The 113,293-nt window shown below is 71.9% G+C and carries 115 protein-coding genes and 1 pseudogene (1 of these 116 cut by a window edge); 59 read left to right on the top strand and 57 right to left on the bottom strand.

Going from position 1 to position 113,293, the window contains the following annotated elements:
• Positions 1–437, bottom strand: the beginning of a protein-coding gene (gene cysS, locus ABD709_RS16545) for a cysteine--tRNA ligase (RefSeq protein ID WP_344777413.1). The gene continues 958 nt to the left of window position 1, outside the view; the window shows 437 of its 1,395 coding nt (coding positions 1–437); it begins with the start codon at positions 435–437; its stop codon lies beyond the left edge, outside the window.
• Positions 438–534: 97 nt separating this feature from the next.
• Here cysS and ABD709_RS16540 point away from each other — a divergent pair, with 97 nt between their 5' ends.
• Complete coding sequence (locus ABD709_RS16540; protein ID WP_344777411.1) at positions 535–1,803, top strand: C39 family peptidase; 1,269 nt, start codon at positions 535–537, stop codon at positions 1,801–1,803.
• A gap of 87 nt (positions 1,804–1,890) precedes the next feature.
• Here the strand turns inward: ABD709_RS16540 and ABD709_RS16535 are convergent, their stop codons facing one another.
• Positions 1,891–2,640 (bottom strand): SDR family NAD(P)-dependent oxidoreductase, encoded by a 750-nt coding sequence (locus ABD709_RS16535; RefSeq protein WP_344777409.1) that lies wholly within the window; start codon positions 2,638–2,640, stop codon positions 1,891–1,893.
• Positions 2,637–4,172 (bottom strand): molybdopterin-dependent oxidoreductase, encoded by a 1,536-nt coding sequence (locus tag ABD709_RS16530; protein ID WP_344777407.1) that lies wholly within the window; start codon positions 4,170–4,172, stop codon positions 2,637–2,639. Before ABD709_RS16530 ends, ABD709_RS16535 begins: the two co-directional genes overlap by 4 nt.
• 102 nt (positions 4,173–4,274) lie before the next feature.
• Between ABD709_RS16530 and ispF the strand changes: the two genes are divergently transcribed.
• Both ispF and ABD709_RS16520 read left to right on the top strand, forming a co-directional pair.
• The gene (ispF, locus tag ABD709_RS16525; protein WP_344777405.1) at positions 4,275–4,787 is read left to right on the top strand and encodes a 2-C-methyl-D-erythritol 2,4-cyclodiphosphate synthase; all 513 of its coding nucleotides are present in this window, start codon (positions 4,275–4,277) and stop codon (positions 4,785–4,787) included.
• Positions 4,787–5,761, top strand: coding sequence for an alpha/beta fold hydrolase (locus ABD709_RS16520; RefSeq protein WP_344777403.1), 975 nt, complete (start codon positions 4,787–4,789; stop codon positions 5,759–5,761). Before ispF ends, ABD709_RS16520 begins: the two co-directional genes overlap by 1 nt.
• Here the strand turns inward: ABD709_RS16520 and nirD are convergent.
• Positions 5,737–6,105, bottom strand: a complete 369-nt coding sequence (gene nirD, locus ABD709_RS16515; RefSeq protein WP_344777401.1) for a nitrite reductase small subunit NirD — start codon at positions 6,103–6,105, stop codon at positions 5,737–5,739. The genes ABD709_RS16520 and nirD overlap by 25 nt on opposite strands.
• Positions 6,106–6,196: 91 nt before the next feature.
• Here nirD and ABD709_RS16510 point away from each other — a divergent pair, with 91 nt between their 5' ends.
• Positions 6,197–6,883 carry an IspD/TarI family cytidylyltransferase gene (locus ABD709_RS16510; RefSeq protein WP_344777399.1) on the top strand — a complete coding sequence of 229 codons (687 nt, stop codon included), beginning with the start codon at positions 6,197–6,199 and terminating at the stop codon, positions 6,881–6,883.
• Here the strand turns inward: ABD709_RS16510 and ABD709_RS16505 are convergent.
• Positions 6,873–7,439 (bottom strand): 2-C-methyl-D-erythritol 4-phosphate cytidylyltransferase, encoded by a 567-nt coding sequence (locus ABD709_RS16505; protein WP_344777397.1) that lies wholly within the window; start codon positions 7,437–7,439, stop codon positions 6,873–6,875. The genes ABD709_RS16510 and ABD709_RS16505 overlap by 11 nt on opposite strands.
• A 108-nt stretch (positions 7,440–7,547) precedes the next feature.
• Positions 7,548–8,033: a CarD family transcriptional regulator gene (locus ABD709_RS16500; protein ID WP_344777395.1), complete on the bottom strand. Its 486-nt coding sequence runs from the start codon at positions 8,031–8,033 to the stop codon at positions 7,548–7,550.
• Between the two features lie 166 nt (positions 8,034–8,199).
• Here ABD709_RS16500 and ABD709_RS16495 point away from each other — a divergent pair, with 166 nt between their 5' ends.
• From ABD709_RS16495 to ABD709_RS16485, 3 genes are all read left to right on the top strand, one after another.
• Positions 8,200–9,183, top strand: coding sequence for a UbiA family prenyltransferase (locus ABD709_RS16495; protein ID WP_344777393.1), 984 nt, complete (start codon positions 8,200–8,202; stop codon positions 9,181–9,183).
• Positions 9,184–9,250: 67 nt separating this feature from the next.
• Complete coding sequence (locus ABD709_RS16490) at positions 9,251–9,889, top strand: copper chaperone PCu(A)C (protein ID WP_344777391.1); 639 nt, start codon at positions 9,251–9,253, stop codon at positions 9,887–9,889.
• A complete protein-coding gene (locus ABD709_RS16485; protein WP_344777389.1) occupies positions 9,889–10,632 on the top strand; it encodes a phosphoglyceromutase in 744 nt (247 codons plus the stop codon). Before ABD709_RS16490 ends, ABD709_RS16485 begins: the two co-directional genes overlap by 1 nt.
• 21 nt (positions 10,633–10,653) lie before the next feature.
• On the opposite strand, the gene phoU is transcribed toward ABD709_RS16485, so the two are convergent.
• The gene (gene phoU, locus ABD709_RS16480; protein ID WP_344777387.1) at positions 10,654–11,307 is read right to left on the bottom strand and encodes a phosphate signaling complex protein PhoU; all 654 of its coding nucleotides are present in this window, start codon (positions 11,305–11,307) and stop codon (positions 10,654–10,656) included.
• A 121-nt stretch (positions 11,308–11,428) separates the two neighbouring features.
• Between phoU and ABD709_RS16475 the strand changes: the two genes are divergently transcribed.
• From ABD709_RS16475 to ABD709_RS16455, 5 genes are all read left to right on the top strand, one after another.
• The gene (locus ABD709_RS16475; RefSeq protein ID WP_344777384.1) at positions 11,429–12,658 is read left to right on the top strand and encodes a sensor histidine kinase; all 1,230 of its coding nucleotides are present in this window, start codon (positions 11,429–11,431) and stop codon (positions 12,656–12,658) included.
• Positions 12,655–13,332 carry a response regulator gene (locus ABD709_RS16470; protein WP_344777382.1) on the top strand — a complete coding sequence of 226 codons (678 nt, stop codon included), beginning with the start codon at positions 12,655–12,657 and terminating at the stop codon, positions 13,330–13,332. The genes ABD709_RS16475 and ABD709_RS16470 overlap by 4 nt, the downstream gene beginning before the upstream one ends.
• 87 nt (positions 13,333–13,419) lie before the next feature.
• Positions 13,420–14,349: a DMT family transporter gene (locus ABD709_RS16465; RefSeq protein WP_344777380.1), complete on the top strand. Its 930-nt coding sequence runs from the start codon at positions 13,420–13,422 to the stop codon at positions 14,347–14,349.
• Between the two features lie 39 nt (positions 14,350–14,388).
• On the top strand, positions 14,389–14,802 hold the full coding sequence (locus ABD709_RS16460) for a YciI family protein (protein WP_344777378.1): 414 nt from the start codon (positions 14,389–14,391) through the stop codon (positions 14,800–14,802).
• Positions 14,803–14,812: 10 nt separating this feature from the next.
• Positions 14,813–15,964 carry an RNA polymerase sigma factor gene (locus ABD709_RS16455; RefSeq protein ID WP_344777376.1) on the top strand — a complete coding sequence of 384 codons (1,152 nt, stop codon included), beginning with the start codon at positions 14,813–14,815 and terminating at the stop codon, positions 15,962–15,964.
• 8 nt (positions 15,965–15,972) lie between these two features.
• Here the strand turns inward: ABD709_RS16455 and ABD709_RS16450 are convergent, their stop codons facing one another.
• The 4 genes from ABD709_RS16450 to mshA all read right to left on the bottom strand — a co-directional run bounded on the left by ABD709_RS16450 (position 15,973) and on the right by mshA (position 20,159).
• On the bottom strand, positions 15,973–16,608 hold the full coding sequence (locus ABD709_RS16450) for a TetR/AcrR family transcriptional regulator (protein WP_344777374.1): 636 nt from the start codon (positions 16,606–16,608) through the stop codon (positions 15,973–15,975).
• A gap of 14 nt (positions 16,609–16,622) precedes the next feature.
• A complete protein-coding gene (locus tag ABD709_RS16445) occupies positions 16,623–18,212 on the bottom strand; it encodes an MFS transporter (protein ID WP_344777372.1) in 1,590 nt (529 codons plus the stop codon).
• A gap of 74 nt (positions 18,213–18,286) precedes the next feature.
• Positions 18,287–18,820, bottom strand: coding sequence for a type III secretion system chaperone family protein (locus tag ABD709_RS16440; RefSeq protein ID WP_344777370.1), 534 nt, complete (start codon positions 18,818–18,820; stop codon positions 18,287–18,289).
• Positions 18,821–18,890: 70 nt separating this feature from the next.
• A complete protein-coding gene (gene mshA / locus ABD709_RS16435) occupies positions 18,891–20,159 on the bottom strand; it encodes a D-inositol-3-phosphate glycosyltransferase (protein WP_425575156.1) in 1,269 nt (422 codons plus the stop codon).
• Between the two features lie 87 nt (positions 20,160–20,246).
• Here mshA and ABD709_RS16430 point away from each other — a divergent pair, with 87 nt between their 5' ends.
• Positions 20,247–20,993 (top strand): SDR family NAD(P)-dependent oxidoreductase, encoded by a 747-nt coding sequence (locus ABD709_RS16430; RefSeq protein ID WP_344777368.1) that lies wholly within the window; start codon positions 20,247–20,249, stop codon positions 20,991–20,993.
• Between the two features lie 31 nt (positions 20,994–21,024).
• On the opposite strand, the gene ABD709_RS16425 is transcribed toward ABD709_RS16430, so the two are convergent.
• The gene (locus ABD709_RS16425; RefSeq protein WP_344777366.1) at positions 21,025–21,714 is read right to left on the bottom strand and encodes an aspartate/glutamate racemase family protein; all 690 of its coding nucleotides are present in this window, start codon (positions 21,712–21,714) and stop codon (positions 21,025–21,027) included.
• An 18-nt stretch (positions 21,715–21,732) separates the two neighbouring features.
• The gene (locus ABD709_RS16420; protein WP_344777364.1) at positions 21,733–22,197 is read right to left on the bottom strand and encodes a PPOX class F420-dependent oxidoreductase; all 465 of its coding nucleotides are present in this window, start codon (positions 22,195–22,197) and stop codon (positions 21,733–21,735) included.
• Positions 22,198–22,289: 92 nt separating this feature from the next.
• On the opposite strand from ABD709_RS16420, the gene typA reads away from it, so the two are divergent.
• The 4 genes from typA (at position 22,290) to ABD709_RS16400 (ending at position 26,858) form a co-directional block, all read left to right on the top strand.
• Entirely contained in the window at positions 22,290–24,206 is a 1,917-nt protein-coding gene (gene typA / locus ABD709_RS16415) for a translational GTPase TypA (RefSeq protein WP_344777362.1), read from the top strand.
• Between the two features lie 13 nt (positions 24,207–24,219).
• On the top strand, positions 24,220–24,831 hold the full coding sequence (locus ABD709_RS16410) for a nucleoside/nucleotide kinase family protein (RefSeq protein WP_344777360.1): 612 nt from the start codon (positions 24,220–24,222) through the stop codon (positions 24,829–24,831).
• A gap of 13 nt (positions 24,832–24,844) precedes the next feature.
• Positions 24,845–25,714, top strand: a complete 870-nt coding sequence (locus ABD709_RS16405; protein ID WP_344777358.1) for a crotonase/enoyl-CoA hydratase family protein — start codon at positions 24,845–24,847, stop codon at positions 25,712–25,714.
• Positions 25,715–25,829: 115 nt separating this feature from the next.
• Entirely contained in the window at positions 25,830–26,858 is a 1,029-nt protein-coding gene (locus tag ABD709_RS16400) for a TIGR03617 family F420-dependent LLM class oxidoreductase (RefSeq protein WP_344777356.1), read from the top strand.
• Between the two features lie 54 nt (positions 26,859–26,912).
• Here ABD709_RS16400 and ABD709_RS16395 read toward each other — a convergent pair whose 3' ends face one another.
• Positions 26,913–28,016 (bottom strand): ABC transporter ATP-binding protein, encoded by a 1,104-nt coding sequence (locus ABD709_RS16395; protein WP_344777354.1) that lies wholly within the window; start codon positions 28,014–28,016, stop codon positions 26,913–26,915.
• A 234-nt stretch (positions 28,017–28,250) separates the two neighbouring features.
• On the opposite strand from ABD709_RS16395, the gene ABD709_RS16390 reads away from it, so the two are divergent.
• From ABD709_RS16390 to ABD709_RS16365, 6 genes are all read left to right on the top strand, one after another.
• On the top strand, positions 28,251–29,549 hold the full coding sequence (locus ABD709_RS16390; RefSeq protein ID WP_344777352.1) for an ABC transporter substrate-binding protein: 1,299 nt from the start codon (positions 28,251–28,253) through the stop codon (positions 29,547–29,549).
• Between the two features lie 99 nt (positions 29,550–29,648).
• Entirely contained in the window at positions 29,649–30,659 is a 1,011-nt protein-coding gene (locus tag ABD709_RS16385; RefSeq protein ID WP_344777350.1) for a carbohydrate ABC transporter permease, read from the top strand.
• Complete coding sequence (locus ABD709_RS16380; protein WP_344777348.1) at positions 30,656–31,501, top strand: carbohydrate ABC transporter permease; 846 nt, start codon at positions 30,656–30,658, stop codon at positions 31,499–31,501. Before ABD709_RS16385 ends, ABD709_RS16380 begins: the two co-directional genes overlap by 4 nt.
• The gene (locus ABD709_RS16375; protein WP_344777346.1) at positions 31,498–33,009 is read left to right on the top strand and encodes a glycoside hydrolase family 1 protein; all 1,512 of its coding nucleotides are present in this window, start codon (positions 31,498–31,500) and stop codon (positions 33,007–33,009) included. Before ABD709_RS16380 ends, ABD709_RS16375 begins: the two co-directional genes overlap by 4 nt.
• Before the next feature lie 17 nt (positions 33,010–33,026).
• The gene (locus ABD709_RS16370) at positions 33,027–34,079 is read left to right on the top strand and encodes a LacI family DNA-binding transcriptional regulator (RefSeq protein WP_344777344.1); all 1,053 of its coding nucleotides are present in this window, start codon (positions 33,027–33,029) and stop codon (positions 34,077–34,079) included.
• A 38-nt stretch (positions 34,080–34,117) separates the two neighbouring features.
• A complete protein-coding gene (locus tag ABD709_RS16365; protein WP_344777342.1) occupies positions 34,118–34,723 on the top strand; it encodes a rhomboid family intramembrane serine protease in 606 nt (201 codons plus the stop codon).
• Positions 34,724–34,727: 4 nt separating this feature from the next.
• On the opposite strand, the gene ABD709_RS16360 is transcribed toward ABD709_RS16365, so the two are convergent.
• From ABD709_RS16360 to ABD709_RS16340, 5 genes are all read right to left on the bottom strand, one after another.
• Entirely contained in the window at positions 34,728–35,510 is a 783-nt protein-coding gene (locus ABD709_RS16360; protein ID WP_344777340.1) for an enoyl-CoA hydratase-related protein, read from the bottom strand.
• Complete coding sequence (locus tag ABD709_RS16355) at positions 35,507–36,019, bottom strand: class III extradiol ring-cleavage dioxygenase family protein (RefSeq protein WP_344777338.1); 513 nt, start codon at positions 36,017–36,019, stop codon at positions 35,507–35,509. Before ABD709_RS16355 ends, ABD709_RS16360 begins: the two co-directional genes overlap by 4 nt.
• The gene (gene folP / locus ABD709_RS16350) at positions 36,016–36,879 is read right to left on the bottom strand and encodes a dihydropteroate synthase (protein ID WP_344777336.1); all 864 of its coding nucleotides are present in this window, start codon (positions 36,877–36,879) and stop codon (positions 36,016–36,018) included. The genes ABD709_RS16355 and folP overlap by 4 nt, the downstream gene beginning before the upstream one ends.
• A complete protein-coding gene (locus ABD709_RS16345; protein ID WP_344777334.1) occupies positions 36,876–37,790 on the bottom strand; it encodes a glucosyl-3-phosphoglycerate synthase in 915 nt (304 codons plus the stop codon). The genes folP and ABD709_RS16345 overlap by 4 nt, the downstream gene beginning before the upstream one ends.
• Positions 37,791–38,230: 440 nt before the next feature.
• On the bottom strand, positions 38,231–39,175 hold the full coding sequence (locus ABD709_RS16340; protein ID WP_344777332.1) for an N-acetylmuramoyl-L-alanine amidase family protein: 945 nt from the start codon (positions 39,173–39,175) through the stop codon (positions 38,231–38,233).
• A 94-nt stretch (positions 39,176–39,269) separates the two neighbouring features.
• Between ABD709_RS16340 and ABD709_RS16335 the strand changes: the two genes are divergently transcribed.
• The 4 genes from ABD709_RS16335 to ABD709_RS16320 are packed head-to-tail and all read left to right on the top strand — an operon-like array spanning position 39,270 to position 42,923.
• Complete coding sequence (locus tag ABD709_RS16335) at positions 39,270–39,572, top strand: metal-sensitive transcriptional regulator (RefSeq protein WP_344777330.1); 303 nt, start codon at positions 39,270–39,272, stop codon at positions 39,570–39,572.
• Positions 39,573–39,601: 29 nt separating this feature from the next.
• Positions 39,602–39,808 (top strand): heavy-metal-associated domain-containing protein, encoded by a 207-nt coding sequence (locus ABD709_RS16330; RefSeq protein WP_344777328.1) that lies wholly within the window; start codon positions 39,602–39,604, stop codon positions 39,806–39,808.
• Positions 39,805–40,704 (top strand): hypothetical protein, encoded by a 900-nt coding sequence (locus ABD709_RS16325; RefSeq protein ID WP_344777326.1) that lies wholly within the window; start codon positions 39,805–39,807, stop codon positions 40,702–40,704. Before ABD709_RS16330 ends, ABD709_RS16325 begins: the two co-directional genes overlap by 4 nt.
• Positions 40,701–42,923 (top strand): heavy metal translocating P-type ATPase, encoded by a 2,223-nt coding sequence (locus ABD709_RS16320; protein ID WP_344777324.1) that lies wholly within the window; start codon positions 40,701–40,703, stop codon positions 42,921–42,923. The genes ABD709_RS16325 and ABD709_RS16320 overlap by 4 nt, the downstream gene beginning before the upstream one ends.
• Positions 42,924–43,081: 158 nt before the next feature.
• On the opposite strand, the gene ABD709_RS16315 is transcribed toward ABD709_RS16320, so the two are convergent.
• Positions 43,082–44,542 (bottom strand): sugar transferase, encoded by a 1,461-nt coding sequence (locus ABD709_RS16315; protein WP_344777322.1) that lies wholly within the window; start codon positions 44,540–44,542, stop codon positions 43,082–43,084.
• 252 nt (positions 44,543–44,794) lie between these two features.
• Between ABD709_RS16315 and ABD709_RS16310 the strand changes: the two genes are divergently transcribed.
• Positions 44,795–46,969: an MMPL family transporter gene (locus tag ABD709_RS16310; protein WP_344777320.1), complete on the top strand. Its 2,175-nt coding sequence runs from the start codon at positions 44,795–44,797 to the stop codon at positions 46,967–46,969.
• A complete protein-coding gene (locus ABD709_RS16305) occupies positions 46,966–47,715 on the top strand; it encodes a hemerythrin domain-containing protein (RefSeq protein ID WP_344777319.1) in 750 nt (249 codons plus the stop codon). Before ABD709_RS16310 ends, ABD709_RS16305 begins: the two co-directional genes overlap by 4 nt.
• Positions 47,716–47,735: 20 nt before the next feature.
• On the opposite strand, the gene galE is transcribed toward ABD709_RS16305, so the two are convergent.
• Complete coding sequence (gene galE / locus ABD709_RS16300; protein WP_344777317.1) at positions 47,736–48,740, bottom strand: UDP-glucose 4-epimerase GalE; 1,005 nt, start codon at positions 48,738–48,740, stop codon at positions 47,736–47,738.
• A gap of 54 nt (positions 48,741–48,794) precedes the next feature.
• Between galE and rfbB the strand changes: the two genes are divergently transcribed.
• The gene (rfbB, locus tag ABD709_RS16295; RefSeq protein ID WP_344777315.1) at positions 48,795–49,793 is read left to right on the top strand and encodes a dTDP-glucose 4,6-dehydratase; all 999 of its coding nucleotides are present in this window, start codon (positions 48,795–48,797) and stop codon (positions 49,791–49,793) included.
• 47 nt (positions 49,794–49,840) lie between these two features.
• Here rfbB and ABD709_RS16290 read toward each other — a convergent pair whose 3' ends face one another.
• From ABD709_RS16290 to ABD709_RS16275, 4 genes are all read right to left on the bottom strand, one after another.
• Complete coding sequence (locus ABD709_RS16290) at positions 49,841–50,788, bottom strand: hypothetical protein (RefSeq protein ID WP_344777313.1); 948 nt, start codon at positions 50,786–50,788, stop codon at positions 49,841–49,843.
• 124 nt (positions 50,789–50,912) lie between these two features.
• Positions 50,913–51,215 (bottom strand): DUF2516 family protein, encoded by a 303-nt coding sequence (locus tag ABD709_RS16285; protein ID WP_344777311.1) that lies wholly within the window; start codon positions 51,213–51,215, stop codon positions 50,913–50,915.
• An 84-nt stretch (positions 51,216–51,299) separates the two neighbouring features.
• Entirely contained in the window at positions 51,300–51,857 is a 558-nt protein-coding gene (locus ABD709_RS16280) for a hypothetical protein (protein WP_344777309.1), read from the bottom strand.
• Between the two features lie 8 nt (positions 51,858–51,865).
• Complete coding sequence (locus tag ABD709_RS16275; RefSeq protein ID WP_344777308.1) at positions 51,866–52,351, bottom strand: helix-turn-helix domain-containing protein; 486 nt, start codon at positions 52,349–52,351, stop codon at positions 51,866–51,868.
• Positions 52,352–52,477: 126 nt separating this feature from the next.
• Between ABD709_RS16275 and cysC the strand changes: the two genes are divergently transcribed.
• Positions 52,478–54,343 carry an adenylyl-sulfate kinase gene (cysC, locus tag ABD709_RS16270; RefSeq protein WP_425575155.1) on the top strand — a complete coding sequence of 622 codons (1,866 nt, stop codon included), beginning with the start codon at positions 52,478–52,480 and terminating at the stop codon, positions 54,341–54,343.
• Complete coding sequence (locus tag ABD709_RS16265) at positions 54,343–55,362, top strand: sulfite exporter TauE/SafE family protein (protein ID WP_344777304.1); 1,020 nt, start codon at positions 54,343–54,345, stop codon at positions 55,360–55,362. The genes cysC and ABD709_RS16265 overlap by 1 nt, the downstream gene beginning before the upstream one ends.
• Positions 55,363–55,364: 2 nt before the next feature.
• Here ABD709_RS16265 and ABD709_RS16260 read toward each other — a convergent pair whose 3' ends face one another.
• Together ABD709_RS16260 and ABD709_RS16255 are read right to left on the bottom strand one after the other, a co-directional pair.
• The gene (locus ABD709_RS16260) at positions 55,365–55,508 is read right to left on the bottom strand and encodes a hypothetical protein (RefSeq protein ID WP_344777302.1); all 144 of its coding nucleotides are present in this window, start codon (positions 55,506–55,508) and stop codon (positions 55,365–55,367) included.
• Between the two features lie 170 nt (positions 55,509–55,678).
• On the bottom strand, positions 55,679–56,845 hold the full coding sequence (locus ABD709_RS16255) for a nucleotide sugar dehydrogenase (protein ID WP_344777300.1): 1,167 nt from the start codon (positions 56,843–56,845) through the stop codon (positions 55,679–55,681).
• Between the two features lie 130 nt (positions 56,846–56,975).
• On the opposite strand from ABD709_RS16255, the gene manA reads away from it, so the two are divergent.
• A complete protein-coding gene (manA, locus tag ABD709_RS16250) occupies positions 56,976–58,175 on the top strand; it encodes a mannose-6-phosphate isomerase, class I (protein ID WP_344777298.1) in 1,200 nt (399 codons plus the stop codon).
• 21 nt (positions 58,176–58,196) lie between these two features.
• Here manA and ABD709_RS16245 read toward each other — a convergent pair whose 3' ends face one another.
• Positions 58,197–59,099, bottom strand: a complete 903-nt coding sequence (locus ABD709_RS16245; RefSeq protein ID WP_344777296.1) for a CAP domain-containing protein — start codon at positions 59,097–59,099, stop codon at positions 58,197–58,199.
• A gap of 57 nt (positions 59,100–59,156) precedes the next feature.
• Here ABD709_RS16245 and ABD709_RS16240 point away from each other — a divergent pair, with 57 nt between their 5' ends.
• Positions 59,157–59,783 (top strand): hypothetical protein, encoded by a 627-nt coding sequence (locus tag ABD709_RS16240; RefSeq protein WP_344777294.1) that lies wholly within the window; start codon positions 59,157–59,159, stop codon positions 59,781–59,783.
• Here ABD709_RS16240 and ABD709_RS16235 read toward each other — a convergent pair.
• Entirely contained in the window at positions 59,707–60,174 is a 468-nt protein-coding gene (locus tag ABD709_RS16235; RefSeq protein ID WP_344777293.1) for a VanZ family protein, read from the bottom strand. The two genes, ABD709_RS16240 and ABD709_RS16235, sit on opposite strands and share 77 nt — an antisense overlap.
• 158 nt (positions 60,175–60,332) lie before the next feature.
• Positions 60,333–61,121, bottom strand: coding sequence for a DUF4143 domain-containing protein (locus ABD709_RS16230; protein WP_344777291.1), 789 nt, complete (start codon positions 61,119–61,121; stop codon positions 60,333–60,335).
• Between the two features lie 137 nt (positions 61,122–61,258).
• Between ABD709_RS16230 and cysD the strand changes: the two genes are divergently transcribed.
• The gene (cysD, locus tag ABD709_RS16225) at positions 61,259–62,173 is read left to right on the top strand and encodes a sulfate adenylyltransferase subunit CysD (protein WP_344777289.1); all 915 of its coding nucleotides are present in this window, start codon (positions 61,259–61,261) and stop codon (positions 62,171–62,173) included.
• Positions 62,173–63,438 (top strand): sulfate adenylyltransferase subunit 1, encoded by a 1,266-nt coding sequence (locus tag ABD709_RS16220; protein ID WP_344777287.1) that lies wholly within the window; start codon positions 62,173–62,175, stop codon positions 63,436–63,438. Before cysD ends, ABD709_RS16220 begins: the two co-directional genes overlap by 1 nt.
• An 85-nt stretch (positions 63,439–63,523) precedes the next feature.
• Here ABD709_RS16220 and ABD709_RS16215 read toward each other — a convergent pair whose 3' ends face one another.
• The 5 genes from ABD709_RS16215 to ABD709_RS16195 form a co-directional block, all read right to left on the bottom strand.
• A complete protein-coding gene (locus tag ABD709_RS16215; RefSeq protein ID WP_344777285.1) occupies positions 63,524–65,713 on the bottom strand; it encodes a tetratricopeptide repeat protein in 2,190 nt (729 codons plus the stop codon).
• 56 nt (positions 65,714–65,769) lie between these two features.
• Positions 65,770–67,605, bottom strand: a complete 1,836-nt coding sequence (locus tag ABD709_RS16210; protein WP_344777282.1) for a hypothetical protein — start codon at positions 67,603–67,605, stop codon at positions 65,770–65,772.
• A gap of 140 nt (positions 67,606–67,745) precedes the next feature.
• On the bottom strand, positions 67,746–68,804 hold the full coding sequence (gene ygfZ / locus ABD709_RS16205) for a CAF17-like 4Fe-4S cluster assembly/insertion protein YgfZ (protein ID WP_344777280.1): 1,059 nt from the start codon (positions 68,802–68,804) through the stop codon (positions 67,746–67,748).
• A 10-nt stretch (positions 68,805–68,814) separates the two neighbouring features.
• The gene (locus tag ABD709_RS16200) at positions 68,815–69,285 is read right to left on the bottom strand and encodes a Fur family transcriptional regulator (RefSeq protein ID WP_344777278.1); all 471 of its coding nucleotides are present in this window, start codon (positions 69,283–69,285) and stop codon (positions 68,815–68,817) included.
• Positions 69,278–69,772 (bottom strand): heme-binding beta-barrel domain-containing protein, encoded by a 495-nt coding sequence (locus ABD709_RS16195; RefSeq protein WP_344777276.1) that lies wholly within the window; start codon positions 69,770–69,772, stop codon positions 69,278–69,280. Before ABD709_RS16195 ends, ABD709_RS16200 begins: the two co-directional genes overlap by 8 nt.
• Positions 69,773–69,814: 42 nt before the next feature.
• On the opposite strand from ABD709_RS16195, the gene ABD709_RS16190 reads away from it, so the two are divergent.
• From ABD709_RS16190 to ABD709_RS16180, 3 genes are read left to right on the top strand one after another with little or no spacing between them, the layout of a single operon-like run.
• The gene (locus ABD709_RS16190) at positions 69,815–70,927 is read left to right on the top strand and encodes a nucleotidyltransferase family protein (protein ID WP_344777275.1); all 1,113 of its coding nucleotides are present in this window, start codon (positions 69,815–69,817) and stop codon (positions 70,925–70,927) included.
• Positions 70,924–72,657, top strand: coding sequence for an ABC transporter ATP-binding protein (locus tag ABD709_RS16185; protein WP_344777274.1), 1,734 nt, complete (start codon positions 70,924–70,926; stop codon positions 72,655–72,657). The genes ABD709_RS16190 and ABD709_RS16185 overlap by 4 nt, the downstream gene beginning before the upstream one ends.
• Positions 72,654–74,366 carry an asparagine synthase-related protein gene (locus ABD709_RS16180; RefSeq protein WP_344777273.1) on the top strand — a complete coding sequence of 571 codons (1,713 nt, stop codon included), beginning with the start codon at positions 72,654–72,656 and terminating at the stop codon, positions 74,364–74,366. The genes ABD709_RS16185 and ABD709_RS16180 overlap by 4 nt, the downstream gene beginning before the upstream one ends.
• On the opposite strand, the gene ABD709_RS16175 is transcribed toward ABD709_RS16180, so the two are convergent.
• The gene (locus tag ABD709_RS16175) at positions 74,356–75,225 is read right to left on the bottom strand and encodes a hypothetical protein (protein WP_344777272.1); all 870 of its coding nucleotides are present in this window, start codon (positions 75,223–75,225) and stop codon (positions 74,356–74,358) included. The two genes, ABD709_RS16180 and ABD709_RS16175, sit on opposite strands and share 11 nt — an antisense overlap.
• Positions 75,226–75,324: 99 nt before the next feature.
• On the opposite strand from ABD709_RS16175, the gene ABD709_RS16170 reads away from it, so the two are divergent.
• The gene (locus tag ABD709_RS16170) at positions 75,325–75,468 is read left to right on the top strand and encodes a hypothetical protein (protein ID WP_344777271.1); all 144 of its coding nucleotides are present in this window, start codon (positions 75,325–75,327) and stop codon (positions 75,466–75,468) included.
• 13 nt (positions 75,469–75,481) lie between these two features.
• Here ABD709_RS16170 and ABD709_RS16165 read toward each other — a convergent pair whose 3' ends face one another.
• Positions 75,482–75,748, bottom strand: coding sequence for a PqqD family peptide modification chaperone (locus tag ABD709_RS16165; protein WP_344777270.1), 267 nt, complete (start codon positions 75,746–75,748; stop codon positions 75,482–75,484).
• A gap of 5 nt (positions 75,749–75,753) precedes the next feature.
• Positions 75,754–76,176, bottom strand: coding sequence for a lasso peptide biosynthesis B2 protein (locus tag ABD709_RS16160; protein ID WP_344777269.1), 423 nt, complete (start codon positions 76,174–76,176; stop codon positions 75,754–75,756).
• Between the two features lie 42 nt (positions 76,177–76,218).
• Here ABD709_RS16160 and ABD709_RS16155 point away from each other — a divergent pair, with 42 nt between their 5' ends.
• Positions 76,219–76,581 carry a DsrE family protein gene (locus ABD709_RS16155; RefSeq protein ID WP_344777268.1) on the top strand — a complete coding sequence of 121 codons (363 nt, stop codon included), beginning with the start codon at positions 76,219–76,221 and terminating at the stop codon, positions 76,579–76,581.
• Between the two features lie 23 nt (positions 76,582–76,604).
• Entirely contained in the window at positions 76,605–77,471 is an 867-nt protein-coding gene (locus tag ABD709_RS16150) for an SGNH/GDSL hydrolase family protein (protein WP_344777266.1), read from the top strand.
• Between the two features lie 27 nt (positions 77,472–77,498).
• Here ABD709_RS16150 and ABD709_RS16145 read toward each other — a convergent pair whose 3' ends face one another.
• The 8 genes from ABD709_RS16145 to ABD709_RS16110 all read right to left on the bottom strand — a co-directional run bounded on the left by ABD709_RS16145 (position 77,499) and on the right by ABD709_RS16110 (position 84,876).
• Positions 77,499–78,683: a glycosyltransferase family 4 protein gene (locus ABD709_RS16145; protein WP_344777264.1), complete on the bottom strand. Its 1,185-nt coding sequence runs from the start codon at positions 78,681–78,683 to the stop codon at positions 77,499–77,501.
• 112 nt (positions 78,684–78,795) lie between these two features.
• Positions 78,796–79,641 carry a beta-keto acid cleavage family enzyme gene (locus ABD709_RS16140; protein ID WP_344777262.1) on the bottom strand — a complete coding sequence of 282 codons (846 nt, stop codon included), beginning with the start codon at positions 79,639–79,641 and terminating at the stop codon, positions 78,796–78,798.
• Between the two features lie 31 nt (positions 79,642–79,672).
• Positions 79,673–80,584 carry a glycoside hydrolase family 16 protein gene (locus ABD709_RS16135; RefSeq protein WP_344777260.1) on the bottom strand — a complete coding sequence of 304 codons (912 nt, stop codon included), beginning with the start codon at positions 80,582–80,584 and terminating at the stop codon, positions 79,673–79,675.
• Between the two features lie 117 nt (positions 80,585–80,701).
• On the bottom strand, positions 80,702–81,127 hold the full coding sequence (locus ABD709_RS16130; protein ID WP_344777258.1) for a DUF4395 domain-containing protein: 426 nt from the start codon (positions 81,125–81,127) through the stop codon (positions 80,702–80,704).
• Positions 81,124–81,585: a thioredoxin family protein gene (locus tag ABD709_RS16125; protein ID WP_344777256.1), complete on the bottom strand. Its 462-nt coding sequence runs from the start codon at positions 81,583–81,585 to the stop codon at positions 81,124–81,126. The genes ABD709_RS16130 and ABD709_RS16125 overlap by 4 nt, the downstream gene beginning before the upstream one ends.
• Before the next feature lie 16 nt (positions 81,586–81,601).
• Positions 81,602–81,898, bottom strand: coding sequence for a DUF1416 domain-containing protein (locus ABD709_RS16120; RefSeq protein ID WP_344777254.1), 297 nt, complete (start codon positions 81,896–81,898; stop codon positions 81,602–81,604).
• Between the two features lie 2 nt (positions 81,899–81,900).
• A complete protein-coding gene (locus ABD709_RS16115) occupies positions 81,901–82,749 on the bottom strand; it encodes a sulfurtransferase (RefSeq protein WP_344777252.1) in 849 nt (282 codons plus the stop codon).
• 306 nt (positions 82,750–83,055) lie between these two features.
• Positions 83,056–84,876 carry a DUF4012 domain-containing protein gene (locus ABD709_RS16110; protein WP_344777250.1) on the bottom strand — a complete coding sequence of 607 codons (1,821 nt, stop codon included), beginning with the start codon at positions 84,874–84,876 and terminating at the stop codon, positions 83,056–83,058.
• 158 nt (positions 84,877–85,034) lie between these two features.
• On the opposite strand from ABD709_RS16110, the gene ABD709_RS16105 reads away from it, so the two are divergent.
• Both ABD709_RS16105 and ABD709_RS16100 read left to right on the top strand, forming a co-directional pair.
• Positions 85,035–86,435, top strand: a complete 1,401-nt coding sequence (locus ABD709_RS16105; RefSeq protein ID WP_344777248.1) for a tyrosine-protein kinase domain-containing protein — start codon at positions 85,035–85,037, stop codon at positions 86,433–86,435.
• 35 nt (positions 86,436–86,470) lie between these two features.
• Complete coding sequence (locus ABD709_RS16100) at positions 86,471–87,067, top strand: serine O-acetyltransferase (protein WP_344777246.1); 597 nt, start codon at positions 86,471–86,473, stop codon at positions 87,065–87,067.
• 7 nt (positions 87,068–87,074) lie between these two features.
• Here ABD709_RS16100 and ABD709_RS16095 read toward each other — a convergent pair whose 3' ends face one another.
• Genes ABD709_RS16095 through ABD709_RS16085 form a run of 3 tightly spaced genes read right to left on the bottom strand, consistent with a single transcriptional unit; the run spans position 87,075 to position 90,332 of the window.
• Positions 87,075–88,283 (bottom strand): glycosyltransferase family 61 protein, encoded by a 1,209-nt coding sequence (locus tag ABD709_RS16095; RefSeq protein WP_344777244.1) that lies wholly within the window; start codon positions 88,281–88,283, stop codon positions 87,075–87,077.
• A complete protein-coding gene (locus ABD709_RS16090; protein WP_344777242.1) occupies positions 88,280–89,299 on the bottom strand; it encodes a hypothetical protein in 1,020 nt (339 codons plus the stop codon). The genes ABD709_RS16095 and ABD709_RS16090 overlap by 4 nt, the downstream gene beginning before the upstream one ends.
• Positions 89,300–89,306: 7 nt before the next feature.
• Positions 89,307–90,332 carry a glycosyltransferase gene (locus ABD709_RS16085; protein WP_344777240.1) on the bottom strand — a complete coding sequence of 342 codons (1,026 nt, stop codon included), beginning with the start codon at positions 90,330–90,332 and terminating at the stop codon, positions 89,307–89,309.
• Between the two features lie 87 nt (positions 90,333–90,419).
• On the opposite strand from ABD709_RS16085, the gene ABD709_RS16080 reads away from it, so the two are divergent.
• Positions 90,420–91,496, top strand: a complete 1,077-nt coding sequence (locus tag ABD709_RS16080; RefSeq protein ID WP_344777238.1) for a putative sugar O-methyltransferase — start codon at positions 90,420–90,422, stop codon at positions 91,494–91,496.
• Positions 91,493–92,347: a sulfotransferase domain-containing protein gene (locus ABD709_RS16075; RefSeq protein WP_344777236.1), complete on the top strand. Its 855-nt coding sequence runs from the start codon at positions 91,493–91,495 to the stop codon at positions 92,345–92,347. The genes ABD709_RS16080 and ABD709_RS16075 overlap by 4 nt, the downstream gene beginning before the upstream one ends.
• Here the strand turns inward: ABD709_RS16075 and ABD709_RS16070 are convergent, their stop codons facing one another.
• Positions 92,348–92,977, bottom strand: a complete 630-nt coding sequence (locus tag ABD709_RS16070) for a CatB-related O-acetyltransferase (protein ID WP_344777234.1) — start codon at positions 92,975–92,977, stop codon at positions 92,348–92,350. It abuts the gene before it with no gap.
• A 5-nt stretch (positions 92,978–92,982) separates the two neighbouring features.
• Positions 92,983–94,335 carry an MATE family efflux transporter gene (locus tag ABD709_RS16065; RefSeq protein ID WP_344777232.1) on the bottom strand — a complete coding sequence of 451 codons (1,353 nt, stop codon included), beginning with the start codon at positions 94,333–94,335 and terminating at the stop codon, positions 92,983–92,985.
• A 105-nt stretch (positions 94,336–94,440) separates the two neighbouring features.
• Between ABD709_RS16065 and ABD709_RS16060 the strand changes: the two genes are divergently transcribed.
• From ABD709_RS16060 to ABD709_RS16025, 8 genes are all read left to right on the top strand, one after another.
• On the top strand, positions 94,441–95,376 hold the full coding sequence (locus ABD709_RS16060; RefSeq protein WP_344777230.1) for a hypothetical protein: 936 nt from the start codon (positions 94,441–94,443) through the stop codon (positions 95,374–95,376).
• Positions 95,373–96,152, top strand: coding sequence for an SGNH/GDSL hydrolase family protein (locus ABD709_RS16055; RefSeq protein WP_344777228.1), 780 nt, complete (start codon positions 95,373–95,375; stop codon positions 96,150–96,152). The genes ABD709_RS16060 and ABD709_RS16055 overlap by 4 nt, the downstream gene beginning before the upstream one ends.
• Positions 96,149–97,030, top strand: coding sequence for a class I SAM-dependent methyltransferase (locus ABD709_RS16050; RefSeq protein ID WP_344777226.1), 882 nt, complete (start codon positions 96,149–96,151; stop codon positions 97,028–97,030). Before ABD709_RS16055 ends, ABD709_RS16050 begins: the two co-directional genes overlap by 4 nt.
• Positions 97,031–97,050: 20 nt before the next feature.
• Positions 97,051–97,713 carry an acyltransferase gene (locus tag ABD709_RS16045; RefSeq protein ID WP_344777224.1) on the top strand — a complete coding sequence of 221 codons (663 nt, stop codon included), beginning with the start codon at positions 97,051–97,053 and terminating at the stop codon, positions 97,711–97,713.
• An 80-nt stretch (positions 97,714–97,793) separates the two neighbouring features.
• Complete coding sequence (locus ABD709_RS16040; protein WP_344777222.1) at positions 97,794–98,054, top strand: phosphopantetheine-binding protein; 261 nt, start codon at positions 97,794–97,796, stop codon at positions 98,052–98,054.
• Entirely contained in the window at positions 98,051–98,785 is a 735-nt protein-coding gene (locus tag ABD709_RS16035; protein ID WP_344777220.1) for an SDR family NAD(P)-dependent oxidoreductase, read from the top strand. Before ABD709_RS16040 ends, ABD709_RS16035 begins: the two co-directional genes overlap by 4 nt.
• Before the next feature lie 17 nt (positions 98,786–98,802).
• Positions 98,803–100,062 (top strand): phthiocerol/phthiodiolone dimycocerosyl transferase family protein, encoded by a 1,260-nt coding sequence (locus tag ABD709_RS16030; protein WP_344777218.1) that lies wholly within the window; start codon positions 98,803–98,805, stop codon positions 100,060–100,062.
• A gap of 9 nt (positions 100,063–100,071) precedes the next feature.
• Positions 100,072–101,436, top strand: coding sequence for a class I adenylate-forming enzyme family protein (locus ABD709_RS16025; protein ID WP_344777216.1), 1,365 nt, complete (start codon positions 100,072–100,074; stop codon positions 101,434–101,436).
• 13 nt (positions 101,437–101,449) lie between these two features.
• Here ABD709_RS16025 and ABD709_RS16020 read toward each other — a convergent pair whose 3' ends face one another.
• Genes ABD709_RS16020 through gmd form a run of 3 tightly spaced genes read right to left on the bottom strand, consistent with a single transcriptional unit; the run spans position 101,450 to position 104,429 of the window.
• Entirely contained in the window at positions 101,450–102,343 is an 894-nt protein-coding gene (locus ABD709_RS16020) for an FkbM family methyltransferase (protein ID WP_344777214.1), read from the bottom strand.
• Between the two features lie 32 nt (positions 102,344–102,375).
• The gene (locus ABD709_RS16015; RefSeq protein WP_344777212.1) at positions 102,376–103,449 is read right to left on the bottom strand and encodes a sulfotransferase family protein; all 1,074 of its coding nucleotides are present in this window, start codon (positions 103,447–103,449) and stop codon (positions 102,376–102,378) included.
• Positions 103,446–104,429 (bottom strand): GDP-mannose 4,6-dehydratase, encoded by a 984-nt coding sequence (gene gmd / locus ABD709_RS16010; protein ID WP_344777210.1) that lies wholly within the window; start codon positions 104,427–104,429, stop codon positions 103,446–103,448. Before gmd ends, ABD709_RS16015 begins: the two co-directional genes overlap by 4 nt.
• A gap of 71 nt (positions 104,430–104,500) precedes the next feature.
• Here gmd and ABD709_RS16005 point away from each other — a divergent pair, with 71 nt between their 5' ends.
• The gene (locus tag ABD709_RS16005) at positions 104,501–105,592 is read left to right on the top strand and encodes a glycosyltransferase (protein ID WP_344777208.1); all 1,092 of its coding nucleotides are present in this window, start codon (positions 104,501–104,503) and stop codon (positions 105,590–105,592) included.
• Here the strand turns inward: ABD709_RS16005 and ABD709_RS16000 are convergent.
• A complete protein-coding gene (locus tag ABD709_RS16000) occupies positions 105,560–106,540 on the bottom strand; it encodes a GDP-mannose 4,6-dehydratase (protein ID WP_344777206.1) in 981 nt (326 codons plus the stop codon). The two genes, ABD709_RS16005 and ABD709_RS16000, sit on opposite strands and share 33 nt — an antisense overlap.
• Before the next feature lie 31 nt (positions 106,541–106,571).
• On the opposite strand from ABD709_RS16000, the gene ABD709_RS15995 reads away from it, so the two are divergent.
• On the top strand, positions 106,572–107,555 hold the full coding sequence (locus ABD709_RS15995; protein WP_344777204.1) for an NAD-dependent epimerase/dehydratase family protein: 984 nt from the start codon (positions 106,572–106,574) through the stop codon (positions 107,553–107,555).
• On the opposite strand, the gene ABD709_RS15990 is transcribed toward ABD709_RS15995, so the two are convergent.
• Positions 107,536–108,882 (bottom strand): O-antigen ligase family protein, encoded by a 1,347-nt coding sequence (locus ABD709_RS15990; protein WP_344777202.1) that lies wholly within the window; start codon positions 108,880–108,882, stop codon positions 107,536–107,538. The genes ABD709_RS15995 and ABD709_RS15990 overlap by 20 nt on opposite strands.
• A gap of 64 nt (positions 108,883–108,946) precedes the next feature.
• The gene (locus tag ABD709_RS15985; RefSeq protein ID WP_344777200.1) at positions 108,947–109,222 is read right to left on the bottom strand and encodes a MoaD/ThiS family protein; all 276 of its coding nucleotides are present in this window, start codon (positions 109,220–109,222) and stop codon (positions 108,947–108,949) included.
• A 143-nt stretch (positions 109,223–109,365) separates the two neighbouring features.
• On the opposite strand from ABD709_RS15985, the gene ABD709_RS15980 reads away from it, so the two are divergent.
• The 3 genes and pseudogenes from ABD709_RS15980 to ABD709_RS15970 all read left to right on the top strand — a co-directional run.
• Positions 109,366–110,094 carry a response regulator transcription factor gene (locus ABD709_RS15980; protein ID WP_344777198.1) on the top strand — a complete coding sequence of 243 codons (729 nt, stop codon included), beginning with the start codon at positions 109,366–109,368 and terminating at the stop codon, positions 110,092–110,094.
• A gap of 17 nt (positions 110,095–110,111) precedes the next feature.
• Positions 110,112–110,996, top strand: a complete 885-nt coding sequence (mshD, locus tag ABD709_RS15975; RefSeq protein ID WP_344777196.1) for a mycothiol synthase — start codon at positions 110,112–110,114, stop codon at positions 110,994–110,996.
• Positions 110,997–111,007: 11 nt separating this feature from the next.
• A pseudogene (locus ABD709_RS15970) lies at positions 111,008–113,293 on the top strand (hypothetical protein); the annotation flags it as partial.

The raw sequence follows: 113,293 nt of genomic DNA, 5'->3' as shown, positions 1-113,293 counted from the left end.
TAGACGTCACCGGTCCCGTCCTCCGCCGGGTAGGCGTGGCCGCGACCGATCAGCTCGCCGATCAGCTCGATCATCTCCGGCACGTGCCCGGTCGCCAGCGGCTCGTAGGTCGGCGCGGCGACGTTCAGCGCGGTGTACGCCCGGTCGAGCTGGCGGTGCATCTCGTAGGCGAGGTTGTACCAGGGGCGTCCCTGCTCGGCCGACTTCGCCAGGATCTTGTCGTCGATGTCGGTGACGTTGCGGATGAACGTGACCCGGTAGCCCAGGTGGCGCAGCCAGCGCTGCAGCACGTCGAAGTTGACGCCGGACCGGACGTGCCCGACGTGCGGCTCGCTCTGCACGGTCAGGCCGCACACGTACAGACCCGCCTCGCCCTCCACGAGGGGCACGAAGTCACGGACTTCGCGGGTCTGGGTGTCGTAGAGCCTGAAGGTCACCGGGCAAGTCTAGGGATCGGAGTACGTCGGGCCCGCATCCACGACACCCGCCGGAACGTTGTGACTCGAGTGACTGGAGTGACGTACCGTCGACCGCATGCGACGTGTCGCTCTTCCCCTCCTGACCGTGCTCGCCACCGCCGCGGTCGCCGTGCCGGCCGCGGCGCCCGCCGACGCCCGGCCGCACCACCCGGTGTCGGCCCGCGCCGGCTCGGGCGGCGACCGGAGCATCCGGCTGCACACCTGGGACTCGGGCGCGCAGTGGCGCCAGGGCAGCCTGGACGGCACCGCGGTGCAGGGCGGCAGGCTGGTCTTCGACCAGGCGACCGGCACCACGTCGTACGCCGGCCGCAGCTATGACCGAGCGACCTGGACGTCGCCGTGGGTCGAGCCCGGCTTCTCCTTCCAGAACCTGATCCCGTCCTGGTCGGCGCTGACCGACGGCGACACCTGGATCGGCGTCGAGGTGCGCGGCCGCACCGCGTCGGGCGACGCGACGAGCTGGGACCTGATGGCGCGCTGGAAGGCCGGCCACCTGCACCTGAAGCGCAGCAGCGTCTCCGGCCAGCCCGACGACGGCACGACCGTCAACGTGGACACCTGGGTGACCGACGGCCTCGCGGACTACCAGCTGCGGCTGGAGCTGATGCGCCGTACCGGCACCGCCGCCACCCCCAGCCTCGACCTCGCCACCGCGATGGCCTCCCGCATCCCCGACCACGCCGGCCCCACCTCCGCCCCCGGCGTCGCGCGCGGCAAGGTGCTGCCGGTGCCGCGCTACTCGCAGATGGCGCACGTCGGCCACTTCCCCGCCTACGGCGGCGGGGGCGAGGCCTGGTGCTCACCCACCTCCACCTCGATGGTGCTCGGCTACTACGACGCGCTGCCCGCCGCGAAGCGCTACACCTGGGTCCCGTCGAGCGACCCCGCCCCGTGGGTCGACTACGCCGCCCGCGCGACCTACGACCACGACTACGACGGCACGGGCAACTGGCCGTTCAACACCGCGTACGCCGCCCCGCTGGCCGGCAAGGCCTTCGTCACCCGGCTCCGCTCCCTCGCCGAGGCGGAGAAGCTCGTGAAGGCCGGCATCCCCGTCGTCGCCTCGATCGCCTTCGGCCCCGGCGAGCTGGACGGCGCCCCGATCTCCTCCTCCAACGGCCACCTGGTCGTCATCGTCGGCTTCCGCGACAACGGCGACCCCGTCGTCAACGACCCCGCCGCCGCCACCAAGTCCGGCGTCCGCCGCACCTACGACCGCGGCCAGTTCGAGAAGGTCTGGCTCGACGCCTCCGGCGGCATGGCCTACGTCATCCACGACAAGGCCCACCCCCTCCCCCACCCCGGCAAGCACTCGAACTGGTAGCACGCAAGCAGCAGAGCGTCCCGCGAGCGCAGCGAGCAGGGTCGCGAGCCGAGTCGGCTCAAGCTTGAGCCGACTCGGCGAGCGAAGCTACGCCCCGTAGCCCCCGTCGACGTCGAGCTTCTGCCCGCTGATGAACCCCGCCCGCGGCGAAGCCAGGAAGCACACCGCCTCGGCGACGTCGACCGCCGACCCGAAGGTCCGCAGCGGGATGTTGCCCCGGGTGATCTCGAGCGCCGACTCCGAGAGCTCCCCGGACGAGATCAGCCGGTCCGCCATGCCGTCGGTCAGCATCCCGGGCCCGACGCAGTTCACCCGGACACCGAACCGCCCCTCCTCGACCGCCAGCCCCCGCACCATCGCCTCGACCGCCGCCTTCGGCGCCGAGGAGAGCCCGTCCCGGACGGGGAAGCGCGTCGTCGCCGCGGTCGTGACGGCCACCAGCGAGCCGCGGCTCTCGCGCAGGTGCGGCACGGCGGCCGCCGCGACGGCGAAGAACCCCGCCGCATCGGCCTCGAGCTGGTCAGCCATCGCGTCCGGCGCGACCCGGGACAGGTGCACCATCGGCACGTGCGGCCCGGCGGCGTACACCACCGTGTGCAGCCCGCCCAGGTCCTCGGCGGCCTGAGCGAGGACGGGCGCGACGGCAGGACGGTCGGTCAGGTCCAGCGGGTACGACGTGAGCCCGTCCTCCGCGGGCGCCGACCGCCGCGTGACGGCGACCCGGGCGCCTCGCTCCGCGAGCATCGTGGCGATCGCGCGGCCGATCGCGCCCGAGCCGCCGACGACCAACGCGCCCCCGGCCAGCCCGGCGAAGTCGCCGGCGAGCTCCCTGCTCATGACGCGGTGAACCCGATCGTGTGCCAGCCGGTCGCGCCGTTCGGCACCACGTCCGCCTGGACCCCGGTCTGGATCTGGCCCGACTTGTCGACGGCCCGCACCTTCACCTGGTGGTCCCCCGCCTCGACGTCCATCTCGACCCGCCACTGCACCCAGGTGTCGTCGTTGGGAACGCGCGCCAGGTCCGCCTCGGCCCAGGCGCCGCCGTCGACCGAGATCTCGACCCGCTCGATGCCGGTGTGCTGCTCCCACGCCGCGCCCGCGAAGACGACGGCGCCGGCGTCGACCCTCCCGCCGTCCCCGGGCACGTCGATGCGTGAGGCCATCTTCACCGGGCCCTGCTCCGACCAGCCCTTGCTGGTCCAGTAGGCGGTGAAGTCGGAGTAGCGGGTGACCTCCATGTCGACGACCCACTTGCACGCCGAGACATAGCCGTAGAGCCCCGGCACGATCGTGCGCACCGGGAACCCGTGCTCGACCGGCAGCGGCTCGCCGTTCATCGCGACCGCCAGCATCGCGTTGCGGTCGTCGGTCAGGGCCGCGAGCGGCGTACCGCACGTCCAGCCGTCGTCCGAGGTCTGCAGCACGGCGTCCGCGCCCTCCTGCGGTCCGGCCTCGGCGAGGATCGCCGCCAGCCGCACGCCGCTCCACCAGGCGTTGCCGACCAGGTCGCCGCCGACCGGGTTGGAGACGCAGTTGAGCGTGATCCAGTCCTGGGTGATCTCGCGGGAGACCAGGTCGTCGTAGGTCAGCGTGATCTCGCGGTCCACCATCCCGTGGATCCGCAGCGTCCAGTCCTTCGGCTCGATGGTGGGCTTCGTGAAGGCGGTGTCGATCAGGTAGAAGGTCGAGGAGGGTGTCTGCCACGGCGCGACGCCGTCCACGCCGATCTCGACCCCCTTCGGCACCGGCGCGTCGGTGACCTTGTCCAGGCGCAGCAGCCGCCGGGTCTCCTCGACCCGCCGCCGGCCGCTGGTCGTGATCCGGCCCAGCCCCCAGCCGGCCGCCGCGACGCCGGCGGTGACGCCGAGCGCGGTGAAGAACCACCGCCGGCTGTGCGTGGGCTCGTCCGAGGGCTCGTCGCTCGCCTCGATCAGCTCCCAGCGGCGCAGCCACTCGGCGAGCACCGCCATCGCGACGACCCAGCCGAGCAGGCCGACGACGACCGGTACCTGCTCGGCGCCGGTGCCACCGGGCTTCACGTAGACGGCGTAGCCGCCGATCGCCGCCAGCACGACGTACGCCGACACGGCCAGCCACCACCGGCGCCGGGCCTGCCAGCCGATCAGGCCGAACACGACCGTCAGCAGGACGAACATGCCGATCGTGAAGACCAGCTTGTCGTTGTGCTGGAAGTGGTCGATGGCCCACTCGACGACCACGCCCGGGGTCAGCTTGACGACGCCCTCGGAGACGGCGACCACCGGGGACTCGCGCACGTGCAGCAGCCCGGCGACCACATAGCTCACCGCGAGGCCCAGCGCACCGGCCACGACGCCGGAGATCGCCCACCAGCCTCGCGAGGTCCTCACCCGGCCGATTCTGTCCCACGGCCGGGTGAGGACGTGCCCGAACACCCTTACGAAACGCGGACGGCGTGAGCGGCGCCCGTGGTGTCCGGCATGATCGGGACCGTGAACGGGACCTCGTACGGCGTGCCGCGGGTCGGGATCGGCACCGACGTGCACCGCCTGGTCGAGCGGGGTGCGGACGACCCGCCGCTCGCGCTGGCCGGCCTGACCTGGCCCGACGAGGACCACCGGCTGGAGGGCCACTCCGACGCCGACGTGGCCGCGCACGCCGCGTGCGACGCGCTGCTATCCGCCGCGGGGCTGGGCGACCTCGGGAGCAACTACGGCACCTCGGAGCCCGAGTGGGCCGGCGCCGCGGGCGCCGTGCTCCTCTCCGAGACGGCGCGCCGGGTCCGCGCCGCCGGCTTCGAGATCGGCAACGTCGCGGTCCAGGTGATCGGCAACCGCCCGCGGCTGGGCCTACGGCGCGCGGAGGCCGAGGCGGCGCTCACCGAGGCTGCCGGTGCGCCGGTGAGCGTGTCGGCCACGACGACGGACGGCCTCGGACTCACCGGCCGGGGCGAGGGAGTGGCCGCCGTCGCGACCGCCCTGGTCCATGCGCGGGGGGACAGCTGATGGGCACCAGGGCGCACCGGCTCGCCACGCACGACGGCCTGTCCCTGCACGTGACCGTCCGCGGCCGCGACGACGCGCCGCTGACGGTGCTGCTGGCGCACTGCTGGACGGCGGACGAGGCGGACTGGCACTACCAGGTGCACGACCTGCTGGCGCAGTACGGCCACGACATCCGGATCGTCACCTGGGACCACCGCGGCCACGGCCGCTCGGACCCGGCGCCCGCCGACGGGTGCACGATCGCGGACCTGGCGCGCGACCTCGGCGCCGTCGTGGACCAGTTCGTGCCGACCGGCCCGCTGGTCCTCGCCGGCCACTCGATCGGCGGAATGACGATCAGCGCGCTCCCCGAGGAGCGACCCGACCTGGTCGGGCGGGTCGCCGGCCTGCTCTTCGTGGCGACCTCGTGCGGCCGGCTGCACACGGTCACCCTCGGCTTCCCCGAGGTCCTCGGCAAGGCGATGCGCAACCGGATCCCGTTCCTGCTCGCCACCCGCGCCAGGACGCTCACCCGCCGGCAGCGGCAGCGCATCCCGCTGATCGAGCGCCAGGTCACCCGGCGGTTCCTGTTCGGCGAGCCGAAGCACCAGCGCGACATGAACCTCGTCGTGGACCAGATCATCAACTGCCCGCCGGCGACGATGTCGGCCTTCTACCGCAACATGATGACCCACGAGCGGGCCGCGGTCCTGCGGGCCTTCGACGGCGTCCCGACCACCGTTCTCGTCGGGAGCCGCGACCTGCTCACCCCGCCGCCGCACGCCCGCCGGATCGCCGCGAGCATCAGCGGCGCCCGGATGCTCGTCGCCCCCGACGCCGGCCACATGCTCACCCTGGAGCGGCCGCACCTGGTCACCGACGAGCTGTTCGCGATCATCGACCGCGCTGCCGCCTCGTCGGCCACGCCGAAGGCGGCGGAGCAGCTCGTGCGTCCCGGCCGGGCCGGGACTCAGGCCGCGTCGACCTTGCGGTGACCGACCAGCACCACGCCCTCGACCACCCTGACGTCGTACGCCGGCACCATCACGTGCGCGTCCTCCAGGCAGCGGCCGGTCCGCAGGTCGAAGGCGTGCTTGTGCGCGGGTGAGGCCACGAACGGCACCGCGTCCCGTACGCCGACGATCCCCTTCGCGATCCCGCTGCCACCGGCCTTGGCGAACGGGTCGTGGTTGCCGAGCGCGTAGACCTCGTCGTCCGGCCCCCGGAAGATCGCGATCGCCTGCCCGTGCACCAGCGCGGTCACGCCGCGCGCGACCTCGAGCTCGGCCAGCCGGCACACCGGCTGCCACTCCTCCGTCGGACCCGACCGACCCGTCATGCCGAGGAACGTAGGGCGGCCTTGTTCTCGCCGGCGTTTCGCCGTGTTACGCGCACGAAAACGCTTCCTCTCGACCGGCTACCGTCTCCCCATGCCTGCCGCGATCGTCGTCCTCGCCGCCGGCAGCGGCAGCCGCGTCGGGGCGGAGACCAACAAGGTGCTCCTGCCGCTGGCGGGCCGACCGCTGCTGGCGTGGTCGATCCAGGCGGCGCTCGAGGTCCCGGACGTCCGCACCCTCGTGCTCGTCGGCCGGGCCGCGGACCGGGCCGCGCTCGAGCGGGAGGTCGCGCCGCTGCTCGGCGACCGGGAGCTGCTGCTCGTCGACGGCGGGGAGACCCGCCACGCGTCGGAGGACGCGGCGCTCGCCGTGCTCGCACCCGCCGTCGAGGCCGGCGACATCGACGTGGTGGCGATCCACGACGGGGCCCGGCCGCTGGCCGGCGCCGAGCTGTTCACGCGGGTGATCGAGACGGCGCGCGAGCACGGAGCCGCCGTACCCACCCTCGACCTGCCCGCTCTCGCCGACCGCGACCCGGGATCGCCCGCGCTCCCCGACGGGCCGGTCGTCGGCGTGCAGACGCCGCAGGCGTTCCGGGCACGGCCGCTGCTGGACGCCTACCGGGCGGCGGACGCCGATGGTTTCGACGCGACGGACACGGCGGGCTGCCTGGCGCGCTACAGCGACCTGCCGGTCGTCGCGGTGCCGGCGGGGCCGACGAACCTCAAGGTCACCTACGCCGAGGACATCGCCCTCGCGGAGGCGCTGCTCAACGACTGACGGGTCCGGTCATCGCCTCGAGCAACCGGATGTCGTCGTCGGAGGCGACCCGGCGGGCGGCGGCGGGCGCCTCCACCATCTCGACGTCGTACGCCGACCGCAGCCACGCCAGCAGCGCGACGAAGTCACGGGTGGGGAGCCCGTCGACGTCGGCGACCACCCGGGCCGGCAGCACGATCGGCGAGCAGACCGAGACCAGCCGGTCGCGGTCCACGGTCGCCCCGAGCCGGCCGTCGTGGAGCTCCTTGACCGTGTCGGTCACGGGCCGGACCCCGACGACGACCACGTCGCGGGCCTCGGCGATCTCCACGCAGCGGGCGAGGAAGTCCGGCGGGGTCATCGGGCAGAGGGCGTCGTGCAGCAGCACCGGGCTGCCGCGCTCGGCGGCGACCTCCCAGGGCGTGGTCTGGTCGAGCAGGTCGACACCGGCCGCACCGGCCGCCCACGCCGCGGCGGCGACCAGCGCCTCGCCGTGGACCAGGCGGTAGGGCAGGTGGCCGCGGTCCTCGTCGATGACGAGGCCGGATGCGGGCACGTCGTAGGGGTCGACCGTCACGCTCTCAACCTAGAGGCCCGTCGAGTCGGCAGGAACTTGGCCCCACAACGCGTCGAGCCGGCAGAAACTCGGGCCCGGAGGGCGGAGTTTCTGCCGGCTCGGCGGTGATCAGGAGGCGAGGACCTCGTCGAGGATGGTCTCGGCCTTGTCCTCGTTGGTGTTCTCGCAGAGAGCGAGCTCGGAGACGAGGATCTGGCGGGCCTTGGCGAGCATCCGCTTCTCGCCCGCGGAGAGCCCGCGGTCGCGCTCGCGGCGCCACAGGTCGCGCACGACCTCGGCCACCTTCATCACGTCGCCGCTGTGCAGCTTCTCGAGGTTCGCCTTGTAGCGGCGCGACCAGTTGGTCGGCTCCTCGACGTGCTCAGCGCGCAGGACGCCGAACACGCGGTCGAGGCCCTCCTTGTCGACGACGTCCCGTACTCCGACCAGATCCAGGTTGTCTGCAGGGACTCGGACCACGAGGTCCTGTTGAGCCACGATCCGCAGAACGAGGTACTGGCGCTCCTCTCCCTTGATCTTCCGCATCTCGATGTCCTCGATGACTGCGGCCCCGTGATTGGGATAGACGACCGTTTCGCCGACGGTGAAAGTCATATGTGATGAACCCCTTCCTAGGCGTTCATCCTACCACGGTTCAGGAATCCCTCAGGAAGCGTTTCCGCAGGTCAGCGCCGCAATCGTGATCTTGACAGCCGGGTCGGGATGTGTTCCACGGGCGAGTATCGATGTGATTTGCCCGACGTGGTCGATACTGGCGGCCATGGTGAGACTGCAGCGCGGACGACGACGCGGCACCTCCGGGGAGGACGTGCAGCCGGCAGCCGAGGAGGCGGCCGGCGTGGCTGTCGACGATCCCGTCGACGAGCCCGGCGACGAGCCCGCGGAGGAGGCCGACGAGGAGCTCGAGGACGACCTCGAGGAGGACCCGACGATCGACGTCGAGGACGACGCCGGGTCCGGGGCGGTGGACGAGCCGGAGCCGACCACGCCGGCCGGCTCCTCGGTCCGCGACCTGGGCGCCGCCCGCGGTCGGTTCTCGCTGAGGTCCTGGACCCCGCTCCTGCTGTTCCAGACCACCCACCCGAAGCAGGCCGTGCTGACAGCGCTGTGCGTGGGCGGCGTCGCGGTGCTGACCGGCCGCTCGGCGAAGGAGGTCGGCGTCATCGTCTGCACGGTGCTGGTCGGCCAGGCGATCCTCGGCTGGCACAACGACGTGGTCGACCGCCGCAAGGACCAGGACAACCAGGTCGCCGGCAAGCCCGTCGCCGACGGGCGGCTGGACGCCGGCACGGTCTGGTACGCCATCATCGCGGCCTTCTGGGTCCTGCTCCCGCTCGCGGTCACGACCGGCATCACCGCCGGCTGCATCTACATGGGCTCGGTCGCGGTGGGGATGCTCGGCAACGTGCTCTTCCGCACCGGCTTCCTCTCGTGGTGGTCGTGGGCGGTGTCGTTCGCGATGCTGCCGGCGTACCTGTCCTACGGCGGCTGGGGCGGCCAGGCGCTGGGCAACCCGCCGGAGACCTCGATCACCGTGCTCGCGGCTCTGCTGGGCATCGGGATCCACTTCCTGCGCTCGGTCTGGGGCCTCGTGGCCGACCACGCGGAGGGCTGGACCTACCTCCCGCTCAAGCTCGGCATGAAGATCGGGGCGACCCGGCTGCTCATGCTGTCGACGCTCTACACGGTGGTGATCGTGGTGCTGCTGGGGGTGTTCGGCGTACGGGACGGACTCTCTCGCTAGCACCCCGGCCGCGGCCGCTAGAGTGTGGCCGCCCTGACCCCACCCGATCAGCGGAGGCCTGCCGCACATGCTTCACCGTCGTTCGAACGCACGGCACCAGTTCCTGGGGGCGCTGCTCCTGACGGTGGCGCTCGGCGCCACGCTGTCCGCCTGCGGTGGGGCCGACGACTTCCCCACCAACCGCATCAACCAGCTCGCGGCCGGCGCCAACTACCGCGACGGCGACGTGAAGCTGCTCGGGATCCGCGTGCTCTCGTCGGCCGCGGGCGAGGGCCGGGTGATCGGGTCTGTCGACAACGACTCGACCGACGGGTCCGCGAGCCTCACCGGCATCACGAACACCGACGGCAGCGCGTTCACCATCGGCTTCCAGCCGCTGGAGATCAAGGCCGACACGGCCGTCAGCCTGTCCGCCCAGGGCGGCCTGCCGGTGACCGGCGACTTCAAGGCCGGCGACGTGCTGTCGCTGGAGTTCGCCTTCGCCGACGGCGAGAAGGCTCAGCTCGAGGTGCCGGTCGTCAAGAACTGCTACCAGTACACCGCCGTGCCCACCCCGTCCGCGTCGGCGTCCGCCTCCGCGTCCGGATCCTCGGAGTCGGCGTCCCCGAGCTCGAGCGAGTCCGCCAGCAGCGACAGCTCGGCCGGCGACCTCTACACCTGCAGCGACCAGGAGAGCGCGCCGTCCTCCGGCAGCGAGGGCGAGTGATGACCCACACCCTCGTCCTGCTCCGCCACGGCGAGAGCGAGTGGAACGCCAAGAACCTCTTCACCGGCTGGGTCGACGTCGCCCTGACCGAGAAGGGCCGTGGTGAGGCGGTGCGCGGCGGTGAGCTGATGCGCGAGGCCGGCGTACTCCCCGACGTCGTGCACACCTCGCTCCAGCGCCGCGCGATCAACACCGCCGCGCTCGCTCTCGACACCGCCGACCGGCACTGGATCCCGGTCCGCCGGTCCTGGCGCCTCAACGAGCGGCACTACGGCGCGCTGCAGGGCAAGGACAAGAAGCAGACGCTGGAGGAGTACGGCGAGGAGCAGTTCATGCTCTGGCGGCGCTCCTTCGACACGCCCCCGCCGCCCCTGGCCGACGACGACCAGTACAGCCAGGTCGGGGACCCGCGGTACGCCGACCTCGGCGAGGAGCTGCCGCGGACGGAGTGCCTCAAGGACGTCATCGCCCGCTTCCTGCCCTACTGGGAGGCGTCGATCGTCCCGGACCTGCGCGCCGGCAGCACCGTCCTGGTCGCGGCGCACGGCAACAGCCTCCGCGCGCTGGTCAAGCACCTCGACCAGATCAGCGACACCGACATCGCGGGCCTCAACATCCCGACCGGCATGCCGCTGGTCTACGAGCTCGACGACCAGCTCGCCCCGACGGTCCCGGGCGGTCGCTACCTCGACCCCGAGGCCGCCGCCGCCGCTGCCGCGGCGGTCGCGAACCAGGGCCGGTAGCCCGCGGGACCGGGCCGGAGCTCAGCCCTCGAGGGCCGGGTTCTCCCCCGTGACGACGTAGATCACCCGGTTGGCGACCGACTCGGCGTGGTCGGCGATCCGCTCGTAGTAGCGGCCGAGCAGCGCGACGTCGACCGCGGCCTCGACGCTGTGGTTCCAGTTGCCGCCGAGCACCTGCGCGAAGCTCTGCCGGCGCAGGTGGTCCATCTCCTCGTCCATCGCGCCGACCACCCGCGCCTTCCCGGCGTCGCGCTCGGCGATCACCGTCCGCAGCCTGCCCACCATGCCCTCGGCGACCTCGGCCATCCGGACGAAGATTGCCCGGATCTCCTCCGGCACGGCGAGGTCGGGCACGCGCAGCCGCGCGATCTTGGCGACGTGGACGGACAGGTCGCCCATCCGCTCGAGCTCGCTGACCATCCGGAGGGCGGCGACGACGGTGCGCAGGTCGCCCGCGACCGGCTGCTGCAGCGACAGCAGGCTGAACGCGTTCTCCTCGATCTGCTCGCGGGCGAGGTCGATCTGCGCGTCCGCGCTGATCACCTGCTCGGCGACCTCGGGGTCGGCCTCCATCAGGGCGCGGCTCGCCTCCCTGACCGCGGTCTCGACCTGGCCGCACATCCCGGCGAGGTCGTCGAAGATGGCATCGAGCTGGTCGTGGAAGGCCTCGCGCATGGCTGGAGGTTAGAGCGAAGAGTTGACCGATCGGGGTGCCCCGGTGAACGGGCGGTGAACAGTCGGAACGTCGCGTTCCACGATTCAGGGCCGGGCGGAGTGGTCGCCGTACCCTGAGACCGTGGATCCGACGACGCAGGCGTTCCTCGCCGCGCTGCTCGGCGCCGCGGTGGCCGGCCTCGCCTTCCTGGCCTGGCACATCAGTGACCGGCAGCAGCACCAGCAGCCCGCCACCGAGGAGCCGCGGCTGCCGGCCGGCGTGGCGACGGTGCTGTCCGTGCTGCGCAGCAGCGCGGTGGTCGTCGACGACCACGACGTCGTCGTGAAGGCGTCGGCGCCCGCGTTCGCCATGGGGTTCGTCCGCGGCACCTCGCTGGTGTCGGAGGAGCTGAACCGGCTGGTCCACGAGGTGCGCCGCGACGGGCAGATCCGCGAGACCGAGCTGATCGTGCCGCGCCAGAGCGGACCGTCCCGCAACGTCACCGCCCGGGTGGCCCCGCTCGGGCCGCGGCTGGTGCTGGCGCTGGTCGAGGACCGCACCCGCGAGCGGCGGATCGAGGAGGTCCGTCGCGACTTCGTCGCCAACGTCAGCCACGAGCTGAAGACGCCGGTCGGTGCGATCCGGCTGCTCGCCGAGGCCGTCGACGAGGCGTCCGACGACCCCGAGGCCGTGCAGCGGTTCGCGGCGCGGATGCTGACCGAGAGCGACCGGTTGGCGCACCTGGTCCAGCAGGTCATCGAGCTGTCCCGGCTGCAGGGCGACGAGCCGGTCGAGTCACCCGGCCCGATCCAGGTCGACACCGTCATCCCGGTCGCCGTCGACACCAGCGCGATCGACGCCGGCGCCAAGTCGATCCAGGTGCTCACCGACGTCGAGCCGCACCTCGCCGTGCTCGGCAACGAGGAGCAGGTCACGGCCGCGGTCGCCAACCTGGTTGCCAACGCGGTCGCCTACTCAGAGCCCGGCTCGAAGGTCCTCGTCCGCGCCCGTGCGGTCGAGGGGTTCGTCGAGATCTCCGTGGTCGACCAGGGCATCGGCATCCCGAGCGACGAGATCGACCGCATCTTCGAGCGGTTCTACCGCGTCGACCCCGCCCGGCACCGGTCCACCGGCGGAACCGGCCTCGGGCTCTCGATCGTGAAGCACGTCGCGGCCACGCACGGCGGCGACGTACGCGTGTGGTCCGTCGAGGGCCAGGGATCGACGTTCACGCTCTCGCTGCCGCAGCACCAGCAGCACAGGACGGACGACGGGGCTGCGCAGGCGCCCGTCGACGAGGGGACGACGTCCCCGGCAGTGCCCGCGTCCATCGGGGCGCCGCTCGCAGACAGTCAGGAGGAACGCCCGTGACCCGGGTACTCGTCGTCGAGGACGAAGAGAGCTACAGCGACGCCCTCGCCTACATGCTCCGCAAGGAAGGGTTCGAGGTGGCGATCGCCGCCGACGGCAACGCCGCGCTCACCGAGTTCGACCGCAACGGGGCCGACATCGTGCTGCTCGACCTGATGCTCCCCGGCATCCCCGGCACCGAGGTCTGCCGCACGATCCGCCAGACCTCCAACGTGCCCGTGATCATGGTCAGCGCGAAGGACGACGAGGTCGACAAGGTGGTCGGCCTCGAGCTGGGCGCCGACGACTACGTCACCAAGCCCTACTCCCCCCGCGAGCTGGTCGCGCGGATCCGCGCCGTCCTGCGCCGCGGCCTCGATGCCGACCTGATGCCGGACACGCTCGAGGCCGGCCCGGTCCGGATGGACGTCGAGCGGCACGTGGTGACCGTCGACGGGACCGAGCAGCGGCTGCCGCTCAAGGAGTTCGAGCTGCTCGAGATGTTCCTCCGCAACCCCGGCCGGGTGCTCACCCGGGGCCAGCTGATCGACCGGGTCTGGGGCTCCGACTACGTCGGCGACACCAAGACCCTCGACGTGCACGTCAAGCGGCTGCGCGCCAAGCTCGAGCCCGAGCCGAGCGAGCCGAAGTACCTCGTCACCGTGCGCGGCCTCGGCTACAAGCTCGATATCTAGAGCCGACCCCGCGCGATGGCGCCCGATCGCGCTGACGTGTCCGAAAACCGCGCGACGGGTGTCGGTGCCGGCGCCTAGCGTGGGGACGTGAACGAACCCTCCGCCACCCCCCGCACCTGGCTCCCCGTCGCGGCCGTCTGCACCACGATGGTGCTCTGGGCCTCGGCGTTCGTGGGGATCCGCCACCTGGGGCACGACTTCTCCCCCGGCGCCCTCTCGCTCGGGCGGCTGCTCGTGGGCACCGTGGCGCTCGGCGCGGTGGCGCTGCCGCGCGGGCTGCCGCGGCCGTCCAAGCAGCAGTGGGTCCGGATCGTGGCGATCGGCGTGCTGTGGTTCGGCGTCTACAACGTCTCGCTCAACGCCGGCGAGCACCGGGTCGACGCGGGCACGGCGTCGCTGATCCTGCAGACCTCGCCGATCCTGATCGCCGTGCTCGCCGCGGCGTTCCTGGGCGAGCGGTTCACGCTCCAGCTCGGGATCGGCCTCACCCTGGCGTTCGCGGGCGTCGCCGTGATCGCACTGGCCGACGACGGCGGCGGCGCCGACCTGGTCGGGGTGCTCCTGTGCCTGGTCCCGGCCGCGGTCTACTCGACCAGCGTGATCCTGCAGAAGCCGCTCATGCAGGAGCTCTCGGCGGTCCACGTGACGTGGCTGGCGTGCACGGTCGGCATGATCGCCTGCCTCCCGTGGGCCGGCTCGCTCGTGCAGCAGGCGGCCGATGCCCCGCTGTCCTCCTCGCTCTGGCTGGTCTACCTCGGGGTGTTCCCGACGGCGATCGCGTTCACGACCTACGCCTACGCGCTGCGGCACATGAGCGCCTCGTCGCTGGGCGTCACGACGTACCTGGTCCCTCCCCTGACGATCGTCATGGGGCTGGTCTTCCTCGACGAGACCCCGCCGACGATCGCGTACGTCGGCGGCGCGCTCGCGCTGTTCGGCGTGTGGGTGGCGCGGCGGCGGAAGATCTCCACCAAGATCGATGTCGAGGAACCCGCGGCGGCTCCGTCCACGGTGTGAAGGCGGCGCGAAGGCCGCCTCGAACCCAAGGAGAACCCGATGGCCAAGTACCTGCTGCTCAAGCACTACCGCGGCGACCACGACATCGCCGCCGAGGACGTCGCGCCGATGGACCAGTGGACGCCGGAGGAGGTCAAGGCGCACATCGACTTCATGCTCGAGCTGACCGAGGACTTCAAGCGGCGCGGGGAGTTTGTCGACGCCCAGGCGCTCTCGCCGGAGGGCACCTTCGTCCGCTACGACGGGGAGGGCAAGCCGCCGGTCACCGACGGTCCGTTCGCCGAGACCAAGGACCTGATCGCCGGCTGGTGGGTCATCGACGTGGAGTCCGAGGAGCGGGCGCACGAGGCCGCGGCCTTCGCCTCGTCGGCGCCCGGGCCGGGCGGCAGGCCGATCCGGGAGTGGATCGAGGTCCGGCCGTTCATGTCCGAGCCGCCGACCATCACCGAGTGAGAACCGCTCGGTGAACGAGCTCCTCAAGGACCTGACGCCCCAGGTCCTCGGCATCCTCGTCCGCCGCGGCGCCGACTTCGCGGCGGCCGAGGACGCCGTGCAGGAGGCGCTGGTCGAGGCGGTGCGGCACTGGCCGGACCAGATGCCCGACGAGCCGCGGGCCTGGCTGGTCAAGGTCGCGACGCGGAAGCTGATCGACGCGCAGCGGGCGGAGTCCGCGCGTCGCCGGCGCGAGCTCAAGGTGCAGCTCGAGCCCCCGCCCGGCCCCACCGAGCACAGCGACGACACCCTGCTGCTGCTCAGCCGCTGCTGCCACCCCGACCTCACGCCGGCGTCCGCGGTCGCACTGACGCTCCGCGCGGTCGGCGGGCTGACGACCGCCCAGATCGCGCAGGCGTTCCTGGTGCCGGAGGCGACGATGGCGCAGCGGATCAGCCGGGCCAAGCGGACCGTGGCCGGCGGCTCGTTCGACACCCCCGGCGATGTCCAGGCGGTGCTGCGGGTCCTCTACCTCGTGTTCAACGAGGGCTTCACCGGCGAGGTCGACCTCGCCGAGGAGGCGATCCGGCTGACACGGCAGCTGGCCGCCGCCACCGACGACCCCGAGGTCGCCGGGCTGCTCGCACTGATGCTGCTGCACCACGCCCGGCGCGCCGCTCGGCGTACGTCCTCGGGGGAGGTCGTGCCGCTCGCCCAGCAGGACCGGTCGCTGTGGGACACCGCCATGGTCACCGAGGGCGTCGAGGTGCTGCAGGGTGCGCTGGCGCGGGACCGGCTCGGGGAGTACCAGGCGCAGGCCGCGATCGCCGCCCTGCACGACGACGCGGCGACCGCCGAGGAGACGGACTGGACCCAGGTGCTGGAGTGGTACGACGAGCTGCTCGCCCTCTCCGACAGCCCGGTCGTCGCGCTCAACCGGGCGGTCGCGGTCGGCGAGGCGGACGGGCCGCTCGCCGGGCTGCGCGCGCTCGACGGGGTCGACCCGGACCTGCCGCGGTGGGACGCGGTGGCGGCGTACCTCCACGAGAAGGCGGGAGAGTGCGCAGAGGCCGCCCGGCTGTACGCCGTCGCGGCCGCGAAGGCGACCAACGCCGCCGAGCGGGACCACCTGACCCGGCAGGCCGCGCGTCTCAACGCGAGCGCCTCGTCGGGCTCAGCGTGACCGTGGGGTCACTCTGAGCCCGACGCGCGCGCCTCGATGCCCGGCAGCAGGTGGTCGATCACCCGCTCGACCACGTCCGGCGACTTCAGGTCGGGGAAGTGGTCGTAGACCATGATCATCAGGATCGTGTTGGTGAACATCGCCGCCGCGATGCCGATGTCGATGTCCTCGCGGAGCTCGCCCTTCTCCACCCAGTAGCGGAACACCTCGCGGCCGGCCTCGCGCCGGCGCGCCATGTAGCGCTGCTGGTGCGCGCGGAGCTCGGCATTGCTCGCGCCCTCGAAGGTGATCACCCGCAGGATCCGCTGCTCCTTCTCCGACAGCGACGTGCGGATGCTCCTCCCCAGTCGGAGCAGGTCGTCGCGGGCCGAGATGTGCGGCAGCTCCAGCGCGACAGGCGACTTGATGCTGTCGACGGCCGCGGCCACCATCTCCTCCTTGGTCGGCCAGCGGCGGTAGATCGTCGCCTTCGAGGCGCCCGAGCGCGCGGCGACCGCCTCCATGCTGAGCGTGTTGAAGGAGCCCTGCTCCGCGATCATGTCGAGCACTGCGTCCAGGATCGCCTGGCTGGTCGCCTCGCTCCGCGGCCGTCCCGCGGCTCGGCGCGGGGCCGGGCCGTCGGGGTCGTCGGCGCTGGTGGTCACCTCGTCATTGTGGCTCACCCCTCGCCGACAGGCACGGCGACCGCCTCCTCGCGGGATGCCTGGCGTGCGGACTGGCGACCCGGGAAGAAGCGGGCGACGACGAGCATGCCGACGGCCGCGACGCCGGCCGCGAGATAGGCCGTCACGTGCATCGCGTCGATGAACGCCTCGTTGGCGCCGGCGACCACTTGGTGCGCGAACGCGGGGTCGAACCCGCCGCCCTCGAGGGCACCGTAGGTGGCCGCGAGCGAGGTGCGCGCCTCCTCGGGGAGACCGGGGACCGTCTCGCCGATCCGCGACTGGTAGGCCTGCGCCATCACGGTGCCCAGGACCGCCACGCCGAAGGCGCCGCCCACCTGGCGCAGCGTGTTGCCGAGCGCCGAGGCGACACCGGCGTGCTCGCGCGGCACCGAGGACATCAGGGTGTTCATCGCGGGCGGCATCAGGTTGGCCATCCCCATCGCCTGCAGGAAGAACAGCACGACCAGGATCCACAGCGGGGTGTCAGTGTCGAACTGGGCGATCGCGACGAACACGCCGCCGATCAGCGTCAGCGCCATCAGACCGAGGTTCCGGGCGCCGAACCGGGCCACGGCGGCGCTCGACAGCGGCGCGAACAGCATCATCCCGACCCCGAACGCGAGGAAGAGCAGACCGGCTTGCAGCGGCGTGCGGTCCCGGACGAGCTGGATGTAGAAGGTCATGAAGAAGAACAGTCCGAGCATCGCGAAGAAGACCAGCGCGATGATCGCCGATGCGGAGGCGAACCTCGGGTTGCGGAACAGCCGCACGTCGAGCGAGGCGTTCGGCGTACGGAGCTCCCACCCGACGAACGCCGCCAGCCCGACGACGCCCAGCGCGATCGTGCCCCAGATGTCGACTCCGGCCCACGAGCCGTCGTCGCCGGCCTTGATGATCCCGTAGGTCAGCGAGACCAGCGCGACGACCGAGATCGCCATCCCGACCAGGTCGGGACGGCCCTGGCGGCCGCGGGACTCCGGGGCGAGAAACGCGATCAGCCCGATCCCGAGGGCGACGATCGGCACGTTGATGAGGAAGACCGAGCCCCACCAGAAGTTCTCCAGCAGGCTGCCGCCGACGATCGGGCCGAGCGCGCCGCCGACCCCGACCGCTCCGGTCCAGATGCCCAGCGCCTTGGGGAACTCCTCCTCGGAGAAGATCGCGCGGACGATGGACAGCGTGGCAGGCATCATCGCGGCGGCGCCGGCGCCCATCAGCGCGCGGTAGCCGATCAGCTGCGCCGGGTCCTGGGCATACGCCGAGAGCAGGCTCGCGGCGCCGAACACGACCAGCCCGGCCAGCAGGATCCGCTTGCGGCCGATCCGGTCGCCGATCACGCCGAAGGCGAACAGCAGTCCGGCGAAGACCAGCGTGTAGGAGTTGATCATCCAGGCCAGCTCACCCTGAGAGGCGCCGAGCCCGTCCTCGGGATCGGCGAGGGTCTTGAGGGCGACGTTGAGGACCGTGTTGTCGAGGACGACGACGATCAGGCTGAGGACCAGGGCCGCCAGGATCAGCCAGCGGCGGGGATGACCGCTGTCGGTGCCGTCGACGGGTGCGGTCTCTGGTGCGGGTGCGGTCATGGGTGGCTCCGCTCGCTCGGTTCGTGGGATGCGTCCCACGCTAACGCGTTACGAAACGAGACGGTAGCGTTTTATTATTCCGCCGGAGAGGCGGCTTCCTCGGGGCCCTCGAGCCAGCCGCGGAACGCCTCCAGGTTCTTCGTCGGCTCGCCCCGGAGCTTGCGCCACTCCCACTCCTTGCGGATCGAGCTCTCGAAGCCGAGCTCGAGGATGCTGTTGAACGACTCGTCGGCGTAGGTCAGCACCGACCCGAGCAGCCGGTCGAGCTCCTCCGGGTTGGCGGCGCTGAGCGGGAGGCGGGCGTCGAGGTAGATGTCGCCGTGCGGGTCGAGCGCGAACGCGACGGCGTACATCCGCATGTTGCGCTCGAGCAGCCACCGGTAGACCCGCTCGAACTCCTCGTCCGGCCGCCGGCACACGAACGCGTGCACCGACAGCGCGTGCGGGCCGACGTCGACGCGCACCGGCGTCTGCAGCTTCCGCTCCCCCGGGAGCGCGAAGGTGAACATGCCGGGCTCGGGCTCCTCGTACTCGATCCCGGACTCGGTCAGGTGGTCGCGCACCGCGGCGAGCGCCGCCCGGTCGAGCTTCGTGTCGAAGTCCGTCATTCGGGGTCCCCGCGGCGTTGTTCGTCGGCGGAGCGAAGCGGGGGAGACGAAGAACGTCGTGGGGTGAACGTCATGCGGCCGAGGATCGCATGAGCTCCTGAGCGCGCTGGTAGACGGCCAGCGACTGCGCCGCAGTGGCGTCCCAGGAGAACCGGACGGCGTGGCGGCGGGCGCCGGCGGCGAGCCGGTCGCGGAAGGCGGGGTCGGCGGCGATCCGGCCGATCGCGGTCGCCCAGGTCGACGGGTCGTGGTCGGCGACGAGCAGGCCGCTCCGGCCGTCGCGGACGGCGGTGCCGAGACCGCCGACGTCGGCGGCGACCACGGGCGTGCCGGCGGCCTGCGCCTCGATCGCGACCAGGCCGAACGACTCGTTGTAGGACGGTACGGCGACCAGGGTGGCGGCGGCGTACCACTCCGCGAGCTCGTCCTGCGCCACGGGCGGCACGAACCGGACCACGTCGGCGATGCCGAGACCGGCGGCCAGGTCGGCGAGCGCGGTGGGGTGCTCCAGCCCGGAGCCGGACGGCCCGCCGACCACCGGGACGACGAGACGCTCACGGAGCGCGGGCTCGCGGTCGAGGAGCACGGCGATCGCGCGGAGCAGCACGTCGGGAGCCTTCAGGGGCTGGATCCGGCCGGCGAACAGCGGGACGATCGCGTCCTGCGGGATCCCGCGAGCGGCGCGGGCGGCGGCGCGCGCGGCCGGGCCGAGCGGCCGGAAGAGCTCGGTGTCCACGCCGGGGTGGACGACCTCGACGCGGGCGGGGTCGGCGTCGTAGAGGTCGAGGAGCTGACCGGCCTCGATGCCGGTGTTCGCCACCAGCAGGTCCGCGGCCTCGACGACCTGCTCCTCGCCGATCACCCGCTGGGCGGGCTCGGGGGCGTCGCCGTCGGCGAGCGCGGCGTTCTTGACCTTCGCCATCGTGTGCATGGAGTGCACGAGCGGCACGCCCCAGCGGTCGGCCGCCAGTGCGCCCACCTGGCCGGAGAGCCAGTAGTGGGAGTGGATGACGTCGTAGTGGCCGACCGGGAACATCGCCTCGGTGCGCAGCACCTCGCGCGCGAACACGCACATCTGCCCGGGCAGCTCGTTCTTGGTCAGCCCCTCGAACGGCCCCGCGTGGATGTGCCGCACGGTGACGCCGTCGGCCAGCTGGACGACCGGGTCGACGCTGGAGCTCGTGGCCCGGGTGAACACGTCGACCTCGATGCCCTGGCGGGCCAGCCGGCGGGCCAGCTCGACGACGTAGACGTTCATGCCGCCCGCGTCGCCCGTGCCGGGCTGGTCGAGGGGTGAGGTGTGCAGGCTGATCATCGCGACCCGCCCGATCCGCTGCACCGCGCCTCCTGTGGTCCGGCCCTGACTCTCCGCAGCGTGCAACCACGCGGTGCGTGATCGCATTCCCGTACCCGGGACAATGGGTCCATGAGTACCCCTCTCGCCGTCGTCACCGGTGCGTCCAGCGGGATCGGAGCGGCGACCGCCCGCCGGCTCGCGGCCGAGGGGTTCGAGGTCGTCTGCGCGGCCCGCCGCGCGGACCGGATCGAGGCGCTGGCCGCGGAGATCGGCGGGCGTGCCGTGGTGTGCGACGTGACCTCGGAGGAGTCCGTCCGCGCACTCGCGGAGGCGGTGGGCCCGCGGCTCGACGTACTCGTGAACAACGCGGGCGGCGCCTTCGGGCTCTCACCGGTCGCCGAGGCGGACAGCGAGCAGTGGCGGCGGATGTACGACGTCAACGTGATCGGTCTGATGCAGGTCACCCGCGCCCTGCTGCCGGCGCTCGTCGCGAGCGGCGCCGGCGTGATCGTGAACGTCGGGTCGACGGCGGGGCGGGTGGCCTACGAGGGCGGGGCCGGCTACACCGCCGCCAAGCACGGCACCCAGGTGGTCACCGAGACGCTGCGGCTGGAGCTGTTCGACCAGCCGGTGCGGGTCTGCGAGGTCGCCCCGGGCATGGTCCGGACCGACGAGTTCGCGCTGGTGCGCTTCGAGGGCGACCAGGAACGCGCCGACGCCGTCTATGCCGGCGTCGCCGAGCCCCTCACCGCCGACGACGTCGCCGACGCCATCGCCTGGGTCGCCACCCGTCCCGCCCACGTCAACATCGACGAGCTGGTCATCAAGCCGCGCGCCCAGGCGGCCCACCACAAGGTGCACCGGGTCCAGGGTTGAACCCTCAGTTCGAGCACCTCGAACTGAGGGTTCAACCGAGCGCGCGGTCCAGCGCCGCCTCGACGTGGAGCGTGGTGCAGGGCAGCACGGGCAGGTCGGAGTCGGCCTGCTTGACCAGCAGCTCGAGCTCGGAGCAGCCCAGGATCACGCCGCCGGCGCCGGCGTCCCAGAGCTCGTCGATCAGCCCGACCACCTGGCGGCGGGAGGCGTCGAGGACCTTCCCGTGCACCAGCTCGTCGTAGATGATCCGGTTCAGCTCGTCGTGGTGGCCCTCCTCGGGGACGAGCACCTCGAGCCCGTGCCGGGCGATCCGGTCGGTGAAGAAGGTCCGCGACATCGCGAACCGGGTGCCGAGCAGCGCGACCGACTCGATCCCCTTGGCCTTCGCCTCCTCGGCGACCACGTCGCCCAGGTGCAGCAGCGGGATGCCGATCGCCGCCTCGACCTGCTCGGCGACGCGGTGGAAGGTCGTCGTACAGAGCATCAGGAAGTCCGCGCCCGCCCGCTCGACCGCCTTCGCCGCGCCGGCGAGGACGTCGGCGACCGCGTCCCAGTCCTCGGCCTCCTGCATCGCGGTCACCTCCGCGAAGTCGACCGAGGCCAGCACCGTCTTCGCCGACGAGAGCCCGCCGAGCCGCTCCTCGACGCCGCGGTTGAGCAGCTCGTAGTAGGCCGCGCTGCTCTCCCAGCTCATCCCGCCGACGAGTCCGATGGTCTGCATGGGCGCATGCTATCCGGGTCAGGCCGGGGCCCGGTCCGGCGGAAAGCCGCCGCTCGCGATCGGTCCCCAGTCGTCGATGGTGATCCGGATCAGTGACTTGCCCTGACGGCGCATCGCCGCGCGATAGTCGTCCCAGTCCGGGTGCTCGCCGGAGATGCAGCGGTAGTAGTCGACCAGCGCGTCCTCCGCCTCCGGCATGTCGAGCACCTCGGCGGTGCCGTCGAGCTGGACGTAGGGGTCGTTCCAGTCCTCCCCGTGCACCAGCACGGTCGCTGCCGGGTCGCGGCGCAGGTTGGCCGCCTTGGCGCGGTCGGGGTACGTCGACACCACGACCCTGCCCCGCTCGTCCAGGCCTCCGGTCACGGGCGACACCTGCAGCCGCCCGTCGCGGCGGTGGGTGACCAGGGTCAGCCGGTGGCGGGGGCGGACGAAGTCGAGGAGCGCGTCGCGGTCGACCCGCTCCGCCTTGGCGATGGTGACCATGCCGTCGACACTAGACAACGGCCCGGAAGGACCCCGGGCGGCCGGTTCGCGGATGCGAGGGTCGGCGGGACCCGCGGATAGGCTGTTCCCTCGTGTCCAGGACCCTCCGCAACGATCTCCGCAACGTGGCCATCGTGGCCCACGTCGACCACGGCAAGACGACCCTCGTCGACGCGATGCTCCGCCAGGCCGGCGCCTTCACCGAGCACCAGGCCGAGAGCGTGGCCGACCGGGTGATGGACAGCGGTGACCTCGAGCGCGAGAAGGGCATCACGATCCTCGCGAAGAACACCGCGGTGCACTACCGCGGCCCGTCCGCGCACGAGCTGCTCGGTGCGGACGCCGCCGGCGGGATGGTCATCAACATCATCGACACCCCCGGGCACGCCGACTTCGGCGGCGAGGTCGAGCGGGGCCTGTCGATGGTCGACGGCATCGTGCTGCTCGTCGACGCCTCTGAGGGCCCGCTCCCCCAGACCCGCTTCGTGCTGCGCAAGGCGCTGAACGCCGACATGCCGGTGATCCTCGTCGTCAACAAGACCGACCGGAGCGACGCGCGCATCGACGAGGTCGTCGACGAGACCTACGAGCTGTTCATGGACCTGCTCGACGAGAACCACAGCCAGGACGCGCTCGACTTCCCGGTCGTGTTCGCCTCCGGCAAGGCCGGCATCGCCTCGCTCGAGAAGCCGGAGAACGGCACGCTGCCCGAGGGCAAGGACCTCGAGCCGCTGTTCCGCACGATCCTGGAGACCATCCCGGCGCCGTCGTACGACGAGGGCGCGCCGCTGCAGGCCCACGTCACGAACCTCGACGCCTCGCCGTTCCTCGGCCGGCTCGCGCTGCTGCGGATCAAGCAGGGCGAGCTCAAGAAGGGCCAGACCGTGGCCTGGATCCGCCGCGACGGCGACATCAAGAACGTCCGCGTCACCGAGCTCCTCGTCACCGAGGGCCTCGAGCGCAAGCCCGGCGAGAAGGCCGGACCGGGCGACATCGTCGCGGTCGCCGGCATCCCGGAGATCACCATCGGCGAGACGCTCGCCGACCCCGAGAACCCGATCGCGCTGCCGCTGATCCACGTCGACGAGCCGGCGATCTCGATGACGATCGGCACCAACACCTCCCCGCTGGTCGGCAAGGGCGGCAAGGGCCACAAGGTCACCGCGCGGCTGGTCAAGGACCGCCTCGACGCCGAGCTGGTCGGCAACGTGTCGCTGCGCGTGCTGCCGACCGACCGCCCCGACGCGTGGGAGGTGCAGGGCCGCGGCGAGCTGGCGCTCGCGATCCTGGTCGAGCAGATGCGCCGCGAGGGCTACGAGCTGACGGTCGGCAAGCCACAGGTCGTCACCCGCGAGATCGACGGCAAGCTGCACGAGCCGTTCGAGCGGCTCACCATCGACGCTCCGGAGGAGTTCCTCGGCACCATCACCGAGCTGCTCGCCAGCCGCAAGGGCCGGATGGAGGGGATGACCAACCACGGCACCGGCTGGGTGCGCATGGAGTTCGTCGTCCCGGCGCGCGGCCTGATCGGGTTCCGCACCGACTTCCTCACCGAGACCCGCGGCACGGGCATCGCGCACTCGATCTTCGACGGCTACTTCCCGTGGGCAGGCGAGATCCGCTCCCGTCAGTCCGGCTCGCTCGTCGCGGACCGCGCGGGCGTTTCCTCGTCCTACGCCATGACCTCGCTGCAGGAGCGCGGCGTGATGTTCGTCGACCCGGGCACCGAGGTCTACGAGGGCATGATCGTCGGCGAGAACTCCCGCGCCGACGACATGGACGTCAACATCACCAAGGAGAAGCAGCAGACCAACATCCGGTCCGCCACCTCCGACAACTTCGAGAAGCTCATCCCGCCGAAGAAGCTCTCCCTCGAGCAGTGCCTGGAGTTCTGCCGCGAGGACGAGTGCGTCGAGATCACCCCGGAGACGGTGCGGATCCGCAAGGTGGTCCTCGACCAGAACGAGCGGGCCAAGACCGCCGCCCGGGCCCGCAAGGCGAACCGGTAGGAGACCGGCCGGCGTGAGCGTGCTCGACGACCTGGTCGGGCGGGCGCACGCCCTGGTCCGCCCCGGCCGCCGTGCGGTGCTCGGACTGTGCGGACCGCCCGGCGCCGGCAAGTCGACCCTCGCCGCACGGCTGGTCGGGGCGCTCGGTGAGGCGGCGGTCGTCGTACCGCTCGACGGCTTCCACCTCCACGACGAAGAGCTCGCGCGGCTCGGCCGGTCGGACCGCAAGGGCGCCCCGGACACCTTCGACGTCGGCGGGTACGTCGCGCTGCTGCGGCGGCTGCGTGAGGAGGACACCGTCCATGCGCCGGTGTTCGACCGTGACCGCGAGCTGGCGCTGGCCGGCGCGATCGCCGTGCTGCCGCAGCACCGGCTCGTCGTCACCGAGGGCAACTACCTGCTGCTGGACCAGCCGGGCTGGCGCGACGTGCGCGGGCTCCTCGACGAGTGCTGGTACGTCGACCTGTCCGACGCGGTCCGCGTACCGCGCCTGATCGCGCGGCACGTGCAGCACGGCCGCACACCGGCTGACGCCGAGGAGTGGGTGCGACGCTCCGACGAGTCGAACGCACGGCTCGTCGTACCGACGCGCGAACGCGCCGACCTGGTCGTGACGGCCGACTGACAGACTCGCGGTCATGGCCTACGAGACCATCGACTGGACGGTCGACGCCGACGGCGTCGCGACGCTGACCCTGAGCCGGCCGGACGCGCTGAACGCGTTCGACCTGACCATGGCGCGCGAGCTGGAGCAGGTCTTCCTCGCCGACGCCCGCGACGACGACGTCCGCGCGGTCGTGGTGACCGGGTCGGGTCGCGCCTTCTGCGCCGGCATGGACCTCTCGGCGGACGGCAACGTCTTCGGGCTGGACGAGTCGCTGCGGCCGACGCCGGAGGAGTTCCGGGCCGCGTTCGACCAGGCGCCGTACAACGAGGGCGTCCGCGACACCGGCGGCAAGGTGACCCTCGCGATCCACGCCCTGCCGAAGCCGGTGATCGCCGCTATCAACGGCCCGGCCGTCGGCATCGGGGCGACGATGACGCTGGCGATGGACCTGCGGCTCGCGTCCACGAAGGCGCGGATCGGGTTCGTGTTCGGGCGGCTCGGCATCGTGCCGGAGGCGTGCTCCAGCTGGTTCCTGCCGCGGATCGTGGGCATCCAGCAGGCGCTCGAGTGGGTCTACTCCGCCGACATCCTGACCGCGGAGCAGGCCCATGCCGGCCGGCTGGTCCGCTCCCTGCACGAGCCGGACGACCTCGTCCCCGCCGCCCTCGAGCTCGCCCGGTCGTTCGTCAAGGACCGGTCGACGGTCGCCCTCGGCCTCGCCAAGCAGCTCCTCTACCGCAACAGCGCCGCCGCCGAGCCGCTCGAGGCGCACCTGTCGGACTCGCTCGCGATGTACTACGCCTCGATCGCCGACGGCAAGGAGGGCGTCGCCGCCTTCCTCGAGAAGCGCACCCCCGAGTTCCGCGGCCGCGCCTCGGAGGTCCCGCGCATCTTCCCCTGATCCTCGTCGAACCCTCACTTCGAGCCCGCCGAACCCTCACTTCGAGCCCGCCGAACCCTCACTTCGAGCCCGCCGAACCCTCACTTCGAGCCCGCCGAAGGCTAGGTTCGGCCCCGTGCTCCTCGACCTCCAGCTCGACGGCCGTCCGGACCAGGCGTTCACCCGCGCGCAGGAGCTGAGCGCTGCGGGAGCCGCCGGGCTGTTCACCTTCGAGGGCCCCCACGACGTGTTCCTCCCCCTCGCGGCCGTCGCCGGGAGGGTCGATGCCGACCTGATGACCAACGTCGCGATCGCGATGCCCCGCAGCCCGATGCACCTCGCCCACGCGGCGTGGGACCTGCAGCTGATGAGCGGTGGACGGTTCCGGCTCGGTCTCGGCTCCCAGATCCGGCCGCACATCGAGAAGAGGTACGGCGCCACGTGGTCGCCGCCCGCGGCCCGGATGCGGGAGATCGTGCTCGCGGTCAAGGCGATCCTCTCGGCCTGGCAGGACGGGACCCGGCTCGAGTTCCGCGGCGAGCACACCACGCACACGCTGATGCCGCCGACGTTCGTGCCGGGGCCGAACCCCTACGGTCCCCCGCCGGTGCTGCTCGGCGCGCTCGGGCCGGTCATGACCCGCACGGCCGCGGAGGTCGCCGACGGCCTGCTGGTCATGCCGTTCCACAGCCACCGCCACTTCCGGGAGCGAACCCTGCCCGCGGTCGCCGAAGGGCTGGCGCGGGCGGGGCGCGATGCGTCCGACTTCCCCCTCTATCCGCAGGCCATCGTGGCCATGGGGCGGACCGACGCCGAGCTCGCTCAGGCCGCGGTCGGCGTACGAGCCCTGCTGGCGTTCTACGGCTCGACCCCGGCTTACCGCCCGGTCCTCGAGGTCGAGGGCTGGGAGGACGTGCAACCCGAGCTCAACCGGCTGTCCAAGGTCGGCGACGTCGCCGCGATGATCGAGCTGGTCACCGACGACATGCTCTCGACGCTGGCTGTCGTGGGTACCCCCGAGGAGTGCGCTGCCGAGGTGCTGCGCCGGTTCGGCGACGTCGCGCCCCGGGTGTGCTGCTACTTCCCCGGCTCCGAGCCAGCGGCTGAGCACGTGGCCGCGTTGGCGTCAGCGCTCCGAACCGACGGTTCAACGGGCTCGAACTGAGGGTTCGACGGGCTCGAACTGAGGGTTCGACAGGCTCGAACTGAGGGTTCGACGTCAACCCGCGAGCCGCGCCCCCGACTCGGTGTCGAAGACGTGGACGGCGGCGGGGTCGGCGGTGAGGCGGACCTCCTGGCCGCGGGTGAGGGTCTGGCGGCCGGTGACGCGGGCGACGATCTGCGGGAGCACGCCGCCCACGGGTCGCTCCGAGGCGCCGGCGGGGGTGGCGTAGACGTAGGCGTCGGCGCCGAGCTCCTCGACGACGACGACCTGGACCGGGTAGCCGGGCTCGTCGGGGCCGGCGACGCGCCACGCCTCGGGGCGGATGCCGAGGGTGACCGCGCCGGAGGAGGCGGCGGCCGCCGTACGGTCGATCGGCAGCTCGAAGCCGTCGACGACGGCGATGCCGTCGCCGGCGGTCTTGGCGCTGAGCAGGTTCATCGCGGGCGAGCCGATGAAGCCGGCGACGAAGAGGTTGACGGGCCGGTCGTAGAGCGCCAGCGGGGTGTCGACCTGCTGGAGCAGGCCGTCCTTCATCACCGCGACCCGGTGGCCCATCGTCATCGCCTCGACCTGGTCGTGGGTGACGTAGACCGTGGTGATCCCGAGCCGCTGCTGCAGCGCCGCGATCTGGGTGCGGGTGGAGACCCGCAGCTTCGCGTCGAGGTTGGAGAGCGGCTCGTCCATCAGGAACACCTGCGGCTGCCGCACGATCGCGCGGCCCATGGCGACCCGCTGACGCTGGCCGCCGGACAGCGCCTTCGGCTTGCGGTCGAGCACGTCGGTGAGGTCGAGCAGCTTCGCGGCCTCGACCACGCGCTCGCGCCGGTCGGCCTTGCCGACGCCGGCGATCTTGAGCGCGAACGCCATGTTGTCGGCGACGCTGAGGTGCGGGTAGAGCGCGTAATTCTGGAAGACCATCGCGATGTCGCGGTCCTTGGGCGCCACGTTGGTGACGTCCTGGTCACCGATCCAGATCGCGCCCGCGGTGCACTCCTCGAGCCCGGCCAGCATCCGCAGCGAGGTCGACTTCCCGCACCCCGAGGGGCCGACCAGGACCACGAACTCGCCGTCCTCGATGGACAGGTCGAAGTCGCTCACCGCGGCGCTCTTCGCGCCCGGGTAGACGTGCTCGGCGTGCTCGAACCGCACCGTCGCCATGGGTTTCCTTCCGGCCGGCCGCCCGCTGGCAGGGGTGGCCTCGGTCATGTCGTCGGCACACAGTACGACGACCGCACGCCGGCGTCTAGTGGAAGCGCTTTCATACACAGTCTCGAGGGCTGCCCGGATTCTCAGGCGGGCCTTGACACCGATTGTGACCAGTGTCATGGTGGCGCGGTCATCCAGAGTGGAAGCGCTCTCACACCTTCCACGGCGCAAGTCAGGAGAGTCACCGTGCGCAAACGGACCGCCCCCACCCGACGACTGCTCGCCGCAGCAGCCGCCGGATCCCTCCTCCTCGGCCTGACGGCCGCGTGCGGCGACAACTCCGACCCGACGAAGTCGGCGAAGCAGGAGTCGCTCGGCGAGGGAGACCAGCTGACCATCACCACGTTCGGCGAGTTCGGCTACGACGAGCTCATCGACCAGTGGAACCAGGAGAACCCCGACATCCAGGTCAAGCAGACCAAGGTGGCGCTCTGGGACGACTGGAAGAACGAGCTCAACACCGATCTCCAGGCCGGCTCCGGCCTCCCGGACGTCGTCGCGATCGAGGGCGACTACATGCCCGCGGTCGTCGCCGCCCCCGACCGCTGGGTCGACCTGTCCCAGTCCGAGGTCGACGGACGGTGGCTCGACTTCAAGAGCGCCGCCGCGACCACGCCGGACGGCGCGCTGCTCGGCTACGCGACCGACGCCGGCCCCGAGGCGATCTGCTACCGCGCGGACCTGTTCAAGGACGCCGGCCTGCCGACCGACCGCGACGAGGTCGCGAAGCTGATGACGACCTGGGACGACTACTTCTCCCTCGGCGAGCAGTTCGTCAAGAACTCCGACGCCTACTGGTACGACGCCAGCGGCTCGGTCGCGCAGGCGATGCTGAACCAGGTCCCCTACCCGTTCGAGAAGTCCGACAACGCCGTCGACATCGAGAACGACGGCCTCAAGAACGTCTACCAGACCGTCTCCTCGCACGTCGGCGACCTCTCGCCGCAGGTTCCGCAGTGGAGCGACGACTGGACCGCGAACTTCGCCGACAGCAAGGTCGCGACCGTGCCCTGCCCGGGCTGGATGCGCAGCAACATCAAGGACAACACCGGTGACCCGGCGCCCAAGGGCGCGGTCTGGGACGTCGCCGACGTCTTCCCCGGCGGCGGTGGCAACTGGGGCGGGTCCTACCTCGCGATCCCGAAGACCTCCACGCACCAGGAGGACGCGCTGAAGTTCATCACGTGGATCACCGCGCCGGAGCAGCAGGCGCAGATCTTCGAGAAGTACGGCAACTTCCCCTCGCAGGTCGACGCGCTGTCCGACCCGAAGGTCACCAGCTTCACCGACGAGTACTTCAACAACGCCCCGGTGGGCGAGATCTTCGCGGACCGCGCGGCGGCGATCGACGTACAGCCCTACAAGGGGCCGCTCTACTCCGACATCCTCGGCAAGTTCCAGGACGCCATCAACCGGGTCGACGCGGGCAAGGACCCCGACGAGTCGTGGGCGACCTTCGAACAAGACGTCGCGTCGCTCCAGTGACACTCTCGGGTCCACTGGACTGACCGACCCGTGCCAGGCCGCCCGGAACCGCCAGCCCCGGGCGGCCTGGCCCCACCCCCGCCGGAGTGAGGGACCGTGATGCTGACCGAACAACGAGCCGAGGCCGCTCCGCGGGAGCCGGCGACGCCGACCGTGGACCGCCGGCTGCTGCGGCGCCAGCGACGTTCGCGCTGGGACCTCAAGGTCTCGCCGTACCTCTACGTCTCGCCCTTCTTCGTCCTGTTCGGGATCGTCGGTCTCTACCCGCTCGTCTACACCGTGTTCCTGTCGGTGCACGACTGGGACCGGCTCTACTACCGCCGCGGTGGGTTCAACGGCTGGGCCAACTACGACTTCGTCCTGCACGACCCGGTCTTCCAGAAGGCCCTGGTCAACACCTTCAGCATCTTCCTGATGTCGTCGGTGCCGCAGATCGTCCTCGCCGTCGTCATCGCCGCGCTGCTGGACGGTCAGCTCCGCGGCCGCACGTTCTGGCGGATGAGCGTGCTGCTGCCCTTCGCGGTGGTGCCCGCGGCCGCCGTGCTCATCTTCGGCAGCCTGCTCGCCGACCGGTCGGGCCTGGTCAACCAGGTCCTCGCGCAGATCGGCGACTGGCCGGTCCTGCACCAGCTCGGGATCGGGCCGGTCGCGTGGCACGACCACCGCTGGTGGAGTCACTTCGCGATCGCCGGGATGGTCAACTGGCGCTGGACCGGCTACAACGCGCTGATCTTCCTCGCCGCCATGCAGGCGGTCCCCCGCGACCTCTACGAGTCCGCGGCCCTCGACGGCGGCGGCAAGATCCGCCAGTTCTGGTCGGTGACGCTGCCGATGATCCGGCCGACCATGGTCTTCGTCATCGTCACCAGCACCATCGGCGGCCTGCAGATCTTCACCGAGCCGCGGCTCTTCGACGACACCCCGAACCGCGAGGGCGGTGCGGACCACGAGTTCATGACCTCGACCCTCTACATCTACGTCAAGGGCATCGAGGACCAGTTCTACGGCCGGGCCTCGGCCGCCGCGGTGATCCTGTTCGTGATCATCGTCGCGATCGCGCTGCTCAACTTCGGCCTGACCCGCTTCCTCACCCGGAGGGCCGAGAAGTGAGCCGCCGCAGCAGTACGGCGACCGGCCGCCCCGGTTTCCTGGTCTACGGCCTCCTCGCCGCCGTCGTCCTCGGCTCGGCGCTGCCCCTCTACTGGTCCTACATGATCGGCTCGCACACCAAGGACGAGGCCAACGACAGCCCGCCGCCGCTGCTCCCGGGCGGTCACTTCTTCGAGAATGCGCGCCGGGTGCTCGACACCATCGACTTCTGGCAGGCGCTGCTGAACAGCCTGATCGTGGCGACCGTGTGCGGCGTCTCCGTCGTCTTCTTCAGCACCCTGGCCGGCTACAGCTTCGCCAAGCTGCGGTTCCGCGGCAGCAGCACGCTGATGGGGTTCGTCGTGATGACGATGGCGATCCCGACCCAGCTCGCCACCGTCCCGCTGTTCGTGCTGATGCGCAACTACGGCCTGCTCGACACGCTGGCCGCGGTGGCGCTGCCGACCCTGGTGACCGCGTTCGGCGTCTTCTTCATGCGCCAGTACCTCATCGACGCCATCCCCGACGAGCTGATCGAGGCCGCGAGGGTGGACGGCGCGTCGATGCTGCGGACGTTCTGGTCGGTCGCCGTACCGGCAGCCCGTCCGGCCATGGCGATCCTCTTCCTCTTCACGTTCATGACCGTCTGGACCGACTACATGTGGCCGTTGGTCGCGCTGCAGGACACCGAGACCCTGCCCGTCGCGCTCGACCGGCTTGCCCTCACCGGCCAGGGCCAGACCACCGACTACGCGCTCGTCCTCTGCGGCGCCGGGCTGGCCACCATCCCGCTGCTGATCCTGTTCGTCGTCTCCGGCCGCCAGCTGGTCGCCGGCATCATGCAAGGAGCTGTCAAGGGATGACCTCCCAAGCCCCCACGACCGAGCCCGCCACCCGCGGCGAGGTCACCTTCCCCGCCGACTTCCTCTGGGGAGCCGCCACCGCGGCGTACCAGATCGAGGGCGCCGTCGCCGAGGACGGGCGCAGCCCGTCCATCTGGGACACGTTCTCCCGGGTGCCGGGCGCGGTGCTCGACGGCGACACCGGCGACGTCGCGTGCGACCACTACCACCGGATGCCCGAGGACGTCGCCCTGATGCGGTCGCTCAACATCGGCGCCTACCGGTTCTCCACGTCCTGGCCGCGGGTCCGGCCCGACGGCGGCGCGCCGAACCAGCAGGGGATCGACTTCTACAGCCGGCTCACCGACGAGCTGCTGCAGCGGGGCGTCACGCCGTGGGTCACCCTCTACCACTGGGACCTGCCGCAGGCGCTCGAGGACGCGGGCGGCTGGACCAACCGCGACACCGCCTACCGGTTCGCCGAGTACGCCCTCACTCTCCACGACGCCCTCGGCGACCGGGTCCCCTACTGGACGACGATGAACGAGCCCTGGTGCTCGGCGTTCCTCGGCTACACCGGCGGCCAGCACGCGCCCGGGCGGCAGGAGGGCGTCGCCGGCGTGGTCGCCGCCCACCACCTGATGCTCGGCCACGGTCTGGTTGTCGACGAGATCCGTCGCCGTGGTGCCGCTGGCCGGGGGGCTCAGCTCGGCATCACGCTCAACCTGACCGTGGCCGACCCCTTCGACGCCGGCGAGCCCGCCGACGTCGACGCCGCCCGCCGGCTGGACGGGTTCTGGAACCGGATGTTCCTCGACCCGATCCTCCGCGGCCGCTACGCCGACGACCTCGCCGGCGACACCGAGGGCATGCTGTTCGAGGGCAGGCCGTGGCAGGACTTCGTCGAGGACGGCGACCTCGCGCTGATCGGCGCGCCGATCGACGTGCTCGGCGTGAACTACTACCACGGCGATGCCCCCGCCGGCCGTACCGTGCCGGGCGCCGACCTGCTCGGCAGCCGCATCCGCCACCCGGAGCGGCGTACCTCGATCCCCTGGCCCGGCTGCGAGGACATCGCGTTCCCGCGCCGCGGGCTGCCGACGACCGGCATGGACTGGGAGGTGCAGCCGGAGGGCCTGACCCGTCTGCTGGTCCGCCTCAAGGAGGAGTACGACGTCCCGCCCCTCTACATCACCGAGAACGGCGCGGCGTACGACGACCAGGTCGAGACGGCCGCCGGCGACGGCGGCGTACGGATCGACGACCCGGCACGGCTGGCGTTCATCGACGCGCACCTGCGGGCGACGTACGACGCCATCCAGCAGGGCGTCGACGTCCGCGGCTACTTCGCGTGGTCGCTGCTGGACAACTACGAGTGGGCCTACGGCTACTCCCAGCGGTTCGGCATCGTGCACGTCGACTACGAGACGCAGGCGCGCACGCCGAAGGCGAGCGCCCGCTACTACGCGCGGGTCGCTGCGAGCGGCACGCTGCCGCCGCTGTCCGAGCTGCCCGAGCTGGCAGGCTGACGACTAGCGTGGCGCGAGTGACGTCCTCCGACCCGAACGGCCAGGTCCAGGGCCCAGGCCCCGGGCAGGCGCCGACCCTCGACGAGGTCGCGCGCCTCGCGGGGGTGTCGCGGGCCACGGCGTCGCGCGCGATCAACGGCGGCAACCGGGTCAGCGCGACGGCGCAGGCGGCCGTCGACGCCGCGGTGGAGTCGCTCGGCTACTCGCCCAACCCCGCCGCGCGCAGCCTGGTCACCCGGCGCACCGACTCGATCGGGCTGGTCGTCCCCGAGCCGGACGAGCGGGTGTTCACCGACCCGTTCTTCGTGCACACGCTGCGCAGCGTCAACCGGGTGCTCTCGGTCCGCGACCTGCAGCTGGTGCTGCTGCTGGCGCGGCCGGGCGACGAGGAGCGGCGGATGCTGCGCTACCTGCGCCGCCGCCACATCGACGGCGTCCTCGTCGTCTCGCACCACCGCAGCGACCGGCTCGCGGACCATCTCGCCGCGCTGGCGCTGCCGTGCGCGTTTGTCGGCCGCCCGATCGAGAGCGCCGACAAGGTCGCCTACGTCGACACCGACAACGTCGCCGGCGGCCGGATCGCCGCCGAGCTGCTCGTGCAGCGCGGCTGCACCCGGATCGGCACGATCGCCGGCCCGACCGACATGGCCGCCGGCACGGACCGGCTCGAGGGATGGCGTGCCGCGCTGAGCGACGCCGGGCTGCCCGACGACGCCGTCGCCTACGGCGACTTCACCGAGGCCGGCGGCGAGGCCGCGGCGCGCGAGCTGCTGGCGTCGTACCCCGATCTCGACGGCATCGCCGTCGCCTCCGACCTGATGGCCGCCGGCGCGCTGCGGGTCCTCGCCGCCGCCGGGAAGCGGGTGCCGGAGGACGTCGCGGTCACCGGTTACGACGATCTCGGCGTCTCCGACCGCACGCACCCCACGCTGACGACCGTGCGCAACCCGATCGGGGAGATGGCCGAGCAGGCCACCCGGCTGCTGCTCGAGCAGATCGAGGGCGAGCGCGACGGCCGGCCGATCCGCGTGATCTTCCCGCCGTCGCTGGTGCGCCGGGAGAGCGCGTAGTCCCTTCGGGCGGTTGACGCGCACGCGACACTGATGCCGTGGACCTCGACCCCCGCCGGCTCCCGGCCTGGCAGGTCGCCGCGCTCGGGGCCGGCGGCTTCACGGCGCTGCTCTGGGTGATCGAGATCGTGGACACCGCGATGAACCACCGCCTCGACCAGTACGGCGTGCAGCCGCGCTCGGGCGAGGGACTGCTCGGGATCGCGTTCGCGCCCCTGCTGCACGCGGGCTGGGCGCACCTGGAGGGCAACACCGTCCCCTGCCTGGTGCTGCTGTTCATCACCCTGGCGACCGGCATCGCTCGCGGCCTGCTGGCGACGGCGGTCATCTGGCTCGTCGGCGGCACCGGGGTGTGGCTGGTCGCCGGCAGCAACAGCGACCACATCGGGGCGTCCGGACTGATCTTCGGGTGGATCGTCTACCTGGTGGTGCGCGGCATCGTGAACAAGCGGCTGTGGGAGATCGCCCTCGGCCTGGTCGTCCTGGTGCTGTACGGCGGCGCCCTGTGGGGCGTCCTGCCCGGCCAGCCGGGCGTCTCCTGGCAGGGGCACCTGTTCGGCGCGATCGGCGGCGGGCTCGCGGCGGTGCTGTTCAGCAACGACCGGCTGGCCGAGATGCGGCGCGCCACCGCGAGGATCGGCTAGGAGCCTAGGACCGGCCGAACGCCGGCTTCTCCTTCGCGAGGAACGCCCGCACGCCCTCGGCGAAGTCCGGCCCGCCGTACACCTCGTGCAGCAGCTGCGCCTCGTCCGGCGGCTCGTGCTCGGTCAGCTCCGCCCGCTCGCGCAGCTGCTGCTTGGTCACTCGCAGCGTGACCGGCGAGGCCTGGGCGATGCCGTCGACCAGCGAGGCGACCTCGGCGTCCAGCGCGGCGGCGTCCTCGACACAGGCCAGGAGCGCGCCGGCGCCGTACGCCCGCTCCGCGCCGACCAGCCGCGACGCCAGCAGCATCTCCCGGGTCAGCGACTCGCCGAAGACCGCCGCGCAGCGGTAGAGCACCGGCGAGGACAGAGCGTTCCCGAGGGTCCGCGCGATCGGGTAGCCGAACCGGGACGCGGCCGTCGCCACCCGCAGGTCGCAGTACGTCGCCACGGCCAGTCCGCCACCGACGCACACGCCGTCGATCGCCGCGACCGTCACCTGCGGCAGCGCGGCCAGGCCGTCGAACATGCTGCGGATCCAGTTCTCGTACTCGACCACGTCGTCGTTGCCGACGAAGTCGGAGATCTCGTTGCCCGCCGCGAACGCCTTGCCGCCGGCGCCGCGCAGCACGACCACCCGCACCGAACCGTCGTCGCGCACCTGCTGCCACAGCTCGCGCATCTCGCCGTACATCGCCTTGGTGAAGGCGTTGCGGCGCTCGGGCCGGTTGAACGTCACCTCGAGGACACCCGGGGCGAGGCGGTCGCGGTCGAGAAGCAGGTCGGTCACGCGTCGGAGGGTACGGCGTCCGGCGACCAGCGGATCACCCAGTACTGCACGCCGAACGGGGCTGCGTCGTAGGTCACGTCCACGGCCTGGCCCGGCGCGAGGAGGTCGCCGAGCGCGACCAGGCCCCCGACGTCGGCCCAGAGCTCGGCGCCCAGCTCGGCGTCGATCGCGGCGAGGCCGGCGGGATCCGGCCCGACGAGGAGCTCGCGCAGGGTCTCGTCGAAGGCCTCGGCCCGCTCGTCGAGGTGGCCCGGCGCCTTCTCGGTGCGCTTGGCGGAGCCGTTGGCGACCACCAGCACGCCGCTCTCTCCGGCGTCGACGACCTCCGCGCCGGCCGTCTCGACCAGGTGCCGACCGACCCGCTCGCCCGAGCCGGTCCCGAGCACCCGGACCCGCGGGCCGAGCGCCGCGACCGCGTCCAGGCAGGCGGCGCGCAGGTCGGGGACCGGGTCCTCGATCGAGGCGTACTCCGGCAGCAGCGCGAGGACGCCGGGGACGAGCGCGATCACTGGATCCCCCGGATGGCGCGCCGCGGCGGGCGACGTCCGGCGATCGACCAGACCATGTCGACGGTCTGGCGGGTCTCGACGACCTCGTGCACGCGGTAGATCCGCGCACCGGCCAGCGCGCAGACGGCCGTCGCGGCGAGGGTCCCGGTCAGCCGCTCGCCGACCGGCAGGTCGAGGGTCTCGCCGACGAAGTCCTTGTTGGACAGCGAGACCAGCACCGGCCAGCCGGTGTCGACCATCTCGCCGACCCGCCGGGTCAGCTCCAGGGAGTGGAAGGTGTTCTTGCCGAAGTCGTGCGCCGGATCGATCACGATCGACTCCTTGGCGACGCCGGCGGCGAGAGCGCGCTCGGCGTAGCCGACGGTGTCGGCGATCGCGGCGGCGACCACGTCGTCGTACTCGATCCGGTAGGGGCGGGTCCGCGGCGTCACCCCGCCGGTGTGGGTGCAGACGATCGCCGCGTCGTGCTGCGCGGCGACGTCGACCAGCTCGGGGTCGGCGCCGCCCCACGCGTCGTTGAGCACGTCGGCCCCGGCGGCGCACACCGCATCGGCGACCTCGGCGCGCCAGGTGTCGACCGAGATCACCAGGCCCGGGTACGTCGACCGCACCCGGGCGACGAGGTCGACGACCCGCTCCTTCTCCTCCGCGGGCCCGATCTCGGCGCCGGGAGCCGCCTTGATGCCGCCGATGTCGACGATCTCGGCGCCCTGCTCGACGACGGTCCGCACCCGCTCGAACGCGGCGTCCTCGGCCCAGGTCGCGCCCTTGTCGTAGAACGAGTCCGGCGTCCGGTTCACGATCGCCATCATCAGCGTCGCGTCGTCGGTGAACTCGTGGCGCCCGAGCCTCAGGGTCACAGCAGTCCCTCCGCGGGCGGTCGCTCCGTGGTCTCCACGACGCGGTCGGCCGCCACCGGCCCCGGCAGGAACTGCCGCAGATTCGCCGAGTCGGCACAAGCTTGAGCCGACTCGGCGCGAGTCGGCTCAAGCTTGAGCCGACTCGGCGCGAGGGCGGCGGCGAGGATCTGGGTGGCCATGGCGCCGAGGTCGAGCAGGCTCTGGTGGCTGTGGGCGCGCACGCCGAGGTCGACCTGGGCGATCGCGTCCGCGCCGGCGGCCCGCGCGGTGTCGACCAGCGCGGCGATCTCGACGGCGTAGCCGGTGGGCACCGACAGCGACGCGAAGTGCGTGCGCCGCACGGCCCACTCCCCCGCCAGCGGCTGCACGACGTCGCGCAGCTCGGGGTAGAGCAGCGAGATCAGCGGCCGCGCGACCAGCTCGGTCACCCGGCCGCCGTCGAGCGGGCCCTGCTCCCCGGGCCGCTCGTAGAACCCCTTGACCAGCTGCACCTCCGGCCAGCTGAGCAGCGGGCCGAGCAGGCCGGGCACGAAGTGGGTGTCCCAGTCGAGGAGGTCCGCGTCCATGAAGACGAGCAGCTCGCCCGAGGTCACGAACAGCGACTTCCACATCGCCTCGCCCTTGCCCGGATGACTCCCGAGCTCGGGCCGGATCTCCGCGGACCGGTGCACCGCCGCACCGGCCGAGGCCGCGGCGGCGTACGTCCCGTCGACGGAGTCGCTGTCGATGACGACGATCTCGTCGACCAGTCGCACGGTGTCGACGAGCCGCTCGCGGACCCGGCCCACCACCTCGCCGACCGTGGCGACCTCGTTGCGGGCCGGAACGACCAGGCTCACGGTGGTGTCGCCCTTCGCTACGAGGAGGTCCTCGAGCGTCCAGTCGTCCCACCGGGCGGTCCGGATCGGCATGCGGCGACCCTACCGAGGTGCTCCTACGCGGCTTACGCTGCTCCTCGCGTCCCGGGAGCACGCACCCTTCCTTGCCGAGGAGCCAGCCGTGAAGTGGTACCGCCGATGGCGTCGTCAGCGGGCCTGCCGCCGGAAGTACGGCGACCGCTGCCCGCACGTCGAGCGGCACGACCGCCGCCGCGCCCGCTGAGCCGGATCCGGTCACGGCCTGAGAATCCGGGAAGAAACCTGTCCGGGTCACCCGACCTGTGGGACATTTGTCCTCTTGGGGTCTCGGGGTTGCTCTGCTCTCTGGGGGGAGAAGGGATCACCCGCCATGCGGAAGGCTCTCCGCAGGATGCGGCGAAAGGTGCGCTGCCGCCTTCGCTACGGCGACGAATGCCCGCACGGCGTCGGCAAGTGCCGGGTCAAGGCCGTCCACGTGACCGCGCCGACGAAGGTCACCGCAGGTAAGCACTGATCCCGGCGGCCAACGCGTCGGCGTAGGCGTCCTGGCCGCTGCTGCTCTCCATCTCCGCCGCGTCGCCGGCGTCCCGCATGTTCCCGAGCTCGACCATCACGGTCGGCATGTCCGCGAGGTTGAGGGTCCCGAGGTCGGTGCGTACGTCGATCCCGTCGGTGCCGGTGTACGTCGACACCGCGAACCCGCCGTGCACGAGCGCGTCGCGCACCACGTGCGCCAGGTCGAGCGAGTCGGCCTCGATGTCGTCGGTGTAGCCCGGCAGGTCACCCGGCGCGATCACGTGGAACCCGTGCGCACCCGCGGTATAGGTCCCGTCGCCGTGGATGCTCAGCTTCACGTCCGCCGTCGGGCCCGGCTCGCCGGGGTTGCCGGCCCGGCCGCGTGCGTCGACGCACGGCCCCCAGGCGTCCTCGCTGTTGCTGTTGCGCGTCAGCTCGACCGTCGCGCCCAACGCCTCGAGCTCCTCGCGGAGCCGCAGTGCCACCTCCCAGGCGAACGTGGCCTCCGGGTAGCCGTCGTTCGTGCTGGTCCCCGTCGTGTTGCAGGGCTTGTCGAAGCCGCCGGCGTCGACGGGCCGGTTGATCTCCGAGGGATGGGCGCCGTTGCCGAGCTGGTGGCCGGGGTCGATCACCACCACCTTCCCGGCGAGCGGTGCGGGGTGGTGCTGCTGGTGCCGCGGCTGGCGCCGGGGTCGCAGGGTCTCCGGGGGCTGGGTCGCCGCCGTGGTCGGAGCAGTCGTCGGCGCGGCCGTGGCGCTCGCGGTCCAGGCTGACGACGACGCTGACGCCGACGCGAACGGGGCGTCCCCCGACCCACGCGCGTCCAGCACGCCGGCGGCGCCCAGCGCGGCCGTGCCCAGGCCGGCACCGAGCGCGAGCAGCGCGACGAGTGCGGCCAGCAGCCGGGAACGGGCGGGGGTCACGACGGTCGAACGTATCCGACCGGTCCGCGGACGTGGTGGCGCGTCCGCCGGCGCCCGGCTTGACTTAGTACCCTAGGGGGGTATGGTGTGTCGCATGGAGCACGATCACGAGCACGGCTACATCGCTGCGCACCGCAAGGACGACTACCTCAAGCGGCTGCGGCGGATCGAGGGACAGGCACGCGGCCTGCAGCGGATGGTCGAGGACGAGAAGTACTGCATCGACATCCTGACCCAGGTCTCGGCGATGACCAAGGCGCTGCAGTCGGTCGCGCTCGGCCTGCTCGACGACCACATGGCGCACTGCGTCGCCGACGCCGTGGCGGCCGGCGGCCCCGAGGCGGACGCGAAGCTCGCCGAGGCGTCGGCCGCGATCGCGCGGCTGGTCCGCTCCTGACGACCATCCACTCCCGGAGGAGGAAACCCATGCGCAGCACCCAGACCTACACCGTCACCGGCATGACCTGCGGACACTGCGTCGCCTCGGTCACCGAGGAGGTCCAGGAGATCACCGGCGTCGAGGACGTCGCGGTCGACCTCGCCACCGGCGCGGTCACCGTCACCAGCACCGAGCCCCTCGACGAGAGCGCCGTCCGCGCGGCCGTCGAGGAGGCCGGCTACCAGCTGGCATGAGCACGCCGAGCGCGCCGGGCACGGCCGCGAAGGTCGCGGGCTTCGCCGTCGCGGTGGCGGCCGTCTTCGGGGTGGCCGTCCTGCTGGGCCGGTTCGTCGGCCCGATCGACGACCCGGCGACCGACCCGATGGCCGGCCACGGGGCAGAGCGGATGGACGACACCGCCGAGATGGGCGCGGACGCCCACGCCGTCCCGGGCGGCCTGCAGGTGTCGCAGGACGGCTACACGCTCGACCTGGCGCACGGCACCGTCCGTGCCGGCGCGGCCCGGCCGGTCGCGTTCACGATCACCGGGCCGGACGGCGAGCCGCTGACGGCGTACGACGTCCAGCACGAGAAGCGGCTCCACCTGATCGCCGTACGGCGCGACCTCACCGGGTTCCAGCACGTGCACCCGGTGCTGACCGACGGCGTCTGGCGCACCGACCTCGCCCTCACCGCGGGCGACTGGCGGCTGATCGCCGACTTCGCTCCGGCCGGCGCCGAGCCCCTCGCGCTGGGCGCCGACCTCGCGGTGGCGGGCGACTACCGGCCGGCCGAGCGCCGCCCCGAGTCGCGCACCGCGACCGTCGGCGACTACCGCGTGACGCTCCACGGCGACCTCGCCGCCGGCGAGGACGCGCTGCTGACGCTGACGGTCACCGAGGACGGCAGGCCGGTGACCGACCTGCAGCCCTACCTCGGCGCCTACGGCCACCTCGTCGCGCTACGGGAGGGCGACCTCGCCTACCTGCACGTGCACCCCGACGGCGAGCCGGGCGACGGCAGCACCGACCCCGGGCCCGACGTGGTGTTCCACGCCGAGGTGCCCAGCGCGGGCAGGTACCACCTGTACCTCGACTTCCGGCACCGCGGCGTCGTCCGCACGGCTGCGTTCACGGTGGCGGCGCGATGACCACGCAGCAGGCACCCCACGAGATCGAGCTGGCCATCACCGGCATGACCTGCGCGTCCTGCGCCAACCGGGTCGAGCGCAAGCTCAACCGGCTGGACGGGGTCACGGCGACGGTGAACTACGCGACCGAGAAGGCGAAGGTCTCCTTCCCGGCCGAGCTGACGCCCGATGACCTCGTCGCGACCGTCGAGCAGGCCGGGTACGGCGCCCGCCTGCCCGCCGCCGAGAAGAGCGACGACGAGGCGGCGCCCGACCCGACGGACCGGCTGCGCCAGCGACTGCTCGTGTCGGCCGCCCTAACAGTGCCCGTGATCGCGCTGGCGATGGTGCCGGCCTGGCAGTTCACCTACTGGCAGTGGCTCTCGTTGACGCTCGCGTCGCCGGTGGTCGCCTGGGGCGCGTGGCCCTTCCACCGGGCGGCGTGGACCAACCTGCGCCACGGCACCTCCACCATGGACACGCTGATCTCGCTCGGGACGCTCGCCGCCCTCGGCTGGTCGGTCTACGCCCTGTTCTGGGGCACCGCCGGTACTCCGGGGATGAAGCACCCGTTCGAGCTCACCGTCGGCCGCGCCGACGGCGCCGGGAACATCTACCTCGAAGCCGCGTCGGGCGTGACGACGTTCCTGCTGGCCGGCCGCTACTTCGAGCAGCGCGCCAAGCGCCGGGCCGGCGCCGCGCTGCGGGCGCTCCTCGAGCTCGGCGCCAAGGAGGTCGCACTGCTCGGCGTCGACGGCGTCGAGACACGGGTGCCGATCGAGCGGCTCGCCGTGGGCGACCGGTTCGTCGTACGCCCGGGCGAGAAGGTCGCCACCGACGGCGTCGTCGAGCAGGGCAGCTCGGCCGTCGACGCCTCGATGCTCACCGGCGAGTCCGTTCCGGTCGAGGTGGGGGTCGGCGACACCGTCGTCGGGGCGACCGTCAACGCCGGTGGCCGGCTCGTCGTACGCGCCACCCGGATCGGTGCCGACACCCAGCTCGCGCAGATGGCGCTGCTGGTCGAGGAGGCGCAGAACGGCAAGGCCGAGGTGCAGCGCCTCGCCGACCGCGTGTCCGGGGTGTTCGTGCCCGTCGTGCTGCTGCTGGCGGCCGGGACGCTGGGCTTCTGGCTCGGCGCCGGCGGCAGCCTCACGACGGCGTTCACGGCAGCGGTCGCCGTACTGATCATCGCCTGCCCGTGCGCTCTCGGCCTGGCCACGCCGACCGCGCTGATGGTCGGCACCGGCCGCGGCGCCCAGCTCGGCATCCTCATCAAGGGGCCCGAGGTCCTCGAGTCGACCCGCCGGGTGGACACGATCGTCCTGGACAAGACCGGCACGATCACCACCGGCCGGATGACGCTGCGCGAAGTGGTCCCCGCGGACGGCGAGGACGCCGAGGAGGTGCTGCGGTACGCCGGCGCGCTCGAGGCCGCCTCCGAGCACCCGATCGCCCGCGCGGTGGTCGACGGCGCCGGCCCGACGCTCCTCGACGTCGAGGACTTCGCCAACGTCCCTGGCCTCGGCGTGCAGGGCGTCGTCGAGGGTCACGCGGTCCTCGCCGGCCGTCCCGCGCTGCTCGAGCAGTGGTCCCAGCACCTGTCCGCCGACCTCGAGGCCGCTCTGGCGACCGCCCGGGGCGCGGGCGTTACGGCGATCGCGGTCGGGTGGGACGGGAAGGCGCGCGGCATCGTCGTGGTCGCCGACGCCGTGAAGCCCACGTCGGCGGAGGCGGTCGCCTCGCTGCGGGAGCTCGGGCTACGCCCGCTCCTGCTCACCGGCGACCACGAGGCCGTCGCACGCACGGTGGCGGCGGAGGTCGGCATCGCGGCCGAGGACGTCCTCGCCGACGTGCTCCCCGCCGACAAGGTCGACGTCGTCAAGCGGCTGCAGGCCGAGGGCCACGTCGTGGCGATGGTGGGTGACGGCGTCAACGACGCCGCCGCGCTCGCGCAGGCCGACCTCGGCCTCGCGATCGGAACCGGCACGGACGTCGCGATCGAGGCCGGCGACCTGACGCTGGTGCGCGGCGACCTGCGGGTCGCGGCCGACGCGATCCGGCTGTCCCGCCGTACCCTTGCCACGATCAAGGGCAACCTGTTCTGGGCGTTCGCCTACAACGTCGCCGCACTCCCCCTCGCCGCGAGCGGCCTGCTCAACCCGATGATCGCCGGCGCCGCCATGGCCGTCTCGTCGGTCTTCGTGGTCAGCAACAGCCTGCGGCTGCGGACCTTCCGCTGAGACCTGTCGAACCCTCACTTCGGACCCCTCGAACCGTCACTTCGGACCCCTCGAACCCTCAGTACGAACCGGTCGAACCGTCAGTTCGGTCGGGCACCAACTGACGGTTGGGCGTGCTCGAACTGAGGGTTCGACGTGCTCGAACTGGGGGTTCGACCTCAGTAGGCGCCGCGGGGCCGGACGACGGCGCCGAAGGTGCGGAACAGGATGTGCAGGTCCTGCAGCATCGACCAGTTGTCGACGTAGTAGAGGTCGAGGCGGACGGCGTCGTCCCAGGAGAGGTCCGAGCGGCCGGAGACCTGCCAGAGGCCGGTCATGCCGGGGCGCACGTGGAGACGGCGCCGGGAGGCGTTGTCGTAGCGGGCGACCTCGTGCGGGAGCGGCGGGCGGGGGCCGACCAGGCTCATGTCGCCGCGGACGACGTTCAGCAGCTGCGGCAGCTCGTCGAGGGAGTAGCGCCGCAGCCACTTGCCGGGCTTGGTGATCCGCGGGTCGTCGGCCATCTTGAACAGGCCGCCCTCGTAGCCGGTCTGCGCGTGCAGCGCGGCGAGCCGCTCCTCGGCGTCGACGACCATGGTGCGGAACTTGGCGCACCGGAACGGGATGCCCTGGCGGCCGACCCGGGACTGGTGGAAGAAGACCGGCCCGCCGTCATGGAGCCTGATCCGCAGCGCCACGAACAGCAGTACCGGCGCCAGCGCCACGAGCAGGGCCGTGGCGCCGACGACGTCGAAGATCCGCTTGCCGATCCGGGTGGCCTCGGCCCACGCGGGCGTACCGAGGTGCATCAGCGGCAGACCGCCCACCGGCTGGATCGAGACGCGGTCGGTGGCGATCCCGGTGACGCCGGGAGCGACGACCACGCCGATGCCGCGCTCCTCCAGGTCCCAGACCCGGTCGCGCAGCTCCTGCCCGGAGCCGGAGGCGCCCTCGGTGAACAGCACGAGGTTGGCGTCGGCGTCCAGCGCGGCCTTGGTCGTCTCCGCGGTCGGACCGACGACCGGCACGCCGGCGGGGGTCATGCCCTCGTCGCCGCCGGGCGTGAGCGCACCGCGTACGTCGAAGCCGAGCCAGCTCGCCCGCCGGATCACGTCGACCATCTCGTCGATGTGCTCGGTCGAGCCCGCCACGAGCACCGGGAAGCCGAGGTACCCCGACCGGCGTAGCGAGTGCAGGACCTTGCGGGCGCCGAAGCGCCCGAGCACCAGAGCCGGGATGCCGAGCGTGAAGAGCGCGACGTAGAAGCCGCGCGAGATGAGGTTGCCGCTGAGGAAGCAGCCGACGGCCACCAGGCCCATCTCGAGGACCGAGGAGTTGAAGACCCGCTTGTACTCGAGGCTGCCCGCGCCGAGCACCTCGCGCCGGTAGCAGCCGGCGACCGCCAGCATCAGGAGCCAGCCGACCGCGATCAGCGGGGCGGCGACGCGGGTGGCGACGTCGACCTCGGCGTTCGGGTCGAAGAACGGCATCCCGTCGCCGACGACGGACGCGAGGGAGGTCACGGTGGCCATGAGCAGCACGTCGCCACCCAGTACGGCGAGCGGCAGGAACGGCAGGCTGCGGCTGCGCGCACGGCGTACCGACCTGACGGTCGTCGCGTGTCCCAGCACCGCAGTCACTCACACCACCCCGTTACGACGTCGAACCTGGCCCGTGCCGAGGGCCCCCCGACAGAACGACACGTGCCCCCACAACGAGGCACCACGGTGATCGGTTACACCTGGCAACTTTGCATGGTCTAGACCGCGCCCTGTGAGGTGCGCGACACCGCGCGCGACCGTCCTCCGGCCGCGCCTCAAGCCGGCCCCAAGTGGCCTCCAAGGACCAGCACCGACGGTGGGTGACATCGCAGTCCACCCAAGGAGATCGAGATGTCCCCGCTTCACCGTCTCGGCCTCGCGACCGCACGCCATCCCTGGCGGACGGTGGTCGCCTGGCTGTTCGCCCTCGTCGCGCTCGGAGGCCTGGCCTCCGTCGGCGGCGGCGAGTTCCAGGACAACTGGAACGTCCCCGACACCCGCGCCCAGGCCGGGGTCGAGGAGCTCCGCGACCACCTTCCCGACGCCGGCGGCTCGTCGGCGCAGGTGGTCCTGCACGACGACCACCGGCTCGAGGCCGCGGTCGTCCACGAGGTCGTCGCCGACCTGCGCTCGACCGACCACGTCACCACGGTCACGCCGCGGCTCTCCGAGGACGGCGACACCGCCCTCCTCTACGTCCGGTACGACGTCCCCACCACCGATCCCGCCATCTACGAGGACATCAGCGGCCTCGAGCACGCCACCGACGCCGCCGCAGACGCCGGCTACGAGGTGGAGTACGGCGGCGAGCTCCCCGGTACCGCCACCTCCCTGCAGGGTCGCGGCGAGCTGATCGGGATCCTGGTCGCGCTCGTGCTGCTGGTGATCGCCTTCGGCGCCGTGCTCGCGGCGGGCCTCCCGATCGCCACCGCGGTCGGCGGCCTCGCCGCCGGCTCGTCCGGGATCGCGCTGCTGGCGGGCATCATGGACGTGTCCACGTCCGCCCCGACGATCGCCACCATGGTCGGTCTCGGCGTCGGCATCGACTACGCCCTGCTCATCCTCACCCGGCACGTCGAGCGGCTCCGTGCCGGCGACGCCCCGGTCGATGCCGCTGCCCGCGCCACGGCCACGGCCGGCCGCGCGGTCCTCGGCGCCGGCGTCACCGTCCTGGTGTCGCTGATGGGCCTGCGCCTCGCCGGGCTCCCGACGTACGACGCCTTCGGCTTCGCCACCGCGATCGCCGTCGTCTGCGTGATGGCCGCCGCCCTCACCCTGGTGCCCGCGCTGTGCGCGCTCGCCGGGCGCCGGCTGCTGCCGAGGAAGGAGCGCCGCGCCCCGGAGGTCTCGAGGCTCGGCGCTGGGGCGCCTCGCTCCTCCACCACCGGGATCGTCGAGACCCGCGAGGTCAAGGAGCCGCTGACCGCCCGCTGGGCCACGACCGTGGCCAAGCGCCCGGTGGCCTGGGCGCTGCTCGCGCTGACCATCCTGCTGGCGCTGGGAGCACCGGCGCTCGGGATGCGTACCTGGCCGCAGGACGGCGGGAGCGACCCCAAGGACAGCACGACGCGGGCGGCGTACGACCTGGTCGCCGACGAGTTCGGCCCCGGGGCGAACGGCCCGATCACCCTGGTCGCCGACCTCGACACGGTCGACCGCGCCGAGGTGAAGCAGGTGCACGCCGACGTGGCCGGCCTGCCGGGGATCGCCGAGTCCGGGCCGGTGACCTACTCCCCCGACGGCAAGCTCGCCGTCTGGGACGTCGAGCCGACCACCTCGCCGATCGACGAGCGGACCACCGACCTGCTCGCGAGCCTGCGCTCGGACGTGCTGCCCGAGGGCGTGGACGCCACCGGCTACACGCCGCTGCTCAGCGACATCTCCGACCTGCTCGGCCAGCGCCTCTGGCTGGTCGTGGGCTTCGTGGTCGTGCTGTCCGTGGTGCTGCTGGCCCTGATGTTCCGCTCGGTCGTGGTGCCGATCAAGGCGGCCCTGATGAACCTGCTCTCGATCGCCGCGGCGTACGGCGTCGTGACGCTCGTGTTCCAGCACGGCTACGGGGCGTCGCTGCTCGGCATCGACCACGCGGTCCCGGTGTCCAGCTGGGTGCCGATCCTGATGTTCGCGGTGCTGTTCGGGCTGTCCATGGACTACGAGGTGTTCCTCCTGTCCGCGGTCCACGACGACTGGCTCGACACCGGCGACGCGCAGGGATCGGTCGTGCGCGGCCTGTCCAGGACCGGCCGGGTGATCTCGGTCGCCGCGGCGATCATGGTCGCCGTCTTCCTGGGCTTCGCGAGCGAGCCGGCCGTTGTCGTCAAGATGCTCGGTGTCGGGCTCGCCGCCGCCGTCGCCCTCGACGCGACCGTGGTCCGGATGGTGCTCGTGCCCGCCACGATGACGCTGCTCGGCAAGTGGAACTGGTACTGGCCCTTCTCGTCGGTGGTCGAGGTGCGGGGCGCCCCAGCGCCGAGCCTCGAAACCTCCGACGACGAGCGCGACGACCTCGAGGAGGTCGCCCGATGAGCACGCAGACGGCGTACCCCGGCCAGCTGGTGCTGCCCGGTCAGACGGCGGCGCCGGACGGCCCGATCGACATGATGATGATGTACCTGATGCACCACGCCTTCCGTCGCGACCTGCGCCGGTTCGCGGCGGCGGTGCCCCGCACGCCCGTCGACGACATCGACACCTGGCGTGCGCTGCGGGACCGTTGGGACTGGTTCGGCGTCATCCTGCACAAGCACCACAGCGGCGAGGACGCGGGCATCTGGCCGTTCCTCCTCGAGCGGGCCGACGCCGACGAGCGGGAGACCCTGCTCGCGATGGAGGCCGAGCACGAGAAGATCGACCCGCTGCTGGAGGGGTGCGGGGAGCTGTTCGCGGCCCTGGCAGCTGTCGGCGACGGGGAGGGCTCGAGGTCCCAGCTCCGCGCCCGGCTCGCCGTACGCCTCGTGGAGGCGCAGGACCTGCTCGGCCACCACCTGCGCCACGAGGAGACCGGCGCGATCGCGATCCTCCAGCGGCACACCACGCCGGAGGACTGGGAGCGGATCGAGGAGGAGCACTTCTCGGACAAGGAGTCGTTCGGCTTCCTGCGCACGGTCGTGTGCTGGATCGCCGAGGACCTCCCCGCCGAGGTGCTGCCGCGGGTCTTCGGCACCGCCGGCCAGGGCTTCCGGGTCGTCTGGTGGGTCAGCCGCAGGGGCTGGCGGCGCCGCGAGGCACGCGCGTTCCGCCACCTCCCGCCGGTGCTCGAGCAGCCGGCGTAGCGAGACCGGTCAGTCGAGACCTACTCGTAGCCCAGGACCGACTTGCGCTTCTCGCCCCAGGCCAGGGCGGAGGCGATGGCGTCGTCGAGGGAGAGCTCGGTGCGCCAGCCGAGGAGCTCGGCGGCCTTGTCGGCGTTGGCGAAGGCACCCACCGCGTCGCCGGGGCGCGGCGGGGCCTCGGTCGTCGGCACCGGCTTGCCCACGACCCGCTCGACCGCCGCGATCAGCTCGCGGACGGTGACGCCGTCACCCGCGCCGAGGTTGATGTAGGAGTACGGCGCCCCCTCGGCCGCGATCACGTCGTCGAACCGCTCGACCGCCGCCACGTGCGCACGCGCGAGGTCCCAGGCGTGGATGTAGTCGCGGATCCCGGTGCCGTCCCGCGTCGGCAGGTCGGTGCCGGTGATGGTGAAGGACGGCCGGTAGCCCAGCGCCGTCTGGGCCAGCAGCGGCACCACGTGGGTCGCGTCCTTGAGGTGGTAGCCGGTCTCGAGGTCCGGGTCGGTCCCGACCGGGTTGAAGTAGCGCAGGATGATCGCCCGCAGCGGCGTGGCCTTGGCGATGTCCTCCAGGCACATCTCCATCATCCGCTTGGTGCGGGCGTACGGCGACGTGGGCTCGACCGGGTCCCCCTCCCGCACCTCGAACTCCGGCTTGAGCGCATAGAGCGACGCCGTCGAGGAGAACAGGATCCGCGGCTTGCCGAGGCTCTGCAGCTCGTCGAAGAGCTCGAGCGACTTCGCGACGTTGTCGCGGTAGTACTCATAGGGCAGCTCCACCGACTCCGGCACGACGATCCGCGCGGCCATGTGCACGGTGGCGTCGAGGTCGGGGTGCTCGTCGACGATCCGGCGCAGCAGCTCGCGGTCGGCGATGTCGCCCTCGTAGAACGGCCGGTCCCCCACGAAGGCCCGCGGCCCGGTGAGCAGCGAGTCGAGGATGACGGGCGTGTGGCCGGCCTCCTCGAGCGCCTTCGCAGTGATCGAGCCGAGGTAGCCGGCGCCGCCGGTGACGAGGACCTTCATGGTCGGCAAGGCTATCGACCGACCCCCGGTCGCCCCGATTCCTAGACTGCGCTCGTGGAACGCGTCCTGGTCACCGGCGGCGCCGGCTTCGTCGGCTCCAGCTTCGTGCGGCACGTCGCCGCGCACACCGACGCCGCGGTCACCGTGCTCGACAAGCTGACCCCCGCGGCTTCACCGGAGTCGCTCGCCGGGCTCCCCGAGGACCGGGTTCGGCTGGTCGTCGGGGACGTCGCCGACCCCGCGGTCGTCGACCCGCTCGTCGGCGAGGCCGACGCGGTCGTGCACCTCGCCGCGGAGTCGCACAACGACAACGCGCTGGAGGACCCGGCGCCGTTCGTGAACACCAACCTGGTCGGCACCTTCACCCTGCTCGAGGCGGTGCGCCGGCACGGCGTACGCCTGCACCACGTCTCCACCGACGAGGTGTACGGCGACCTCGACCTCGACGACCCGGCCAGGTTCACCGAGGAGTCGGCCCTGCGCCCGTCGTCGCCGTACTCCGCCTCCAAGGCGGGCGCCGACCACCTGGTTCGCGCCTGGGTCCGCAGCTTCGGCCTGCGCGCGACGATCTCGGTCAGCTCGAACAACTACGGCCCCTGGCAGCACGTGGAGAAGTTCGTCCCGCGGCAGATCACCGAGGTGCTGGAGGGCCGCCGGCCCCGGGTGTACGGCGACGGCCGGCACGTGCGGGACTGGATCCACACCGAGGACCACAGCGCGGCCGTGCTCGCGATCCTCGAGCGCGGCCGGATCGGCGAGACCTACGTCGTCGGCGCCGACGGCGAGCGCTCCAACCTCGAGGTCGCGCAGGCGATCCTGCGGCTTGCCGGCCGCGACCCCGCCGACGTCGAGCACGTCGCCGACCGCCCCGGCCACGACCGCCGCTACGCCCTCGACGCCGCCAAGCTGCGCACCGAGCTCGGCTGGGAGCCGGGCTACCACGACTTCGAGATGGCGCTCGCCGACACGATGCACTGGTACGCCGACCACGCCGACTGGTGGCGCCCCCGCAAGGCCGCCGTCGAGGCGGCCTACGCCGCCAGGGGTCAGTGACGCACTAGCTCGAGCAGGGCCGGCACCAGGTGCCGGGAATGCTCGACCTAGGGCGGCTCCGGGCACTGCGGACATCGGTGCGCCAGTCCGTCCCAACCTTGGCGGCGGAGGATCTGCCCCACCCATCGGGCGGTCTCGCACTGCCCGCCGAAGACGAGACCGTAGGTGACCCGCGCGGTCACCGCATCGCTCACCGCGAGCTCGGCCAGGTCCCGACGGGCGTCGGCGTCCCACGAGACCGGGTTGTCGTGGATCGCCCGGCCGTCGAGCTCGATCACGACGCCGTACTTCTCGTAGCGCACGTCCTGCGCGGTCCGTCGGCCCGTCGCCGAGCTGACCCGCTGGCGCTCTGCGCGCGGAAGGCCGTGCGGACGCTCCACCCGCTCGAGGTAGCCACGCTCGAGCACCGAGCACACGCCGTCGCGGACATCGGTGAGCATGCCTTCGATCAATCGTCGCCCGCTGACTCGCTCTCTGCGACCCAGCGCTCTGATGATCCGGTCCGGAGTCGTCCGCCGATGGCACGCATTGGCGAGCGCTGCGTAGGCGCCCGCGACGTCCTCGCGCCTGATCCGCGCCTGCATCAGCTCGAGCACTGCGCGGTCCAGCCGCACCCGCGGCGGCGCGGCGCGCCAGTCGACATCGGTCCGAAAGTCAGTCATCCGGTGCGGGATGGCGCCGGGTGGGCGGAGGCGGAGGTTCCGCTTCACCTCGATCGCCACGTGGATCGGCGCTGGACGCTCACCCGGTACGGCGGACTCGAGCGTGAGCGCCGCTGGCCAGCAGGCGAGCACGGCGACCCACTGCCGTTGGACCAGGGTCAACGGCCCCGTGTGGGAGACGTAGACGCCCGGCGCTGCCCGCGCCAGCTCTCGTCGCCGCAGCATGCGCTCGATGTCGTTGTCCGAGAGCCCGTGCTCGAGCAGCTGCCAGCGCCCGAGCACGCCGCTCTGGACATGGTGCAGGAAATCGAGCATCCGGCCGTTGACCGCCATGGCTGGCTTGTTGCCGTCGGACGACGGCGCCACACCATGGGATCGACGACCTGTGGATGGCCGCCCGGACGCGCTCGCTCGAGCAGAGCCGGCACCAGGTGCCGGCGGTGCTCGACCTAGGAGGTCAGCGGCGGCGCAGGCCGGCGAGGGCCGGGCGTACGTCGGCCAGGTAGACCAGGGCGGCGATCGTCATCGCGAGGTTGACGATCGACAGCGGGATGGGGACGAACTGCAGCACCACGGCGATGCCGAGCACGAGGCACCAGGTCCCCTTGTTGAGCTTGCCGGCGGCGTCGTAGGACGCGGCCGAGTACATCAACGAGTTGGCGAACGCGAAGATCTTCACGACCAGGAGGGCGAAGACGACCGCGAGGTTGAAGTAGAGCTCGGGGTACGTCGCCGGCGGCGCGAAGAGGTACTGGTTCATGGCGGTTCAGATCCTACGGCCCCACGACAGAAGACGGCCCCGGGAGCGCACTCCCGGGGCCGTCCTGCTGCGAGCTGCGAAGGGTCAGGCCTTCTTGGCAGCGGTGGTCTTCTTCGTCGCGGTGGTCTTCCGCGTGGTGGACTTCCGCGCCGCCGGCTTCTTGGTCGCGGTGCTCTTCTTCGGAGCAGCCTTCTTCGCCGCGGCGTTGTTGGCCGGCGCACCCTGCTTGGCGCGCGCGTCCTTGGCGGTGCCCTCACCCGTGCGGATCTTGGTCAGGACGACCACGCCGCGCTTCGCGAGCTCGGTGTAGGTGCTCGTGACGACGCCGGGCAGCGCCTTGGCGTCGGCCTGGAGCTCGGCGAGCTTGGCCTGGGCCTTGTCCTGGAGGGTCTTCGGCTCGGGAGCCTTGAGGCCCTTGACCGTCTTCTGCACGTCGGCCACGCGGGTGGTGACGTTCTTCTGGACCTCCGCGACGCGGGTCTGCACGTCGGTGACGTAGCCGCGGGCGGTCTCGTAGGCGAGGTCGGTGGCACCGACACCGGCGTAGATCGGCTTGGCCGCCGCCGGGGGGATGTCGGGGAGGTCGATCTTCTTGAGGTCGATCGTGGGGACCTCGATCTTGGGAAGCTCGAGCTTCGGCATGCTGGGTGTCACCCTTCCGTGGTGATGTTGGTGGAAACCTGCGGTGCGGCACTCGCGCCGTCCTCGTCGACGAGGTCTCCGATCTCTGCAGCCACGATGTCGTCGGCGACGGCTTCGGGCTCCACGTCGGAGTCGTTGACGCTGTTCAGCGCGAGGAACGATGCGTACACATCGAGAAGCGACTGCTTCTGTCGCTCGGTGAGGCCGGTGTCGCTCAGGATCGCGAGCTCGACCGAACCACCGACACCGTCATCCGGGCTGAGGATCCCTGCCCGGATGTAGAGCTGTTCCGCCGAGATGCGCAGCGCCTTGGCAATCTGCTGCAGCACCTCTGCGGACGGCTTGCGGAGGCCGCGTTCGATCTGGCTCAGGTAGGGGTTGGAGACGCCGGCCTGCTCAGCGAGCTGCCGCAACGACAGCCGGGCCGAAACCCGCTGGTCCTTGAGGTAGTCGCCCAGCGACTCGACGGTCTTGCCGACCTTGCCCTTTGCCATGACCCCCACTCTGCTAGCAAATGCTAACTGTTGCAAGCGCTGGCGGGGTGAAGTGGTTCACAGAGGTACGAATCACCGTGATCGGGAAATACTAGTGACTTCATAAAGTCTGGCAGGATGGCGCACGTGGCGAACCAGCACCATCCCAGCGCGCGCGAGCTGGACGACCTCGAGCTGCTGACAGGTGGAGCCTTTCACCCGACGACCGGCTTCAACGAGCCGGGCAGCGCGGTCACCCTCCGGCTCCCCGACGAGATCGAGGCCGCCCTGGCGGACGGCGAGGCGGTCGAGCTGGTCGACCCCGAGGGGCTCCCCCTGGCCACCGTGACGGCCGACGGATCCGCCGAGGGCAGGCTCGAGGTCACCGCGCTGACGCATGCACAGTACGGCCCGTTCCGGCGCTACTACCTGACCCCCGCTCAGGTCCGGGAGCAGTACGCCGGCCGCACGGTCGTCGCCGTCACCGACGCGCTCACCGACGTCCAGGTCGCCCAGCTGCGCACCCTCGGCCCGGTGCTCCTGGTGGCGCTGGTGGGCACCGGTACGCCGGCCCTGTCCGCGGTCGGGCTGATCCGCGCCACGCTGCGGCTGGCCGGCGACCTCGACGCGGCGGTCGTCGCCGTACCCCTCGCGTCGCACGACGACCCGGCGGCCGACGCGGAGCTGCGGCAGCGGGTGCTGGCGGCGTACGCCGGTCCCGACCCTGTCGTCGAGCTCGCGACCGGCGGCGAGCTGGTGCTCGCGGTCGCCGACATCGTCGCCGACGAGCACCCGGCCAAGGAGGAGCAGGGCCTGGTCCTCTTCTTCACCGGTCTCTCCGGCAGCGGCAAGTCCACCCTGGCGCGCGCGCTGATGGACCGGATCCTCGAGCAGGGCGGCCGCACCCTCACCTCGCTCGACGGCGACGTCGTCCGCCGCAACCTGTCCGCGGGGCTGACGTTCTCCAAGGAGGACCGCGAGACCAACATCCGCCGGATCGGCTGGGTCGCCGCCGAGATCTCCCGGCACGGTGGGCTCGCCGTCTGCAGCCCGATCGCGCCGTTCGACGAGACCCGCCAGCAGGTGCGCAAGTACGTCGAGGACGCCGGTGGTGCGTTCTTCCTCGTGCACGTCGCCACGCCCCTGGAGGAGTGCGAGCGCCGCGACCGCAAGGGCCTCTACGCGAAGGCGCGGCGCGGGGAGATCCCCGAGTTCACCGGCATCTCCTCGCCCTACGAGGAGCCCCAGGACGCCGACGTCCGCGTCGACACCACCGGGCGCACCATCGAGGACGCGCTCGACGACGTGATCGTCGCGCTGCGGGAGTCGGGCTACCTCAACCTGTCGTCGGAGGCTTCGAGGCTCGCCTCGCTCGCACCTCAGCCACCGCGGGCGGAGGTGATCGAGATGCGCGGCGAGCCGGATGCCGACCTCGAGCCCAACGCCGACCAGCGCGCTCTCTCCGTCCTCTTCGTCTGTACGGCGAACATCTGCCGCTCGCCCTACATGGAGCTCCGGGCGCGCAGCCTCATGGCCAACGCCTCGGACGCGCCGCTGATCGAGTTCGCCAGCGCCGGCACCCACGGGTTCCGGGAGCACCCTGCGGACCCGACGATGGCCGAGGTGATGGCCGCCCGTGGCGTGCCGCAGAAGCAGATCGACGCCTTCACCAGCCGCCGGCTGTCCAGGAAGCTCGTCGAGACGGCGGACCTGGTCCTGACCGCGGAGGGCACGCACCGTGCCTACGTGCTGGAGGAGGTCCCCGCCTCCTTCCGCAAGGTGTTCACCCTCGGCCAGTTCGCCGAGTCGATCACCCGCGTCGACCCCGGCCTCAGCGGCGCCCAGCTGCTCGCCGCCGTCGGCCACCGACGGGCCGGCACCGCGCCGGCCCACGACGTCGCCGACCCGTACAACCGCGGCCTCCCGGCCGCGGAGCAGGCGGCTGATCAGATCGACAGCCTCCTGCGCGTCGTCCTCCCCCAGCTCACCGGTTCCGAGAGGATCGTGCCCTGATGGATCTCTTCACCACGACAGCACTGGCGACCGTGCTCGCCGGCTTCTTCGTCGGCATCGTCGTCGGGCTCACCGGCATGGGCGGCGGGGCGCTGATGACGCCGGCGCTGATCTTCCTCGGCGTCGGGTCGGGCAACGCCGCGACGATCGTCACCGCCGACCTCACCGCCGCCGCGGTCTACAAGACCGGCGGCGCGGCGATGCACTACCGCGAGGGCTCGCCCAACCTCCGGCTCGCCGGCTGGCTGATCCTCGGCTCGGTGCCGATGGCCTTCCTCGGTCCGTGGCTGGTGCACCACTTCGCCAACGGCGACTCCGACCAGCTCGACACCACGCTCAAGACGATGATCGGGATCGCGCTGCTGTTCGCGGCGTCGACCTACGCCCTGCGCCTCTACGTCAACCTCCGGCGGGTGCGCCGCGGTGGGCCGCCGGCCGACCCCGACCCGAAGATCCGCCCGCTCCCGACCTTCCTCGTGGGCGCGCTCGGCGGCCTGCTCGTGGGCATCACCAGCGTCGGCTCCGGCTCGGTGATCATGATCGCGCTGCTGATGCTCTACCCCGGCCTGTCCGCGGTGAAGCTGGTCGGCACAGACCTCACCCAGGCGGTCCCGCTGGTGCTCGCTGCCGCGATCTCCAACATCGCGATCAACGGCCTCGAGTGGGAGATCGCGATCCCGCTGATCGTCGGCTCCGTGCCGGGCACCCTGATCGGCGCGCGGATCGCGCCGCGGGTCCCGCAGTCGTTCATCCGCCGCGGCATCGTCGTGGTGCTGACGATGTCGGGCGTCGCCCTGCTCTACAAGGCCGGCTGGACACCGATCGGCGACAGCGACTCCTCGCCGTACGTCGTCGCGGCGGTCGGGATCGCGATGATCGTGCTGGTGCCGCTGATCTGGGGCCTCATCCGCAAGCAGGAGGGGATGCCGATGTTCGGCTCTCCGACCATCGCGGAGCTCGAGAAGCTGCCGCTCGACAAGGGCAACAGGGCCAACAAGAAGCCCGCCGCCCGCTCGTAGCGCTAGGCGACGAGCGTGTAGTCCGTCGCGGCGGCGGTCGGCATCGGGCGCTCGTTGCCCGCTGCGAACGCGCGCCCGCAGCCGAGGGCCAGCGGCACGCTGAGCAGGGCCCAGCCGGCAAGTACGGCGATGACCAGGAGCATCACGGGGCTTCACCCTTCCGGACGGCCGTCCGGGCGGGCGGCTCGTTCCCCAGCCGGACCTATACCCGCGTTCACGTGCCAGGAACCCTCTGGTAACGAAATCTTCCCTCGTCGGGCAAGGCGGCCGACACCGTCGAAGGTCCCGACCCTCTGACCCGAACGGACTAGGGGCGTCAGTCGCGACCGTAGATGTCGCGCGTGTAGACCTTCTCGGCGACGTCGTCGAGCACGTCGGTGCGGCGGTTGGCGAGAATGACGTCGGCCTTCGCCTTGAACTCGTCGAGGTCGCGGATCACCTTGGAGCCGAAGAACCGCTTCGCGTCCAGCTCCGGCTCGAAGACGACGACCTTCACGCCCCTGGCCTTGATCCGCTTCATCACGCCCTGGACGGCGGACTCGCGGAAGTTGTCCGACCCCGCCTTCATCGTGAGCCGGTGGATCCCCACCACCTTCGGGTCCCGCCTGAGGATGTCGGTGGCGATGAAGTCCTTTCGGGTCGTGTTGGCCTCGACGATGGCGCTGATCAGGTTCTGCGGCACGTCGCAGTAGTTCGCCTGCAGCTGCATCGTGTCCTTCGGCAGGCAGTAGCCGCCGTACCCGAAGGAGGGGTTGTTGTAGTGCGCTCCGATCCGCGGGTCCAGGCCGACACCCTCGATGATCTGGCGGGTCGACAGGCCGTGCATCGCGGCGTAGGTGTCGAGCTCGTTGAAGTACGCGACCCGCAGTGCCAGGTAGGTGTTGGCGAACAGCTTGATCGCCTCCGCCTCCGTCGAGCCGGTGAACAGGACCGGCGGGTCGGGGTCGAGCGCGCCCTGCACGAGCAGCTTGGCGAACAGCCGGCCCGGCTCGGTGTCGGAGCCGACGACGATGCGCGAGGGGTGCAGGTTGTCGTGGAGCGCGCGACCCTCGCGCAGGAACTCGGGACTGAAGATGATCGAGGCGCCGGGGTGCTGATCGCGCAGCTTGTTGGTGTAGCCGACCGGGACCGTCGACTTCACCACGATCGTCGCCTGCGGGCTGACCGCCAGCGCCTCGGCGGTCACCCGTTCGACACTGCCGGTGTCGAAGCAATTGGTCTCCGGGTCGTAGTTCGTCGGCGTCGCGACCACGACGTACGACGCGTCGGCGTACGCCGCGCACTTGTCGGTCGTGGCGGTGAGCTCGAGCGGCCGGTCGCGGAGGTAGTCCTCCAGCTCGGCGTCGATGATCGGCGACTCGCGCCGGTTGACCATGGCGACCCGGCCCGGCTCGACGTCGAGTGCCCAGACGTCGTTGTGCTGGGCGAGGATGACGGCGTTGGAGAGCCCGACGTACCCGAGGCCCACTACGGCGATCTTCACGCTCCGACCGTGCGACGCCCGCGTCACCGGCCGGCCACGACGAGGTGTACGTCGGCGAACCACCCACCGAACATCCGGACCGTCAGGTAGCGTCGGGCCGCCGAAGCTCCGAGCCTGAGGAGGCCCCATCTTGTTCGCCCTCGACTGCCCGACCAAGGGCTACGACTGGGGCTCGACGGAGGGCATCCCCTTCTTCCAGCGGCGCCAGAGCGACGGGCGGCCGGTGGCCGAGGTGTGGATGGGCACGCACCCGCTGGGGACCGCGCAGGTCGTGTCGGAGGAGGGCAGCAAGCCGCTCACCGACATCTCCGGCGACCTGCGGTTCATGATGAAGATCCTCGCCGCCGAGCGTCCGCTGTCGATCCAGGTGCACCCCGAGGCGACGCACGCGCGGGCGGGCTACGACGCCGAGCAGGCCGCGGGCGTGCCGCTGGACGCGGACGACCGCGTCTACAAGGACCCCTACGGCAAGCCGGAGATGGTCTACGCCCTGTCGACCTTCGACACCCTGGTCGGCTTCCGGCCGACCGCGGAGATCCTTCGCGTGCTCGCGCCGATGGAGACGAAGCTGAGCCAGGAGCTCGCCGCCGCGCTGCGGGCGCGCCCTGGCTTTAAGGGCATCGTCAAGCTGGTCGAGCGGCTGCTGGTCGACCCGCCGAGCAAGGAGGACGTCGCCGGCGTGGTCCAGCAGTGCCAGGCGGCGCTGGACCTCGGCATCGACGTGAAGCGCGCCTACGCGACGGCCGTCGAGATCGCCGAGCACCACGAGGGCGACGTCGGCATCGTGATCTCGCTGCTGCTGAACCGGTTGACGCTGCAGCCGGGCGAGGCGGCGTACCTCGAGTCCGGCATCATCCACGCCCACCTGAGCGGGATGTGCCTGGAGGTCATGGTCTCCTCCGACAACGTGCTGCGGGCCGGGCTCACCGCCAAGCACGTGTCCCCCGAGGGGCTGGTCGACAGCCTCGAGGAGGGCATGTCGCGCGTGTCCCGGGTGACGCCGCGGCAGCACGGCTTCTCGACCGACGTGTTCAGCCCCGGCGCCGGCGACTTCGCGCTCTCGGTGACCCAGAGCTCGCAGGCCGAGCCGGCGGGCGCCGTGCTCCCGGAGAAGGGCAAGCGGATCCTGGTGTGCACCGGCGGCGAGGTGGCGCTGGTCAACGAGGCCGGCGAGTCGCTGTGGCTGCAGCGGGGCGACGCGGCGTACGCCGACGAGGTCGACGGGGCCATCCGCGTGGTGGGCACCGGCGAGGTCGCGCAGGCCTACGTGCCGACCGAGGGCGAGTCCTCGAAGCTCACCGACCTGGTCATCCCCTGGGCCGAGCGCTGACCGGTCACCGGTTGCCCGTCGTCACCACGACAGGTCGAGGATGCGGACGGTGTAGACGAGCGGAGGTTGCGTGACCCCTCGCCACTTGATGCCGGAGACCTTGACGTCGACCACCGTCGTGTCATGGTGTCGCCTCGGAGACGCCGACAGGGTCCACAGGAGCATGTTGGTGTCTCCCGTCTGGTCCAGGGCTCGGATGCGCTGGCCCGTGGACAGCGTCAGGGTCACCCGTGCTCCGCGGAGGTCGACGTCGGCGCGTGATGTCTGCAAGGACCAGGTCGACGGTGTCACGCCGTACGGGAAATACCCGGCGCTGGGCCAGGAGATCCAGGGCGGGCGCGAAGCCTTTTGACTGTTGGGTCCGTAGACATAGAGAGAGTTGTACTGGCCGGCGTCGCCGCTACCGAAGGCGGTGGCGGTTGGATTCAGTATCGGCGTTCGATGCCCGACGGAGGGCACACCGTAGTCCGACATGTAGGCGTTGACCGCACTGCCGCCGGTCCAACCCATGGCCAGGTCCGAGCGGCCGGCGGCCTCGGCGCCTGCCCGCGACCAGCACCGCGTCGAGCGAGGCGGGTCGTGTGAGAGCGGCTCGGATCGCAGATAGCTCTGGATCACGGAGGAGCGCTGCGCGAGCCGGTTGAGACGCGGAGCCAGCACGACGGGGTCGAGCCCCGCCATGCCGCGGTACCAGTTGATCACTCCCGCGACCTTGCGGAGGACCCGCTCCGGCTGACGGGCGACCTTGCAGCCGTGGATCCTCGGGCTCGGCGTCCTGGACGAGCCGCGGACGTCCTGCTTCCAGGACCGGGTGACGACAGCAGGGTCCGTCACGTCGAGGGCGGACGGCGACCTCCGAAGATTCATGCCGTCATCCAGGTCGATGACCCCGAGGTCACGCTGCTCGTCCGGCGCGAGCGTCACGACGCCCGGGAAGTCTGCGCCGTCGTACTGGTGCCAGGCCGCATCGAAGAAGTTCACGTGGATCTCGCGACCGGCATCGACCGAGGGAAGCTCGAACCTGCCGTCGTCATCGGTGCGCGCGCGCCACGTGGCCCCGTCGTCGGTCCACGCGGAGACGCTGATCTGCCGGAGGGGCCTTCCGTCGTCACCGTCGAGGACCGTCCCCTCCAGGGAGCCGGTGCCGGCTCGATCAGTCGCCTCCGTGCCAGAGGCAGGAGCGCACGTGAGACCGGCGATCACGAGCAGGGGAAGAAACACCGCGCCGAGGACGGGACGAAGCTGCACCGGAACTCCCACTCTCCCGAGACGCTGCCGAGCGGACGCGCAAACTCTCGCACATCAGGGCGAGGGGCCGCCCTGATCCTCGTGCGCGGGTGCTCTAACGTCTGGGCAATGACCGCTCGCCGTGTGCAGGCCACCGTCCTGGCACTGGTCATCACCGTGCTGGCAGTGTTCGGGGTCGCCGGCCACTCCCGGCTGTCGGGGCCGATCCTGTGGACGATCAACGACACGAACGGGGTGCACCGCGACGACCTGATCGTGGCGGGGTGCTGGCTGGTCGGCATCGTCATCTGCGTGCTGCTCGGGCGTAGTCCGCGGCCGCCCGGCGATGCCGGCTCCGGCGCAGCGTCGCGGGAAGAGTGAGCACCAGCGCGACCGCGATGCCGAGCACGGCACCCACACTGTTCGCGAGCAGGTCGCGGTCGTCGGGCACTCGTCCGGGGATGGCGTGCTGGGCCGACTCGATGAAGGCGGTCGTCGCGAAGCAGAGCAGCGCCGCGAGCCACCAGCGCCCGGCTCCGAGCAGCAGCAGCAGGAACATCCCGGCCGGCACGAACAGCGCGATGTTCGCCAGGAACTCGAACCGGTTGTAGTCGAGGGACTCCAGGTGGCCGCGCCGGTGCAGGGCATCGAGGACGCGCAGCACGAACTCCGCCTGGCTCGTGTGCTGGTCCTGCGGCGTCAGCGTCAGCCAGCCGAGGAAGACCAGGTAGACCCCGGTCACCGCGCTGAGCAGCGGATGTCGATGCAGCATCGACCCAGTCTGCCGGGCACCCGGTGGTCGAGGAGGTCGCGCAGCGACCGACCACCCCGGTGGTCGAGGAGGTCGCGCAGCGACCGACCACCCCGGTGGTCGAGGAGGTCGCGCAGCGACCGACCACCCCGGTGGTCGAGGAGGTCGCGCAGCGACCGTCACGAGACCCACTCCCACAGCGCCGAGACCGGCAGTCCCCACATGCCGGGGCGGTACTTGAACCCGACCGGCGCGGTGTTGAGCACGATCCCGCCGCGGAACCGCGAGCCGGCACGGGTGGCGAGCGCCTCGAGCGAGCGGAACTGGTGGGGCCGGAAGGCGGCGGCGGTGCGGATCTCGATGCCGTAGACGGTCTCGTCGGCGAGCTCGACGAGGAGGTCGACCTCGAGGCCGTTGCGCTCGCGGAGGTGCCCGAGCCGGTAGTCGACGACGCTGGTCTCCCGCTGGCGCAACAGCTCGGTGATCGCGATCCCCTCGAGCAGCGGCGCGAGCCGGCTGCGGCCGGCGAGCTCGGTGAGGTCGGCGGCGCTGACGCCGGCGAGGTGGCGGGCGACCGCCGGGTCGGCGAACACGACCCGTGGGCGGGCGACCGCGCGTTTCGCGACGCTGGCACCTGTGCCCGGCAGCATCCGGACCAGGCCCAGCCGCTCGACCAGGTCGACGTACGGCGCGATCGTCGTCTCCGGGATGCCAGCCGCCGCGGCGAGGCGGGCCCTGTTGAGCTCGGCCGACGGCGGCCGCGCCATGGCGGTGACGAGCGCGAGCAGGCGGTCCGGGTCGGTACGGCGCACGCTGGGCGCGACGTCGTGCACCAGGCGCCGCAGCTCCTCGTCGATGCCGTCCTCGCGCGCGGTCAGGGCGACGTACTCGGTGATCCCGTAGCGGGACCGCACCTCGTCGGGGACCGACGCCCGTGAGCCCAGCCGGGCGACGAAGTCCTCTGCCACGCGCCGAGAGTAGCGCCCGAACTCGTAGATTTGTCTACGCGATTCGCGGCGATGTCAGCCTGCAAGGCAGTGCATGGCACGATGGGCCGAGTTTGATCGGTGGATACACGATCCCGAAAGGATGGCGCCGACCCCGCATGACACAGACGCACACCGACTACCGGCTGAGCCAGCTGGACCAGCTCGAGGCCGAGTCGATCCACATCTTCCGTGAGGTCGCGGCGGAGTTCGAGAAGCCCGTCCTGATGTTCTCGGGCGGCAAGGACAGCATCGTGATGATGCGACTGGCCGAGAAGGCGTTCTACCCCGCGAAGATCCCGTTCCCCGTGCTGCAGGTCGACACCGGGTACGACTTCCCCGAGGTGCTCGCGACCCGCGACAACTGGGTCAACCGGCTGGGCGTCCGCCTGATCGTCGCCTCGGTCGAGGAGGCCATCAAGAACGGCATCGTCGTCGACGACGGCAAGACCAGCCGCAACCGGCTCCAGATCGGCACCCTGCTCAACGCCATCGAGGAGAACGGCTTCACCGCCGCCTTCGGTGGCGGCCGCCGCGACGAGGAGAAGGCCCGCGCCAAGGAGCGCGTCTACTCCCACCGCGACGAGTTCGGCCAGTGGGACCCGAAGAACCAGCGCCCCGAGCTGTGGAGCCTCTACAACGGTCGCCTGCACGAGGGCGAGCACATGCGGATCTTCCCGATCTCCAACTGGACCGAGCTGGACATCTGGGACTACATCGGCCGCGAGGGCATCGAGATCCCCTCGATCTACTTCTCCCACCAGCGCCGCGTCTTCGAGCGCGACGGGATGCTGCTCTCCGAGAGCGAGCACAACCCGTGCCGCGAGGGTGAGGTCGCCGAGGAGCGGACCGTCCGGTTCCGCACCGTGGGCGACCTGACCCTGACCGGGTGCGTCGAGAGCACCGCGTCCACGATCGACGAGATCATCGCCGAGGTCGCGATCGCCCGGGTCACCGAGCGCGGCGCGACCCGCGGTGACGACAGGTTCTCCGAGGCTGCCATGGAGGACCGGAAGAAGGAGGGCTACTTCTGATGAGCACCACCAACATGGACCTTCTCCGGTTCGCCACCGCCGGCTCCGTCGACGACGGCAAGTCGACCCTGATCGGGCGACTGCTGCTGGACTCGAAGTCGATCTTCGAGGACCAGCTCGAGGCGGTCGAGGCGACCAGCACGTCGCGCGGCTACGACTACACCGACCTCGCGCTGCTCACCGACGGCCTGCGCTCGGAGCGCGAGCAGGGCATCACCATCGACGTGGCCTACCGCTACTTCGCGACGCCCACCCGCAAGTTCATCATCGCCGACACCCCGGGCCACGTGCAGTACACGCGGAACATGGTCACCGGCGCCTCCACCGCCGACCTCGGTCTGGTGCTCGTCGACGCCCGCCAGGGCCTGACCGAGCAGTCGCACCGGCACGCGGTGATCCTGTCGCTGCTCCGGGTCCCGCACCTGGTGCTCGCGGTGAACAAGATGGACCTCGTGGACTTCGACGAGAAGGTCTACGAGAAGATCCACGCCGAGTTCACGCAGTTCGCCACCAAGCTGAACATCCCGGACCTCACGGTCATCCCGATCTCGGCGCTGCAGGGCGACAACGTCGTCAACCGCTCCGAGAACACGCCGTGGTACTCCGGCCCGACGCTGATGCACCACCTCGAGCACGTGCACGTCGCCTCGGACCGCGACCTGATCGACGCCCGGTTCCCGGTGCAGTACGTCGTGCGGCCGAAGTCGGACGAGTTCCACGACTACCGCGGGTACGCCGGCCAGGTCGCCGGTGGCGTGATGAAGCCGGGCGACGAGGTCGTCGTCCTGCCCTCGGGCATGACGTCGAAGATCTCCAGGATCGACCTGTTCGACAAGGAGATCGACGAGGCGTTCCCGCCGATGAGCGTCACGGTCCACCTCGAGGACGACGTGGACGTCTCGCGCGGCGACATGATCGCCCGGACCAAGAACGCCCCGCAGCCGAGCCAGGACATCGACGCGATGGTCTGCTGGATGACGACGACGCCGCTCAAGCCGCGGCAGAAGCTCGCCATCAAGCACACCACCCGGACGGCCCGCGCCCTGGTCAAGGACATCCAGTACCGCCTGGACGTCAACACGCTGCACCGCGACCAGGAGACCAGGGAGCTCGGCGTCAACGAGATCGGCCGCGTGCAGCTGCGCACGACCGTACCGCTGCTGTGCGACCCCTACTCCAAGAACCGGGCCACCGGCTCGTTCATCCTGATCGACGAGGCGACCGGCGTCACGGTCGGCGCCGGCATGATCAACAGCGGCGCGTAGTCGTCGCACCCACGCCGAAGGGCGCCCTCCGCACGGAGGGCGCCCTTCGCGTTCCCTGCCTTGATCTGCACCGGCACACGACTCATCAGGTGAACCGGGCGGATGTGATCAAGGTGTCCAGCTCGAAGTACGTGTCGCGAGCACCGTCGAGCAGACCGATGGGTGCGCGGTCGCCGACCAGTCGGTCGACGAGCTCGATCACCTCACGAGCGTCACCGACGTACTCCGGGCCGGGAGATGCCGCGATGAGATCAGCAGCCACCAGGCGGGGGTCTCGTTCGTCGGCGGGGATCGTCTCGATGCCGGCGGACGGGTCGGCCATGTCCTTGACCCGCATCCGCTGGCCCCACGGCGGCGTGATCGATTGGGCCAGCAGTCCCGTCAGGTCTGGGACGAGCACTCCGGCCCTCGTCCAGTCCAGCGAGTAGGCGAACGTGACGACCGAAGGCTCCTCGCGCAGGTCGCGGTCACCGAAGCTGTCACGCGACCCGTCGAAGGCCACCAGCAGGCTGACCCCTGCCTCCGCGGGTGACCACTCCTCCCAGTCGACCAGCGGGACGCCGAGAGCGGTGCCGAACGCGCCCGCGAGGATGCGGGAGTCCCGGTCCGCGGCGGGCACGACGTTCCGGACCTCACGGCCGGAGCGGGCGAGCGCGGCCGCAGCCAGGTTCAGGACGTGCCGCATCCGGGCGTAGTCGTCGAAGAGGGCGGCGTAGCGCCCGTTCATCTCCTCCGACCCGATCGTCGCGAGGTGCAGCAGCACCGTCCCGCTGAGAATCGCCTCCCAACGTCGCAGCGGGCTTCCCGTCCACCGGCCGCTGTCGATTGCCTGGGCTCGCGCCAGGCGTCGTTGGGCCCGGTCCCAGAACGGGCTGGCCCGGTCGGCTGTCCTCAGGCCGAGGGCCACCGCGTCCAGGTCCCCGATCATCGCCGAGTAGTGGAGCGACAGCCCCTGGGCGTCGGAGCTCTGGGCGACGAGGTCGCGATGAGCGGCGTAGAGACGAGCCGCCTCGTCCGGGCGTCCCACGGTCTCCAGACAGAGGCCGAGCTCGACGAGCGCGGTGACGTGGCTCGGGTCGAGCGTGAGCGCCTCGGACAGCGGCTCGATGGCGAGCTCTGGGAGACCGATGTCGTAGAGCTGATAGCCGGCGTCGAACAGGGCGCCGGGATCACCGGGCCGTGTCGCCGCCGCCTCGACGACGTGCGCGGCGGTGGTCGCACCAAGAGCGAACAGGATCGCGGGCAGTGCTCGCAGCTGCGTGGCGCTGGTCCCCGCCTCGACCGGCTGCCAGGTGCGTACGGCGCGCATCCGTACCTGACGAAGACGTTCGTGTGCGCTCTCCTCGTCCAGGCCACGGACTTCCTGGGTACCGGCGGCGAGAACCGGTTCGATGTCCGCGCGGTCGCGCTCGTCTGGCCGAGGCCGGTCGCCGGCGCGCGGGCTTGCGGGCGTGTCGACGATCAGGGGAGCGAGGAGGCGCTCGGCGGTGGCGGCGAACCGGACCGGGTCCCGCACGTCGTCGTTCTCGCCGAGGTTGGTGTGCCCCCCGCCCACGAACAAGCCGAGGAAGCAGTTGTCATGGAGGTCCGGAGCGACCTCTGCGCCGGCGATCGCGGCGATCGTGCCGTCGGCGCGGTAGCCGACACCCAGGTGGAGGTAGCTGATCGGTCCCCTGGCCGAGACCTGGTCCCAGATCTCGATCCGGCCTCCACCGGCGGGTGCCGACGGGGCGAGGTCGGGCCGATCACGCCAGGCGACGAGCGCTGGTGCGCCTCCGGCTGCAGCGAACTGCTCGAGGGGCTGGTGGGAGCTTGCCGGGGTCGTGCCTCCGGGCGGGTTCGCGTGGTCGACCGTGCCGCGGCGCTCGCTGTCGACGCGGTCCATGAGGGCCGGGACGACCTGCTCGGACATCGCGCCCCACGTCTCGATGTCGGGGACCGGCGGGACCCGGTGGGTGCTGCCGAAGGTGCTCTGGTCGTTGAAGAACTCGACCCGTGAAGCGCCGTCGGGCCCTGGGCGCGTGGCCAGCCACATCCACTGGATCGAGCCGCCGGGACGCGCGACGACGGTGGCGAAGTCGCGTGGCGGGTGGCTGGCCACAGTCCACAGCTCGGCATGACCGCCGTCCGGAAGCGGGAGCAGGCCGACCAGGCGGTGCTCCTGGATGACGGGGAAGCCCTGCTGGGTGGCCGCGAACCGTTCGACGGCGGTGTGGTCGATCGCCGTGTGCCGATCGGCCGGCTGTGTCGCGCGGGAGCGACGGAAAAGGCCCATGTCCGAGGGTAAAGGGCAGCAACGCCCTGCCCGCTGCCTTTCGGCAGCTCCGTCCCTCAGTACTGCGGGTAGGCGACCCCGAGGAGCGCATCGGGGTCCGCCTGTCCCCGGCCCTCGAAGCCCCAGATCTCGAGGAACGCCAGGCGGCTCGGGTCGTCGATGTACAGCACTCCGCTCTCGGAGCGCGTTCCGTCGCCGGCGACGTAGCCCCTGATCTGGCCGCTACGGTGCTCCCCCGCCGTCGACCCGCAGCCGGGGTCGTCGTCGAGCTGGTAGCAGACCAGCGTGGGGCCGTGGTACCGCCGGTCCTCGCGCTGGTAGCTCGTGACCTTGGCTCGGTAGAGCAGGAAGGACTGCCGACTGTCGAGCTGCGCCACGTACGCCGTACTGCTGCCGAGAGTGCACTCGGACTCCTCGACCTCTCCGGGAGAGTATGTGTGCACCTTGTGGCACTCGGTCAGCGCGAACTCAGTGGCCATCCGGATCAGCGCTGGACTGTCGGGCGCAGTGGACGCCGGCACGGTCGGATCCGTGGCCTCGTACGTCGACTCGAGCTCGGCGACCCTCGCGCCGACGAGGTGAGCCGAGGTCAAGGACTCAGCTGAGTCCCAGTACACCTCGGCCGGCTCGCTGCTCCCGGTCCGAGCAGGGTCGAAGGAGTAGTACCGGTGCCCACGCTCCGCGTCGCGGAGGGTGCCCGCCCGGGTGTCGATCAGCCGCTTCCGTGCGGCGTCGAGGTCCGTCAGCGTGGGGTAACGGCTCAGTGTCAGGGTCCCTCCTGGCAGCGTGCAGTCGATCTCGGAGCCCGGGTCGGTCGACGTCGAGGCGTCCACGCACTCGGTGACCGCGGCGGTGATGGTCGCTGAGAGGTCGGCGAACTGTGCGTCGACGTCGCTCAGGTCAACGTCCTCCGCACCGTCGTCCGTCGTGGTCCCGCCGCCGCTGCTCGGCGGGTCGTCGTCTGCGGCTCTCAACCACCAGGTGATGCCTCCTGCGACCAGCGCCAGCGCAACGAGCGCGGCGACCAGAGCCACGACCGCACGCGGCCACCGCGGGCGTTCCGGCGGCGGCGTACGGCGCTCCTCCCCGGGAGGGGAATCCTCGGCCGGACGTGTGACCGTGACCTCGGCTCGACCGCCGGGCGGCCCTGGTGGGCCGGTCGGGCGGTCCGGCGGCATCGTTCGTGCGTCGCCTCCTGGCGGCCACTGCGCCGGCGGCTCGCCGAGCGAGAACTTCGCCATCGTCGGCTCGTCGACCCGGCTGGCCCCATAACCGAGTGCTGCGCACGCCCAGGCGCAGATCGCCGGCTCGCCTCCGCCTCGTTCCTGCGCGAAGCGGAAGCTCACCGATCGCACGGCCGCCTCGGGATCGCCGCCGTTGTCGATCACCCGCAGCAGCTGCTCGGCCGTGCGCGTCCGGACGGCGTCGGTCAGCACGCTCAGGACCCCGACCGGCAAGGACGTGTCCCCGAGCACGTCCTCGAGCGCGGCCTGGAACGCGGCGGGGTTGAGGATCACGTCGATGCCGTGCTGGTCGACCAGAGCGCGGATCTCGTGGTGCAGCGCGGCGTCGGTCGCCCCGGCTCGTGCCCGCGGAGCGATGCCTGAGGATCCCGGGCGTCCCGCGCGGAACGAGCTGCCGTCGGCCTCCCAGATCCTGCGGATCTCGAAACCCCGGTCGCAGGCGCCCATGTGTCCGTAGCTGCCGAGCTGGGTGAGTAGCCCGTCGACGACGACCTCCTGCTCCCAGAACCCGATCTCGGTCCAGCTCGGCACGACCCAGTCCGCGGTCGCCCCGTCGGAGAAGTGCGCGCTCCACCGCTCCTGCGACCCGCCCGGCTGGAACTCCGAGGTCTCGAAGCCGCTCCGGTAGACGCCGCGGACCCGGTCCACGCGTGTTCGTCCGTCCGCCTGCACGACCGATTCCTCAGGGCCGGGGGCCCGGACGGGCTCGACGAGGCCGTCGACGCTGCCCGCTCACGAAGCCCACCACCGCCTCATCGTAGGCACGGTGGCACTGCCGCGCAGGCCGTTCAGCGCTGCGGGCGGAAGTGCAGGCCGACCTCGGGGTCGACGAGGACCTCCTGCGACGCCGGCAGACCGTCGACGTCGAGCGCCGCGTCGATGGCGACGTTGCGCTTGAGCAGGGCCAGCGAGATCGGGCCGAGCTCGTGGTGGCGGGCGGAGGAGCCGACGCGACCGACGGGTCGCGTGGGGGCGCCGGAGGTTTCGAGGCTCGGCGCTGGGGCGCCTCGCACCTCAACCACCGGCGAGCCGGCGGCGGGGAGGCGGTTCTCCGAGCCGTCGAGGTGGAGCAGGGTGAGGCGGCGGGGCGGGCGGCCCAGGTTGTGCACCCGGGCGATCGTCTCCTGGCCGCGGTAGCAGCCCTTGTCGAGGTGGACCGCCGCCCACGCGGGGCCGTCCTCGACGCCGAGCCAGCCGACCTCGTTGGGGATGGTCCGCTCGTCGGTGTCGATGCCGAAGCGCGGCTCGCCGCGGGCGATGCGGAGGGCCTCGAAGGCCCACAGCCCGGCCGCCGGGCCGGCGGCGTCTGCGTACTTCTCGAGCTGGTCGCGGGGGATCAGGTCGTAGCGGCCGGCCTCGCCGGACGGCCCGGGGGTCTCGTGACGGTCGCTAGCGCGACCTCCTCGACCACCGGGCGGAGCGGGGCGCCAGGCGATTGCGATGTCGGCGGTGACGTCGGTGACCTCGACGCGCATCATGAAGCGCATCCGGTCGAGGAAGTCGATCAGCGCGGCCGCGCGGCCGGGCTCGGTGTGGGCGGTGAACGCCTCCCCGTCGTCGACACCCGCGAACGCGTGCTCGATGTGGCCCTGCGGGCTGAGGACGAGGGCGTGCGTCCAGACGCCGGGCTGGAGACCCTCGAAGGCCTGGGAGGTCAGCGAGTGCAGCCAGGTGAGGCGGTCCGGACCGCTCACCCGGAGCACGTCGCGGTGGGACAGGTCGACGAAGCCCTCCCCCGCCGCCAGGGCGCGCTGCTCGCCGTACAGGCTCCCGTAGTGCGCCGCCACCCCCGCGTCGATGCCGTCGCCGGCGACCGCGCCGGGAAGGTTGAGCAGCGGGCTGATCATGAAGATCTCCTCATGGGTCTCGTGACGGTCGCTTCGCGACCTCCTCGACCACCGGCCGACAGTCGTCGCACTGACCGAAGACGGTCAGGTGGCCCAGGTCTGGGGTGAACGCGTGGAGGGTGGTCAGGGATTCCACGAACGGCGCGGCCTCCTCCGCGTCGACCGAGATCACCTTGCGGCAGCCCCGGCAGACGAGGTGGAAGTGGGTGTGTCCGCGGGTGGAGTGATAGGTCGGCGCACGGTCGCTGAGGTGGGCGTGCCGGACCAGGCCGAGCTCCTCGAGCACCTCGAGCGTGCGGTAGACCGTGGAGGCGTTGATCGTGCTCGCCTGCTGCTGGACGTGGACGAGCACCTCGTCGGGCGTCGCGTGGCCGAGCTCGTCGACCGCGGTCAGGATCAGCTCGCGCTGCGGCGTGAGGCGGTAGCCCTTCTCGCGGAGGGCGGCACGCCAGTCGGGCGCGGAGCGGGGGACGTCAGGCACGTTGGAGGCGGGCCCAGAGGTGGGGCTGGAGCGGCTGGCCCACGGCCGCCATGTCGTAGGCGTAGAGGAGGTCGCCGTCGACGTTGCCGTAGAGGCGGTGTCCCTCGGTGACCTCCTTGGCCGACTCGGTGAACCCGATCCCGGCGGTGCGGAGCTCGATCTTGCCGCCCTCGGCCTGGCCGTACCAGATCTCGGAGAAGCCGGTGTTGACGGCGAGCACCATCTCGATCCGGCCCTCGGGTCGAGCCCGGATGAACCCGGTCTCCTGCGCGGCCTCGCGGACCTTGTTGCCCTCCTCGTCGATGATCCAGGAGCGCGACATGTAGTGGAAGAACGGCCGGCCGTCCTGCTGGAAGATCAGCTCCTGGCCGAACTGGAACTTCTCGATGGTCGGGTAGTCGCCGTGGCCGTTGCCGCGCCAGGTGCCGAGCAGCCACGCGATGGGGCCGCAGTCGGGGTGCAGGTTCGGGGGGATCTCGAAGGCCACGATGAACCAGTCTAGGGCCGCACCACCGGGCAGACTGACCCCGTGCTGACCCCCGCCGCGGTCTCCCAGGTACGCCGAGCCGTGCGCTCGGCGCTCCTGGTCGAGGACGGGCGCGCGCCGCGGTGGCAGTGGGGCGGCCAGGTGCCCGTGCGGGACTTCGTCGCGGCGGTCGACCGGCACCGCGTGGCGCAGCCGCTCTCCGCGGCCGCGGAGGCGCTCGCGCTGCCCAGGGAGGTGGCGGAGCCCGTCGCCGAGGGGACCCGCGACGACCGGCTCGGTGCGATGAGCCAGGTACGCGCGATCGCGGCCGTCGACACGGCGCTCGACGGGATCGACCACCTCTTCTTCAAGGGCGCGGCCCTCGCCGTACAGCTGACCGGGGACCTGACCGCCCGCGGCGCCGGTGACGTCGACGTGCTCGTCGACGTGGACGACCTCGAGGCCGCTCTGGACCGGATCCGGGCCGCCGGGTGGACCATCCGTCCGCAGCACGCGAGCGACCCGGGCAGCTGGATGTGGGGCTACCAGCGACGGGTCGCCCACGAGATCGGGCTCGAGGGCGCGTCCGGGACCGTCGACCTGCACTGGCGGCTGGACCCGACATACGACGCCCTGCCGTCCTTCGCCGAGCTCTGGTCCCGGCGCGAGAGGATCCAGGTCGGGCCGGTGTCGGTCGCGACGATGAGCCGGTCCGACGCGTTCGCGCACGCCCTGCGGCACGCCGCGCGCGACGACTGGGGCTCGCTGCGCAGCCTGGTCGACATCCACCGCCTCGCGCGCGACCGGGCCGCCTGGCCGGCCCGCCCCGACCGGCTCGCGCGCACGTCGCTCACCGTCACCGAGGCAACCGTCGGGCTGCCCGAACCGGTCCCGCCCTTCCGGCGGGTGCGCGCCGGCCTGCCGCGGGCGCTGAGCGCCCAGCGGCGCACGATGCGGTTCACGCGCTTCCAGGGTGACGCGGCGCTGCGCTACACGACCTACTGCCTGGCCGGCAGCCGCTCCCCCCGCGACATCGGGGTCGCACTGGCGAGCCTGGTGCTGCCGCCGCTGCGGGTGGCGCACGTACCGGAGCACGACGCCGCGGGCGCGATCCTGCACGGCCTCGCCGCGCGGTCCCGGCCGTCCGACGCGTGGGCGCCGGGAGGCGACCGGTGACCGCCCGCGCGCGCCGCTACCTCGCCAACGCCGTCGCGGCCTGCGGTACGCCGGCGATCGTGCGGCTGCTGCTGGCGATGCTGCTCGGGTCCGTGCTCGAGGGCGCGGTGCTGGCGCTGCTGGTGCCGCTGATCCAGCTGCTCGCGGGCTCGGACCACCCGCAGGTGCCGGTGGTCGGTGCCTCGATCAGCCCCACGACGCTCGTCGTGCTGGCGGGCGTCGCCGTACTCCTGCGTGGGACGGTCCAGTGGTGGTCGGCCGTCACCAGCGCCGACCTGCGGCTGCGCACCCTGGACGCCCTCCGGCTGCGCGCGCTCGGCGGGATCCTCGAGGCGGACTGGTCCTACCTCGCGACCCAGCGGCGCAGCGACGTCGTGCACGCGACCACCGTCGAGGCCGAGCGGGCGGAGGCCGCGTTCGAGCTGACGCTGCGGATGATGGTCGACGCGCTGCTCCTCGTCGCGAGCGCGGTGGTCGCGGTGATCATCGAGCCGCGCCTCGGACTCCCGGCGATCGGGTGCCTCCTGGTCGTCGTGCTGGTGGCCCGGCGCGGGGTACGCCGCAGCGTCGACCTCGGCGTCGAGTGGACCGCGCGCACCATGCTGTTCAGCGCGACCGTCACCGACTCGCTCTCCTCGCTGCGGCTGATCCGCGCGCACGAGGCGTCCGCGCAGTGGCTCCGGCTGCTGCGGGAGGCCTCCGACGGCGGGCGCCGGGTGCAGCGGAGGTACGTCGAGCACACCGCCGGGACGCAGGCCCTCGTCAGCTTCGCTGCCCTCGGCATCGCCCTGCTGCTCGTCGTGCTCGGCCGGACGATGGGGCTCGGCGTCGCTGAGCTGGTCGCCCTCGCCGTCGTCACCACCCGCCTGCTCACCACCGCACGCGCGCTGCTCGGCGAGGGGCAGGCGTTCGCCCACTTCGCGCCGTCGCTGGACGCGGTCGAGCGGATCATCGAGGAGACGGCACACGCCGAGGGTCTCGATACGCGGCCTCGTTCCTCGGCCGCTACTCGACCACCGGATGGTCCGGGTGTTGGTCGAGTAGCCGGCGAGGAACGAGCCGGCGTATCGAGACCCCTGCTGGAGCTGCGGGGAGTGACCGTGGGGTACGGCGAGGGGGCGGTGCTGGACGGGCTGGACCTCGAGGTGCCGGCGGGGGCGCTGGTGGCGGTGACCGGGCCGAGCGGGGCGGGGAAGTCGACGCTGCTGGACGTCGCCCTCGGGCTGCTGGTGCCGGAGGCGGGCGAGGTGCTCGTCGACGGGATGCCCGTGGGCGACCCGCGGGCCTGGCGGGCGCGGCTCGGTTACGTACCGCAGCAGACGGTGCTGATCCCCGCGAGCGTGCGGGAGAACCTGACCTGGTCCGCGGGCCGCGAGCTGAGCGACGACGCGCTGTGGGCCGCGCTGGAGGGCGCGCAGGTCGCCGACGTCGTACGCCGACTGCCGGACGGCATCGACACCGTGCTCAACGACCTCGCCCAGCTGTCCGGCGGCGAGCAGCAGCGGCTGTCCATCGGCCGCGCGCTCGCCCGGCAGCCGGACCTGCTCGTCCTCGACGAGGCGACCTCGTCCCTCGACCCGGCGACCGAGCGCGCGGTCCTGGCCAACCTGCGGGCGACCGGGGCGGCCATCCTGATCGCCACGCACCGCGCGTCGATCGCGGAGGTCGCCGACGCGGTAGTCGCGCTCGACCCGGACCACCTGTTCAGCAACGAGGCGGGTCCTGCGTGACGCCGACGACCGGGCCGGTCCTGTGCGGCGACTGGCGGCGGTACGGCCCCGACCTCGCCGCGGTCCACGGCCCTGCGCCCGTCCACGCGGCGGCCCTGCGGCGCTGGCTGCTCGGCGGGTGCGCCGGGCCGACGCCGGTGCGCCAGGGGTTCGTCGCCGTCGCCGCCCGGCCCGACGGCGCGACCGTCGTCGCGACCAGCCCGCGCTGGGAGCAGTCCGGGCTGTACGCCGTCGTCGACGGCCGGCTGCACGTCGCCCTGCACCCGCGCGACCTGATCCGCTCGCTCCCCCGGCCGCCGGCGTTGAACGTGGCCAAGCTGGTGGACCTCGCCGTGCACCACGACGATCCCGCCGTCACGATCTTCGAGGGCATCGCCCGGGTCCCCAACGGGCACGTCCTCGTCCAGGAGCCGGGCGGGACCGTCACCGTGCGCCGGTGGTTCGAGCCCGACGTCGACGAGGACCGCTCGATCCGGGTGCGGGAGGCGCCGCGGCTGCTCCGGGGGGCGGTGCGGGACGCCGTACGCGTGTCCCTGCCGGGGGCCGGTCAGGTCACCGCGACCATGTCCGGCGGTCTCGACTCGAGCACCGTCGCCGCGACGGCCGCCGGCCTGCTCGCGCCCGAGGGCCGGTCGGTCCAGGCCTTCACGCACGTGCCCATCCCCGGCACGGACGACCCGCCCGGAGCCTGGGACGCGGACGATGGCCCTTACGCCGAGGCCATCGCGCGGTCCATCGACGGCCTCTCCTGGTCACCGGTCGCCAACACCACGCTGACGACCCCGCTCGAGGCCGACCGCTGGGCGATGGAGCGGACCTGGCAACCTGCGTTCAACCCGCTGAACCAGGTGTGGTTCAACGAGATCGTCCGCCGGAGCGAGACGCTGAGGTCTCCGCTGCTGCTGACCGGAGGCGCCGGCAACGCGACGTTCTCGAGGAGCTCCGACGGCGTGCTCCGCACCCTTGCGCGTCGGGGCCGAGTCGACGCGCTGCTGCGGCAGGTGGCGCTGCGCCACGGCACCGGCCTCAGCTGGGGGCGGGCGGCGCGGAGCGTGGTCCGTGAGACCCTTCCGGCGCGGGTGCTCGCCGCGCGCCGCGAGCAACGCATGCGGCGCTCGGGCTTGCGCCCGGAATGGATCGCGATGCTCGAGTCGCTCCCGGCTCGTCTCGACCGGCTGAGCGACGCCGCGCGGGCGGACTACGAGCGGGCCCAGGCCGGGCTCGGCACCCCCGACCGCGCCGCCTGGATCGACTTCGTCCGTCTGGACGGCGCCCGGTTCGGCCTCTCCCAGGACATGTCGGACTCTGTGTGGTGGAGCGACCCGCTCTCCGACCCCGAGCTCGTCGCCACGGCGCTCCGGATGCCCGAGGAGGCGTGGCTCGCCGGCGGCCGTGACCGCGGCCTCGCCCGGGAGACCGCGCTCGGCGTACTCCCCGACGTGGTGCGGCTCCGCCGCACCTGGGGGGCGCAGAGCGCCGACGGCCCGGCGTGGGTAGTCGGTCAGGTGCCCGCCTACCAGGAGCTCCTCGAGCGGTTCCGGGCCTCGCCCGTCGTGCCCGAGATCCTCGACCTCGAGCTGCTCGCGTCGGTCGTGAGCCCGCTGCTCACCGACCCGGACACCGCCGTGCTCTGGCAGGACGTCTACGGCCGCGCGTTCTCACTCGGCCACTTCGTCGTCTGGTACGAGGACGAGGTCCTCAGCCGCTGATCGACGCGACGGCGTCGGCGACGGCGGCGACGCTGTCGCCCTCGGCCGGGCGGGCGACCGTCCACAGCGGGACTGTGCGGGTGAGCTCGGTGGCCCACCGCAGGTACGCCGAGCGGTGCTCGGGGAGGTGGCAGACGCCGTAGCGGTCCCCGCTGTCCGCGACCGTGGTGATCGCCTGCAGGGCCGGCACCGGCCGGACCTCGACCTGGTTGCCTGCGGCAAGAGTGCTCAGCAGCACCATCGCCGCGAGCGGGCGCGGCGTCAGGTCGGCGCCGACCACCGCGTAGACCCGCTTCTCGCGCTCGGGGAGCCACCGGCCGACGGCGGGGTCGCCGCCGAGGCGACGGGCGGCGGCCTCGGAGAGGTGGACGGGCCGCTCGACGGGCCGGGCGAGCGCACCCTTCGGCCCCGTCACGACCTCGGCGATGTCGTCGCACGCGAAGCCCCAGCCGCGGGTCACGAGCTCGACCGTCGTGGTCGACTTCCCCGCGCGCGAGTCGCCGAGGATCGCGACCATCCGTCCGTCGGGCGCGGCGACGAGCGTCGCGTGCAGGTTGTAGCGGCCGTCAAGCGTCAGGAGGGCCCGCGCCGCTGTGGCGTAGGCCAGCCAGTCGTTCGCGATGCGGCTCTCGCCGTCCGGGGCCCTGAGCGTGACCGCGCCGCGCTCGACGTACACGCTCGCGCCGTCGTCGGACCGGAACAGCAGGCGGTCGGCGTCGGCCCACCAGTACGGCCGGGCGACGACCGGGGCGTCCCACGGCTCGGGGGTCTCCCCCTCGACGACCGGGACGCCGAGGACCTCACGGGTGATCGAGGGCGGGTCGAGCGTGACTTTCCCCGCCCCCGCGACGTTGTGCACGATGTAACTCTAGGAACCCGCTCGCCAACCTGGGCGATCGGGCGCATACTATGGACCGCAGCTTGCTGTGTGCTCCCCAAGAGACCCCGAAGGTGTCCCATGTCCCAGACCGCTCCGTCCGACAGGAAAGAGTGGCGCGCGCCGACCGTCCGCGAGATCGGCACGGCCGTGGCCGCCGAGTTCCTGCTCGACCACGGCCACGACGGCCACCACACCCAGGGCAAGCTGCTCGCCCACAGCTGAGCCAGCGCGCGGCTCAGCCGCGCGTCACCAGCTTGTGCTGCTCCAGCGCGGCGACGAACGCTGCGACGTCCCGCTCGCAGGTCGCGCGGTCGACGTCGTACTCCTCCAAGAGCGCACCCACCACGCCGTCGAGTGAACGCGGCTCCTCCAGCAGGTCCCACACCCGCTGACCGACCTCGTCGAGGCCGAGGTAGGCGAGGTCCTCGTTGAGCACCACCCGGATGTCGTCGAACTGCGCCTCGACCACGCCCGGCTGCCTGCTGATCGTCCCCCCTGTCACGGGCGTCATCGTAGGTGGCCGAACTGGTTCACGGGGCGGAACCGGTCCACCACGTCGCCGCCGACCACGACCGTCCCCGACCGGCCGACGAGCCAGGCGTGCGGCACGTCGGTCGGCCGCTGGGCGTCCAGCCCGATGACCACCACACTCGGGGTACGCCGGGCGCGCAGCATCAGGCTCGCGGCGACCGCCTGCTCCAGGCAGTTGGCAGAGGTACGGCGAGCCGCGCTCGCCACGGCCCGCCCGACGTCGGCCTCGGTGCCGGCCAGCGGCCCGACGTCGAACCCGACGCGCACCGGCCCGGTGGCGCCGAGGAGCCCCGACCAGCGCCGCATCGCCACGCCCTTGCGCAGCACTCGTGCGACCAGGAGGAGCACGATCGCCTCGAGCACCCGGAGCCGGTGCCGAGCCCGGGCCCAGTCGGTCATGACCGCAGCGTCCCACACCCGACCAGCGCTACCGTGACCGCCGTGACCAGGAGTCTTGTCGTCAAGGTGACCTGCGGGACCGACGACCCGGAGCGGTGCAACCAGGGCTTCACCGTGGCGGCCACGGCGGCAGCGTCCGGCGTACCGGTGTCCCTGTGGCTGACCGGCGAGGCGGCGTGGTTCGCGCTGCCCGGCCGCGCCGCCGACCTCGACCTGCCGCTCGCCACTCCCCTGCCCGACCTGCTGCAGACGGTGCTGTCGCTCGGCTCGGTGACGGTGTGCAGCCAATGCGCGGCGCGCCGCGACATCTGGGAGAAGGACCTGGTCGCCGGCGTGCGGATGGCCGGCGCGCCGGTGTTCGTCGAGGAGATCATGGCGGAGCACGCCCAGGCGCTCGTCTACTAGGGGCGGCCCCGTAGATTTCGGGCATGCGCGTGTGGCCCGTCCTGCCTGTCGTCGGGCTGCTCGTCTCGAGCCTGGCCGCGTGCGACTCCGCGGGGCGTACCTACTCCACCGGCGCGAGCGACATCTACGTCGCGATCGGCGACTCCTACACGGCCGCGCCCAGGACCGGGTTCCCCGACGGGGACGACGGCTGCCACCGCAGCGAGGCCAACTACCCGCACCTGGTGGCGAAGGTGACCGACGCCGACCTCCACGACGTGAGCTGCTCGGGCGCGAGCACCACCCAGCTGACCGACCCGTGGAAGCCGGGCGGCGTACACCTCGTCGCGCCGCAGCTGGACGCCCTCAACGACGAGACGGACCTCGTGACGGTCGGCATCGGCGCCAACGACTACCACCTGATCGGGATCGTGTTCATCACCTGCCCCGCGCTCGCGGTCCGGGAGCCCGACGCGGACAGCCCCTGCACCGACGCGGCCGAGGCCAACCCGAACGCCTCGCTCAAGGACCTGCTCAGCCAGATGGAGGACAACGTCACCGACCGGCTGAAGGACGTCACCGACCTCGCGCCCAACGCCGACGTCCTCGTCATCGGCTACCCCAGCATCATTCCCGCGCACGGCACCTGCGACGAGCTCCCCCTCGCGCCGGGCGACTACCCGCTGGCCCGCCGGATCATCGACGGCATCAACACTTCCGTCGCCGCCGCCGCCGACCGCGCCGGCGTGCGGTTCATCGACACCGCCACCGGTAGCGAGGGCCACGACATCTGCAGCGACGACCCGTGGATCGCGGGCGTGCACGCCGAGGACGGCCACGCCGCCCCCCTGCACCCCTACCCCGAGGAGCAGGAGTTCGTCAGCCGGCAGGTGCTGGACGCGATCGGCTGACGCGACCCCTTCGCCGGGGCGGACGGGTCAGCGGCCGACGCCGAGCAAGATCCGCTCGAACTCGCCGCCGCACTTCTCGAGGTCGAACTCGCGCTCGGCGAGGTCGCGGGCCCGGCGGCCCAGCTTGTCCCAGGCGTCGTGATCCTCGAGCACCTCGGCGATCCACTCCGCCGCGGCGTCGACCGAGGCCTCGGTGGGGGGCAGCACGCAGCCGCCGGCCTCGTCGACCAGGGCGGCGGCGAGGTTCTCCTCGGGCATCAGGCCCAGGATCGGCCGGGCGGCGCAGAGGTAGGACAGGGTCTTCGACGGCACCGAGAACGCGCCGGCGGACTGGTCGAGCACGACCAACAGGATGTCGCCGGAGCCGAGGACCTCGGGCAGCCGCTCGTAGGGCTGGAACGGCAGCAGGTTGACCGGTACGCCGAGGCGGTCGGCCTCCTCGCGAACCACGGCGACGGCCGGGCCCTCGGTGATCACGCTGAGCCGGGCGGGCGTGCCCTGCGCACGGACGGCCGCGGCGACCTGCACCAGCAGCTTGGGGTTGTGCTTGAGGCCGAGCGTCCCGGAGTAGACGAGGTGGGGCACGTTCTCGACCCGGTGCTCGCAGGCCCACGCGTTGTCGCGACGGGTCGGCACGAGCTCCTTGAGCGGCGCCCAGTTGGGGATCACGGTCGTCTTGTCGTAGGTCCCCCACGCCCGGTGGACGTCGAGGAAGCCGTCGGAGATCACGACGATCGCGGCGGCGCGGCGGTTGCACCACTTCTCCAGCCAGCCGGCGACCGAGGCGAGGACCACGAACCCCCGCGACAGCTTCTCGCCCGCGAACGACCGCATCGCGACGCCCTGGACGTCCTGCTGCCAGGAGACCGCCGGGACCCGGGCGAGGACGAAGTAGAGCGTGACGACGACCATCATCGGGACCGGCACGTTGCCGAAGAGGACGACGTCCGGCTTCAGCCGCCGGACCTGGCGGGCCAGCTGTACGCCGTACCGCAGCTCCTGGACCAGGCGCCGGCGGAAGCTCAGCTTCTCGATCACCTCGCCGCGGGCGATGGAGTCGAAGGTGACGCCGGGGACGCCGCCGAGATTTCCCTTGCCCGAGACGTGTGCCTCGCACCAGGAGTGGGTAACTTCGTGACCACGGCGGGCGAGCTCGCCACTCAGCTCCACCTGGAACGGGTGGCCGCTGTAGTCGTGCACAAGAACGCGCATGGGTTGGGGGCCCCACTCTCGCTCGGCTGTTTTCGGACGTCCTGGTGTCCCTAACGACCGAGGTGCGAGTAGGTCACTTGACTCTTTACCGGCGGGTAGGAACAGGTTCCAGTCAGCCGGTGAGTCCCAGCAGCGCCCTTGCCTCGGCGGTGGTCATCGGGCGGCGCTGCGCGAGGCCGCCGAGCGCGACCGCGCGGTCGACGAGCTGCCGGTTCGAGGTGACCGGCTCCCCGCGGCGGAGAGTCAGCACGTCCTCCATGCCGACCCGCAGGTGCCCGCCCTTGCTAAGCGAGGCGAGGGCGACGGGGAGGGTGCTGCGGCCGATCCCGGTCGCGGACCAGCTCGTGACCTGGGGCGGCAGCGCCGCGACCGCGGCGACCAGGGCGTCGGCGGTGCCGGGCATGCCGCCGGGCACGCCCATCACCAGGTCGCAATGGACGCGACCGCCGTACGGAAGCCCGTAGCGGTCCAGGAGCCGGTGCAGCGCCGCGACGTGGCCGAGGTCGAACAGCTCGAACTCCGGCACGACCTGGCGCTCCTGGCTGAGCTGGTAGAGCTCGGTGACGAACGGCCACGGGTTGCTGAACACGTCGTCACCGAAGTTGGTGGTGCCCATGGTCAGGCTGCAGGAGTCGGGTGCGGCGTCGAGGACCTTGAGGCGTACGTCGAGCGGGTCGTGGACCGATCCGCCGGTCGAGAGCTGGACGACCAGGTCGGTCCCCTCCCGCAGCGCCTGCACCGTGTCGGTGAGCCGGGCCAGGTCGAGGGTCGGCAGGTGGTCGTCGTCGCGGATGTGCACGTGGATCATGGCCGCGCCGGCGGCCTCGCACTCCCGGGCGGTGGCGACGAGCTCCTCGAGGGTGGTGGGGAGGCGGGGGCAGTCGGCCTTCGTGGTCTCGGCGCCGGTGGGCGCGACGGTGACGAGAAGGGCCTCCGCCGGGACGGTGGTGGTGGTCACCGCGTCATCGTGGCACGAGCGGGCCGGCGACCTACTTCCAGGCCCGCACCCAGTCGACGTCCATCGTGACCGAGGTCGGCGTCAGCTCGTCGACGGCGTTCCAGCCGCCGCCGAAGACCTGGTTCATCACGATGTTGAACGGCTGGTCGAAGGGGGCCGGCGGCTTCACCGGCGCGACCGGCTTCCACCCGGTCTTCCAGCACTCGACGCCGTCGTAGAGGAACCGCATCGAGGTCTTCGTCCACTCGACGGCGTACTGGTGCCAGTCGCCGGGGGTGGGCACCTCGCACTTGTGGGTCACGCCCAGGCGTGCGCCGCCGTAGTGCAGCGTCGGGTAGACGTAGCCGGCGTCGGCGCTGAACCACTCGGCCACGTCGATCTCGCCCGAGAGCGGCCACGCGCCGTAGACGTTGGTGGCGGGGTTCATCCAGAGCGCCGAGTGCACACCGGGAGTGGTGGCCTGAGGGAAGCGCGCCCGGAACTCGACCCGGCCGTAGGCCTGGGAGAACCGGTCGCGGGTCGTGAGCGAGGCGCCGGTGAACTCCGTCGTGAAGTCGCCGCGCGGGCTCTTGCAGGTGAACGCGTGGTCCGCGTGCTTGGCCGTCAGGTGCAGCGACCCGAAGGAGACCGACATGTTGCCCGGCAGGGCGACGTAGCAGTCGTGGTTGGGCGAGGACAGCCCGCTCCGCGCGGTCGTGCCCGCCTGCCACTTCGTCGTGTCGATGGTCGTGCCGGTGAACTCGTCGTCGAACGTGCACGTGTAGGTGCCGCCGTCGGCCTTGCGCGGGTGCTCGCCGGCGCACGGGGCAGCCGGGGGCGTCGTGGGCGCCGGGCTCGTCGAGGCCGACACCGATCCGCTCGTGGCGGGGGAGCTCGGCGCGCCGGAGGCGCCGTCGTGCTCGACACACGCGGTCGCGAGGATGGCGAGGCTGATCAGGACCACGCCGGCTGCTCGTGTCAGGTTCCGCACTTCCTCTGCTCCGTTCCCCCATGGCGACGCCAACGCCAGACGGCGGGAACAGGCGACACTGCGGAGAAAACGGGATGGGTGTCGCGCTGGTTACGGCCTGCGCGCGACGCGCAGGCCGAGGAGGTAGAGCTCGCAGCCCAGGCAGAGGCCGATCACGGCGTTGAGCAGCGCGGCGACCAGGGCGAGCCCGACCGCGACCTGGCCGAGGAGGGTCGCACCGCTGAGGTAGCCGGTCAGCGCCACGGCCGTGAACACCAGCCCGACGCCCTGGGCGAACCGCGGCGGCCGCGGGTCCTCGAGGTCCGCCGGCGGGCTGAGCCGTGGCCGCACGAGGCTGCGGAAGAGCAGCCCGGTCGGGGTGTGCTGCACGCCGAGCAGCACGCCGGACAGGAAGAACAGCAGCTGGATCGCCACGAGCGTGCCGGCCACCGCCGGCGGGGTGAGCAAGGCGGCGACGAGGAGCACCGCGGTGACCGAGGCCGTGAAGCGCGGCCCCCGGGGGTCGATGCCGGTCACGACGACGTCACCGGCAGTGCGGCCAGCACCTGCTGGCGGGTCGGCGCCCCCGCTGCGCGGACGAGCTCGTGGCCGTCGGCGTCCAGCACGAGGGTGGTCGGCGTCCGGCGTACGTCGAGGGCGCGCACGAGGTCGAGGTGCTGCTCCGCGTCCACCTCGACGTGGCGGACGCCGTACTCCTTCGACGCCACGTCGGACAGCACCACCCGCGCCGTCCGGCACGGCGCGCAGAACGCCGAGGAGAACTGCACGAGCGTCGCGCGCTCCCCCGGCCGCTCCCCGGGGAGCGCGGCCAGCACGTGCGACCACGCCGAGTCGGCAGAAACTTGGGTCGAACCCCGTCGAGTCGGCTCAAGCTTGAGCCGACTCGGCGAGAAGTTGCCGTCGGTGCGCCACCGGAGCACGCCGAAGCCCGCCGTCGCCACGAGGGCGACGGCGAGCACGACGACTCCGGTCATGGGTGGTCCAGGCCTCTCAGATGCTGACGGTGACCTCGGCGACGCTGCCGGTCGCGGCCTCGACGACCCGGTCGACCGGCTCGGCCTTGGGCGCGAGGGTGCGCAGCGTCCACTGGCCGTCGCCGGCGAAGAACCGGAAGTGGCCGGTGGCCGAGGTGGGGACCTCGGCGGTGAACTCGCCGGTCCGGTCGAGCAGTCGCACGTAGGCGTTCGGGACCGGCTCGCCGTCCCGGACGACCTGGCCCTGGATCACGGCCTCCTTGGCGACGTTGACGCCGTCGAGCGACAGACCGCCCTCAGTGGCTCCGCACATGCTCAGGCCTCCCCGGGCTCGTCGCCGAGGGCGACGGGAACGCCGACCAGCGAGCCGTACTCGGTCCAGGAGCCGTCGTAGTTCTTGACGTTCTCCTGGCCCAGCAGCTCCTTGAGCACGAACCAGGTGTGCGAGGAGCGCTCACCGATCCGGCAGTAGGCGATGGTGTCCTTGCTCCAGTCGACGCCGGCCTCGGAGTAGATCTCCTTCAGCTCGTCGTCGGAGCGGAAGGTGCCGTCGTCGTTGGCCGCCTTGCTCCACGGGACGTTCGCGGCGGTCGGGATGTGGCCCGCGCGCTGCGCCTGCTCCTGCGGGAGGTGCGCCGGGGCGAGCAGCCGGCCGGCGAACTCGTCGGGGCTGCGCACGTCGACCAGGTTCTGGGTGCCGATCGCGGCGACGACCTCGTCGCGGAAGGCGCGGATCGAGGCGTCCTGCTCCTGGGCGGTGTACTGGGTCTTCTCGCGGCTCGGCGCGTCGGTGACCAGCTCGCGGCTGTCGAGCTCCCACTTCTTGCGGCCGCCGTCGAGGAGCTTGACGTCCTGGTGGCCGTAGAGCTTGAAGTACCAGTAGGCGTAGGCCGCGAACCAGTTGTTGTTGCCGCCGTAGAGGACGACGGTGTCGTCGTTGGCGACGCCCCGGTCGGACAGGAGAGCCTCGAACTGCTCCTTGTTGACGAAGTCGCGGCGGACCTGGTCCTGGAGGTCGGTGGTCCAGTCGAGCTTGATGGCTCCCCGGATGTGGCCCTTGTCGTAGGACGTGGTGTCCTCGTCGACCTCGACGAGCACCACCTTGGCGTTGTCGAGGTTGTCCTCCACCCACTGGGCGGTGACGAGCGAGTTCTCGCGGCTCATGGAATATCCTTTGTCGAGTGAGTTGCTAGAAATACATCATGACTGGCTCGTCAAGACGCGGGGGGGTCGAGGGCGCGCACAGCAGGCGACGACGAGACGTCAGAGAGCTTGCGCCGGGTGCCAGTCGGGCGGCGGACCGCCGGGAGGATCAGACCCCGCTCAGCGCATTCGACACAGCGCCGAGCGGACGCGGGAGTAGTCCACCGCGCGTCGCTTGGTCAGCATGGTCGTCGACATGCCACCAACACTAGGGCGCCCCGCCAGGCGTCCACAGCGCCCGTCCCATTCCGCGAGACTGATGTCCGCTCACTGAGACGAGCAGTGGCTGCTCACCGTCGTCGACTGGCTGCCGGGCTGCGATCCCGGCGTGACGAACAGGTGGACGTCGCCGGTCTGACCGTGACCGGTGCGCAGCACGAAGTTGACGGTGCTGGTCTCCTCCGGCTGCAGGTCGATGTAGATCGGCGCGACCGTGCGGTGCTCGAGCGGGCGTGTCGACGGCGGGTTGATCGCCCGGTTGTCGATCTCGAGGCTCTCGAGCTGCCCGTCGCCCGGGAACATCAGGTAGATCACCACCTGCTGCTCGCCGGTCACCCAGTAGTCGGGCCGGTTCTTGTCGCCGGTGACCGACCACGGGTAGTCGGCGATGTCCGGCGGGGTGTCGTTGGTGAGCTTGATCGAGCCGGAGAGGTCCTGGACGTCGCCGGTGCAGGACCGCGCGACCAGGTGCACGTCGTACCGGAGGTAGTAGGACATCTTCGAGGCGGTGCCGTCGTTGAGGTAGACCCCCACCGCGGGGTCCTCGGACGGCAGCTCACCCGCGATCGCCGTGCCGGAGATCTGCTGCTGGACGTCCTTGTCGAAGCTGTGCACCCGGATCCGGCCCTCCGCCACGCCGCGGACCAGCCCGGTCACGAGCTGGACGGGGTCTCCCCGGCCGTCCGCGAAGGCGTTGAACACGGCCTTGGCCACGGCGTCCTGGTAGGCGTCGTGCGCGGCGAAGCTCGTCGTCTGCTTGTAGATCTCGTTCTCCACCAGCTGCACGACCGTCGACGCCGTCACCGGCCCGTAGCCGGGTACGGGGACCGGCCCCGTGCCCGCCAGCAGGTAGGAGACCGCCACGGGGTCGATCATGAAGACGCCGTCGACCCGCTGGTGGTAGGCCTTCTCCCAGTGCCCCGCCATCAGCTCTGCCGCCCGCGGGACGTCGGGGGTCAGGTCGGCGTCGAGGAAGTACTGCCCCAGCGCCGGGCCGAACAGCTGCTCCTCCTCGCGGGTGAGCGGCACCGGTGAGCGCCGGCTGTTGCCGAACGAGTGGGTCGCCTCCTGGTCGACGATGTCGACCCGGCCGTCGTCGGCCGCGAGCAGCGACACGGAACCCGCCAGGCCGCCGGTCGAGCGGAGCTCGGCGTTGTTCTCGAAGACGAGGAGGTAGTGCCGCGGGCCGTTCGCGCCGAGCAGGTCCGGCATGATCCGCGCCGCGCGGTAGACCGACCCGAGCGTGGAGCGCGAGGTCGTGACCAGGGAGCGCAGGCTGTCGAAGCCCTCACGAACCGGTCCGACGAACCCCGAGCTGTCCACCGCGTCGAGCCTCCGGTCGGCGTCGGCGAAGGCCGCCTCGCTCTTCTCGGCAGGCTCCTGGGCGTCGGTGATCGTCGACACCGGGAACCGGTGTCCCTGCGGCTGGAACGCACGCGAGGTCACCTGGTCCGCGGCGTCGACCAGCTCCGGCAGCGCCTGCTGGCCGAGGTCGTCGAGCACGCTCGAGGCGACGGCGATGCCCTGCGCGTCGTCACCGAACACGGGCAGGTGCTCCAACGTCCACCAGGTCGGGCCGTCGGTGCGGTCGGCGGCGGCAGCCGCGGCGTCCTGATAGTTCCTCAGCGCCTCGCGCGCGCCGGCCGCGTCTCCGTCGACCAGCCGGTCCCGCATGATCTCGCCGTCGCGTCGCACCTCGGTCAGGTCGCTCGAGGCCCGCCAGCCCACGAAGGCGCACCACAGGATGCCCAGCACGAGGATCCCGCCCAGCACCAGCGACACCAGCACCACGGGCCGGCTGGCCAGCCCGGTGCGCGCGCGGTGCCAGAGCGAGCGCGGGCCGCGCCGCCGGCGGACGAGGGGAGACACAGGGCACAGGATGCCCCACGGCGCGACTCTCCGAGTCATCTGTGCGTGGGCGTCCACCCGTGCCTTAGTATCCCTGGCGTCGTTCACTGGACGCGGGGCGCGGCCGAGCTTGGCTGCCTCTCAGTTCGTCCGCCATCTCTAGCCCAAGGTCGATCCACGTGGACTTGAAGCAGTTCCTGCAGGTCATGCGACGCCGCTGGCGCAGCGTCATCGCGATGATCGTCGTCGCGGTCGCCGTCGCGGGCGCCGCCATCTACATCCAGACGCCGCAGTACGAGTCCAAGGCGCGCGTGTTCCTCAGCGTGGACTTCACGAACCTGACCGACGCCTACTCGGCGCAGGCGTTCCTGAGCCAGCGGGCCGCGTCGTACGCCGACATCGCGGAGAGCTCCGAGCTCGCGGACCGGGTGATCGACGCACTGAACCTCCAGGAGACGGCGGAGGACCTGTCCTCGCACATCAACGCCGAGGTCATCGAGGGCACCGTCCTCATCGAGATCACGGTGACCGACGGGGACGCACGCCAGGCGCAGACGATCGCCGACGAGGTCACCAAGCAGTTCACCGACTACATCACCGAGATCGAGACGCCCGACAACAGCGCCGGCGTCTCCCAGGTGAAGGCCAACGTCACCAACCCCGCGAGCTACGAGCCCGACCAGGTCAGCCCGGATGTGGTGCTCTACATCATCGTCTCGGTGATCATCGGCCTGATGCTCGGCATCGCCCTGGCGATCGCCCGCGACCTGCTCGACCGGACGATCCGCACGGCGGAGAACGTCGCCGACCTCACCGAGGCGCCGGTCCTGGCGAGCGTCGCCTTCGACCCGGACATCCGCAGCGCACCGCTGCTCACCGACCTCGGCGGCTTCGCCGCCCGCACCGAGGCGTTCCGGCTGCTGCGCACGAACCTGCAGTTCATCGACCTGGACCACAAGGCCCGCGTCCTCGTGGTCACCAGCGCGGTGCCCGGCGAGGGCAAGACGATGACCGGCACCAACCTCGCCGTGGCGCTGGCGCAGACCGGCCGCAGCGTGCTGATCATCGACGCCGACCTGCGGCGTCCGCGGGTCGCGTCCGGCCTCGGCCTCGACCCGGCCATCGGCCTCACGACCGCCCTGGTCGGCAAGACCGACATCAGCGACGCGATCCAGGTGCACGAGCCCAGTGGCCTCCACGTGCTGGCCAGCGGCGCGAAGCCGCCGAACCCGACGGAGATCCTGCAGGCGCGGGTGACCCAGGACCTGATCAAGCGGCTGCGCCAGTCCTACGACACGGTCATCATCGACGCCCCGCCGCTGCTGCCGGTGGCGGACGCCTCGGTGCTGTCCACCCTCGCGGACGGCGTGATCCTGGTGATCCGCCACGGTCGCACCACGCGCGACCAGGTCAGCGAGGCGCTGACGCGGCTCGGCCAGGTCGGCGGCCGGCTCTACGGCGTCGTGGTCAACATGGTCGCCAAGCGGGCGATCGGCTCGTACTACTACTACTACTACGAGGAGACCGCCCCCGTTCCGCGCCGCAAGGCGACCGGGGACGAGACGAAATCGAAGAAGTAGCGCGGTCCACGCCTGTAGCCAGTACGTTTCGCCCCATGCTCCGTACGATCGAGGCCGACCTCCGGTCCAATGTCGACCCGACCAGGCGCACCGGGATCGGCTTCTGGGTCTGGGTGATCGGCAAGGCGCTCGCGGCGCCCCAGGTCCACGTCGTCGTCCTGTTCCGGCTGGCGCACGCCGTCGCCCAGACGCCGCTGCGTCCCCTCGCCTTCGTGATCCGCTCGATCGGCCTGGCCTGGTCGGGCGCCGAGATCCACCCCGACGCCCAGCTCTCGCCGGGCCTGGCCCTCGCGCACTCGACCGGCGTGATGATCGGCGCGCACGTCAAGACCGGCGTCGACTTCCGCATCTACCCCGGCGCTGTGCTGGGTGAGCCGGGACGCGGGAGCGCCGACGCCGCCGGGTTCCCGACGTTCGGCGACCACGTCACGATCGGCGCCCACGCGGTGGTGCTCGGACCGGTCCACGTCGGCCACGGATCGGTCGTGGGCGCGAACTCGGTCGTGACCAAGGACGTGCCGGACAACGTCATCGTCGCGGGCGCACCGGCCAAGATCGTGCGGCACCTGCTGCCGTTCGACCAGGACCCCACGCGGTCCGTCCCGGCCCCCGCACCGGCCCAGGCCGAGTGACGGGCGCTCACCGAGCGGCGAGGAGCTCCTCGAGGGCCGCCTCGACCTGAGCGACCGGGATGTCGATGTCGTCGACGATGCCCGTCATCTCCTTGCCCTCGGGCCACGAGCCGGCACCGACCAGGTAGCGGTAGTGGACGCCGCCGACGGCCTCGGCGATGGTCCACAGCCCGAGGTGCACGTAGGTGCCGGCGAACATCTCCAGCACGCGCACCCCGGGCTGGCTGAAGGTGATGTTGGTCAGCGCGGCGCCGTGCGGCGCGACGATGACCTCTGCGTTGTGGAAGACGTCGATCTGCTCCTGCACGGTGAGCGTGCCGGGGTCGAGCATCACGAACCCCTGCCGCTCGAGGCGCGGCCACAGCTCGGGCTCCTGCAGGTAGCGACGGCCTCCGGGCTGCTGGCCGCGCGAGAGGTAGAGCCGGGGCGGCGTGCCCGTCCGTCCGCTCGGCGGGAGGCGCTTGCGGAGCCACTCGGTGGCCGACCGCGGCGCGTCGAGGTCCTGGTTGGGGGTGCTGGGCACCAGCAGGCGGTCGGCGCGGAAGGTGCGGTCGGCCCGCGGCTGCAGGTAGGGCCCAGGAATGCCCGCGAGCTCCAGGATCTGCTGCTGGTAGCCCGACTGGTGCGGGACGACGATCGCGTCGACGCGCTCGCCGGGCAGGGCGTCCTCGAAGATGCCGTAGCGCGCGACCGCGTCGTAGAGGAAGTGGTAGTAGTTTCCGGCGGTCCCGCGCGTGGTCAGGCTGAGCACGGTCCCGTCGACCTGCTCGACGGCGGGCAGCCTGGGGTGCAGGAACACCGGGTGCTCGCGCCACCCGGCAAGGCCGAAGTAGCCGCTGGTCTGGTAATCGAGGATGCCGCCGGGAGTGACCGTGGCGCCGAAGTCGCCGACCAGCCTGCCGTCGCGTACGTCGAGCACGTAGCGGGCCGGCACCTCGGCGTGGCGCCCGCGCTCGAAGACCCAGTGCCGGGGCGGCTGTCCCGACGCGGGCCCGCGGTCGAGCAGCTCGGGCGGGCCTGCGGGATGCAGCGTCACCGCACCCGGCTCGGCGTCGGCACTGGCCGTCGAGCGGACCGTGGCCGTCCGGGGCAGGGACCGGACGCCGGCCAGCCGGGACACCGGACGGAACACCATGCCCACGAGCACGGACAGCAGGCGGTGCGCCCGCTTCAGCAGCGGCCACGCGGGCTGGAGCCGCGCCGGCAGCCGGCTCACTGGCCCATCAGCCGGTGGACGACCCGGGAGACGATCGGGAGGTCGATCAGCCGGCGCACCATCGCGCGCATCCACAGCGGCTTGATCAGCTTGCGGGCCAGCCGCGCGAACTTGCCGTCGTGGCGCAGCAGGATGACCTCGAGCTTCTCCTCGATGTCGCGGTTCAGCTCGACCGCCGGCGGGTGCACCAGCGGGAACTCCATCCGCTCGGCCGGGTAGGGGGTCTTCGCCGCGCGGGTGTGCGTCGCGCCCTCGCCGTAGCCGTCGTGCTCCACCAGGTTGGTGCAGGGCATGATCGAGAGCCCCTGGCGGGACATGATCGTCACCCACCAGTGGTGGTCCCAGCCGTAGTGGTCACCGTCGGTCTCGGTCGAGACGAACGTGAAGTGCCGCACCGCGCCCTCGGACACGAGCGCGTCCGGGTGCGGCGGCGCAGGACGGTTGCGCACCGCGTCCGCCGTGCGGGGAAGCTGGTCGACCCGGTCCTCGGCGCCGGCGTGGTCCCGGTCGAACTCGGCCCGGTGGTCGTGCCAGCGGTCCGCCCAGGTCGCCCAGCCCCACACGCTGGCCCAGGTGGTGAAGTCGTAGCTGTAGTCGCCGAACATCTCCGGCGGCACCGCGTGGATGTCGCCGCCGATCTGCCAGACCCGCTTCTCGTCCTCGTAACGCTCGAGCAGCTCCTCGGCGAACCGGAAGAACGACGGGTCCGGGATGCAGTCGTCCTCGAGCACGATCGCGCGGTCCACCTGGGAGAACACCCAGTCGAGGCCGAGCTCCACGTTGGCCTCGAGGCCCAGGTTCGCGTCGGCATACTTGCGCTCGACCTGGCAGGGCCAGTCGATCGTTTCCACCAGCGCGCGCACCTCCTCGCACTGGCGAGCCTCGTCGGGCCGGCCCGGGCGCGGCCCGTCGGCGACGACGAACAACCGCTCAGGACGCACCTCGCGCAGCACGTCGAGGTTGCGCTTGGTCACGCCGGGGCGCCGGAACACGATCAGGACGACCGGTGTCTGCAAGGGTGGTTCAGCTCCTCTGGGTCATCCGGGCGGCTGCCCGCGCGGCGCTCTTGGCTGGTCGGCTGTTGACGGCCGCCCGAGCGGCGCGGCGCAGTCTAGGCGACTTGATGAGCTTCCGAGCGAACCGGGCGGCAGGCCCGCCGACCCGGTTCAGGTGCAGCTCCAGCTCGCGCTCGACATCGACGTCGAGGGCGACCCGGTCGGGGTGCTTCATGGGGAACTCCATCGGTTCCGCGGGATCGTCCTCGCGGCCCGGCGAGTAGCCGTGGGTCGCGTCGGCGCCGAACCCGCCGTTGACGACGAGGTTGTTGGCCGGCGCAATGCACAGGCCGCCCTCGGTCATCACCGTGAGCCACCAGTGCTTGTCCCAGCCGTGGGTGACGACGTCGGACGACCGGGCGGCCTCGGCGAAGTGCCGCTGGCCCGCGCGCGTCACCAGCGTGCCGGGTGCCGGGAGCGCCGGCCGGGTGCGCACAGGGGCGTCACCGGCGTCGGTCGCCGAGCGGCGCACGTGGTCCCGGGTGAAGACCGCCCGGTGCCGTTGCCACCGGTCCCCCCAGGTCGCCCAGCCCCACACGCTGGCCCAGCTGGCGAACGCGTAGCTGTCGCCCTTGTAGAGCCGCCGCGGCACGCCGTGGCGGTTGCCGGAGACCTGCCAGACCCGGTCGTCGTCGCGGTAGCGGTCGAGGAGCTCCTCGACGTACCGGAAGAACGTGGGGTCGGGCGTGCAGTCGTCCTCGAGCACGATCGCCTCCGGCACCTGCGAGAAGACCCAGTCGAGCCCGAGCTCCACGTTGCCCTCGACGCCGAGGTTGACCTCGGAGAACCTCCGCTCGACCTGGCACGGCCAGTCGATCTCGTCGAAGACCGCTCTCGTCTCCGCGCAGAGCGTCGCGTCGTCCGGCCGGTCCGGACGCGGCCCGTCGGCGATGAGGAAGACCCGCTCCGGTGCCACCTGCCGGACGGCCGCCAGGGTGCGGCGCACGAGGTGGGGGCGGTTGAACGCGACCATCACGACGGGGGTGGAGAGCACGCGAGACGCAACCTTTCTGTCCGGCCGATCCGGTCATCGAGTGGAACATTCCACCAGACCCAGCGTCCTGTCTTATGGTTGCGCATTGTGCCCCCCACTGAGAGCCAGATCCTCGCGAAGCTGAAGCGCGCCAACCCCTCGCTCGTCTCCTCCTGGGCGAAGCGTCAGGCGAAGTCGGTCGCTGCCCGGGGCGGCTACCTCGTCACCAAGATGGACGACGAGGCGCGGCGCTACGCGCGCGTCTCGCACAACGACGCCCTCCCGCTGCCGGCGGGCGCCGAGCAGACGCTCCGGCTGGACAACCCGCAGCTGCAGAAGCTGCAGGAGGCCTACGACAACCTCGACGTCGCGGCCACCTCGCACACGCAGTGGCGCCAGGGCTTCCTGAAGCGCAACCTGTCCCTCGCGTGGTTCCGCGGCGACAACGCCTACGTCTGGCAGTTCCGTCAGCTGCGCAACGCCGCCGAGGCGCGCATGTACCTCACCCTGCTCGACGTCGAGTCGCGCGACCGCCTGGGCCTGCTGAAGCGGCTCGAGGAGGACGCCATGTTCGGGGCGTGGACCTTCTCCTACGGCAACCGTCCGCCGGTGAGCCGGGACCTGCTCGACAGCGTCAACGAGATCAGCTACCTCGACGCCCAGATGGGCCTGAGCAGCATCGAGGGCCTCCGGGTCCTCGACATCGGCGCCGGCTACGGCCGGATGGCACACCGCGTCTCGGCCGGCCTTCCCAACCTGGCCCGCTACGACTGCATCGACGGCGTCGCCACCTCGACGTTCCTCTGCCAGTACTACCTGGACTACCGGCAGGTGCCGGACACCGTTCGCGTGGTGCCGATGACCGAGTACGAGTCGCTCGAGGACAGCTACGACATCGCGGTGAACATCCACTCCTTCTCGGAGTGCTCGATCGAGGCGATCGAGTGGTGGCTGGGCCAGATCGCGCAACGCGACATCGAGTGGCTCTTCATCGTGCCGAACACCCCGCACCAGCTGCTGAGCACCGAGCTCGACGGCTCCATGAAGGACTTCTCGCACCTGGTGAAGGCGGCCGGCTACGAGCAGGTCGACGAGCGCCCGGTCTACGAGAACGACGAGCTGCGCGCCCTCATCGACCTGCACGACACCCACTTCCTGTTCCGTAAGAAGGACGCGACTAAGTGACCCAGGTCGTCGGCGACGACGAACGCTCCCCCAGGACGCTCTGGGTCGAGGAGAGGCTGCGGCGGTACTCCGCCGCGACGACGCACCGGATCCTCAAGCACCGCGGCCGCAGCCTGGGCATGTGGGTGGGCTGCGGCTTCCCCAAGTCCGGCACCAACTGGCTGTGCGAGCTGATGGGCACCTCGCTCGGGCTGCCGGTGCCGGTGGACTACCAGCTGCCGATCATGTTCAAGGCGGTCGTGCACTCGCACTACTCCTACGACGAGCGGATGCCGTCGGCGTGCTACATCCGCCGCGACGGACGGGACGTCATGACGTCCTTCTACTTCTACTGGACCCGCGCGACGCAGATGGGCAAGAACCCCCGCTTCTCCCGCGGCATCCAGGAGATCTTCGACCACCTCTACGGTCCCCGCTTCGACCCGGCCGACGTGCGCGCCAACATGCCCAAGTTCATCGAGTACCAGATGACGGTCTCCCCCACCACGCACGGCGTCACCTGGCACCAGCACGTCCGCGACTGGTGGGACCGGCCGCGCGTCGGGCACGTGACCTACGAGGGGCTGCACGAGGACCCGGTCGGGTCGATGTGCAAGGCGCTGGCCGACGCGTCGGGCGAGGAGCCCGACCGCGAGCTGGTCGAGCTCGCCGTACGACGCCACGACTTCTCGCGGTCCGCCGGACGTTCGACCGGCGAGGAGGACCGCCGCAGCTTCCGCCGCAAGGGCGCGGCGGGCGACTGGCGCAACCACTTCACCCGCGAGGCGGGCGAGGTCTTCGACTCCTTCGCCGGCGACGCTCTCGTGGACTTCGGCTACGCCGAGGACCGCACCTGGTGGAGCGACCTCTAGTCAGTCGAGCTCAGCCAGCCGCTTGCGCAGCACCTCGGGGTCGACGTTCGCCAGGTCCAGCTCGAACAGGTCCTTGTTGGCGCGCAGCTTCTCGTCGCTCCAGCTCCACCAGTCGACCGGCTCGAGCAGCTCGACGATCTCTTCCGGGTAGCGGTGGCGGATCACCCGCGCCGGGTTGCCGACCGCGACGGCGTAGGCCGGAACCGACTTGGTGACCACGGAGCCGGCACCGACGATCGCACCATCCCCGATCTCGACGCCCTCGAGGATCGTGACGTTGTCGCCGACCCAGCAGCCGGCGCCGATCCGGATCGGGCGCTGCATCGGCTTGAGCATGGTCTTGCCGCCGATCACCTTGCGCTGCGCCATCTCCTGGATGTTGAGGTACTCCGTGTAGTGGTTGGCGCTGCGGATGACCACCCGGCCGATGATCGAGTAGGGCCCGATCTCGCAGGGGTCGATGTAGGCCGGCACGGTGACGCGGACTCGCTTGCCGAGCACGGCGGTGCGGGCGACGAACGACCCCGGGGCGACGTCCACCTCGTCGCGCGCCCACTGCCAGCGCTGGCGGGCGACGATCGGGAGGCGGAGAACCGCCCGGATCAGCGGCGTGAGAAGTCGCAGGAGCACGGCGGTCAGGATACGGGCCGCTCGGCGATCGCCTCGATCTCCTCGATCGAGAGGTCCTCGGCCCCGTCGTCGGGCTCCCCGGCGGCGGGCTCCGGGTAGGTCCAGCCGCTGCGCAGGTGACTCATCAGCGCCCACCACCAGCCGGCGACCGTGATCGAGAGACCGATCAGCGAGCCCCACATCGCGCCCTTGGCGTCACCGATGCCGGCGCCGATGACGAACCCGACGATGGAGAGCACGGTGCCGGCGATGTCGATCTTCATGACCTGGCTGATCTGCTTGCGGCCCATCAGCGCCGCCCGCACGCCGCTCTGCATCGCCATCGCGAGAACTCGGAGGCCGATGATCAGGAGCAGCGGGGTCACCAGCGGCCACACGTCGCCGAGGATCAGCTTCCCGACCTTGTCCGGGATCAGGAAGAGGACCCCGAAGTTGAGGGCGGCGACGGCAACGGACACGATCATGGCGCGCCGCTGGTGGACCAGGAGGCCCGCGTTGTCGGACCGCTCGCGGGCGATCTCGGCGCCGGCGGAGGTGGCGACCGCCATCTGCACGGTCGTGCTCGGCCGCTCGAGGAGCAGCGCCGCCCGGACGGCTGCGACGGCCAGCGGCCCGCTGACCACGGCCACCAGGCCCGCGCCGAACAGGGCGACGGTGGCCGAGGAGCTGGCCGCGACCAGCGAGCGCCAGGAGAAGTGCCAGCGCTCCTTCAGCCAGCTCAGCGAGATGTCGTGGCCGCGCGGGATCCCCTGCTGCGCGAAGACCCACAGCCCGGCGAGGGCGCCCGTGCCACCCCAGGCGACGACCATCCACATCAGGTCGAGGTCGGTGAACACAGGGATGGCGACCAGCGCGACGACGGTGAGGACCAGCCAGAGCACGTCGAGGACGATCGCGCGGCTGGGCCGGGCCTGCGCGAAGGCGATGAAGCGCCCGACCTCCTCCACGGCGAGCAGCGGCAGCATCACGCCGACCAGGATCATCGCGCGGCCCATGCCCTGGTCGCCGAGCATGAGGGCCGCGCCGGCGGCGACGCAGAGCAGCCCGGCGCCGAGGGACAGGATGAGCGCGCTGCCCAGCACCGCGCGCGGCCGGCCGTCCGCGTCCTCCGGGTGGACCATCACCGTCCACGAGACCAGCGACCGCACGACGCTGCCCTGGACGAAGACATAGGTCAGCAGGATCAGCGCGAACCGGCCGAAGTCGACGGGCTCGAGCACCTTCGCGGCCCAGAGGAAGACGACCAGGCTGGAGACGCTGAAGATGATGTTGTCGATCGTCACCGCACTCATGCGACGGCGTGCGGCACCGGCACCGGTCGCTGCATCGTCCGACGCCATCAGTCCGGTTTCCGCCATGCCCCGAATCTTCGCAGACAGGTCGGCTATCGTCCGGGGGTCATCCAGAATCCCGCGTGGAGGTTCCCCGTGCCGTCCGCTCTTGCCTATCGCTCGCTCCGCCGCGTGGCGTCCGCGCCCGTGGCGCGCCAGATCGTGCAGCGCCTCCGCGCCCAGCACGACGAGCTGCTGCTCGCGATCGGCCGCCTCGAGAGCCACGTGCTGGCCTCGAACGTGAAGCCCGACAAGCTCGAGGACATCGAGTTCCGGGTCTTCTCCCAGTTCGGCGAGGACGGCATCCTGCAGTACCTGATCCGGTCGATCGGTCCGCACACCGACACGTTCGTGGAGATCGGCACCGGGGACTACCGCGAGTCGAACACCCGGTTCCTCGTCCAGAACAACAACTGGCGCGGCCTGGTCATCGACGGCGGCGAGTCGCACGTCCAGTTCGTGCTCCGCACCGGCATGGCGTGGCGCCACGACGTCGAGCCGGTGAGCGCGTTCGTCACCCGCGACAACATCAACACCCTCATGCGCGACCACGGCTTCGAGGGCGAGATCGGCGTGCTGTCGATCGACGTCGACGGCAACGACTACTGGCTGTGGGAGGCCGTCGAGGCCGTCGACCCCGCCATCGTCGTGATGGAGTACAACGCCCTCTTCGGCCCGTCCGCGGCGATCACGGTGCCCTACGACCCCGCCTTCGTGAACAGCGAGGCGCACTACTCGCAGCTCTACTTCGGGGCTTCCCTCGGCGCCTTCGTGCACCAGGCGAACAAGCGGGGCTACCGGTTCATCGGCTGCTCGAGCAACGGTGCGAACGCCTTCTTCGTGCGCGACGACATCGCCAACGACCTGCCGAGCCTGACGAGCGAGGAGGGCTACCGCGCGAGCCGGTTCCTGACCTCGCGCAACCCCGACGGCACCATGTCGCGGATCCGCAGCGTCACCGAGCGGATCGCGCTCATCGGCCACCTCCCGGTGGTCGACGTACGCACCGGCGAGACGACGACGGTGGCGGAGGCACACGCGGCCGCGGCCGGCGGAGGCGACCGGTGACCGCCGCCGACCCGCACCGCGTCCCGTTCCACAGGCTGCGGCACGTCCTGCGCGTCACGAAGGCCCGGACCGCCTTCCTGATCTACTCCGTCCGGCTGTTCTGGGCCGCGTGGCGGGGCCAGCTCGAGGAGATCTGGGTCGGCGACTCGCACGCCGCGCTCATCCCGGCCACCGTGCTCGGCGCCCCGCTGCGCCACATCGAGAACGGCCGCTGGGTGTGCCACCTCGGTCCGCGGCTGCAGTTCTCCATCGCCCGCCAGGGTCTGCCGCCCGCCGTTCTCCGCATCTTCGGGCTGGTCGGCCGCACCAAGCACGCCAAGGACGTGCTGTGGGTCTACAGCTTCGGCGAGATCGACGTGCGCTGCCACCTGGTGCCGCGGATGGAGGAGCCGGGGACCTACGACTTCGTGCCGGCCTACCTCGAGCGGATCCGCGAGTCCGCCCGCGCGACCGGCAGCGACCGCGTCCTGGTCCTCGTCCCGCCGCCGGAGAGCGACGTCGCCGAGGAGCAGATCGGCTTCCCGGTCGTCGGCACCCTCCAGGAGCGCACCCGCGCACTGCAGCTGCTGCGCGACGCCATGCACAAGGCTGCCGCCTCGATGAGCGGCGACGGGCCGGAGATCCTGCTGATCGACGTGATCGACCAGTTCTCCGACGCCAACGGCGTGTGGAGGCAGGAGCTCACCTACGACGGCCTGCACACCAATGACGCAGGGCGCGCGATCGTCCGCCAGGAGATCGACCGTCTCCTCGCCGCAGCGGAGGCCGGCCGATGACCTGTCCCGCCTGCGGCTCGACCGCGGTCAAGGTCGGGCCGAAGTCGCGTCGCACCGGCTCGGTGGTCGCGCGCTGCACGAGCTGTCGCGCGCAGTTCCTGGTCGAGGAGACCAAGGCGCCGACCGAGGTGGTCACCACGGACGAGGTCTCGGTCGAGTACGTCGCCGACTGGGTGGAGAAGAAGCGCGAGGGCATCGGCCCCGCGGTCTGGCGCGAGAAGCTCTCCTGGCTCTCGCAGGAGGTCGCCGACGTCGAGAAGCCGAGGCTGTACGACGTCGGCGCCGGCGCGGGCGAGTTCCTCGCGGTCGCTCGCGACGAGTACGGGTTCGTCGTCGCCGGCAACGACATCCTCGAGGGTGCGGTCGCCGTCGCCCGCGAGCTGAGCGGCGTGGACCTCGACCTCGGCGACCTGTCGGAGCAGGACTACGAGGACACCTTCGACGTGGTCACGATGTGGTGCGTGCTCGCGCACGTCCGCGACGGCGAGCGGATGATGCGCGAGGTCCACCAGATGATGGCGCCCGGCGGCATCCTGTTCCTCCAGACGCCGCACAACACGGTGGCCGACCGGCTGTCCCACCGGGCCCGGGTCGCCAGCGGCGGCCGGATCGCCCGGATCTCCGACCGCCGCCTCGCCGGCCACCATCGGATCCTGCACACCACCGAGAGCATCACCACGCTGCTCGAGCGGGTGGGCTTCACCGACGTCGTCGTCGAGCCGGAGGTCCGCTACCCCATGTCATCGACGGCCTACCTCCACTCCCTGCGGGCGCCGACGTGGTCGCTCCGCCCGGTGTCGTGGGCGATGGACAAGGCGATCTCCAGCGGGGCCGTCCCCCGGATCACGCTGGACGTGCGCGCCCGCAAACCCCGCTAGTCGCGAGAAAGGCTCCCCCAGTGCGCCAGCGCCTGATCATGCTCGTGTTCCTGCTGCCTGCCGGCGGGCTCAAGAACAAGCTCCTGAACCGGCTGGGGCACCGGATCCACCCGACGGCGCGGATCGGCATCTGCTGGGTGCAGGCCGTCGACCGGTTCGAGATCGCCGAGGGCGTCCGCATCGGCAACTTCAACGCGTTCCGCTACCTGAAGCTGGTCCAGATCGGCCGCGGCTCGCGGATCGTGATGTTCAACTGGTTCCTGGGCGGCTCCGGCTTCGAGCCGGGGGCCGTCGACCACGGGTCGCTGCGCACCCTGCGGATGGGCGACCACTCCCACATCATCAGCATGCACTACCTCGACTGCGGGGGCGGCCTGATCCTGGGCGACAACGCGTGGATCACGGGTATCCGGAGCACGGTCCTGACGCACGCCTTCGACCCGGTCGACGGCGGGATCATCCTGGAGCCGGTGACCCTCGAGAACCTGGCGACCGTCTCCTCCAACTGCACGGTGCTCCCGGGCGTGACCTTCGGCGAGGGCGCGCTCCTCGCGGCGGGCTCGACGGCCTGGACCCGCCAGCAGATCGCCGGCGCGCACCTGCACGGTGGCGTTCCCGCCCGTCGGCTGACGCCGATCAAGATCGAGGCGTCGCTCTACGACCGGCACCGCTACCGCGGGTGACCGCAGCGATCCAGGGATAACCGCATGGGGGGCTCGTGCGTTCTGATAGCGTCCCCGAGTTCGCGACGGAAGCTGAGGAAATGACCGACAAGCAAGACTCCATCCTGGCCCTGATCCAGTCGCTCCTCGAGCGGTCGGACAAGGGCGACGTCGTCGTCACGGTCGACTCGCCTCTCCACGGGGACGAGGGGCTGGCCCTCGACTCGCTCGAGACCGCAGAGCTCTCGGCGCTGCTCGAGGACGAGTACGGCACCGACCCGTTCGGCGCCGGGCTGATGCCCGAGACCGTCGCTGACATCGTCGCGTTCTACTCCGGCGAGGGCGAGTCCGTCCCGGCATGAGCAATTCCCCGCGGACCGTCGTGATCACCGGCGGCAGCCGGGGCCTCGGCGCAGGAATCGTCCAGTCGTTCCTCGACTCGGGCGACCGCGTCGCGTCCTGCTCGCGCTCGGCCACCGACCAGGTGCGCCTGTGGGAGAAGGAGCACGGCGACCGGTTCCTGTTCGTCGAGGCCGACATCGCCGACCGCACCCAGTCCACGGCGTTCGCGAAGGCCGTCATCGAGAGGTGGGGCTCGGTCGACGTACTCGTCAACAACGCCGGGGTCGCCCGGGACGGCATCCTCGCGCTGTTCTCCGACGAGGACACCGACACGGTCATCGACCTGAACCTCAAGGCGACGATCCACCTGAGCCGGCAGATCGTCCGCAACATGCTGGCCCACGACGGCGGCCGGATCGTCAACATCTCCTCGATCACCGGGCTCACCGGCTACCGGGGACTCACGGTCTACGGCGCCACGAAGGCCGCGATCGACGGCTTCACCCGGGCACTCGCCCGCGAGGTCGGCTCGCGCAAGATCACCGTGAACAGCATCGCGTCCGGCTACCTGCGCACCGAGATGAGCCACGGGCTCGACGACGGCCAGCTCAACCAGATCGTCCGCCGGACGCCGGCCGGCCGGCTGGGCGAGCCCGACGACATCGCCCGAGCGGTGCAGTTCCTCGTCGACGAGCGGAACGACTGGATCACCGGCCAGGTGCTGGTGATCGACGGCGGCCTGACCTGCTGATCGCCGCCCACTCCCCCGTGACCACCCGCCCCCTGGACCCGACCGAGGTCTACTACGAGCTCGTCGACCGCCTGTGGCCGATGAACGCGCTCGGGTACCTCGAGCTCGAGGGGACCTACGACGACGCGCAGGTCGCGGCCGCCTGGGAGCGGATCACCGCCGCCGTCCCGGTCGTCGGCGCCCGCGTCGTCCGGTCGGGTCCTCGCGAGGCGGTCCTCGACTCGGGCTCACGGCTGCCCGCGCCGGTGACCTCGTACGCCGACCTGTGGACCATGCTGTCGACCGTCGGCGACACCCGCATCCCGCTCACGGGGCCGCTGGTCCGCTGCGCGACATCGCCCGGCACCGTCGGTGGCACCGCGTTCGCCGTCACCGCGCACCACGTCGCCCTCGACGGGCGGCCGATGGCCCAGCTGCTGTTCCTGCTCGCCCGGGTGCTCGAGGGCGCCGACATCAGCGGCCACCCGCTCACCCGGCCGACCGAGCCGCTCGGGCGCTACACGCTGCCGGAGCGGGACTGGACCGGCCGCCGTCGGGAGATGCTCGAGACGGCCCGCGAGATCCGGAACGAGGACGGCTACGTCGGCAACGGCGCCGTGCCCGACTGGTACGCCAAGAGGCTGGACGGCCCCCGCGACCTGTCGTTCACGGTCTTCGAGCTCGACGCGGAGGAGTCCGGTCGCCTGGTCGCCTGGTCCAAGGCGCAGGGCGCGACGGTCCACGGCGCCCTGACGGCGGCGATGGTCCGGGCGATCGCGGCGCTCACCCCGGGCATGGGCCGCGTCCCCCTGTCGACCACGGTCGACCTGCGGGTGCGGGCGGCCGCGCCTGCCGTCGACGTCGTCGGCCAGTCCGCGGCCGTGGTGTCGGCGTCCTTCGACCCGGCCCAGGAGGCCGGCGCGCTCGCGCGCGAGGCGACGGCGGACATCCGCCGCCGCGTCGACCGCGGCGAGCCGGAGCTCTTCTTCGCCCTCAGCGGGGTCGAGCGGCTCCCCGTCGGAGAGGCCGCCGACAAGGTCGTCCGGCAGTGGATGGAGGCGGCGGTCCCGGCAGCGAACCTCAGCAACCTCGGCGTGGTCGACGGCGACGCCCCGGGCGGCGTGCGGAGGGTGTGCGTCTCCCTCGCGCCGACGCCGAACCAGGTGCTCTTCGTGGCCGCGACGACGTTCCGGGGACGGGTCACGGTGATCTCGTCCTTCGACCGGAACCGGATCGCGATCTCACCCGAGGTCTTCACCGACACCCTGCGCGACGAGCTCGTTGGTCTCACCCAGTAGGTTCCTTCCGTGATCGAGCTGCTGCGCCGGGCCGCCGACCGCGACCCCGAGGCCGTCGCCGTCATCGCCGAGAGCGGCACCTGGACCTACGGCCGGCTCGCGGAGGAGGCGCAGGCGCTCGCGTGCGGGCTCAGCGCGGCCGGCATCGACCGGTTCGCCGTCGTGTCGAACGACATCCCGCTGGTCGTGGCGCTGCTCGCGGCGGGATCCCTCGTCGGCGCCGAGGCGTGCACCTACGCCCCGGACATCAGCCCGGAGGAGATGGACCGCCAGACCGCGACGTTCGGGCACGATGTGGTCGTCTCCGACCGCACGGACCTGGGCGAGCGGAAGGCGACGGTCGTCCCGGCCTCGGAGCTGCGCACGGCCGGCACCGCCATCGACGTACTGCCGGAGCGGCGACCGCTGATGGTGCTGACGACCGGGAGCACCGGGCGGCCCAAGGGCGTCCGGCACGACTGGACGCGCCAGCTGGCCCGGATGGCGAACGCCAGGGACGGGGCCGGCCAGGTGTGGCTGCTCGCCTACGGCCCCCAGCAGTTCGCGGGCCTGCAGGTGCTCATCCACGTGCTCGGCACCGGCGCGACCCTGGTCGCCCCGTCGATCCGGCGCCCGCAGGCGGTCGTCGACCTGATCCACGACCACCGCGTCACCCACATCAGCGCCACCCCGACGTTCTGGCGATTCATGCTGGCCGAGCTCCGCGCCGACGAGCACCCGCTGCCCGAGCTGGTGCAGATCACCCTGGGCGGCGAGGCCGCGCCCGGCGGGCTGCTCGAGGAGCTGCACGAGACCTGGCCGGACGCACGGATCTCCCACATCTACGCGGGTTCCGAGTTCGGCTCGACCGGCTCGGTCCGGGACGGCGTGGACGGCCTGCCGGCCTCGCTGCTCGAGGAGCACGAGGGCGCCGAGGTCAGCCTCCGGATCGTCGACGAGGAGCTGTGGGTCCGCTCGTCGTCGGGGATGCTCGGCTACTACGGCGAGGACGACCGCCCGGCCGGCGAGTGGTGGCCCACCGGCGACCTCGTCGAGGTCGTCGGCGACCGGATCGAGTTCCGCGGGCGCAAGACGGACGTCATCAACGTCGGCGGTGTGAAGGTGCACCCGCTGCCGGTGGAGAACCGGATCACCGCCGTCCCGGGTGTCCGGGCCGCGCGCGTCTACGGGCGGGCGAACGCGCTCGTCGGCACCGTCGTCGCCGTCGACGTCGTGCCGGCGTCGGGCGCGGACGAGCAGGCGCTCAAGGCCGCGGTCCGGTCCGCGTGCGCCGACCTGCCGCGGCCCTGGCAGCCGCGCAGCGTCCGGGTCGTCCCCGAGCTCGCCATGAAGGAGAACAAGGTCCTCCGCGGCGCGGCCGACTCCGGCTCGTAGGCGCCGCCGCCCGTCAGCCGAGCTGCTGCGAGGCGGGGACCAGCTTCTCGATCGCTGCCAGCCCGGCCGCGTCGTCCTCGTGCACGACGGCGACGTCCCAGTAGTTCTGCGCCCGTACGCCGACCTTCTCCTCCAGCGGTGCGGTGCGCTCGGCGATGGCCTCGACGGTGGTCCGCCCGAGGACGTCGCCGCCGTTGCCCCAGACCGCGACGTCGCGGTAGCCCAGCTTCTGGAGCCGTGGCCACACCTCGAGCGGGTCGTTGCCCGCCAGCCGGGACAGACGGTGGTCGTACTCGAAGAACAGGACCGGCCGGGCACCGCCCCAGGCCTCGGTGATCGCCGGCACCAGCACCACGTCGTAGCCGTCGGTGTCGGACTTGATCAGCCGCAGGTCGCCGAAGTCCGGGTGGTCGGCCAGCAGCCGCGCCGGAGTGACGGTGGGCAGCGCGTCGTCCGCCTCGCCCTCAGCGAACCGGGTGGTCCCCCCCGTGCGGACGGCCGTCGTGGCCTCGGTGTGGCCGTCGGGGGTGAGCAGCGCCTCGACGACGCTCACGCGCGGGTCGGCGTCGACGTTGAGGTGGAGGTACTCCAGGAAGTAGGGGTCGGCCTCCACGCAGAGGATCCGGGCGTCGGTGGCGTCCAGGATCTGGAGGGCCGAGTCGCCCACGTTGGCGCCGACGTCGAGGACGGTGACCGGCGCGGCGTGCTCCGCGAGCGCGCGGGCGAGCTGCACGAGGTTCTGCCCGTAGGGGCCGTTGCCCGCGTAGTCCGGCAGCCGGTGCGGCCAGGGCAGCACCATCGTGACGCCCTGCACCTCCCGGACGACCTTGCGGTTCGGGAAGCGGTCGCGCACCCACCACCCGACGTGGTGGCGCAGGTTCGACGGCAGCTCGCTGAGTCTCGGCACGGCGGACAACTTAGTGCTTCTCCTCGTCCTGCTCAGGCGAACCAGCCGGACAGTGGCAGACCAGTCGTCTCCCGGAGCTCCGCGACCTCGGGCGCCAGCAGCTCCCGCAGCCGCGCGACGGTCTCGGCGCTCGGCTCCGGGCGCTCGACGGGCTTGCTGATCCGCCGGGAGACGAACGAACGGAACCGCGAGAGCTGGCCGGTGGGGAGCTTGTGCGCCAGCCGGATCAGCGCGGGGCGCCGCAGAGCCTGGTACCAGCCCGGCAGGGCGCCCTTGTCCCCGTAGGAGTTGCGCGGCCGCAGCGCCTCGTCGTCGAGCTCGATGGGCGGCACGCCGAGGAAGTCGAAGATCCGGCTCATCGTGCGCTGCGCGTCGTCGCGCAGGTCCGCCAGGTCGATGACCAGCACCTGGGACGGGTCGAAGCGCCGGTGGATCTCGCGCAGCTGGGTCGCGTAGCGGCTCGGCGCGAGAATCCTGTTGTGCGGCTGGTCGGCGTCGGCGAGCGCGGTCTCGATGTCCTCGGTGATGACCCCCCAGGTCGCCTCCTCGAGATACTCCGCGATCGCCCGGTCGACCGGATCACGCACGAGGTAGAGCAGCCGAGCGTCCGGCACCAGGTCGGCCATCCGGTCGACGACGCCGGGGAACACCGGCCACTTGGTGTACTGCGGGGTCGACTCGCCGCGGTACGTCGTCCCGGGCGCGAACGACGCCTGGTAGCGGCCCACCCAGGAGAGGTGGTCGGGGTCGGTGAAGAACCGCATCTCCTTGTCCTTGGACATGGAGATCTCGGGGTGCAGCGCCAGGTAGTTGTGCAGGCTGGTCGATCCGGCCTTGGCCGCGCCGACCACGAACAGGTTCGGGAGCAGTGCGGGGTCCGGGGTGGTCGGCTCGGGGTCCTGCCGGCTGCGGCGCTCGCGGGCCGGCACGCTCAGGTCGCACCAGGGGCACACGTCGTGCGGGTGCCCGTCGCCGGCGAGCAGCCAGCCGAGCTCGCGCATCTCCGCCGTGGTGCTGCACGAGATGACCGGCGGCACGCACAGGTCGCACTGGAGCGACACCAGCTCGGCGCGACCCTCGCGCGGGAAGCGGGCGAGGACCGTCATGCGTTCCGCCCGAGCAGGCGGCCCATCTGCTCGAGGTCGGCGTCGACCATCAGCCGGGCGAGGGCCTCGGAGTCCGTGCCGGCCTTCCAGCCCAGCACGTCGCGCGCCTTCGACGCGTCGCCGATGAGGGCGTCGACCTCGGTCGGCCGCTCGTACGCGGTGTCGTAGCGGACGTGGTCCTCCCAGTTGAGGCCGGCGTGCGCGAACGCGAACTCGCAGAACTCCCGGACGGTGGTGCCCCGCCCGGTGGCGAGCACGTAGTCGTCGGGCTCGTCGTGCTGCAGCATCTGCCACATGCCCTCGACGTACTCCTTGGCGTAGCCCCAGTCGCGGACGGCGTCGAGGTTGCCGAGCGTGAGGTGGTCGGTGACGCCGAGCACGATCGATGCCACACCGAGGGTGATCTTCCGGGTCACGAAGCTCTCGCCCCGCCGCGGCGACTCGTGGTTGAAGAGGATGCCGGAGACGGCGAACAGGTCGTAGGCCTCGCGGTAGTTGACGGTCACCCAGTGCGCGTAGAGCTTCGCGGCGCCGTACGGCGAGCGCGGGTAGAACGCCGTCGACTCCTTCTGCGGCGGCGGGGTCGCGCCGAACATCTCCGAGGTCGATGCCTGGTAGAAGCGGCAGTCGATCTTGGCCGCCCGGATGGCCTCCAGCAGTCGCAGCGTCCCCGTCGCGTCGGTGGACGCGGTGTACTCGGGCATCTCGAAGGAGACCTTGACATGGCTCTGCGCGCCGAGGTTGTAGACCTCGTGCGGGGTGATCTCGCGGATCAGGTTCACCAGGCTGACGCCGTCGGTGAGGTCGCCGTAGTGCAGGTGCAGGTTCGGCTCGGTGTGCAGGTGGTCGATCCGGCTGCGGTTGAGCGTCGACGCGCGCCGCACCAGGCCGTGCACCTCGTAGCCCTTCCCGAGCAGGAGCTCGGTGAGGTACGAGCCGTCCTGGCCGGTGATGCCGGTGATGAACGCGCGCTTGGTCAAGGGGAACCCCAATCCGATCCGGTGTGCAGGCCTGCCCGAGGCCGGTGTATTACAGCATGGTGCATATCGTCGTGGACGCAGTTGCCGTCCGTTCCGGCAGTTCCGCCATCGTCATCGAGCATCTTCTCGACGGTTGGCGCGCTCTCGCGGTCGACGACCGGATCACCGTGCTCACGGGCGAGGACGGCCCGGGGTTCCCCGTTCCCGAGGGCGTCGAGGTGCAGCACCTGTCCACGCGGATGCCGGGCCCGGCCGCGGGACTGTGGCTGCGCTCGGTCGCCGTACGCCGCGCGGCCGCGCGGCTCGGTGCCGACGCCGTGCTGTCCGGCGTGCCCGCGAGCGGCCTGGTCGGCACCGGCAGCCCGCGCGGGATCATCCTCTACGACCTGCGCCACGAGCTCCGCCCGCACCAGTTCTCCCGCGGCACGCGGGTCGCGCGGCGCGTGTCCTGGTGGTGGAGCATGCGGCAGGCCGACGGGATCTTCACGATCTCCGAGCGGACCCTGCACGACCTGCAGGCCCGGCACCCCCGGCTCGCGACGAAGGCCAGGGCCGCCGTGCTCGGCGCCGACCACGTGGACGCGTGGCCGACCGCGGCGCGCGCGGAACCACCGTACGCGCTGGCGTTCGGCCACTTCGCGAACAAGAACGCCGACGCCGTGGTGGAGGGGTGGGCGAGCTTCTGCGCGACCGACGACCGCTGGCGCCTGCGGCTGGTGGGCATGGGCTCGGCGGACCGCGCGTCGGCCACGGAGCTCGTGCGCCGGCTGGGCGTCGAGGACCGCGTCCAGCTGATGCCCTGGCTCGACGACGAGGAGTTCCAGGAGTGCTTCGCCGCCGCCGGGCTGGTGGTGTTCCCGTCCGACTTCGAGGGCTACGGCCTGCCGGCGGTCGAGGCGATGCGGCTCGGGATCCCGGTCGTGGTGTCCGCGGACGAGGCGCTCGCCGAGGTGACCGGCGGGCACGCGGTGACCGCGGCCTCGACGTCGGCCGCCGACCTCGCCGCCGCGATCATGGCCGCTCTCGAGCTGACGGACGAGCAGCTCGCGGCCGGGCGGGAGCACACCGACAGCCTCGCCTGGCGCCGTACGGCGCAGGTCGTCCGCGAGTCGCTCCTGGCCGCGACCCGCTCAGAGGTAGTCGACTCGCTCCTCGACTCCTGACCGCAGCCGTTCGAGGTCGACCCGCACCATCCGGCCGACCAGCTCGTCCAGACGCGTCGCGGCCCGCCAGCCCAGTGCGGCCGCGGCCGGCTCCGGGTCCGCCACGAGCACCGGGGTGTCGGCGGGCCGGACGAGATCGGGATCCTGCTCGAGGTGGCTGAGCCCGTCGGCGAGGCCGGCGGCCTCGGACGCGAGGGTGACCAGGTCGCGCAGCGAGTGCGGCCGCCCGGTGCCGAGCGGCAGGTCGGTCGGAACGTCGAGGTCGACCATGAGACGCATCGCCTCGACGTAGTCGGCGGCATAGCCCCAGTCGCGGACGACGTCGAGGGTGCCGAGGACCAGCCGGTCCTGCTTGCCGAGGGCGATCTCGGCGACGGTCCGGGTGATCTTCCGGCTCACGAAGGTCGCCGGGCGGAGCGGGCTCTCGTGGATGTAGAGGCGGCCGATGCTCGCGTGCAGCCCGGCGGAATCGCGCGCGTCGCGCACGACCTGCTCCGCCGCCGCCTTCGACCGTGCGTAGGGACTCGCGGTCGCCTCGCCGCTGACCTCCGCCGAGGACGCCTGGAACAACCGCACCTCACGACCGGTCCGCGCCCGCAGGTCGAGCGCCGCCGCGACCAGCACCTCCACCGCGGTCTGGTTGACGGCGACCGCGAGCTCGGGCTCGGCCCAGCTGCGGCCGACCGAGCTGAACGCGGCGAGGTTGAAGACCAGGTCCGGCTCGGCCTTCTCGACCAGGCAGGCCAGAGCGGCGGCGTCGCGGACGTCGGCCTCCTCGATCTCGACGCCGTCGAGGTAGACCCGGCGGGCGGCAAGGGTGGCGCTGCCGGGCGAGGCCACGCCGACGACCCGGTGGCCGTCGGCGACCAGGGAGCGTGCGAGGTAGACGCCGTCCTGCCCGGTCACGCCAGTCACCAGCGCCGTGCCCGGTCGGCGTCGTACGATCACCCGGCAAACATTACGGCTGAAGGAGAACCCCATGCCCTCGTCCCCCGTGGACGTCCTCGTCGCCGGTGGCGGCGGCTTCATCGGAGGTCACCTGGTGGCCGACCTGCTCGCGCAGGGGAAGACGGTCCGCGCGGTCGACGTGAAGCCCGTCGACGAGTGGTACCAGGTCCACCCCGACGCCCAGAACCAGGTCGCCGACCTCTCGCTCCGCGAGAACGCGATGGACGCGACCGACGGTGCCCGTGAGGTCTTCATGCTCGCCGCGGACATGGGCGGCATGGGCTTCATCGAGAACAACAAGGCGCTGTGCATGCTCTCGGTGCTCACCAGCACCCACATGCTGGAGGCGGCCAAGGAGCACGAGGTCGAGCGCTACTTCTACTCCTCCTCGGCGTGCGTCTACGCCGCGGACAAGCAGACCGACGTGCACGTGACCGCCCTCCGCGAGGAGGACGCCTACCCGGCCATGCCGGAGGACGGCTACGGCTGGGAGAAGCTCTTCACCGAGCGGATGTGCCGCCACTTCGCCGAGGACTACGGCATGACGACCCGGGTCGCCCGCTACCACAACGTCTACGGCCCCGAGGGCACGTGGACCGGCGGCCGCGAGAAGGCTCCCGCTGCGGTGTGCCGCAAGATCGCGACGGCTGTCATCACCGGCAACCACGAGATCGACATCTGGGGCGACGGCGAGCAGACCCGGTCGTTCATGTACATCGACGACTGCGTCAAGGGCTCGCAGATGATCCTGGCCGGCGACCACGCCGAGCCGATCAACCTCGGCTCGGCCGAGCTGGTGTCGATCAACCAGCTGTACTCGATCGTCGAGGAGATCGCCGGCATCCGCTGCAAGCGGAACTACCAGCTCGACGCGCCGCAGGGCGTCCGCGGCCGCAACTCCGACAACGCCAAGATCCGCGAGGTCTTCGACTGGGAGCCGTCGATCCCGCTGGCCGACGGCATGGCGCAGACCTACGCCTGGATCTACGACCAGGTCAAGCGCTCGGGCGCCTGAGCGGCAGACCGGCCGGGGCCCGCAGGTCGGACCCGGCCGGACGCCGGCGCACGGCGGGCGCCGGCGTCGGCTCGGGCTCGGTCCCGTCCTTCACCGGCAGCACCGTCAGGATCGCGAGCGACAGCGGGATCCAGATGGTCCGGTCCCAGAGGCCCGGCAGCGCGGCGGCGACCCCGATCAGCGCCCAGGCCATGTAGGAGAGCCGCCGGAGCGGGTGGTGGGAGAAGAGCGGGCGCGCCAGCGTGTAGAGGACGCACAGGTAGCCGACGGCGCCGAACACGCCCACCGAGTCGAGCACCTCGAGGAAGATGTTGTGGATCAGCTCGATCTGGTTGAGGCCGCTGCCGAAGATCGGTGAGTCCCAGAAGCGGGAGAACCCGTACTGGATCCCCTCCGAGCGTGAGGCGTCCGCGGCCGCCGCCGTGCCGCCACCGGTCAGCCGGGTCAGCGCGGAGCCCTTGCCGCCGCTGGCGGCGAGGAACGGCAGCGCGACGAGGACGAGCGCCCCGGTCGCGTAGAGCAGGAATCCCGACACCGCGGACCGCTCGACGACCGGGATCATGATGATCAGCACCGCGGCGACCAGGGTCGAGGCGCGGCTCCCGCTCAGGATGAGCGAGAGGATCGCCGAGCCCGCGATGCCGAAGAGCAGCAGCCGGACCCACAGCTTCTTGTTGCGGGGGATCAGGTAGAGCACGATCGCGATCGACATCTGGCCGGCCAGCGCGAATGCGTTGGGGTGGTGCGTGAGGCCCTGGTAGCGATCCGTCGCGTCGGGCCCCTCGACGAGGGCGACCGCCGTGCTGAGCAGGTGACCGGCGAGGTAGGACCAGAGCAGCGCGTCCACCGTCCGCACCGACGGGTGCCACCACGCGATGATGGCGGGCAGCCCTCCGAGGAAGAAGATCCACTGGGCGAGCTCGAACGCGTCGCCGATGGGGGTGCCGTTGACGAGGGCGGCGAGCAGCCCCATCACGAAGACGAGTGAGAGGCCCAGGACGTACAGCCCCGGCAGCCTGAGCCGGTTGTGCGTGAGGCTCGGCAGCAGCAGCACGATGCCGAGGATGAGGAGGAAGTCCGTCGGCGTGGCCACGCCCCCGGTCAGCCCCTCGATGCCGCGGTACATCGGCGCCGTGCCGAAGGCCAGCATCAGCAGGAAGGTCGCGGTCCGCTCGGAGCCCAGCAGGACGAGGATGAGCAGTCCGCCCGCGAGCCCGGCCGCGCCGATCATGAAGATCAGGCCCTGGGTCGCGAGGAAGGACAGCCCGCCGGCGAGCACGGCGAACGCCAGGGTGATCACGATCCCGCGGTCGGGTCTGGCCGCCAACTCTTCCTCCGGGCTCGCGCGTCAGGTACGCGGGCAGCCTAACCGCTCCCGGCAGGCGGCGTGCTCAGCCTCCGGCGAATGGAGGCAGGAACTCGACGACCGCTCCCCCCGGCACCTCGACGGCGGCGGGATCGTGGCTGGAGACCGGCCGGTCCCCGACCAGGACGGAGCAGACGGCGATCACCTCCGGGAGCCGCGAGCCGGCGTGCCGGCGTACGAGCTCCGCACGCAGGTCGGCCAGGGTCAGCGCGCCGTCGACGTCGAGGGTCTCCTCCGCCGTCCCTGCCGCGGACCGGGCGGCCGCCCAGTAGCGGACCCGGATGACCTTGGTCTCATCCACCAGCCGATTCCTTCCCTGTGTCCCCGTTGTTTCGCTATGGTCCCTCCCACGAAAACCGGCCGGAGCCCAGTGTTGCGTTTCGGTCTCTCGACCAGGCTGCCGCGGCGGAGACCCCGCCCCCGGCGCCCGTGAGGAGGCCCCGGATGAGCACTCTGCTGCTCCTGACCAGCGCGCTGCAACCCTCCGCGGAGGTGCTGCCCGGTCTCGCCCTGCTGGGCCACCAGGTCAAGATCCTGCCCGCCGAGGGCAGCGCACTGCTCGAGGCGCCGGACTCCGACCTGCTGCTCGTCGACGGCCGGCAGGACCTCGCCGGCGCCCGCGACCTGTGCCGGCTGATCCGCACGACCGGCACCGACGTGCCGGTGCTGCTCGTCGTCACCGAGGGCGGGCTCTCCGTCGTCGCCCACGACTGGGGCATGGACGATGTCGTGCTGCACACCTGCGGCCCCGCGGAGCTCGAGGCCCGGATCAAGCTGGCCATCGGACGGCTCGTGGCGGCCCGCGACGCCGCCGACCCCGAGGCCCACGTCATCCGCTCCGGCGAGGTCGTCGTCGACGACGCGACCTACACGGCGAAGGTCGGCGGCCGGGTCCTCGACCTCACCTTCAAGGAGTTCGAGCTGCTGAAGTTCCTGGCCCAGCACCCGGGCCGGGTGTTCAGCCGCCAGCAGCTGCTCCAGGAGGTCTGGGGCTACGACTACTTCGGCGGCACCCGCACGGTCGACGTCCACGTCCGGCGGCTGCGCGCCAAGCTCGGGCCCGAGAACGAGACGCTGATCGGCACGGTGCGCAACGTGGGCTACCGGTTCGTGCTGCCGGCCCGCGAGAAGGACGCCGTCGAGCAGGAGCAGCCGGAGTCCGAGCACGCCTGACGTATAGCGTCGCCCGCGTGGACTCCCCCGATCCCGACGTCCTGCGGATCGTCGACGAGGTACGCCGCGCGTGCCTCGCGCACGACGGCCAGGACCCGCTCGACGAGGCCGCCCACCTGCTGCTGAAGCACCGCGGCGCGGATGCGCTCGACGGCGCCTGGGTGAGGGACAGCGGGTTCGCCCTGCTCCACGACGGTGCGCTCGACCTGGCGGTCGCTCCAGCAGCGCGCCGCCGCGGCGTGGGCGGCGCGCTGCTGGAGCGGGCGGTGGCGGGCACGCCCGGCGGGCTCACGGCGTGGTCCCACGGCGACCACCCGGCCGCCGCGGCACTCGCCGAGCGCACGGGCTTCGAGCGGGTCCGCGAGCTGTGGGTGATGAGGCGCTCGGTCGCCGTACCGCTTCCGGCGGCGGAGCCGCCGGCGGGCGTGACCATCAGGTCCTACGCCGGGCCCGCCGACGACGCGCCGCTGCTCGAGGTCAACGCGGCCGCGTTCGCCCACCACCCGGAGCAGGGTGCGCTGGACGAGGCCGGGCTCGCCGAGCGGATGGCCGAGCCGTGGTTCGACCCCGGCGGGCTGCTGCTGGCCATCGACGGGACCGGGGAGCTGCTCGGGTTCCACTGGACCAAGCGTCACGACGACGAGCACGGCGAGGTGTACGTCGTCGGGATCGCCCCGGCCGCGCAGGGTCGCGGGATGGGCCGCGTGCTCACCGTCGCCGGGCTCGCTCACCTGGCGGCCGCGGGTGTCTCGGAGGTGCTGCTCTACGTCGAGTCGGACAACGCGGCGGCGGTGCGCCTCTACAGCGGTCTCGGGTTCACCCACGCGCGCGCCGACACCCACGCGCAATACCGCCGGTCCCAGCTCGTGGGTCTGCCGGTGCAAGAAGCTTCCGATCGGTAGCATCGGACACCATGAGCTCGGTCACAGGAGGTGACCCGACGCCTGACGGCGGTCGGGCGACCCCTGCGCGCCGTGCGCGCGGCCGCGGACGTCCGTGGCGCCGCAAGGGCGACGAGGACGCGCCGGTCCTCCTCGAGCTCGACGGCGACGAGGTCGAGGAGATCATCCGCCGCAGCATCGAGGCCGACCGCGCCGGGGAGTCCGACGAGCCCGAGCTCGAGACCACCGACGTCGACGACGCCGCCGAGGAAGACCCGGAGGACGAGATCCTCGTGCCCGACGACCTCGCCGACCGCGTCGCCGCCCGTCGTGGGCCACGACCGGTCGAGGAGGGTGACGGGTCCGACTACGACTGGGACAGCCTGATGGTCGGCGACACCGGCCCGGACTTCGACGAGGACGACAGCTCGTCGGGTCGCCACGCCGGTCAGCGCGACCTGCACGTGGAGGCCGATGACGTCGTCCTGGACCGGATGGGCGGCCGGGTCGGCCCGCCGCCGGCGCGGGACGAGCTCCCCGACGACCCGGCCGACACCGCCGAGAGCCGGCCGATCGAGGTGTCGACCCGGTCGGTGCTCGACGACCCGGACCCCGAGCCCGCCGATCTCGACCCGGACGCCGAGTTCGAGGCGGCCGCGTTCGCTGTCGTGAGTCCGGCCGAGGCCCGCAGGTCGATCGCTCCGGCCGACACCGACGAGGAACGGACTGACGACGAGGACCTCGACTACGTCCCGGTGACGGGTGACGACGAGGCCGCCGAGCGGGTGATCCAGCAGGCGATGGACATCGGCTTCGCCGAGCCGGTGCCCGCTCCCCAGCGACGGCTGTTCCGCCGGCGCGACGTACCCCGACCCACCGGGCCCTCCTCCCGCCCGCTCGTGCGGACCGGCGGGGACTCGGCCGCCGAGCCGGTCGACCCCGCCCGCAGCGAGGCGGTCGCCGAGCAGGCGGCACGCCTGCGCCGCGACGCCGAGCTCGCCGCGGCCGAGCAGGCCGCCGAGCGGATCGCCGCCGAGGAGGCTGCCCACCGCGCGGCCGAGGCGCGCGCCGAGGCGGACCGCCTGGCCCGCGAGCAGGCCGAGACGGCGGCCGAGGCCGAGGCACGCGCCCAGGAGTACGCCGAGCTCGCCCGGTTGGCGCACGCAGAGCGGGCGTCGGCCGAGGAGCGCGCACGGACGCTGGCCGAGGCTGCCGCCGACGCGGCTGCCGAGCACGCCGAGTTCGCGCGCCGGATGCTCGAGGAACGGGCGGCCGCCGAGCGCAGCTCCGCCGAGATCGCCGCCGCCCGCGAGGCCGCCGAGGAGGCCGCCCGGCAGCAGGCCGCGCTTGCGCAGCAGGCCCACCTGGCCGCCGCGGAGGCGGAGGAGCGGGCTCGCACCCTCGCCGAGCAGGCCGCCGTGAGTGCCGAGGAGCACGGCGCGCGCGCCCTGCAGGCGGTGGAGGAGCGTGAGGCGGCCGAGCAGGCCGCCGCCGAGCACGCCAGGCTCGCCCAGCAGGCGCACGAGGAGCGGATGCGCGCCGAGTACGCCGCGCAGGAGCAGGCCGAGCTGGCCCGGCTCGCGCTGGAGACGTCGGAGGCCGCCGAGCGCCGCGCGAGCGACGCCGCCGCCCATGCCGAGGAGCAGACGGCCGCGCGGGTCGCCGCCGACGAGTCCGCCGCCGAGCAGGCCCGCCGTGCCCAGGAGGCGCACGAGGCGAGGCGCGCCGCCGAGGAGGCCGCCCGCGAGCAGCTCGAGCTCGCCCGCGAGGCGCAGGCCGCCGCAGCCGCCGCACACCAGACCGCGGCGTCGCTGGCCGAGGAGAAGCGGGCGATGACCGAGTCGCTCGCCGAGGCCGAGCGGGTCGCGACCGAGGCCGCGCGCGCCCGTGCCGAGGCCGAGGACCGTGCCCGGCAGGCGCTCACCGAGCTCGAGGCATCGGCAGCCGCGCAGCAGGAGGCCCTGTCAGCGGTCAAGTCCGAGCTTCTCGAGGTCGAGCGTCAGGCCCTGGAGCACGCTCGCGCCCGCGCGGAGGCCGAGCGTCAGGCGGCCGCCCAGGCGACGGCCCGTGCCGAGGCCGAGGCGCACGCCGCCCGGCTGGCGCAGCAGATCGCCGACATCCAGGCCGAGCGCGCCCGGATCGACACCGACCAGGCCGAGCGGAGTGCCGCCGACGAGGAGGCCGCGCGTGCCGCCGCGGCCGACGAAGCCGCTCGCGCCGCTGCGGAAGCGGAGGCAGCGCGCGCCGCCGCCGAGGCGGAAGCCGCCCGCGCCGCCGCCGAGGCCGAGGCCGCCCGCGTCACGGCCGAGGAGGAAGCC

The sequence above is a fragment of the Nocardioides panacisoli genome, assembly GCF_039537325.1.
GTDB classification, from domain to species: Bacteria; Actinomycetota; Actinomycetes; order Propionibacteriales; family Nocardioidaceae; genus Nocardioides; species Nocardioides panacisoli.
The sequence above is the reverse complement of the archived record's forward strand: the minus strand, read 5'-3'. Positions and strand labels throughout refer to the sequence as shown.

Bases quoted from the DNA above. Each gene is read 5' to 3' on its own strand.
- ABD709_RS16540 (WP_344777411.1), top strand. From the start codon at position 535: ATGCGACGTGTCGCTCTTCCCCTCCTGACCGTGCTCGCCACCGCCGCG.
- ABD709_RS16535 (WP_344777409.1), bottom strand. From the start codon at position 2,640: ATGAGCAGGGAGCTCGCCGGCGACTTCGCCGGGCTGGCCGGGGGCGCG.
- ABD709_RS16520 (WP_344777403.1), top strand. From the start codon at position 4,787: ATGGGCACCAGGGCGCACCGGCTCGCCACGCACGACGGCCTGTCCCTG.
- nirD (WP_344777401.1), bottom strand. From the start codon at position 6,105: ATGACGGGTCGGTCGGGTCCGACGGAGGAGTGGCAGCCGGTGTGCCGG.
- ABD709_RS16510 (WP_344777399.1), top strand. From the start codon at position 6,197: ATGCCTGCCGCGATCGTCGTCCTCGCCGCCGGCAGCGGCAGCCGCGTC.
- ABD709_RS16500 (WP_344777395.1), bottom strand. From the start codon at position 8,033: ATGACTTTCACCGTCGGCGAAACGGTCGTCTATCCCAATCACGGGGCC.
- ABD709_RS16495 (WP_344777393.1), top strand. From the start codon at position 8,200: ATGGTGAGACTGCAGCGCGGACGACGACGCGGCACCTCCGGGGAGGAC.
- ABD709_RS16490 (WP_344777391.1), top strand. From the start codon at position 9,251: ATGCTTCACCGTCGTTCGAACGCACGGCACCAGTTCCTGGGGGCGCTG.
- ABD709_RS16485 (WP_344777389.1), top strand. From the start codon at position 9,889: ATGACCCACACCCTCGTCCTGCTCCGCCACGGCGAGAGCGAGTGGAAC.
- phoU (WP_344777387.1), bottom strand. From the start codon at position 11,307: ATGCGCGAGGCCTTCCACGACCAGCTCGATGCCATCTTCGACGACCTC.
- ABD709_RS16460 (WP_344777378.1), top strand. From the start codon at position 14,389: ATGGCCAAGTACCTGCTGCTCAAGCACTACCGCGGCGACCACGACATC.
- ABD709_RS16445 (WP_344777372.1), bottom strand. From the start codon at position 18,212: ATGACCGCACCCGCACCAGAGACCGCACCCGTCGACGGCACCGACAGC.
- ABD709_RS16440 (WP_344777370.1), bottom strand. From the start codon at position 18,820: ATGACGGACTTCGACACGAAGCTCGACCGGGCGGCGCTCGCCGCGGTG.
- ABD709_RS16430 (WP_344777368.1), top strand. From the start codon at position 20,247: ATGAGTACCCCTCTCGCCGTCGTCACCGGTGCGTCCAGCGGGATCGGA.
- ABD709_RS16425 (WP_344777366.1), bottom strand. From the start codon at position 21,714: ATGCAGACCATCGGACTCGTCGGCGGGATGAGCTGGGAGAGCAGCGCG.
- ABD709_RS16420 (WP_344777364.1), bottom strand. From the start codon at position 22,197: ATGGTCACCATCGCCAAGGCGGAGCGGGTCGACCGCGACGCGCTCCTC.
- ABD709_RS16405 (WP_344777358.1), top strand. From the start codon at position 24,845: ATGGCCTACGAGACCATCGACTGGACGGTCGACGCCGACGGCGTCGCG.
- ABD709_RS16395 (WP_344777354.1), bottom strand. From the start codon at position 28,016: ATGGCGACGGTGCGGTTCGAGCACGCCGAGCACGTCTACCCGGGCGCG.
- ABD709_RS16385 (WP_344777350.1), top strand. From the start codon at position 29,649: ATGCTGACCGAACAACGAGCCGAGGCCGCTCCGCGGGAGCCGGCGACG.
- ABD709_RS16375 (WP_344777346.1), top strand. From the start codon at position 31,498: ATGACCTCCCAAGCCCCCACGACCGAGCCCGCCACCCGCGGCGAGGTC.
- ABD709_RS16345 (WP_344777334.1), bottom strand. From the start codon at position 37,790: ATGCCGATCCGGACCGCCCGGTGGGACGACTGGACGCTCGAGGACCTC.
- ABD709_RS16335 (WP_344777330.1), top strand. From the start codon at position 39,270: ATGGAGCACGATCACGAGCACGGCTACATCGCTGCGCACCGCAAGGAC.
- ABD709_RS16330 (WP_344777328.1), top strand. From the start codon at position 39,602: ATGCGCAGCACCCAGACCTACACCGTCACCGGCATGACCTGCGGACAC.
- ABD709_RS16325 (WP_344777326.1), top strand. From the start codon at position 39,805: ATGAGCACGCCGAGCGCGCCGGGCACGGCCGCGAAGGTCGCGGGCTTC.
- ABD709_RS16320 (WP_344777324.1), top strand. From the start codon at position 40,701: ATGACCACGCAGCAGGCACCCCACGAGATCGAGCTGGCCATCACCGGC.
- ABD709_RS16310 (WP_344777320.1), top strand. From the start codon at position 44,795: ATGTCCCCGCTTCACCGTCTCGGCCTCGCGACCGCACGCCATCCCTGG.
- ABD709_RS16305 (WP_344777319.1), top strand. From the start codon at position 46,966: ATGAGCACGCAGACGGCGTACCCCGGCCAGCTGGTGCTGCCCGGTCAG.
- galE (WP_344777317.1), bottom strand. From the start codon at position 48,740: ATGAAGGTCCTCGTCACCGGCGGCGCCGGCTACCTCGGCTCGATCACT.
- ABD709_RS16290 (WP_344777313.1), bottom strand. From the start codon at position 50,788: ATGGCGGTCAACGGCCGGATGCTCGATTTCCTGCACCATGTCCAGAGC.
- ABD709_RS16285 (WP_344777311.1), bottom strand. From the start codon at position 51,215: ATGAACCAGTACCTCTTCGCGCCGCCGGCGACGTACCCCGAGCTCTAC.
- ABD709_RS16280 (WP_344777309.1), bottom strand. From the start codon at position 51,857: ATGCCGAAGCTCGAGCTTCCCAAGATCGAGGTCCCCACGATCGACCTC.
- ABD709_RS16275 (WP_344777308.1), bottom strand. From the start codon at position 52,351: ATGGCAAAGGGCAAGGTCGGCAAGACCGTCGAGTCGCTGGGCGACTAC.
- ABD709_RS16265 (WP_344777304.1), top strand. From the start codon at position 54,343: ATGGATCTCTTCACCACGACAGCACTGGCGACCGTGCTCGCCGGCTTC.
- ABD709_RS16235 (WP_344777293.1), bottom strand. From the start codon at position 60,174: ATGCTGCATCGACATCCGCTGCTCAGCGCGGTGACCGGGGTCTACCTG.
- cysD (WP_344777289.1), top strand. From the start codon at position 61,259: ATGACACAGACGCACACCGACTACCGGCTGAGCCAGCTGGACCAGCTC.
- ABD709_RS16220 (WP_344777287.1), top strand. From the start codon at position 62,173: ATGAGCACCACCAACATGGACCTTCTCCGGTTCGCCACCGCCGGCTCC.
- ABD709_RS16215 (WP_344777285.1), bottom strand. From the start codon at position 65,713: ATGGGCCTTTTCCGTCGCTCCCGCGCGACACAGCCGGCCGATCGGCAC.
- ygfZ (WP_344777280.1), bottom strand. From the start codon at position 68,804: ATGATCAGCCCGCTGCTCAACCTTCCCGGCGCGGTCGCCGGCGACGGC.
- ABD709_RS16170 (WP_344777271.1), top strand. From the start codon at position 75,325: ATGTCCCAGACCGCTCCGTCCGACAGGAAAGAGTGGCGCGCGCCGACC.
- ABD709_RS16160 (WP_344777269.1), bottom strand. From the start codon at position 76,176: ATGACCGACTGGGCCCGGGCTCGGCACCGGCTCCGGGTGCTCGAGGCG.
- ABD709_RS16150 (WP_344777266.1), top strand. From the start codon at position 76,605: ATGCGCGTGTGGCCCGTCCTGCCTGTCGTCGGGCTGCTCGTCTCGAGC.
- ABD709_RS16145 (WP_344777264.1), bottom strand. From the start codon at position 78,683: ATGCGCGTTCTTGTGCACGACTACAGCGGCCACCCGTTCCAGGTGGAG.
- ABD709_RS16125 (WP_344777256.1), bottom strand. From the start codon at position 81,585: ATGACCGGAGTCGTCGTGCTCGCCGTCGCCCTCGTGGCGACGGCGGGC.
- ABD709_RS16120 (WP_344777254.1), bottom strand. From the start codon at position 81,898: ATGTGCGGAGCCACTGAGGGCGGTCTGTCGCTCGACGGCGTCAACGTC.
- ABD709_RS16115 (WP_344777252.1), bottom strand. From the start codon at position 82,749: ATGAGCCGCGAGAACTCGCTCGTCACCGCCCAGTGGGTGGAGGACAAC.
- ABD709_RS16100 (WP_344777246.1), top strand. From the start codon at position 86,471: ATGCTCCGTACGATCGAGGCCGACCTCCGGTCCAATGTCGACCCGACC.
- ABD709_RS16065 (WP_344777232.1), bottom strand. From the start codon at position 94,335: ATGGCGGAAACCGGACTGATGGCGTCGGACGATGCAGCGACCGGTGCC.
- ABD709_RS16050 (WP_344777226.1), top strand. From the start codon at position 96,149: ATGACCTGTCCCGCCTGCGGCTCGACCGCGGTCAAGGTCGGGCCGAAG.
- ABD709_RS16040 (WP_344777222.1), top strand. From the start codon at position 97,794: ATGACCGACAAGCAAGACTCCATCCTGGCCCTGATCCAGTCGCTCCTC.
- ABD709_RS16035 (WP_344777220.1), top strand. From the start codon at position 98,051: ATGAGCAATTCCCCGCGGACCGTCGTGATCACCGGCGGCAGCCGGGGC.
- ABD709_RS16015 (WP_344777212.1), bottom strand. From the start codon at position 103,449: ATGACGGTCCTCGCCCGCTTCCCGCGCGAGGGTCGCGCCGAGCTGGTG.
- ABD709_RS15995 (WP_344777204.1), top strand. From the start codon at position 106,572: ATGCCCTCGTCCCCCGTGGACGTCCTCGTCGCCGGTGGCGGCGGCTTC.
- ABD709_RS15980 (WP_344777198.1), top strand. From the start codon at position 109,366: ATGAGCACTCTGCTGCTCCTGACCAGCGCGCTGCAACCCTCCGCGGAG.